The sequence below is a fragment of the Streptomyces sp. NBC_00670 genome (assembly GCF_036226765.1).
Lineage (GTDB): Bacteria > Actinomycetota > Actinomycetes > Streptomycetales > Streptomycetaceae > Streptomyces.
This window is the reverse complement of the sequence record NZ_CP109017.1, coordinates 1-114,165: the sequence shown is the minus strand read 5'-3', so window position 1 is coordinate 114,165 and position 114,165 is coordinate 1. Positions and strand designations below refer to the sequence as shown.

Sequence of the window (114,165 nt, the reverse complement as noted above, 5' to 3'; positions counted from 1 at the left end):
CGCCCTCCAGGCCCAGGCGGTATCTGGCCGTCTGGTGTCCGACGGCGCCGAGATAGATCTCGTTGAGCGCGAGCAGCCGCTGGGTGTCGTCGGCGACGGCCTCGACCATGGTGAGCTCGTCCACCCGCGCGGCCGGCGCCTCGCGCAGCAGCGCCGCCGCGTCGGCCGCGCGGTGCCGTACCAGCACACCGGGGTTGCGCCCCGGTTCGGGGTCCACGCCGATGACCGGCTGCCCGGTGAGGTACTTGGCCGCGTTGGCCACCAGCCCGTCCTGGCCCACCACGACCACGACGTCCTCCGGGGCGAACAGGAAGCGGTCCAGGTCGCCGCGTTCCACCCGGGCCTGCCGCCAGGCCGAGGGGACCGCGGCGGCCACCTCGGCCAGCGCCCGGTGCGCGCGGTGGTGGCGTGCGGCGATCTCCCCGAGGTCCCGGCCGCGGGAGGAGAGGAAGAAGGCGGCCTGGCCGTGGGTGCCGTGCCGGGCCAGCAACTCCTCGTACTCCGTGGTGCGGTGGACCAGGACGGCCCGCGGGGCCAGGCTCATCCCCGCTCACCGCCGCCGAGCCGGGCCAGCAGCCCGGTCAGTACGTCGGGGGAGAGGGTCACGCTCTCGATGTGCGGCAGGTTCTCCGCCAGCCGGGTCCCGGTGAGCGCGTGCAGCGTCGCCACGTCGACGTCGCCGTGCACACGCAGCCAGGCCGCCTGGGCCTCCGCCCGGGCCTCGCCGACCTCGCGCGCCGCCTGCGCCTCCGCGCGGGCGAGCGCCACCGAACGGGCGGCCTCGGCCTCGGCGAGCCGGACCGTGCGCGCCGCCTCGGCCTGCGCACGCACCTGGTCGGCCGCCGCCTTCTCCTCCGCGTCCCGGCGCGCGTTGGCCCCGCGCTGCTCCACCAACTGCTCCTCGCGCCGGGCGAGTTCGATCTGGCTGGCCAGCTCGTTCTCGGCGATGGCGCGCTCGCGCTCGACGGCGACGGCCCGCCGCTCGTACGTCGCCCGGTCGGCCTCCTGCTGGATCAGCTCCCGGGCGGGCGTCCGCAGTGCGCGCTCCACCTCCGCCTCGGGCCGTACGGCCATGACCCGTACGGCCACCACCTCGATCCCGGTGGCCGGCAGCCGGGGCTCGGTGCCGAGGCCCGCCGCGATCCGCTCGCGCACCGCGGCCACCCCGTCGGCCAGCGCCTCGGACAGCGGGGTGCGGGCCAGTACGTGCAGCGCGTGCTGCTGGGCGGTCTCGGTGAGCAGGGTGCCCAGCTGCTCCAGCGGGGCACCGCGCCAGACGCCGGTGTCCGGGTCGATGGAGAAGTCCAGACGGGCGGCGGCGAGCGCCGGATCGCCGATGCGGTAGGTGACGGTGGCCTGCACCGACACGTCCTGGAAGTCGGCGGTGCGGGCGCGGAACGTCATGGCCAGCTCCCGGTCCTCCACGGGCACTTCGGACAACGCGGCGGTCAGCGGACGGAACCAGAAGCCCAGCCCGGGTCCGTCGTGCACGAGCCTGCCGTCGCGGTGGTGCCGGATGTGCGCCGTGGGCGTGGCACGCAGGTGGCGCCAGCCCAGGCGCCGGGTGATGTCGGCCATGAGAGCTCCCTCTTTCTCGTCTCAATGACGATAAAACGAGAGGCTCATAATCGTCAAGGAGACGAGAAAGGCTCGTGCGGTGACGGTACGACGTGGCCGTCGTCCACCCGCGCCGCGCGTCGCGCCGATCAGCGCCTGCGCGGTTCCACCTCGTGCCGGATCCATACGTTGGGCTCGACGTAGACCGCTCGGTCGTGCGTTGTGTCGCAGTGCACCGGGACGAGGGCGCCGGGTACGTCGACGTCACCGTCGCCGTCGAACGGCAGGCCGGTCCACTGCCGGCACTGGGCCAGGGAGCCGCTGACCGTCAGCGACGCCGGGGCGGCCTTCCCGATACTGCCCCCGGCCTTGACGTGCACGCGCGGCCAGGGATCGGTCGGCAGACCGTCGTGGCGCTGTCGGCGGACGTAGTCGCGCATGGCGACGGACGAGGACCGCGTCGTCGCCCGTGGGCTGAGCGTGCCGTTCAGTGTCTTCGCCGTGGCAGGCGATCCGCAGCGGATGGTGGCCTTCTGGGCCGAGGCGCTGGGCTACGTGCCCGAGCCTCCGCCGGGCGGGCATGCCACCTGGCGTGCCTACTGGGCGGCCATGGGCGTGCCCGAGGAGGAGTTGCCGGCCGGTGCCGGGGATGTTCCGGAGTCCCTCGTCGATCCCGCGGGACACGGGCCGAGAGTGTGGTTCCAGCAGGTTCCGGAGGCCAAGGCCGCCAAGAACCGGTGGCACCTCGACCTGAAGGTCGGCGGGGGCCGCGACGTCGCGCTGGACGTCCGCGTGCGGCGGGTCAGAGCAACGGTGGACCGGCTGGTCAAGGCCGGTGCCACCGTGCTGCGGATCAACGACGAGCCGGACATGGGGTTCTACGCCACGGCCATGCAGGACCCCGAGGGCAACGAGTTCGACGTCGTCTGACGGCCGTTGGGGCCCGCTCCTCGCCGTCAGGCGAAGGTCCGGCCCAGATGCGCCGCCAACTCCTCCGGCACGGCCGACCGGAAGCGCGCGGAGACGTAGCCGTCCGGGCGGATCAGCAGCGCCTCGCCGTCCTGCGGCGCGTACGCGGCACGGAACTCGCCCGCCGCGTCGCGCAGCCGGGGCGGACGCAGGCCGACCGGGCGGGCGTCCTGCGGGACCTCCGCGTCGGTGATCAGGTAGGCGTCGAGCAGCCCGTGGGCGGCGCGACGCGCCTCGGCGGCGCAGGCCTCGAGCCGTGCGGCGCCGTCGCCCGAGACGTGCCCCGGACCCGCGTACAGCAGCAGCGTGTGCCGCGGGGTGCGCAGCAGGTCGAACAACCGCTGCGGGTAGGCGGCGAGTTCGCCCAGCAGGCCGCGGCAGTCCGGTGCGCGCTCGCCCGCCGCGGGACCGTCCGCGCGCTCGCCGTCCGCCGCCCGCGGCTGGATCAGCGGGCTGTCCGGGTAGGCGACCGTGAGCTGGGCCTGACGCCGCAGAAACATCTCGGGGTCGTTGCCCTTGTCGCTGTTGCCGCGGGCGTCGCGGACGGTACGGGCGTGCCGGACCGTGCGGTCGACCACCTCGCGTGCGACGGGGTGCCGTTCGGCGTGGTAGCTGTCCAGCACGTCGTCCGTGGCCAGACCGCGGACGGCGAGGGCCAGCTTCCAGCCGAGGTTGTGGGCGTCCTGCACACCGGTGTTCAGCCCCTGCCCGCCGATCGGCGGGTGGACGTGCGCGGCGTCCCCGGCGACGAAGAGGCGGCCGCTGCGGTAGCGGTCCACCAGACGGTGGCCGGTCCGGAAGACGGACGACCAGCGCAGCGCCGACGCCCTCGCCGGCTCGGGGGAGAGCCGGTCCAGCACGGCCTGGATGTAGCCGAGGTCCGGCCCCTGGCCGTCCCCCAGGTCCAGCGCCCCGTCCGTCGCGCTCGCACCGTCGTCGGTTCCGCCCCCGTCGCCGGGCCGCAGCATCGACAGCCAGTACCGTCGCGCACCGGGCATCGGGATGCAGACGAGCATGTCGTCCACCGCACCGTTCGCGTCCAGACGCACGGACCGCATGCTGTAGCCGGCGGGCATGTCCCAGTCGACCTCGACGTCGGCGATCAGGAAACGCTCGGGCAGGACGTCGCCCTCGAAGGCCAGCCCGGCCGCCTTGCGGACCAGGCTGTGCGCCCCGTCGCAGCCCACGACGTAGCGGGCGGTCAGCCGCTCGGTACCGCCGTCGGGGCCCGCGAGCACGACCTCCACCTCGTCCGGGTGCGCCGTGACCGACCGGACGTCGACCGGCCGCTCCACCTCCGTGCCGAAGCGCGCGAGATGCTCGGTGAGCAGCCGCTCGGTCGTGTACTGGGGCAGCGTGGCGAAGGGGTAGGGGATGTCCGGCGGCAGCGTCAGCCGGACCGGTCCGTCGCCCGGCTTGCCGTCGGTGAAGACCAACTGGCCCAGATGCGGCACCGCCTCGTCCAGCACCCCGGGGACCAGGCCCATGCCGTCCCACACCTCCAGCGTGCGGGGCAGGACGCCGATGGCCTTCGCGTGAGGCTGCGGGGCGGCCAGGCGATCGACGATGCGGCAGTCCACGCCGTGCCGCCGCAGCTCGGCCGCCGCCGTCAGTCCCACCGGGCCCGCGCCCACCACGAGTACGTCGACATCGGCCATGATCCGGCCCTCTCCTCGTCCGACAGGGGGTTCCGGGCCAGTCTGCGCCAGCGGGCCGCGGGCGACCCGGCGGGGACAGGGCCACTCGCCGCGCGAAGGCGACAGACCGGCTGGTCAGGACGGGTACAGGAGGCGCCAGGTTCACTGGATCGGCCGGGGCCGGACTGGAGTAGCGCGGAGCGTGCCGCGTGGAGACGGCGTGTGGTGCTCAGTCGGGGGAGGGAGGCGGCGACGGTGTTTCCGCAGCGCTTCGGGCGGTACTCCATAGCCTCGCACCGCCGCTGGGTGTTTCGGTACTGGAAGGGATGATGGTGTGCTGCCGCGACTCGAGCGATACCTGCTTCAGGACTTCCCGTTCATCCACCTCGTCATCGGGGGCGTCGGCAACACGACGTTCCTGATCGGCAGCGTGTTCTTCCTCTTCCCCCGCTTGGAACGGGTCGCCCTGTGGCTGTTCGTGGTGGGGTCGCTGGGCATGTTCGTCGGTACCCTCGGTGAGGTCTTCGTCCGGCATGCGCGCAAGTCCCGTCAGCAGACAGGGAGCTGAAGGGAGCACACCGGACAGTTGCGAGCCGGCCTCCGGGGAGGCCGGCTCGACGTCCAGCCCTGGGAACGCCGCCGCCCTGGGCGGCTCAGACCGTGAACCGGTACGTACCCGAGCCCACGTGGAACACCTGGTGGCCGTCCTCGTGCCGCAGGAGCGTTCCGCCCGCGTGCGTGACGTGATCCGTGGCGGAGGCCGGGACCCACACCTCGGCGGTGGTGTTCGGGGGTATCGAGCAGGTCAGTTCGAAGCGGCCCCGCTTGCGGGTCCAGCGCGTGGAGATCGGGCCGCGGACCGAAGTGAGTGTCGCGCGGGCCGAGTTGACGCCGCCGCCGGGGCGGGGGCGGATGAGGACCTCGCGGTAGCCGGGGCGGGCGGCGGAGATGCCGGCGATGTTCGCGTACATCCACTGGCCCACCGAACCGTAGGCGTAGTGGTTGAAGGAGTTCATGGCCGGGTCCTGGAACGTGCCGTCGGGCCGCAGGGAGTCCCAGCGTTCCCACATGGTGGTCGCGCCCCGGTCGATCTGGTAGCCCCAGCTGGGGAAGGTGCGCCGGGTGAGCAGCCGGTAGGCGACGTCGGTGTGGCCGGTGTCGGTGAGGACGGGCAGCAGCCGGGGAGTGCCGAGGAACCCCGTCGACAGATGCCCGTCGCGCGCCTCGATCAGTGCGACGAGCCGGTCGGCCGCCGCACCGCGCAGCGCGTCCGGGAGCAGGTTCATCGACAGGGCCAGGACGTAGGCGGTCTGCGTGTCGCCCTTCACCCTGCCGTCGGCGCCGACGTACGCCTTCCGGAAGGCGGCGCGGACCCGGTCGAAGAGATCCTCCTGGGCGGCGGGGTCCTTGCCGAGTTCGCGGGCCATCCGCGCGGCGAGGTCGGCGCTGTGCGCGAAGTACGCGGTGGCGACGACGTCCTTGGGCGTCTCGTCGGACAGGTTCAGCCAGTCCCCGTAGCCCTCCGCGGGCCGCAGCAGACCGTCGCTGTGCTTCTCCAGATAGCCGAGCCAGTCCAGCACCGACGCCCACGCGTCCTGGAGCACCCGCAGGTCCCCGTACGCCTCGTACAGCGCCCACGGCACGGTCACCCCCGCGTCACCCCAGCCGGCCGCGCCGTCACCGAGACGGCCGACGTCGGGCGCCACATGAGTGAAGGAGCCCTCCGGCGTCTGGGCGTCGCGCAGGTCGGTGAGCCACTTGGTCAGGAAGCGGGCCGACTCCATGGTGTACGCGGCGGTGGGCGCGAAGACGTTGATGTCACCGGTCCAGCCGAGCCGCTCGTCGCGCGCCGGTGTGTCGGTGGGGACGGAGAGGAAGTTGCCGCGCTGCCCCCAGGTGATGTTGCTGTGCAACTGGTTGAGCAGGGGGGAGTCCGTCACGAAGTCGAGGGTGGCGGGCGCGTCGGTGTGCATGACGCGGCCCGTGATCGCCTTCGCGGTGGGGGTGCCGGGGAAGCCGGTCACCTCCACGTAGCGGAACCCGTGGAAGGTGAAGCGGGGCTCGTAGGTCTCCGTGCCGCGCCCCTTGAGGACGTAGGTGTCGGTCGCCTTCGCCGTCCGCAGGTTGGCCGTGTAGACGGTGCCGTCCGGGTTGAGCACCTCGGCATGGCGCAGCCGTACGGTCGTCCCGGCCGCGCCGGAGACGGCGAGCCGCACGGAACCGACCATGTTCTGCCCCAGGTCGAAGACGAAGACACCGGGCCGGGGCTCGGTCACCTTGACGGGCCTCAGCTCGTCGGTGACCCGCACCGGGCCGTCCACCTGGGCAACGATCCGCTGCGGCACGTGTGTCCCGGCCTCGCGTACGGCGAGCCAGCCCTCGTCGTCGAACCCGGGCGAGGCCCAGCCGGGCGTCTCCGCGCGGGCGTCGTACGTCTCACCGTCGAGCAGGTCGGCGGAGAGGATCGGACCGGCGGAGGCCAGCCAGTCGGTGTCCGAGACGACGCGCGCACTGCTGCCGTCGGCGTAGTCGACCTCCAACTGGGCCAGCAGCGCCGGATGTTCGCCGTACTGGTGCGGACCGAACATGCCGACGTTGCCCGCGTACCAGCCGGGCGCGAGGTACACCCCGAGGGCGTTGGCGCCGGCCCGCAGCAGGTGCGTGACGTCGTGGGTGCGGTACTGCACACGGGTGCGGTAGTCCGTCCAGCCGGGGGCGAACTGGTCGGTGCCGACCCGGACGCCGTTCAGATGAGCCTCGTACAGACCGAGCGCGGTGAGGTACAGCCGGGCGCGCTCGACCTTCTTGCGCCGCAGCCGGAACGTGTGCCGCAGCCGGGCGACGGCGTAGGAGGCGGGGGTGACCGTCCCCCAGGGGCCGGAGCCCGAGGGGGCGGCCTCCTTGGCGGCCACCCAGGCGGAGTCGTCGAAGTCCGCCTCGCGCCAACCGCCCTCCGGTTCCTGGTCGGTGGCCTTCCACGAGGCGTCGGTGACGATCCGCCGCTCCCCGGAAGCGGTGCGCACGACGAGTACGGCGAGGAGGCCGGCGGGACCGTCGGTGGCGTTGGTGGCCGCGACCGCGAGTACCGTGCGCCCGGACCGCACGTGGGCGAGGACGTCCACGACGGCGGGTTTGCGCCAGCCCTCGTTGTCGGTGTCGAGGTCGGTACGGGCCACTTCGGCGCCGTTGACGGCGACGGAGTACACGTTGTCGGCGGTGATCGCCAGCGTGGCCGAGGTGATGTCCGGCGGGAGGTCGACGGTGCGGCGGAACCAGCGGGTGCCGGCGGGGACTTCGCTCGCCGGATCGCCCTCGGGAAACCAGATCCAGTCGCAGCCCTGGAACGACGGCGCGTCGGTCAGCTCGGCGGGCGGCGCGATCCACCGCGCGGACCACTGGCCGGCGCCGAGCAGCCCGGTCTCCCACCAGGACGGCTCGCTCCACCCGGACACCGTGCCCTCGTCGTCCCACACCCGTACGGACCAGAAGTACCGTTTCCTGGGCTCCAGTTCGGGACCGCCGTACGGTACGAGGACGGAGTCGGCGGACTTCACCTGCCCGCTGTCCCACACGTCGGGTCGCCGCAGGCCGGCGGCGCTGGACGCCACCCGGATCTGGTACGCGCTCTGCCGGACACCCGGCGCCTTCGACACCATCGGCCAGCTCAGACGGGGGCGGGCGGCGTCCAGGCCCAGGGGATGCCGGACGTACTCGACGGTGGGCGCCACCACCTCCGTCGCGGCCCGTCGCCCCGCTGTCCCGGTGCCCGGGGAGGCGGCTGCGGCACCGGCCGCGGCGGGTCTCGCGGCCGTAGCGGCGACCGCCGCCGCCGTACTCGCCAGGATGCCTCTACGACTGATCACTGCGCCACCTCACACGGAGTAGGAGTGAATCGATTCAAAGCGGAGGAGCGCGGCAACGGTAGAGGCGGGCGCGCGGGCGGGTCAATGAGTGTGCGCCAACTTGCCGTGTGAATGGGCTTGTTGGCACCGACGGGGGACGTGTGTGACCGGGGCGGGCGACCGGCGGAACGGAGACCGGATGGCCGCAAGGCCGGGGGCCGACTGAACGCTTTCAGTCGGCCGGCCGGCGTTCATGCGGAAGCGGCGCGGAGCCCGTCGAGGATGAGCGTGCGCATGTGGGGCGCGCGGTCGTCGGGGCCGGCCGCCGCGCGCCAGCGTGCGCCGGTGAGCTGGAGCAGGTCGCCGGGGGCCGCGCCGCGCGGATGCTCCCGTCCCGCTTTCCGGCGTCGAGCAGTTCGGTCAGGGCGGCGATGACGGGGCCGTAGGTGCGCTCGCTGATCGTCCGGTGCGCGCCGGGACTGAGGGCGTCCCCGAGACCGTGCTTCCGGCGCATGGCCTCGACGAGGTCCATCGTCCAGTGCCGGAGCGCCTCCAGCGGTGGCAGCTTCGCGAGCAGCCCCGGCACGGTGGCGATGATGCGGTCGACCTCGTCCTGGCAGACGGCGAGGACGAGCGCCTCGCGCGTGGGGAAGTTGCGGTACAGCGAGCCGGCGCCGACCCCCGCGCGCTGGGCGACCTGGTGCATGGACGTGTTGCCGTCCGCCGCGAGGGCTTCGCGGGCGGCGGCGAGGATGCGCGCCCGGTTCTCACGGGCGTCGGCCTCGACGTGTCCCCGATCGCGCTCGGCGCGATGACCTACGGCGAGCCCGACCGGGGCCACCCCGTCTGGTCCAGGGGCGAGCAGGAGGCCCGTCCGCTCATCGGGCACGCCCTGGAGGCGGGCATCAACTTCTTCGACACCGCCAACATGTACTCGAACGGGTCCAGCGAGGGGATCCTCGGCCGTGCGCTCAACACCGGGGAACCGTGGAGCACCGAGTGCGCGACACCGTACGGCGCGCGATCAGGGACAGCCGCCAAAGGTGACCGGACCCGTTCCCGGAATGCCGCGGTGTCGATCAGGGACTACGCCTGGCCCGCCCGTGTCTCGCGTCTGCGGTAGCGGACATGGGTGGTCAGCGGCGAGTGGAGTACCTCGACAGGGTCGAAATCGAAGGCGGTGACACCGTCGAACAGGCGCTCGCCGCCGCCGAGCAGGACGGGGGCGATGTCGAGGGTGAGTTCATCGATCACGCCGGCGTTGAGCGCCTGCCGCACCGTCGAGGCACCACCGGCGATGTCCACGCCCCTCCCGTCGGCGGCTTCGAGCGCCCGCGCGTACGCGGCGTCGAAGCCGCCGGTGACGAAGTGGAAGGTGGTTCCTCCCTCCATCCTGATCGGCTCGTGGGCGTAACGAGTGAGGACGAAGACCGGGGCGTGGTAGGGGGGTTCGGGGCCCCACCATCCCTCCCACGGCTCATTCCACTCGCCTCGGACGGGCCCGAACATGTTCCGGCCCATGACGTAGGCGCCACGCGGGCGCATCAGCCAGGTGTTGGCCGTCGCGTCGGCCTCGGTCGCGCGCGGGTCGCCGATGTGCCAACCGTGCAGCTCCTGTCCGCGCTTGCCCAGCGGATCGTCCCGGCTCTGCTCGGGTCCGGCGACGAAGCCGTCGAGCGAGATCGACATGTGGCAGGTGGTGTCGGTCATCAGCTTCTCTCTGAGCGCGGCGGTTGCGGGTCGGACTGCCGGCAGGTGCTGTGAGAGAGCGGATCAGTTCCGGCTGTCATGGCGCGACCGTAACGCACACCTCTGACAGTCACCGCCGACACGGAGGCGGACGGCCGACAGGGGGCTTCGTTCGGATCACCGAGCCGACCAGAGGAAGACGCCCGCGACGTGGAGTCCGGCGAGGTGGATGGTCGCGGTCTTCACGTAGCGGGTGGCGATGCCGCGCCATTGCTTCAGGCGGTTGACGCACCGTGCGACGGTGTTGCGCTGCTTGTACGTCTCCCGGTCGAAGGCGGGCGGTCTGCCGCCGGCCTGTCCGGCGGTGAGGTGGAAGGGCCGGTCGCCGGCAGCGGTCGTCGGCCACGGGGCGGATCTTCTTGCCGTACCTCTCCGGCAGACGCACCCACTGCGCATCAGTCAACGGCACGCCCGGACCAACGACCGAAGGGCGCGGTCTGGACAACAGCAGTGGCGGGGACAGCGCCGAGGCGGCGAAGCGATGGCTCTGAAGTCCGCACGCCCGGATCACGTCCTGAGCCACAGTCGGATGTCGTGGCAGCGGTGACAGTGCCGTGGAAGACGTACGCGCGCGTCAGATCTCGTGGCCACTGCTCGACAGCCTCTGCGGGCATTGATCGTCCGCTCGACTTCGTTCCTGCGCTTGCGGATCCACTTTCCATGAGGGGGACGAGTTGCGAGGCGTCGGCCCACTGACCCGGGGTGATCAGCAGGGCCAGTGGGCGGCGCGCGCCTTCTCCGGCGGGATGGATCGTGCGGGTGGGGCCGCCCCGGGAGCGTCCGAGCCCCTGGTGGGTCAACGAGAGCTCTCCTTGCGAAGGAGGAAGCTCCGCCGTCGGTTCCAACCGTTCGCGAGTGGCTGTCCGGAGCCGGTGCCTGGCTCAGACGGTCGGGACGGTTCCGCCGTCGATCACGTACTCGGCTCCTACGATCGCCGAGGCGCGGTCCGAGACCAGGAACCCGACCAGGTCCGCGATCTCCCCGGTGTTCGCGAACCTTCCCAGGGGCACTCCCCCGAGGGAGTCGTAGATGGTCTGCTTGGCTGCTTCACGTGTGAGTCCGTTGCCCTCGGCGATCCGGTCCACGAACCGTTCGTAGGCTTCGGTCTCGATTCCGCCCGGGCTGATCGCGTTGACCCGAACGCCGCGCGGCGCGAGCTCATTGGCAAGTCCCTTGCTGTATGTGCGCAGCGCGGCCTTCGCTGCTGCGTAGGCCAAGGACGCGTCGTACTGGGGAAGCTCACGCTGGATCGAGGTGAAGTGCAGCACCACGCCCGACCCAGCCCCGATCATCGCAGGCAGAAGAGCTCGATCCAGCCGCACCGCTCCCAGGAGGTTGAGGTTCAGCTCGGTGAGCCACTGGTCGTCGGTGATGACCGCGAATCCACCAGCCGGCGTCGACGCCCCTCCGACAACGTGCACCAGGATGTCGAGGGCGCCGACCTCAGCGATTCGAGCGGCCACGGCGTTGGTGCCCTCCCTCGTCAACACGTCCGCTTCGATGAACCGGTCAGGGTGCTCGTACCCGTCGGGCATCGTTCGCGCCGTCGTGTACACGTCGGCACCCATCTCCCGCAGTCTCTCCACGACGGCCTTGCCCGAGCCCTTCGAACCGCCCGTGACCAGCGCCCGGCGTCCGTCGAGACGATCGCGATCGTCACTAGACATTTCTTACTCCATTGAAGGTCGTGGTCAGGCGGGTCCGGTCAGGCTGGGTGGTTGGCGATGACGAGTTCGGCGATGAGGTCGTCCCGCAACGCGAACCGGTGGTCGAGCTCGGCGACGCCGCCCGGGAAGGTGCCCTCGAGCCGCACGGTGACCACCCAATGGGTGTCATCGACGCGGTGAGCGCCGATCTGCTCGGTCGTGTATGCGAACTCGGACCCGGCGTCCCGCAGGAACGCGTGGGCCTCCTCTCGGCCGCGGAAGGTCTCACCCTGGTCGATGACCACCGCATCCTCGGCGAGGAACGACGAGGCGGTGTCGGCGTCGCGCACGACGTGGGCGGCGAAGAACTCGCGCACGATGGTCGGGAGCGGATCGGACGGGAGATCGGTCTGCTGTGTCATGAGCCCACCGTGTGGCCTCACGGGGATGGAGGGTCAAGCCGTGGACCCTCCCCCAGGGAGAGGGCTCAGACTGAGGGGATGCTGACCATCGGAGAGTTCTCCCGGCTGACCCACTTGAGCATTCGGACCCTGCGCCGGTATCACGAGGTGGCCCTGCTGGAACCCGCCGTGGTGGACGAGACCACTGGTTACCGCTACTACGGCGTCGACCAGATCCCGACCGCGCAGGTCATCCACCGGCTCCGCGAGCTCGACGTCCCCCTGAGCGATGTGCAGCGGATCCTGCGGACCTCCGACCCCGGTGTCCGGGCGGCCCTGGTCACGGACCACCTGCAACGCCTCGAGGACGAGCTCGACCGCACCCGGGCCGCGGTCGTGTCGCTGCGCCGCCTGCTCCGGCCGGACCCCGCGCCGCTCAACGTCGAACTGCGTGCGGAGCCTGTCCGGACGGTCGCGGCGGTGGAGGCCGTAGTCGGCCATGGCGACATCGCGGCCTGGTACGCAGGCGCGATGGCCGAATTGGAGGCGGCCGTCGGCGCCGCCGTGACCGGACCGCCGGGCGGCAGTTACGACAACGCCCTTTTCGAGCAGGAGCGCGGTCACGCGGTCGTCTACCTGCCGACCGCTGCGCCACCTTGCACCGGACGCGTGCACCCCACGGTTCTGCCGGCCGCGGAACTGGCCGTCACCACCCACGTCGGCGAGCACGACGGCATCGAGGTCACGTACGGCGAACTCGGGACCTGGGTGGTGGAGAACGCGATGTCGGTGGCCGGGCCGGTGCGGGAGGTCTACGTCGTCGGCCCCCGGGACACAAGCGATCCCGCTGCGTGGCGCACCGAGATCGGCTGGCCGGTCTTTCGTGTCACCTGAAGCGGTCAGTGCGGTGCGGAGTCCCGGAAGGACGGGCGCACGCCTTACCGACCATCTCAGAATGAGGTTCGGAGTCCTCCGGGCCGCACGGCTTCCGCCGCCCACGCATCCGCTGGGAACAACGCGACGACACCCCCGCCACGAAACGGGGCTCAGGCGGCCGTGGCCGTCCGCGCACCCGCCCGGCGCACCTCGCGCAGCGCGCCGGACCAGGCGATCAGCTGATCGAGCATGCCGCCCACGGCGCTGTCGAGACCCTCTTGGGGAACGAAGGCGCCGGTGGCGAACGAGGGGCGGGTCGAGATGGTGGGCTGGGCGCGGACCGTGGCCACCTGGAGCTCGGCGAGGACGAGCCGCAGCGCCTCGGCGGCCCGGGCCCCGGCGACCCAGCCGCCGTAGCTGATGATGCCGGCGGCCTTGTCGTTCCACTCCCGGTAGACGTGGTCCAGGGCGTTCTTCAGGGCCCCGGGGTAGGAGTGGTTGTACTCCGGGACGAGGAACACGTAGCCGTCGAAGCTGTCGACGAGTGCGCCCCAGGCGCGGGTGTGGTCGTGCCGGTACTGCTGGAGGTTCGGGTTGCCGGGCTCGTCGAGGTTGCCGAGGCCGTGGTCCGCGAGGTCGACGAGTTCGTAGTCGGCTCCCCCGTGCGCGCGGGCGGCCTCCAGTGCCCAGGCGGCGATCTGGTCGCCGCGGCGTCCGGGGCGGGTGCTGCCGAGGATGAGCGCGATGCGAAGCGTCATGGTCTTCCTTCCAGTGCGGCGGAGTTGATGCGTCAACTCTAGGATGGAAGGAGTTGAAGTGACAACTCCGCTGGTCGCGGTATCCTCGGTGGCATGATGGAGACGCGACCGCTGGAACCTGAGGAGTGGGAGTTCTGGGACTCCTGGATGCGGGCGCAGCGTCTGCTGGTCAGGGAGCTGGAGCGTGGTCTCCAGCGTGACTGCGGCATCTCGAAGGCCGAGTTCAGCGTGCTGGTGACGCTGTGGCAGGCCACCGGCCGCGAGATGCGTGTCGGTGAGCTCTCCGAGTCGCTCGACTGGGACAAGAGCCGTGTCTCGCACCAGCTCACGCGCATGGAGAAACGCGGCTTCGTCGCACGCACCCAGTACGGCGCCGACGGCCGCCGTGCGGGGATCGGACTGACGGACGAGGGCCGCCACGCCGCCCGGAGCGCCATCCTCGTGCACGGCGGCAACATCCGCCGCCACTTCCTCGACTCACTGTCCCCCGAGCACGCGACGGCCCTCCGGGCATGGAGCGAGCAGGCGGTCGACCGCCTCGAAACGCTCGGCGGCGAGGCCACCGGCGACGACGTGTCCTGAACCGCGCCGCCCCCGCCGGCGCTCGTCCGATGCGGCCCTCAGCATGGGGACAGGCCGGCCCTCTAGGTGTGGAGCGGGCGCCCCGTCGTCGACTCCAGACGGTTCCCGGTGTCGTCGTGGCGGTCGCCCAGGGTGGGCGTGCCGGTGGGCTCGAACATGAGGAACGCGGCGCCGGACGGAGCGTGCGGCTTGTGCTCCGTGCCGCGCGGGACGGTGAACACCGCGCCCCGGGGGAGCAGCACCGTGCGTTCCCCGTCGGGCTCACGCAGCGAGATGTGCAACTCCCCCTCCAGCACCAGGAAGAACTCGTCGGTGTGGTCGTGAACGTGCCAGACGTGCTCGCCCTCCGCCTTGGCGACCCGGACGTCGTAATCGTTGACGCGGGTGACGATACGGGGACTCCACGGGACGTCGAAGGAGGCCAGGGCATCGGAGAGGGGAACGGGTGCGTCGCTGCTCATGGGTTCATCCTGGGCCGTTCCGCGCGGCCGGCGTGAGTGCTAGGAATCGCACATGGCGAAAGATTCCTCGCACGAGGTCCCCGGGACGGGGACACACCGGGTCGTCGTGATCGTGGACGAGAACTCCAATCCGTTCGAACTGGGCTGTGCCAGCGAGGTCTTCGGCCTGCGCAGACCCGAGATCGGCCGCGATCTGTACGATTTCCGGCTCTGCTCGCCCGAGCCCCGCACCCTGATGCGGGACGGGTTCTTCACCCTCACCGGAGTCGCCGGTCTGAAGGCGGCCGACACGGCGGACACCCTGATCGTCCCCAACCGGCCGGACATCGAGGTGCCGAGGCGCCCCGCCGTGCTCGACGCCGTCCGGCGGGCGCACGCACGCGGTGCCCGCCTGGTCGGCTTCTGCAGCGGCGCCTTCACCCTGGCCGAGGCCGGCGTCCTCGACGGGCGCCGGGCCACCGCGCACTGGCAGTGGGCGGACGCCTTCCGCGCCCGCTTCCCCGCCGTCCGGCTGGAGGCGGACGTCCTGTTCGTCGACGACGGCGACATCCTCACCGCCGCCGGCAGCGCGGCCGCGCTCGATCTCGGACTGCACGTGGTCCGCCGCGACCACGGTGCGGAGATCGCCAATTTCGTCAGCCGTCGCCTGGTGTTCGCGGCCCACCGGGACGGCGGGCAGCGGCAGTTCGTGGAGCGCCCGGTGCCCGAGTTGCCGGACGAGTCGCTGGCGCCCGTCCTGGCCTGGGCCCAGGCACGGCTGGACACACCGCTCACCGTGTCCGGCCTCGCGGCCCGGGCCGCGGTCAGCCCGGCGACACTGCACCGCCGCTTCCAGGCGCAACTGGGCACGACGCCGCTGGCATGGCTCACGGGGGAGCGGCTCGCGCTGGCGTGCCGGCTGATCGAGCGGGGCGAGTCCCGCGTCGAGGTGGTCGCCCGGCGCAGCGGGCTGGGCGGCGCCGCCAATCTGCGCCGGCTGATGCGCCGTGAGACCGGCCTCACGCCGTCGGAGTACAAGCGGCGGTTCGGGTCGGGCGTGAAGTGAGGCGGAGGGGGCGACCGCCCGCGTCACGCTGTCGACGAGGCAGCGGCGGGACAGAGGGCGACGCTCACAGCTCGGCAGGGTCCCGGCGCAGCGTGACCTCGCGCCCGGACGCGGTGCGCACCGTCAGCGCGTGCACGCCCGGCCGGCCCGGCACGACCTCCAGCGGCAGCCGGTCGAAGGTCTCGGCACCGATGTGGTCCCGCAGCTCCCCGGGGTCGGCGCCGATCTCCAGCCGGGTCACGGCCGCCCCGCGCTCACCGGGCCCGACCGCCCCGCGGTCCGGGTTGGTGGCCGGGTCCTCCCGGTAGAACCAGTTCGGCAGCCCCCGGCGCCAGCATGTGTCGAACGCGCGGCCGGGGCCCGGCGCGGTGGTGATGATGCGCTGGGTGCCGTCGGGCTGGACGCGCCCGGGAACCCGCGCCACCTCGCCGCCGAGCCGCTCCGCCACCGCGTGCATCTCCTCGAGGGTGTCGGCACGCAGACACCAGAACAGCCATCGGTCGCTGCCGTCGGCGAGGAGCCCGTCGAACCACGCGGCCGCCGTGTCCGGCTTGGCGGGTCCCGTCGCGGCCTCGACCTCCAGGTAGACGTCTCCGCCCAGCGGGAAGATCGTGTTCGCGATGCCGGCGGCGAAGACGCCACCCTCGTAGTGGGCGAGACCGGTCTCCTCGTGCACGCGCCGGACGCCGTCGTCCAGGTCGCGGACGGCGAGGGAGAGGTGATCCAGGTGGAACATGCGTCGAGCCCCTCATTGCCAAACGATCGTTCGGAAACTTACCGAACGCACGTTAGGAATCTTGAAGCCGCTTGTCCACTTCGCGGGCCCCGGTCACCGCCGCAGCGGAGTGGCGGCGATGGCAGGAAGGGCGGAAAGGTGCCGGAGGTCAGGCGAAAAGGAGGGAAACGAACTCGTCGACGAACGCCTGTACGGAGTCCGCGTCGTTGTGCTCGGCGGACTGCGGGAAGAGGGCGACGCGACCGTGCGCGCCGACGAACGCGATGACGGCGGCCCGCTCGGCCGACACGCGCAGTGGGACCCCCGCCTCGGCGCAGCGCGCGAAGCCGGCGACGAGTAGGTCGATCACGTCGTACAGCGGCCCGGACGGACGGACGCCGGGCGCGGTCCGAGGGGGACCGCCGGCCGTCATCAGCCGGTAGTGACCCGGATTGTCCACCGCGAACCGGCAGGTGGCGTGCATCATCGCCCGCACGCGCCCCACGGCGTCGCCCGGGTCCACGCGGCCCTCGGCCGTCTCCATCGCGACGCGCAGCCGGACGAACTCGTGCGCGGTCAGGCCCGCGACGAGCGCGGCACGGTCGGTGAAGTGCTGGTAGATGCTGGCCGGTGCGATCCCGGCGGCGCGGGCGACACCGCGGATGGTCAGGCCGTCCTCCCCGCCGAGTTCGGACAGCAACCGGCTGGCCGCGGCGAGGATCTCCCCGCGCAGCCGCTCGCCCTCTCCCCAGCGGTTGCGCTTGCGCGGGGCACTGACCTCGACCTCGTCCGACACGCCCCCATTCTCGCAACCACCGTCCCCGATCGACGGGCGAGGTCGCGCCGGGACGCGCCGGTGGTCTCGGCCCGCGTATTGACATGTCCCCGACTCGCCGCGATCCTGTGACCCGTGAAGAACCTTTCATCGATGTAAATCCCATGAGGCAACTGACTCCGGCGCGGAAGCCGGAAGAGAAGACCGGCGGCCGGAGTCGTCCCCACCGTTTCCTCCCCCGCGATCCCCGGCCGGATGCCGCCCCCACCCCGGCGCACGTGTACCGGCGCGGCGTCGACAACGGGAGGACGACCCTGGGACGGGACCATGAAGCTTTCCCGCTTTCTCTCCGGCGTCGCCGTCTGCGCACTGTCCGGCGTGCTCACCGTCCTGATGTCACTGTCGGCGGCGCAGCCGGCCCGCGCGGACCAGACGAGCCTGCGGGCCGCCGACCCGAGCGTCCTGCGCGTGGGCGGCACCTACATCGGGGTGCAGTCGACCGGCGGGGGCATCGCCGTGCGGCAGGCCTCCTCCACGGCCGGCCTCGCCTCGGCACCGGCCCGCCAGATCTGGTCGGACGGCCGCGGGCTCGGTGAGGTGTGGGCCCCGGAGATCGTGCGGGACGGCGGACGCTACTACGTCTACTTCTCGGCCGGCCGCGGCGCCGCCCACCGGATGTACGTCATCAGCTCCGCCAACCCCGACAGCGGCTACACCACCGAGACGAAACTGGCGCTGCCGGACGACAAATGGGCCGTCGACGGAAGCCTGTTCACCTTCAACGGGCAGCGCTGGTTCGTCTGGTCCGGCTGGGCCGGCGACACCAACGTCGAACAGAACCTCTACCTCGTCCGGATGAGCGACCCGAGCACGCCGACCGGCGCACGGTACATCATCTCGCAGCCGCGCGAGCCCTGGGAGCGGGTGGTCGGCAACCCGTACATCAACGAGGGACCCGAACCCATCAAGGATCCCAACGGGCAGCTGCACCTCGTGTACTCGGCCAACGGAAGCTGGAGCGAGCAGTACTGCCTCGCCGATCTGAGGCTGCGGGCTGGCGGCGACCCGACGTACGTGTGGGACTGGTACAAGTCCAACGGCTGCCTGTTCGGCTCCAACCGCGCGACCATGATGTCCGGCTGGGACCCGACGCTGTACGTCAACGGCCCCGGCCACCACACCTTCGTCCTCCTCGACGGCGACATCGCCACCAGCCCGCCCGCCGGCCCCACGTTCCCCCTCATGTTCCACGCCGTACCGAAGGGGACGCCCTACGCCTGGGAGAACCGGTACTGGTACACGGGCTCGTTCACCTGGTGGGGCAACACCACGTACCGCCGCGCCAACGTCCCCGGCGCCTCCACCGACACCGGCTGGAGTCTGAAGTTCTTCGAGTAGCCGGGTGCGCCCGGGGGTTCGACGACGAACCGGCGTCTCCGCCGCGTCCGTACACCACGCGCGACGATCCTGAGAGGCTGTCGGGGTGCTGACCCCGACGAGAAGAACGGCTTCCGGCCGGTCGGCTCCTTCACCGGGGCGGACGGCTCCCGGTCGCTCGACATGATGCTCGACCTGGACCCGGCGCCGGGCCGGGCGGGGCCCGCCGTCCGGCGTCGGGCGCAGCGTCAGAGGTCGGTCAGTCGAGGCCCTTGCGGCCGGGCGTCCAGAACGGCTTGGTGCGGATGCTGCGCCGTGGCCACCCGCGCTCCTCGACGAGGTGGCGGCGGACGAGTTGGATCGTCCGGGCCTCGCCCGCCAGGTATGCCACGCCCGGTTCGTCGGGCAGGGTCAGGGCGCGGACGGCCTCGACCAGCGACTGCGAGGAGGCGGCGGAGCCGCCGTCGCGGTGGCTCCAGGCGAGGTCCCAGGTGGGAGGCGTGCCGGGGCGGTCGTCCGGAACCAGGTCGACGCGCTCCCCGGCGCTGTCGACCTCGAGCCGGGCGAAGACCGTGGCGCTGTCCGGCAGCGCACGCAGCATGGGGCCGTAGGAGACCTGTGCGGTCTCCTCCCCGGCGAAGAGGTGGTACGCGGCCGTGGCGTCCGGGACGAAGGTGCCCTGCGGCTTGAGCAGCATCACCTCGTCGCCCGGCCGGGCGGTGCGGGCCCACTGGGCGCCCGGCCCTTCCCCGTGGTCGAACACGATCAGCTCCATGGACTGGTCGCGGTAGTCCCACACGGAGTAGGTGCGCAGGGTGCCCACGAGCCAGTCGACGGCAGCCGGCGCGGCCGCGACCTGGAGGCGTACGTGCTGGCCCGGCTGCCAGGTGAGACCGGCCAGCGCGGGGCCGGTGAGGGTCACGCGGCGCAGGCGTGGTCCCCACTGCTCGACGGCGTGTACCCGGGCAGGGAGGAGGAGGCGGTCCATGAGGCGGCTCTTCACGGGGTGGGTCTCCTTGGACGGGGAGTGGGACAGGCGGCCGAGGCCACAACTGAGGGGACGGCGGCGGGCGGGCCCGGGTTGAGGCGAAGCGGAATCTGCTGCTTCCGCCTCCCGCACGCGCGGCCGGGCGCCTCATCCGCCCTGCCCGCCTGGCCCCTCCGTGCGCTCGAAGTCTTCGCGTATGAAGGGCAGTTGGAGGTAGCCAAGACGCGTCGGCCCGGTGTGGACGGTGTTGGTGGCGCCGTCGTGGTAAGCGGGGTCGTAGGCGTGGTGCATGCCGTGGGCGACGCCGTCGTAGGGCTGTATGTCGACGCGGATGCGCTGTCCCTTCCTGAGCAGCCCGGTGCTGGGGATCAGCTCGATCTCGACCTCTACCTCCTCGCCGTCGGCGAGCGGCGCGTAGTCGGCTTCGCGGTGGGTGTGCTTGACGGTGTACTCGGTGGTGCGTTCTTCGTCGATCCGGCGGTGCGAGACCTTCAGCCAGCCCTTCATCAACGGGATGGGCCGGTCGCCGAAGCCGCTTGTGGCCAGTCCGGTGAAGTCGACTTCGTGGCCGTTCTCGTCGATGACCCGTACCGACAGGTAGAGGTCCATGTCGTGGTGGGTGGAGGAAACCACCAGTCCAGCCTTCCCGTATCCGGCGAGGACCACGTCGGCGGCCAGCGGGGCGCTGAGGAAGGAGATGCCCGTCGCGTGCGGGTCGGATGCGGCGGAGGCGGGGTCGACGCGCAGGGCCGCTCCGGTGGCGGGGGGAACGAGGGCGATCTCGGCGGAGTAGGAGGCGTGGCCGGCCGTGGCCGGTGGGGCCGTCGCGAGCAGGTGGAAGCGTCGGTCCTGCTGGGCTACCGGTGCCTGCGCGGTCGCGGTGTCGAAGTACCAGCGCCGGTAGTCGGTGTGCTCGACGGGCCAGGCGCTCTCGTGGCGGATGACGGCGGCGCCGTTCCCGGTCCGTATCTCCAGGCGTACGGGCGGCACGTCCATGATCCCGTTGTCGATTCCCTTGAGCCAGTGGTCGAAGAAGGCCTTGTGGGCGGCGGTGGTCTCCTCGGCGTAGGCCTTCTGGAACCAGTCGTCCCACAGGTCGAGCTTCTTGTGCGGCGTCGGGGTGGCCAGATAGGCGTTGGCGCCGCCGAGTTGGTGGAAGTGGGCGGAGTGGGTCGTCGCGGCGACCGCCCAGAGCGGGACGGTGACACCGGACAGGTCGGGGCTCATGAAGAGTTCCGCCCGTGGCCCGAAGACGGCGTCGGGGTCGGTGTCGCGGAAGGGGCTGTTCTTCAGGGTCTCGACGAAGTCAACCATGTCGGGCTCCCCGACGATCGCGGGCTCGATGCCGGAGGCCTTCCAGACGGACCAGAACTGCTCGTTGAAGATGCCGCCGTTGTAGGCGACCTCCTCGTAGAGGTCCACGTCCGTGCCGATGGCGATCATCGCCTTGAGGTGCTCGGGGTGCAGACTGGCGGCCTGGTGCTGGTTCATCGCGAGGTAGGACATGCCCCAGGTGCCGACGTTGCCGTTGGACCACGGCTGGGTGCCGGCCCACTCGATGCAGTCGCGCAGGGCCTCGGCCCCGGCGATGCCCCACGGGGCGAGCCGTCCGGGGGAGTTGCCGGCGCCGGGCATGTCGGCGCGCACGACCACGTATCCGTCGGGGACCCAGGAGGCGGTGTTGACGGTCTCGTGGTTCTCGAACGCCTGCCCGCCGGGGTTGCCCGAGAAGTAGTCGTCCTCCATCACCTCGTGCGCTTGGAGGTCCGCCGCGGTGGCGATGGAGTGGTGGTTGAAGGCCTTGCCGTAAGGCCCTGAGCCGAGGACGACCGGGTGGGTGCCCGGTCCGGCGGGGCGGAAGACGTCCGCGAGGACGTGACCGCCGTCGCGCAGGGGGATCTCGACGTCGCGGAACCGCAGGATGCCCAGGGCGTTGCGGCGGACCTCGTTGCGGGCGCTCGCCGGGGTGCACCAGGTCCGCGGCTCGGTGTCCTCGAAGACACCGGCCTCGTTCAGGTCGCGCAGGAGCTGGACGAGCACCGGGTCGTCGGTGAACGCGCGGAGCTTGTCGACGGCTCCCGTGCCCTGGAAGTCGGCGTCGTGGCGGAAGTCGACCGGCCGGCGGCCGACGATGCGGTGCACCTCCGGTGCGAGATGTGTGCCGTGGTCGCGGACGGCCGTGCGACCGAGGGTGAACACGAAGCGGGCGATGTTCGTCAGCCCCGGGTCGCGCAGTTTGGCGAGGTCGCCGTCGACGCGGGCGACGATCTGCGCGAGGTTGAGCCGCGGGCGCGCGAGGGCGTTGCCGATGGGCACCGCTCCCACCAGGAACGCGACGCGCTCCCCGTCCTCGTAGCGGAACTCGCCCTGCGGGCCCGTGAGCCCCCGGTGGGTCGGCGTCTCGTACCGGAGACCGCTGATCGGGCCGGCCAGAAGACCTGTGTGCGTCATCGGTGCCACCTCCTCCATGAAAAATATCAACGGACGTTGATAATGTGGCGGCCACCGTACACTACGCCCATGACCGAGCACCCCGACGAGCCGAAGCCGCCCGCGCGGCGGGGCCGCAGACCTGGACGGAACACGACCCGTCAGGCGGTGCTCGACGCCGCGCGCCGGCTCTTCGCGACGAACGGCTTCAAGGACACGACGATCCGCGCGGTCGCCGCGGAGGCCGGTGTCGACGCCGCGCTCGTGATGCAGTTCTTCCGCTCCAAGGACGAGCTCTTCGGCGCCGTGATGTCGCTGTCCCCGGACGCGCTCACCCGTATCGCGGGCGCCTTCGGCGGCCCCGCCGACTCGGTCGGCGAGCGGGTCGTCCGCGCGCACCTCGACGTCTGGGAGGGTGACGGGCCCGACGGAGAGGCGCTGCGGGCGATGCTGCGCGGAGCGATCACCAACACCCGGGCGAACACGCAGCTCAGGGAGTTCATCGAGGCCCGACTGTCCGAGGACGCGGCGCAGTTCGGCTCGGACGTCCAGGACGCCGCGATCCGCGTCGCCCTGGCGGCGTCCATGCTGATCGGCCTCACCGTCGGACGGCAGATCGTCCGGGTCACGCTGTTGGCCGAGGAGGAGCGCGAAGCGGTCGTCCGACGGATGGGCCCGGCCCTGCAGGCCGTGCTCCTGCCCGCGCCGTAGCCCCGCTGCCCCGGTGGACGGGAAGGTCCACACGGCGGTTGCGGCCGGACCGTGTGGTCCCGCGCCCGTTAGGGTGGGGCGGTGCGCACGGTCGAGCTCTTGTTGGACGAGGCGGCGGACTCGACGGTCCGGGAGGCCTGGCGGCGGCTGGCGGACGCGGGCCTGCCCAGCCAGGCGCGCCACCCCTCACCGACCAACAGCCCGCACCTCACCCTGGCCGCCTGCCCCGAGCTGACCGCCCCGATCCGCTGGGAGCTCGCGGAGGTGGCCGCCCGCCTGCCGCTGCCGGTGCGGTTCGACGGCGTGACCCGCTTCGAGCGGCCCACCTCGGTACTGGCCTGGTCGCTGGAGCTCGACGCCGCGCTGGCCGGCCTGCACCGCCGGGTGTGGGAGGCGGTGGTCTCCGACAGCCCGTCCGAGGCACTCAACCCGTTCCACCGGCCCGGGCGCTGGAGCCCGCACATCACCCTCGGCCGTACCCGCCGGGCGGGCGCCTTCGCCGGCCGCCGCGTCCCCGAACTGCTGCCCGCACCACCGCTGTCGGCCCGTCTCACGCTCCTGCGCAGCTACGACACGGAGACCGGAACCCTGGAGGTGCTGGAGCCCCGGGTGTGAGCCACCCCCTCGGCCGTCGCCGTCGCCGTCGCCGTCCCCGGTCACGACGACGCCGGGCTATAGTCACGAGGTCGCGAAAAACGATGTGCCGCGGGTGCGCCCCGGACATCGCTCGTACATCGACGCAGATGGTTCTGCTCGGTGAGCGTCTCCTTGCCGAGACCGGACACCCCGTCCGCTCCCGGCGCCGACCCCGCCGGCCCGTGCCGGCGCGACAGAGGAGCGCACCGCATGCGGAAGACCGTCCACACCGACACCGGTATTGCCATCATCGGGGCGGGACTGGGCGGACTGACGCTCGCCCGGGTGCTCCAGACCCACGGTGTCGCCACGACGATCCACGAGGCTGAACCCTCGGCCACGACCCGTACCCAGGGCGGCCTGCTCGACATCCACGAGGACACCGGACAGCTCGCGCTTCGCGCGGCCGGCCTGTACGAGGAGTTCCGCACCCTGGTTCGCCCGGGAGAGGACGCCAAGCGCGTGGTCGACCGCCGCGGCACGGTCCTGCTCGACCTGCCCGGGGACGCCGGTTCGGCCCGGCCGGAGGTGGACCGCGGCGCACTCAGGCGCCTGCTCATCGATTCGCTGACGCCCGGAACGATCAGGTGGGGGCACAAGCTCACCTCGGTCCGGCGCGGCGCGGGCGGCGGCTACGACCTGACCTTCGCCGATGGCTCCCACGCACACGCGGACCTCGTCGTCGGCGCGGACGGCGCCTGGTCGAAGGTGCGTCCGCTGCTCACCCCGGCCGAACCCCGGTACAGCGGCACCTGCTTCATCGAGATCGCCCTCACCGCAGACGGCCGGGACGGCCAGGACGACCACGACCGTCGGGCGGGCGTCGCCGCGATCGGCAGCGGCACGCTGATGGCGGTCGCGCCGGGCCAGGGCATCATCGCCCATCGCCACGCCGACGGGCAGGTGCGCGGATACGTCGCGCTGAACAAGCCCGAGGAGTGGGTGCGGTCGATCGACTTCGGCGACCGGTTCGCGGGTCTCCAGCACGTGGCCGCCGAGTTCGACGGCTGGTCGCCGTCGCTCACCGCCTTCGTGACCGGGAGCGAGGCGGAACCGTGGCTCCGCCCCATCCATGCCCTTCCCGTCGGCCTCCGGTGGGACAGGGTTCCGGGCGTGACGCTCCTCGGCGACGCCGCGCATCTGATGTCGCCCTTCGCCGGCGAGGGCGCGAACCTCGCCATGTACGACGGCGCGGACCTGGCGGGCGCGTTGGTGGAACGATCCGACGTCGAGTCCGCGCTCACCGCCTACGAGGAGCGGCTGTTCCCGCGCGGCGGCGCCGCCGCCGACCGCTCGGCGCGGAACCTGCGGCTCTTCTTCGGCCCGGAGGCACCGCGGAGTGTGGCGGCCCTGTTCGATCCCTCCTGAACTCCGTGGCCCAGGCGTCGGTCATCCATGCCGAGGCGGCGCGCTCGCTCGTACCAGGGCGCGTGCGAGGTCCGCGCTCAGGGAGACGGCGTCGAGCGGGAGCAGTCGTGTCGCGAGGGCGCCCTCGTGGAGCAGGAGGAGCCGGGCGGCCAGGACGTCGGGCTCCCGGCACCCCGCCTCGGCGGCCAGCTCCTGGAACAGGCGGAGCAGCCAGAGCTTCTGCTCCGTGGCGACGCGGTGCGCGGGGTGCGCGGGGTCGGGCAGCTCGGCCAGCGCGTTGACGAACGCGCAGCCGCGGGTGTTGGTCCCACTCCACGCGCGCAGGGCTTCGAAGGGGGCGGTGACCGCTTCCACGGGGTCGTCGCACGCACCGACAGTGGAGCGGACGAGCGTCCGCCAACGCTGGTCGCGCTCGCTGAGGTAGGCCGCCACCAGGCGGTCCTTCGAGCCGAACTGGTTGTACAGGGTCCGCTTGGTCACGCCTGAGTGCTCCGCGATCAGATCCACGCCGACCGCCGTGATGCCCCGGTCGTAGAACAGCTCCTCGGCGGCCGCCACGATGCGGCGGCCCGCCGGTGTCATGGGCCGTGCGTGCCCCATCGGACGCTCCTTCACTGATCGGTGTACGGTGGTCGTGTTCACAGATCAGTATATCTACCGGGAGGTGGCACAGGGTGACACGGTCTCGGGGCACGGACGTGCCCGAGAGGATGCGCGCGGTACGGATCCTGGAGCACGGGGGGCCGGAGGTCATGGAAGTGGCCGAGGTGCCGGTGCCCGCCCCGCGAGCGGGGGAGGTGCTCGTCCGCGTCAGCGCGGTGGCGCTGAACAACACCGACCTGTGGACCCGGGAAGGCGCCTACGGCCGCCCGGAGGATCCGCAGGCCCGGTCGGGCTGGCGGGGCCCGGTCGGCTTCCCGCGCATCCAGGGCGCCGACGTGGCCGGCCGCGTCGTGGCGATGGGCGCCGACGTGGACGAGGACCTCGTCGGCCGCCGTGTGGTCGTCGACCCCGCCCTCTACGACGGCGACGGCCCGGACGCCCACCCCGTCGGCCTGATGGGGAGCGAACGCGACGGCGGTTACGCCGAGTTCGTGACCGCACCGGCGGCACGTGTGCACGACATGACGGAGTCCCCGCTCACGGACGATCAGCTCGCGGCCCTGCCGACGGCCTACGGCACGGCACTGGGCATGATCGAACGGGGCCGGTTGCGCACGGGGGAGACCGTCCTGGTCTCGGGGGCGTCCGGCGGCGTCGGACTCGCGGCCGTCCAGATCGCCCGGGCGCGCGGCGCGCGGGTGCTCGCCATCAGCAGCGGACCGAAGACCGGCGCGGTACGCGAAGCCGGCGCCCACGAAGTCGTCGACCGCGCCCGTGACCTCGCCGAGCGGATCCGTGCCGCCGCCCCGGAGGGCATCGACGTCGTCCTCGACGTCGTCGCCGGAGACCTGGTGGGCGACGGACTGCCGTTGCTGCGCGAAGGCGGACGGTGGGTCGTCGCCGGCGCGCTCGGCGGCTTCCGGGTGACCTTCGACGTACGCCGTCTCTATCTCCACAACGCCCAGGTGATCGGCTCCGCGATGCACACGCCGACACACTTCCGTCTCCTCATGGACCTGGCCCGGAGGGCCGGGATCCAGCCCGTCATCGCCGCGGCGTTCCCCCTGGACCAGGCCGCCCGGGCGCAGGAGGAACTCGCCCGAAGGCGTCACGTGGGGAAGATCGTGATGCACCCCTGACCAGCGAGCGGGCATGCGGTGTTCGGGTCGTGGACGTGGGCGCCCCGGGCGGGTCTCGTCAGGCCCAGCGGAGGCAGAACGGGTGCCCCGCCGGGCTGGCGTACACCCCGGAACCCGGGCGGGCGGCGCCGGTGACCCCGTGTGCCGGTCGCAGCCGCAGGCCGCCGGCATCGAGGACGCGCTCGTCGGACGTCACCGCGTCGTCGACGGCGAGGTCGAAGTGCATCTGCTGCGGGGCGCCGTCGGGCCAGCGCGGTGGCACGTGCCCGGGAGAGTGCTGGATCACGAGCACGGGAAGACCGTCGGTCCTCACGAAGTGGTGCGTCGGCGTCCTGGTGAGAGTGCCGCCGAGCAGCCGGTGCCAGAAGGAGCTCTCCTCCTCCGGATCCGCGGCGTCCATGATCAGTGAGGTCAGGGTGAAGGTCATGACGTTGCTCTCTCTCCTTGTATGTCCTCGCGGGCCGGCGAAGGCCATCGCGGGTCATCGCATGTTGTCGAAGGTGTGTCGGGGCGGACGGGTCACACCACCGGGATGATCCCGCCGTCGACCCGGAACTGAGCGCCGGTCAGCCACGTGGCGCGGTCCGAGGCGAGGAAGGCGATGAGCTCGGCCACGTCCGCGGGCGTGCCGGGACGCCCCATCGGCACCTTCAGCTGGTCCACGATCCGCTGCGTGACGTCATCGATCCCGATGCCCTGGCTGTCCGCCATCCGCCGCAGATGGCCGAGCGCTCCGTCGGTGACGACGAAGCCCGGTACGACGCACACCACGCGCACGCCGTGCGGGCCCACCTCCGTCGCCAACTCGCGGCTGTAGGCGTTGAGCGCGGCCTTCGCGGCGGCGTACGACGCCTCGGCGGGCTGGGGGAGACGGCTGGCGATGGAGGAGACGTGCACCACGACGCCGGAGCCGCGCTCGACCATCCCGGGCACCAGGGCCCGGTCGAGCCGTACGGCGCCGAGCAGGTTCATCTCCAGGTCGGCGAGCCAGGACGCGTCCGTCCGCTCCAGGGTGGGCATGGGAGCGGTCGCGGCGGCTGCGTTGTTGACCAGGACGTCCACGCCTCCGACGCTGTCCACCACGCGCCGTCCGAGTTCTGCCGCCCCCTGTTCGGACCGCAGATCGGCGGGGATGAAGGCGGCGGGCAGCTCCCGCTCGGGTGCCGTCCGGGAGGCGGTGAGCACGGTGGCGCCGGCCGCGGCGAAGCGGCGCACCGTTGCCTCGCCGATCCCGCGGCTGCCACCGGTCACCAGTACGCGCAGGCCGTTCAGTCCTTCGTCCACGAGCGGCACGGTGAACTCCTTCAGTAAAGTGAACCCGACTCCGGAACTGTACACATAAACGGAGTAGGACTCACCTTATGGAGGACTGTTGCCGTCATCACGCCCGCTGCGGGCCGACGCCCGCCGCAACCGCGAAGCGCTCCTGACCGCGGCGCACGAGGCGCTCCTGGACGCCGGCGAGGTGCATGTGGAGGAGATCGCCCGCCGGGCGGGCGTCTCCGTGGGCACGCTGTACCGCCACTTCGAGACCCGCGAAGCGCTCATCGCGGAGGTGTACCGCCGGGAGGTCACCGAGCTCTGCGCCGCCCCCGCCCGGCTCCTCGCGCAGCATGCCCCGGACGCGGCGCTGCGGGCCTTCCTGCTGCTCATCGTGGAGCACGCGGCGGTCGGCAGGGGGATGGGGGAGGCGCTGGAGAGCATCATGGCGACCGACTCACCGGTCTTCGACGACGCGCGCGAGGAGATGGCCCGCGCCCTCGACCTGCTGCTGACGGCCGGCGCCACGGCCGGCCTCGTCCGCGGCGACGCCGGGGGGCGCCTCGTCCTGCGGGCTCTCGGCGGCATCTGCGGGATGCGCGCCGAGGGATGGAAGGACGACGCCTTCCGTATCGTCGAGATCCTCTACGACGGCTTGCGCCACGACGCGGCGGACCGCGGCCGGGATCCGGTGTCGGACCGGGGCTGAGGGACGGCACCCGGCGGCGCGCCGGGCGGCGCGGCCAAGGCCGCCCGGAGGAAGGGGTGCCGCCCGGAGCAGTGGTTCGGGACGAGGCCGACGACGACGCGGATGCCCACCGCGTGGGCGCGGGCCGGCAGGGCGTCGACGCCGAGATCGGACACGTGGTCCAGCGGGCGGCCTCGTGGGCGGAGCGGTCGATGGTGGCGATGCCGCTGAGGAAGAGCGCGATGCGCAGCCCGCACTCCACCGGGGTGCCGATCGGTCCGATCGACGGCAGGGCGGTGGCGAGGTGGCCCAGCCGGCTGGTGGCGAACCGGTCCGGCGCCACGGCCCGGAGCACCGCGTCGGCGGGGCCGTCCGCGGCGAGCAGGTTCTGCCAGGCGACGGCGACGCGAGCGGGAAGTGACCGGTCAGTCCAGCAGAATGCCGCGCAGGATGGGGATCAGGTGCCGGACGAGCTGTTCGTCCGACATCTCGGCCAGCGGCCCGCTTCTGTAGACGTACCGGGAGAACGTCACCCCGATGAGCTGGGCGCCCACGGAGGCCACACGCCGCTCAAGTCCGGGGCCGGGAATCACCCGCCGGTACATCTCCAGGTTCTCCTGCTCCATCGCGGCGAACAGCCGCTTGGCGGATTCCTCCTCGGAGGCCACCGCGCGCAGCATGGCCACGAACGGATCGCTGCCTCCGCTCTCGGCCATACGCCGGACGTAGGACCTGGCGATGCGCGTCGGCAAGGTGCTGGCGTCCCCGGCCACTTCCGCCATGAGCGCGTACACGCGGTTACTACGACGCCGTCCGACTGGCCATGGGCCGCGCACGTTCCGCTCGCCAACTCACCTGCGCACGCCCTGAATATCCGTATGTAGCCGCATCTCGCAAGTGACCGCCTGGAGATTAGATGAGCGGGCAATTGCATTCGCTAATGACCAAGCGGATACCAGTGCGGTCCGGCTCGACTCGTCCGCTCGTCCGCTCGTTCGCTCGTCCGCTCGTCGGCTCGGCCCGGCGGCCGAGCCGTCCACGCCGTTCCGTACAGGAGAAAGGTGGCGACGGCCTTCGAGTTCCGGGCCCGGCCGATGGGTGACGTCATCGCCGCGGTCACCACGTTCGACGCGGGGGTCACCGCCGCTTTGCTGAGCCGCTGGGGGAGCGCGGTGGGGGCGGCGCCCCGAACGGTCACCAGCTTCCTGACGCTCGTGGCGGGCCCCGGCGGGAAGCTCCTCGCCCAGGCGGCGACCGTGCACGCGGGAGGGGGCACCGAGGCGGCGCGGGAGGCGCTCGCACCCGTACTGTCCGCCGGGCCGGTACTGCGCAACCGGATTCTCGTCACTCCGTACCACCGGCTGCTGCCGGCCAGGCATGCGCAGCAGATCGCACGCGGAACTTCCCCCTGACGGCCGCCACCCTCCCGGCCTGGCGCGAGGCCCTCGGCCGGTGCTGGGAACTCGGACATGAATCTGACGGCACGTCAGGAATCTCTTCCGGTGAAGCTGCTGCCCCATCGGAGTGAGTAAAGAGAGTCCCAGCGTGGTATCTCGCGCAGGTCTATAGATCCTTTTGTCCAGGTAAAGGATCGCTCGTGTCGTGGACCGACGGCACGCGGTCTTGGCGGCGCTTCGCGCCGAGTGGCGCCCTTGCGCCCCCCTCAACCGGAGGAGTCACGCCATGAGTCACGGAAAGAAGCTGCGCGAACAGATCGCCGGACCGGGAACCACCCCGCTGATCGGTGTGTACGACATGTACTCGGCGTCCATCGCGGCCGGGCACTACGACGGGATGTTCGTCTCCGGCTTCGGCTTCGCGGCCTCGTACTACGGGCTGCCGGACATCGGCTTCATCGCCTGGCCGGACATGGTCGCGTTCGTCGAGCGGCTGCGCGGCGCGTTCCCGGCGCACCACCTGCTGGTGGACATCGACGACGGCTACGTCGACCCGGAGGTCGCCTGCCATGTGGTGGAGAGGCTGGAGCGGATCGGCGCCTCCGGAGTGATCCTGGAGGACCAGAAGCGGCCCCGTCGGTGCGGCCACGCGGACGGCAAGCAGGTGCTCCCGCTCGACGAGTACCTCACCAAGCTGGAGCAGGTGCTGGCGACCCGGCGGGACATGGTCGTGGTTGCCCGGACCGATGCCACCGAGGAAGCGGACATCCTGAACCGGGCCAAGGCTCTCGCGGCCACCGACGCGGACGTGATCCTGGTCGACGGGATCCGCAGCGTGGAGTGGATCCGCCGGGTACGCGACGTGGTCGGTGACAAACCGCTGCTGTTCAATCAGATCGCCGGCGGCAAGTCCCCGCGGCTGTCGCTCGACGAGCTGTCGGAACTCGGGGTGGACGTCGCCATCTACAGCACGCCGTGCCTGTTCGCCGCACATGAGGCGATGGACAGCGCGCTCGCCGAACTCAAGGGCGCCGGCGGCCGGTTGCCCGTCGTGGACCCGGAGCGCGGCATCGGCGTACGGGCCGCGACCAGCCTGCTGGAGCTCAACATGGCGCACCGGCGCACCGAACGCGCGGGCGTGGCCGGGTGAGCGGGGGCGGTCGGGTGAGCGGGCGCCTGCCCCGGCTGCGTACGGCGGCCGTCCTGGCGGTGGCGGTACTGGGCGCTACGGCGACCCCGGCCGCGGCGGAGGGGACGGGCGGTCTGATCACCGTCCTCGACAACTCGCAGGCGGACTCGATCCTCGAGGTCGACCGTACGGCGAACCTCCAGGCCGGCAGCGGCACCGCGGGCAGCGATCACGACGGCAGCGCGGTGGACCTGATGGAAGCCCTCGTGGGCGTGGCCCGAGCCGGGGCGGGGGAGGGTGGCTGACACCGAGGGCCGGGTACCACCCGGCCCTCGTCCGGCGGTGCCGGTCGCGGGACTCCTCCACGCGCTCACCCCGGCCGGTCCGTCACGCCTGCGGGCAGGTCCCGCTGCCGGGAACGCGGCGGGAGCGGAGCCCCTGGGCGAGCAGGGCGAGGGCGGAGAGAAGGGCGACCGTCGCGGCGTACGCGACGAATGTCTCGTGCAGCCCCGTGTGGGTGGCGGCGATGCCGGCGGCCACCGCCGGGACGCTGAAGGACAGGTAGGAGATGACGAAGGCCACGGAGAGCAGCTCGCCGCGTTCGGACGGGGCGGCGATCCGGGCCAGGGTGCCGAAGGCGGCGAGGCCCGATCCGCCGAAGCCGACCCCGGCGATCACGGTACCGAGCGCCGCCGTGACCAAAGAGGTCTCCTCGACCCCGGTCAGGGCGACGGCCGTGCCGACCAGCAGCAGGCTCGCGCCGAGCGTGAGCGTGCGCTGGGTGGGCCAGCCGCGCAGGAGCAGCGCGGTGAGGAAGGCCGGCGCGGTCAGCAGGGTGACCACCAGCCCGCCGACCACATGGCTGGAGAGACCGAACAGGGTGACGGCGACGGACGGACCGAGTGAGAGGTAGAGACCGCCGAGCGCCCAGCTCGCGACGAGGATCGGCACCAGCCCCAGCAGGTCGGCCCGCAGACGTGGCGCGACCCTGAGACGGGGCAGAAGCGAACGGGCGGCGCCCGGACGCCGGATCGAGGTCTCGGGCAGCGCGAGAAGTACGGCACCGGCCAGCAGCAGACCGGCCAGCAGCAGTATGTACACCAGCCGTGTGGGGTGGGGTCCGTACTGGACGAGGAAGCCGCAGCCCAGGGCGCCCAGGCCCAGCCCGAAGGTGGGTGCCGCGCCCGTGACGACGCCGGCGCGGTGCGGCGCGTGAGCCGGGTTGAGATCGGCCAGGGCCGCGCCGAGGGTGGTCATGGCGGCGCCGGTGGCGATGCCCTGGACCAGGCGTGCGGCCAGCAGCGGGGCGACGTCGTCCGCGACGAGGAAGAGGACCATCGACACCGCTTCGAGAGCGAGCGCGGACAGCAGCACCGGGCGGCGGCCGAGATGGTCGGACAGGGCGCCGAGAACGAGCAGGGCCCCGATCATCCCGAGGACGTAGACCGCGAACACCGTGGTGAGGGTGGTCGCGGAGAAGTGCCACTGCTGCTGGTAGACGACGTACAGAGGGGACGGCGCGCTGGACGCCGCCATGAACAGCACGAAGACGGCCGCGAGGGCGGCGAAGGCAGCCGGACGGCCCAGCTCGCGTCGGCCGCCGCCGGACCGGGGGGCGCCGATAGGCGGGGAGGTGTCGGAGGGCGGGGACGTCTGGCTCTGGGGCAGGGCGGAACCGGGCACGACTCTCTCCAAACGCAGTAATCAATGCGTTAAGGACGCTACCACTAACGCAGCGATCAGTGCGATAATTCCGTCATGGTTGACGCTTCAGCTCAGGTACGTCCCGGTGGCCGCTCCGCGAAGGTACGGGCGGCCGTCCACCGCGCGGTGGGGGAGCTCCTCGCGGAGGAGCAGTCGGCGGAGGCGCTGACGATCCCGGCCGTCGCCGCCCGTGCCGGCGTGCACCCCACCACCGTGTACCGGCGCTGGGGTTCGGCCGCCCAGTTGCTGAACGACGTCGCCACCAGCCGGTTCAGCGACGACGTGGTGGTACCCGACTCCGGTACGCTCGCCGGCGACCTGGAGCGGTGGATGGAGGACGTCGCCACCGACCTCGCCGACCCGGACACGCTCGCGCTGATGCGGGCCACGATCGGCTCCGGGCCGGCGGGCGGCTGTGCCTGCACCGAGGACCGCCACAAGCAACTCGGAGCCATCATCGAGCGTGAACGCTCCCGGAGCGGCGAGACACCCGAGGTGGAGAGCGCCGTCGACTTCCTGCTCGGCCCGCTGTACTACCGCGCCATCTTCAGCACCCAGCCCGCCTCCCCGGACTGGGCGCGGGAACTCGTCACCACATTCCTGACGGCGTCGCGGCCCCGTTCCTGAGCCGTGCGTGCCGTGCGACCTCACGTGATCGTCCAGACGCGCGTGGTTCACCTGCTGTGGAACTCGTTCCGTCACGCCGCCCGTCAGGACCGGGAGGGCCGGGCGTCTCAGACCTTGAAGGTGTGCACCGACTGGGCGGTGCCCGCGGATATGGGCAGCTCCGGCAGAGTTCTTCGGCGGTACTTGGTCGGCGGTGTCTGGGGCCGCCTGGAGGTTTGGAGGGAGGGTTGAAGCGTGACGGCTCCCCGGAGGGCCTGTCTAGCATCAGGACAGCCAGTGGGATGAAGCGCGGGGCGGAGCGACACGTGCGAAGTGATCAACTACAAGGATCTCGATAGATGGCGTGGGAACGCCTGGTGCTTGGTGGAGAACGGCTTCACACGCTTCCTATACACACCACCACTGACCGGTCGGAAGGGCGCGAAGCATCAGGCCCAGTTCACGTCACGCACGGCAGCCTGTACAGGTCAGCCATCCGCACGGTTATCGCTGGAGCCCATCGCTGAGCGCGCAGTTTCTTTGAACTGCTCGATCGCAGCATTGGCACGGTCGTATATCTCATCACTCGATGGCAGGTCGGTTCGGGGAGCTTCTCCTCTCATGGCCCGCAACGCTTCGACCGCGGTCGAAGCCTGCCACTCCGCAAGGCAACGCTCGACAGCTCTCGCGCTCCGGGCGACGCTGGGCGGACCTTCGAGCTCGATGACAAGAGCAGCCTTGTCGAGATCACGGACGAGCCCTCTGAGCCGATCGGCGTGCGCGGTCGGCAGATCTTCACGCAGCAGGTCCCGTTCGCGGTTGGCACGCCAAAGTTTTTGGAACGGTGCAATGCATCCGAGGAAGGAAACGCAGGCGTCTCTGCGGATCTGCCTGCGCCAATGCTGGTGCTGTGTCGTTGCCTGCTTGTGGCCACTCACTATGGCCGACCCGATGGCTCCGCCGGCGCCTACAGCCGCGCCCACGACGGCAGCCACCGCCCCCACCAGTGCTACGCCCCCCGCGTCCATCTCTCTATCGTGCCGTTCGCGCACCACTCCGTGCCGTGGCACAGGCCTGAAAGTCGAAGCACGGTGCACGCAGCCGTGACTCCGGGACCGCCGGCCGCGTTGACTGGGGTAGCCAAGGACCGGCCGAGAAGTGGGGACCGACGTGCCGTCACCTCTTGGCGCGGGTGCGTCCGGGGGAGCGGACGGAGGGCAGGTCGTCGCGCGTGTTGTCCGTTTCGAGGGCGCCAGCGGGCATCTGGCGGTAGGAGTGGAGGAGTTCGGCTATGACGGCGGGACGGACCTCGGCCGCTGTCACGAGCGCGGCCAGTACTTGGGAACGCGATGTCTGCTCCCCGGCCGCGGCCGCGGCCCGGACCAGGACGTCCAGCCGTCGGTCTACGTCTTCTGGCCAGTCGACCAGCGTCTTGCGTCGTGGACGCTGCCACAGCAATTCCACACGTCCCCCTCGCTGACATCTATCTATATTGAATATATATTGAGCCCATGGTGACGGTGCTGCAAGAGCGTGCAGAACAACGGGACTTAGAGCGCGGCCCTGCGAGGAAGATTCATGTGGCGGGCCGCACGCTGACGGTGACGCCGGTGTTCGACACCTACTGGCGGTTCGCGGCGGCGCGGCAGAAGGTCTACGAGGCGCGCCTTGCCGGGGGATCGGGACCGTTCACGGACGATCCGATCCTGCAGCGCTACCGCTTCACCAACTGCTTCAGGGCCGCGGACCGGGTCAGCCAGGATCTCATCGGCGGCGTGATCTACCGGGGTGAGCAGGCGTGGGAGGAAGTCTTCTTCCGGACCATGCTGTTCAAGATTTTCAACAAGACCTCGACGTGGCGGCTGCTGAATGCCGAGCTGGGAGAGGTGCGGTGGGACGCCTACGACTACCGCGCCTTCGACCGGGTGCTCTCCCGCGCCTTCACCGCGGGGCAGCGGTTGTACTCGGCCGCCTACATCGTGCCCCCGCCGCAGCTCGGCCAGCAGCGCAAGCACCAGAACCATCTGCGGCTGCTGGAGATGATGATGACCGCAGACGCGCCGCAGCGTGTGCTGTCCGCGCCGACGCTGCAGGACGCCTACCAGGTCCTGCTGGGCTTCCCGGCGATCGGCCCGTTCCTGGCCTACCAGTTCGCGATCGACCTCAACTACGCGGCCGAGATGCCGTTTTCGGAGATGGACTTCGTCGTCCCCGGGCCGGGTGCACGCGACGGGATCCGCAAATGCTTCGGGGCGGCAGCCGACGGCATCGAGGCGGACGTCATCCGCTACATGGCTGACACCCAGGACGAGCACTTCGCCCGGCTGGGGCTTTCCTTCGCGGGACTGCGCGGGCGGCCGCTGCAGCTGATCGACTGCCAGAACCTGTTCTGCGAGGTCGACAAGTACGCCCGGGTCGCGCACCCGGACATTGCCGGGATCAGCGGCCGCAGCCGTATCAAGCAGACCTACCGGCAGCAGGCCGATGCGATGCCGGCCTGGTTCCCGCCCAAGTGGCAGCTCAACGGCCCGCCCGGGCCTTGAGGTTGCCGCCCCCACCGCGTGCGGTCCGCGGTCGTCATGCTGCGAGGCGGTCGGTGCCGGTCAGCAGAGGCCGCAGCTGGGTGAGGGGGCCGTCCAGCCGGGCGTGGCCGGCCACCACGGTCAGCGACCCGCAGCCCAGCCCGGCCTGAGCGGCGATATAGGCCAGCAGCCGGCCCAGGCCGAGGTAGTTGCCGTAAGCGCGCTCGAACATGAAGTGGCTGCGGTACAGGACCGCGGCGTGCACACGCCGGTCACGGTCCAGCTGGAGGGAGATGTGACTCAGGCAGGGAAACCCGATGTAGCTGTTGTCCTTGCCGGCCGTGTGCACCAGCAGCTCCGCCCCGGCCTCCTCCGCGTCCGCAGCCGCGGCGATGTCGATCTCGTAGGCGGCGGCTATCTTGGTGCCCGCGGCCTGCGCCCGCAGTCGGCCGATGACCGTGCCGAGCTGGTCGACACCGCTCTTCGACGCCGCAGGGTAGGACACCAGGCGGCCGAAATAGGTCCCGCGGTGGTTGCCCGGATACCGTTTGATCACCGGGTACATCTGCCGGTACCGCCGGGCAAGCTCCTCCGGACCGTCGCACCGCGCCGCAAGGGCCGCGGGGAACAGGGTGCTGGCCACCGTCTCCAGCGGCCACAGCCCCCGGGCCGTGCGCAGCCGGTCCAACTCGGCGCGGAACACCGGATCGTCGCTCGTCGGGTCGGCGATGCGTACCACGGTGTGCAGGCCGGTCCGGTCAGGATTGTTCTTGCGGTCCAGCTTGTTGCAGGCGGCGACCCAGGCCTGGGTGACGTCGCGCTCGGTCACGGCGAAGGTGTGCATCAGTCCTCCTGACACATACGGTGTGATCCGAGACCCCTGCGCTTACAGGGGCCAGGTGTCGTCGACCCCGGCACGCGGGGCTTCGCGCACTACCGTCAGCCGCAGCGGACGGCTGATCGAGGGCACGGTGATCTCCACCGAGCCCTGTTCGCCCGGCGGGAGTTCATCGGTCATCACGGCGCTCGCCAGCGGCGTAGTGCCGTCACTGGTCCACGGCTCCAGCCCCTTGGGCAGGACGTCGAACCGTGCGTTGTCCAGGTGGAGCACGAGCACATCACCCGCGTCGGCGTACACGGTCTGCCCCGCGCAGGCCGCCGTGATCACGTGCACCTGGGCCTGCGCGGGCAGCGAGGCCCCTCCCGCCAGCGAGCTGCGCAGGCCGGCCGGAGGGATCTTGGCCCACTGGCCGGCCCGGCCGGAATCCAGCAGCCGCAGATTCACCAGGTGACGCACCGTCCCGGCGTACGACGTACCCAGCTCCCGCGCCACCCGGTAGACGTGCTCGGGGGATGACGGGCGACCGCCGCAGATCCTTTCCAGAGCCGCCCGCACCGCCGGCAGGGGCATCAGGAACCACGCCGCGAACGCCTCCGCCGTCTTCTCTTCCTCGGGCCAGCTGCCGTTGCCCCAGCGCAACGCGGGATCCAGCTCCTCGTCCGCCGCGGTGCGATGGCCCAGCCGGTGATGCCCCAGCTCATGCGCGGCCGTGTGCCGCTGGGTGACCGCGTTCAGCGAGGCATTCAGCATCACGGCCGGCCCCTTGTCGGCGGGGGAGAAGTACACGCCGAACAACCGGGGCATCGGCTGCGCCATCCCGATCACGCCCGCCGCTCCCAGCGCCCGGTGCACGTGAACGTATTGCGTACGGTCGATGCCGAGGTCGCGGTGCGCCTGGACGGCTGCGATGGATGCGATCCGGTGTGCTAAGCCCCAGTTCACGCCGTCGGACTCCCGCCGTCGGAGCCCTGGTCCTCGCGTTCTGCCGCGCGTCGCAGCGTGAGGTATTCGGCGAACTCCAGCACGGTCTTGGCATCCCCGTCGGTGAGCTGGGCCAGCGCCCGCGGCAGACCGGCAAGGGAGTATTCGCTGGCGTCGGCGTCCTTCTCCTCGGCGAGGAAGTAGGCGACCGGCTGCCGGTACAGGCGGGCCAGCTTCTTCAGTTCCAGACTGTCCACGCGCCGCTCGCCGCGCTCGATGTCGCTGATGGCCGAGCGGGGGATACCGGTGGAGTCCGAGACGAACTGCTGGGACATGTTCAGGTAGTCACGGGTCTTCTTCAGCCGTTCACCGAGCCGCACCAGCTCAGGATCACGGTCACGGCTGTCCGACGGAGGGGTCATGGCTGCTGCCTTTCCTTGATGGCGTCCAGTACCGCCGCGGCGAACGCTCCCACCGAACCGGTGGCCTGGGCGGCCTCCCGGTCGGCGGGAATGGCGACCTGGAAACGCTCCTCGATGCGTGTGAGAATCTCGACCACCAGAAGCGAGTCCACGGGCAACTCCCGCCCACCCTGCTCCAGTTCAGAGCGGAGCTCGTCGGGAGAGACCCCCTCGTGTTCAGCGAGGAAGTCGAGGACGACGGAGGTGATCTCGTCCGTGCTCGGTGTGCCTGCGTTCGACAACTCTCCCCAATCGTCTGCATTTCCAACGACGCTGTCGTAGCATACGACATGCTGTCGGGAAAGCAAACAGTGCTGTCCCAAGATCAGACGGGTGTGAGTGTGGATTTCAAGCGCTACCAGGAAGCGGCCGTCAAGACCCTGCAGCCCCCCGCGGACGGCACCGATCCCGTCCTCGTGCCTCTCCTCGGCCTCGCCGGCGAGGTCGGATCCCTGACCACCGCCTACAAGAAGTTCCTGCGTGACGGACCGGCCTTCGAGCAGGGCAAGCACCAGTTACGTGAAGAGCTCGGAGACGTCCTGTGGTACGTCGCCGCTCTCGCCCACCGCTTCGGACTCGACCTCGACGACGTGGCCGCGGCCAACCTGGTAAAGACCAAGGACCGCTGGCGCCCCACCCCCCGCGACGAGCACGCCCCCTTCGACGCGGACTTTCCCGCCCACGAGCAACTGCCCCGGCAGACCTCACTGACCTTCACGCCCACCCAGACCGACGACGGCCGCACCGTCATCATCCTCACCCGACAAGACGGAACCCCCGCCGGTGACCCGCTCACCAGCGCCTCCCACGTCGAGGACGGCTACCGCTTCCACGACATCTTCCACCTCGCCCACGCCACCGTCCTGGGCTGGTCCCCCGTCACCCGCTTCCTACTCGGCCGCAAACGCAAGAGCGACCCCCGCGCCGACGAAGCCGAAGACGGCGGCCGCGCCATCGCCATCGAGGAAGGCATCTCCGCCCTGGTCTTCTCCTACGCCGCCCGCCACCGCTTCCTCGCCGACATCAAACACATCGACCAGGAACTCCTCGCCACCATCGGCCACATGACCGCCCACCTGGAGGTCAGCATCTGCCGCGCCGCGGACTGGGAGCACGCCATCCTCACCGGCTACACCGCGTGGCGCCAACTGCGCGAGCAGAACGGCGGCACTGTCCACCTCGATCTCGACCAGCGCACGCTCACCGTCACTCAGAACTGACGACCCGAAAGCGGGGAACGCCCCGGACGCGGCGTTCCTCAGTGAATGAGCGCGCCGGGCCATTGACAGGAAGCCCAAGGCGACACCGCCTCGCAGGATGGCGAGGCGGTGCGCAGGCGCCGTCGCCGACCCGGGCAGCCGCAGTACAGTCAGCGACACTCGCTCGGAATCGTCAGGTGCGCCCTGGTGGGGTGGATCCGCCGAACAGATCGGCGAAGGAGAACGTGCCAGCGGGGTTGCCGACGTGCCCGGTGGCCGTCTCGCGGGCCTGCGGCTCCTCAACGATCTTCGTGATCACGGCACCCCAGCAGGAGCGGCATGAGCAGCCGTCCTCCTGCTGGTGCTCCCCGTCTGCACGATCCGCAGCTTTCCGTACGAACTCGGCCAGCGCCTCGAACTTCGCCTGCCATTCTGCAGCCGACGCCTGCAACTGCGCGCTGCGACGACGGGCATGGTTGACCTCGTTCTCAGCGCGTTGCTTGGCGCGGATCATTGGCCAATTCGGGCCTCCGCCATAGCCGTACGACATCGCAGTCTTCTCCCGTCCTCCGCCTTCGACAGTGCCTGCCCTGTAACGACCCGCTGGCATGGTGCGACACGTTGGTGTGCTGCAGACAGGGGATGCCGAGTCCGCTGCAGGACCGTGCCGACCGTGGGAACGGCCGGCTGGGAGGCACTACGTGCAGCGTTGTCAGCCGGCAACTCCGGAAGGGTGGCAGCGGCGGGTGTCACGACCAGCCAGAGGTGAGGTCTGCGTCGGCGACTTGAGAGCCTCTGGCCTGCGGGATCTCGACTAGTGCCGGACAACTCTCTGAGACGTCTGAACTGCTGCTTCTCTAATTCGAGGTCCTCTGATCTGGCACGCCGCAACTTGATCCGGACGCACATCAACTGCTCTCGGACGCGGTATGAGTGACCGAGAAGGCTTTCGAGGGCCTGGGCGGTATGCCGGTGGGCGGGCGAGAGCCTGTGGCCCCCGCCCGACTGCCGGTGGGTGCGAGGGCTTCCCACTTGGCCTTGCTCGCGGCGATGATCGGCTGAGCATGCCGATGGCCGTAAGCGCGGCGGCCCGATGCCTGGGAGAGTTTCAGTGCCTGACCTGCCTGCCCCGAGCTCGACGGGTGTCCGTATTGCTGGTGACCGCTATCAGTGGCTGGCTGCGTGGCAGGGGTGTGTCGCCGCTGTCCGGGATGCGGCGCTGCGTGCGTCCAACCCGGTGGTGGCGGTGGGCGTCGAAGCCGACGACGCGGGGAACTTGGACGACGTCGTCTTGTACCGGCAGGTGCCGCCGCACACCTACATGCAGGTCAAGTACGCCGCGGACAGCTCTACCCCGGTCAACGGTGACTACCTGCTCAAGCTCAGCGATCGCGGCGGCCCGTCGATCCTGCGGAAGATGGCGCAAGCCTGGGAGAAGCTCACCGAGGACGGCACTCCGGTCGATCTCGCGTTGCTGAGCAACCGGCCCCCGGATGCGGAAGACCCGCTGATCTCGCTGAGGGACTCCCGCACTCAGCTTCTGGTTCCGAAGGCGGCGCAGCAGGGCCCGGGCTCGAAGAAGGGGCAGGCACGCAGGCGTTGGGCCGACGGTGCCGGGCTGAGTGAGGACAGGCTGCTGGACTTGCTGAAGGTACTGCGCTTCGACTTGGCACGAGACGTGATGCACCTGCATGAGCACTTGCAGATGCTGATGTTCGCCGCAGGGCTGCGGTTCAGCGAGGAGGCCATGCACTCCGGCGCGGACTGGGTGGCCCGTCAAGTCGCCGACGGGCAGCGCCGCCTGTCCCTGGCGGATATCAGGGAGGCGATCCGGGCCCTGGGCCTGGAAGCCGGCTCATCGCGTCCGGTGCTGTCCATCGCCACCCTGAAGCCGGATCCCATGGCGGAGGACGCCGACTACGCATTGGACTGGGTGGATCGCTTCGAGGGAGCCTCACCGTATGTGAAGCGGCGTCCGCTGGCTCCGGCCACCTGGGCGCAGTTGCAGGCGGACATTGAGGCCGCGCCGTACCGGATGCCGCCGGGCACCACCACGGTCGCTGTCACCGGCAGCCTGCGTCTGGCACCCGCTTTCGTGGTCGGTGCCGCCTTCCGCATGGTGGCCGGCTCCGACCTTGCCGTGGCTCAGCGTGAACAGCTGTGGTCATCCACCGCAGCGTACGACTCTCCGCTGACGCCAGCCGTTGATGAGCACACCCTTGACCTTGGAACGGATCTCGCCGTGGCCGTCGCGGTCGCCACGGACCCCACGCAGGACGTGCTGGACTTTTTGAGCGAGCATCGGGTGCCCGTCTCCCGGCTGCTGGTCTTGCGCCCGCCCGGAGGGGCGAAGGACAACTCCATCCCGGATGCCGCGACGGCCAGCGCGTTGGCCGTCGGTATCCGGGACCTGCTGCGCCGTGCCTGCCGCGCACATCCCGCGATCCACCTCTTCCAGGCCGGCCCCATGGGCCTGGCCCTGCTGCTGGGCAACCGGTGGAACCGGCTGCGCCCCACCACCGTGTACGAGGACGTCAACGCACAGCAGGTGTACGAGAAGGCCTTCGTCATCGACGCATGAGGGCTCGCTAAGCTCCTACGGTCCCGCCCAGATGCTGAGCCCGCTCCCCGGGCTGTCCCTTCGGGGTATGCCCGCCGGAGATGCGAGGAGTGCGCCTTCCCCTGGCCAGCTGTCTCGCCCTCCTGCCGTCAGCCGAGGTTTGCATCGGGCCTGGGCCCGGCCTGGCGGGTCCTCGATGCGAGGCAGCAGCTCAGACGGCCCCTCTCACCTGCATCAAGTACGCGGATCCGATGCGGGATGGCCGCTGCCGTAAATGATCAACTAGTTCTGGTGCAGGAGGGTTTGTCAGTGGCGGGTCTTACTGTGGTGAACGAGCAGCCATAGATGCCTGTTTGTGGCCGCCGCGCCCCAGCCCGGGGTCGGCGGCCGCAGCGTGCACCGGGCTGGACGACGCGCCCGAGGAGGCACACCGCATGGGGATAGACGACGCATTCGACGCGTTCCAGAAGACCGTCAACGAAGACATAGACAAAACCAGACTCGCCCGCGAGCGCAGGGACCTGTTCAAAACCGCGCTGTTGAGCGAGCCGGACGTCGTGGAGACGTTCGGCTCGGGCTCTCTGAGCCGCAGCACGCAGCTCAAGCCCATCCACGACGTCGACGTCGTGATCGTCTACGACCCCGACGAGCACCCCGAGTGGGGGAACGACGGCCCGAGCGCCCAGGACGCCCTCGAGCACGCCCGCACCCAGGTCAACCGGCTGCTGAGCCAGACCAACGGCACCCACGCCAACGAGGTCCGGCACACTCTCGTGCGCAATCACGCAGTCAAGTGCTTCCTGGACGACCCCGAGGACCCGGAGGCCTTCACCGTCGACGTCATGGCCGCCCTGCGCCAGGAGGACGGCTCGCTGCTCATCCCCGAAAAGCTGAACACCCGGTGGGTGCCGGCCAACCCGGAATACCTCATCGGCCAAGTCGCCGATCACCAGCGGGACTGGCCGCACTTCCGGCCTCTGGTCAGGGTCCTCAAACAGTGGCGGCTCACCGCCCCGGTCCAGGGACGCATCAAGTCTCTCGTCATGGAGGTCCTCGCCCTCAACTGCATGCCCAGGTTCGGCAACCGCTCCCAGGCACTGAAGACGTTCTTCACCGCCGCCGCGGTCCGGGTCCACGAGGGCGTGTGGGACCCGGCGGGCCTGTGCGGTCAGATCCAGCCGGACCTCGACCATGCAGGTCTGTCCGATGCCTTCACCGACGCGGCAGACCTCGCGGAGCGGGCCTGCGCTGCTGCGGCCGAGGGCGACACCGACAACGCGCTGCGGCTGTGGCAGAAGATCTTCGGCGACGACTTCCCGGCCCCTGCCGCCCCGGCCAAGCCCGCCTCACTGATCACCGGGACCCCCGCGCTCATCACTGCGCGGCCCATCAAGGACGCACCCCAGGGATGACGGCCGCACACACGCCCGACGACCGCACGCTCACCACCTGGTGGATGTGCGAGCCGCGCCGGCTTCACCGCGACCACGAGGAGATCACCGCCCAGTTCCCCGACCTCTCCTGGAACGAGACCGGAGCAGGCAGCTGGGAGGGAAGACTGCCCCACTGGCCCTTCGAGCGGCCCGAGCCCGAGCACCTCACCACCTGGATCGGCGACGAAGGACTCCTCCTCCGCATGGAATACAGCCAGGCCTATCCCATGGTGGCACCCCGGCTCATCCCCGTGGATCCGCTGCCCGAACCGTACGAGTGGACCCAGACCCGCTGGCACGTCAACGGCGACGCGAGCCTGTGCCTTCTGCGCGAGGACGCCCTGTGGACGGGCCGCGACTCGGTAGCCGACCTGCTCCTCAAAGCAGCAGGCTGGCGAGTGGAGTACGCACTCATGAAGCACCGCGTGATCGAGCAGATGACCGACAACGGCATCGTCGACGACGACCGCTTCGACCACTTCCTCTCGCGGCCTCCAAGCCCCCACGACAGCACCGAGCACAGCCATCACGAAAGGAACGGGCAGGAGAATTCGGCGTGCTGATCCTCATCCCGCAGTCTGCCGCGGCCATCATGCGTTCCTCCGGGCCGTGGGGCCGATTGTCCCTGCGCATCAACCATCCCGAACGCTTCGCTGTCGTGCGCGGTCTCTCCGAACGCGGCGACGGCATCTTTCCGGTGGAACCGCCGCCTGAGCACCGCCTCCTCGGCAGCTATCCGCCCGTTTCCACCGGCTGGTGGTGCCGCGTCCATGCCGACCTTCACCTGATGTGGCTCGCCCTGAGCGCAAGACGCGGCATGCTCATGAAACTCGACGCCTTCAAGGCAGCCGTGCCCAACGGCTACAAAGCTCCCGGAGATCCTGGTTACTGGGCCATCACCCATGCACCGGGCCTCAAGGATGCCTATCCCGAGCACAATCTGCCGGACCTCGTCGCCTGGCACGTCACCCGCGAAGGCGCCCAGCCGATCTCCGTGTCGGTCGAGCCCGAGGCCACCGGGATTTGCCAGCTCAAAGACCACTGGCCGGTACACGAGCTGCAGAACACGCGGATCATGCTGATCGGAGCGGGAAGCATCGGCTCGGCCACCGCACACGCACTTGCCGGCTACGGCATCGGCCATCTCACCCTCGTCGACCCCGACCGGCTCGACTGGCACAATCTCGTCCGCCACACCAGCGCCCGCCGACACATCGGCCGATCCAAGGTCACCGCCCTGGCCGAGGACCTCGCCGCACTGCGCCCCGACACCACGGTCACCCCTTGGGCCCTGGACGTCATCGAGCACGCAGACCAGATTCGGGCCCTCCTCGCGGACACCCACCTCGTCGTATGCACGGCAGACGGAGTGGCCCCGCGCCGCGTCACCGGCCACCTGGCCCGCCGCGCCGGCCTCACCGCAGTGCTCGCGTGCGTCCTGCAGGACGGTGCCCTCGGCGAAATCCTGCGACTGCGTCCCTGGCCCCAGCACGGATGCCTCACCTGTAGGCGCCAGAGCCTCGCCCAGGCAGGCGGCCTCGACCCCGAGCCCGCCCTGGACGCCGGGTACGGCACCGGCACCCGCCACCGGCCGATGACCGCAGTCGGCTCCGACCTTCACCTGGTCGCCCAGCTCGCGGCCAAAACCGCCGTCGCCACCATCCTCGAACGCGCCGGACATCCCGACCAGCGACTGCCGGGAGAGCATGCCCTGCTTGGCCTGCGCCGCCAACCCGACTGGGCCCCGCCCTTCGACCTCGGCCACACCGCCGAGCTGCGCTGGCTGCCCGCCACACCACCGATATCCGGCTGCCCCACCTGCGAAGCACCATGACCCAGCAGCCTGTCACCACCGTGCACTTCACCGCCCAGGCCTCCCGGATCGTCACCACCGAACTGCGCACGTCCGACCACAGCACGGAGACCGGAGGCATCCTGCTGGGACACCACACTCACGACACCGTCACCGTCCACCACGCCGGAACCCCCGGACCTGCCGCCGTACGCACCCCCACCTACTTCCTCCGCGACCTGGCACACGCCCAGGCACTGGCCGACGAGGTATTCGCGAGGGACGGCAGCGTCTGGGTCGGCGAATGGCACACCCACCCCGCCAGCCGCCCCATCCCCAGCGCTCGCGACGCCGCCACCTACAGGAAACTTCTCAGCGATCCGGAACTGGGCTTCCACAGCATCATCGCGGTGATCTTCGCTCCCCGGGCAGGCCGTTGGGAGGGCGCAGCCTGGGCATGCCGCCTCGGCCGCATCGAGCCGGTGCAACTGCAGCTCTCCCGCTCTGTCGGATGAGACGCCGAAAAAACTCGGGTGCTCAGAACGGGGGCGCCAGAGCACGTCACCGTTCACCGGTGGCTGGCCAGCCGCACCGTAGAGCTCTCAGGCGACGGCTGCCTCTGCGGCAGCGCTCTCACCGTCGGCGTCCCGGCCGTCGGCGGCGCCACGGATGCGGGGCCGCCGAACACCCCCGATGGTTCGACGCCGAAGCAGCAGGCTGCCCGCGGCAGCCGCAGCAGCCGCACCGGTCGTGCACGCTGCACAGGACGGCGCGCCTTACCGGCGCGGTGTCAGTCGTCGTCGGGGTCGTTGCGGCCGACGAACATGTCGTCGAGGGCTTCTTTGGTGATGGCTTCGGTCTCGTCTTCGATGGCTTGCTGGGCGGTCTGGCAGATGAGCTGGTCGAGGGTGTCCATGTAGCCGCCGGTGCGCTCGTGGAGTTCTTCCTCGAGGTCCAGGAGCGAGCCGGGCTCGTGGTCGTAGAGCCGGAGGTTGGAGTCGTAGGCCCGCAGCACGGTGCGCCATCCCTCCTCCTGCCCCGCGTGGAAGGGGATGGGGTTGATCCGCATGACAGGCAGGCTGCTGCGGAACTGCTCGGAGGTGCGGGGCCGTTCGCTGCGGCGGCGGTTGTGCAGGCCCTCGTTGACGATGTCGGTGGCGCCGCGACCGCTGTAGATGACCGAGAGGCGCAGGCGGGCCTGGAGGCAGTCGAAGTAGTCGAAGGCACCGGTCAGGTCGCTGTCGTGGATGCGGTCGATTCCGTCGACGAGGAGCAGGGAGGTACGGCTTTCGCGCATGGCGTGGATGACCGGTTCGGTCATGTCGGTGCTGCGGTAGGTCCGCTTGTCGATGTTGACGGTGTGGTCCATGCCGAAGAAGTCCGCGAGCGGCAGGGACCAGTCCATGTTGCTTTCATGGCGCGGAGGGACGTTGATGTAGACGACGGGGGTCCACTCGCTGTCCGGCCTGCGCTCGGTTTCCAGTAGTCCCTGGTAGGCGCGTCCGATCTGGAGCAGCAGCGTGGTCTTGCCGGCACATCCGTCGATGATCATGCTCATGCGTTTTCCGGTGGGGCGGAACCGGTTGGTGCGCAGGGTGCGCCGCGCGTCCTTCAGCCCCTGGGTCACATCAGGGGTGGAGACGGGGATCATCTCTCCGTGGTAGATCATCCGCGGGTCGGTGTCGGTGACCTTCGTGCCTTTGGGGGCGCAGTCCTGCAAGTCCGGCGGCTCGAGTTTGCGGTGCACGAAGTCCATGAACCCCTCCCGCACTGTGAGCAGTTCGGGATCCAGCGGCGACCACCGCGCAGCGAGAGCTGCGGGGGCGGCTGGTTTCGGGGCGGTGCGCGCAGCGTCCATCACGTCTCCTGCGGGTCTGGGCTGGGTGGGGGCGGGTCCTGATCGGGCCGCGGCGCAGGCCGCTCGGACGGATTTGCTGCCAGTTCCCGGAAGATGTCGCCGGCTGATCCGCCCAAGCTGTGCGCTCCCGCCGGAGCGGGACGGCGCCGCGGGGGCCGGGGCCGGCCCGGCGACGCCGGCGGGGCGGCGGGTTCGGGCACGGCGGACGGCAGCGCGGCACGGCGGCCCGGGAAGAGGTCCTTGGCATCGACGTTGAGGGACGGTGCGGGCGTCACGCTGCCGGGTTCGGCCCGGGTGATCCCTGCGTACGGGTTGGCCGGTGTTTCGGCGATCTCCAGGGGCTGCGGAACGAAAGCGGCCACCGGCTTGACGGAGGTGGAGGTGGGGGAGGGGCCGCGCCGTGCGCGGGTCAGGAGATCGTCCACAGCCCGGGCGATTTCTTCCTCGCTGCCTTCCCGGCCGACGAGGTCGGCAACGAGGTCGGCGGCCTTCTCCCACAGGTACTGGGTCCACGAGTCGCGGATCAGGTGCTGGTACTTGAAGTCGAAGGGCACCCACGGACTGCGGGCGGGGTCCTTTTCGACCGTGTGGTCATACAGCCACACCCGGCTGGGCTCGTAGGGGTTGTAGTAGACCGGCCAGCGCCGGCCCTGTCCCTTGATGCCGGTGTGCCGGTTCTTGAACTCCCGGATGCGATGGCTGAAATACGTACGGTTGCCGATCTTGATGCCGTCGCGGGTCACGGTCCGCTTCGTCTGGAGGAGCAGCTTGCGGCTCTCATCCGGTGTGACCGGCCGCGGCACGGCGCCTTCCACGGCCACCGCCGCCGCATACATCTGGTTCGGGGTGAGGATCAGAGAAGGAAGGAAGGGGGAGCGCAGTCCTTCGTGTGGTCGCCGCTGCCATTCGGTGACCACCCACTCGTGCCACAAATCCTGCAGCTCGTTCAGCGTCCACAACCGCTCCTTGTCGACGTCGTTGCCGCGCGTGGCCAGGCTGTTGCCGGTGTAGCCGGCGACGAACTGGGAGAACATGCTCTTGACCGAGGCGTTGGTGCGTTCGATGACCGCCTTGTCGGTGGGGGTGCGCTCCCGGGCGGACTCCACCTCGATGCCCAGCATGCTGCACACGTCCTTGAAGTGCCGGGCCTTGAAGATCTTGGCGTTGTCGACGACCACCGTCTTCGGGCGGATCACCGGCCGCGCCGCGGCACCGGCCATCCGCGGATCGCCGGCCAGCATCTTGGCGTAGGGCAGGTCCGAGTTGGCGGCCAGCGCCTGCGGCGACCAGCCGGGGCGCGCCGCGAGCGGCGCCATCGCCTGGCCCAGCAGCAGCGCGGCATCCAGCGACTTGGTGCCGCGGCCGCCGCGGCGTCGGCTGCCCGGCCCCTTCTTGCGCCCCGAAGTCTTGGGAACGATCATCCCGGCGATGAAGCTGCGGCTCAGAACGTCCAAGGCATAGGTCAACTCCACTGCCACGGGACGCCCGTCGTCGCCGAGCGCCAGGACATCCAGCCCAGTGCCGTCGATCTCCACGCGCTCGCCCAGCAACGACACTGGCACCGGATGGTAGGGAGGCTCGGGCAGGGCGGTGGCATCACTGCCCCGCCCGGGCGCCGCCTTCAGCGACTCCGCCGAGATCCCCAGCCGCTTGAGCAGGTCGTAGAAGGTGGTGCGGGCCGGCATCAGGGCCCGGTACTCATCCGGGTGCGCGCGGCGCAGCGCCGCGCGCACCCGCTTGTACAGCCGGGAGAAGGTGCCCGCCGACGCGCCGCGCTGGGCTTTGTCCTCCTGCTGGATCAGCGCCACCACCCGCTCGTCGACGTTGCCGTGGACGGTGCTCGTGCGCAGCCACCGCTTGTCGACCAGACCGAGCAGCCCGTGTGCTTCGTAGGCCAGGCATTTGCGCTGCACGGTAGCGACCGAGCCGGTCAGGCCGGCCGCCTTCAGCTCGGCCGCCTTCAGGGCGTAGCGGGCGGTGCGGGTGGTGGTCGCCGGATCGTAGCCGCGCCGCGCAGTGAAGGCGCCGTCCCGGGCGCCGACAGGGCGGCCGGTCAGCACCTCCCGGACGTGCTCCTCCCAGCGGCGCACGTCCTTCAGCTGTTCTTCATCCAACCGCTCCAGTACGGACAGGTCCGGCACCGCTTCCGGCTCCTGCGCCATCCCGTCGTCCTTCAGCACGGCGAAGTCCGGGGCGGATACAAGGACGCAGACCACCACCAGCGCGTCCTCGCCGCCGTCGTCCATCGCCGCCAGATGCACGGTGGAACCCTGCAAGGCGCCCACCAGATAGCGGCCGGTCTTCCACCGGACCGTCATTCCCGGCCGGAGCGTCCAGGCCGGCCCATCCGGGACGTCGACCGGCAGGGAAAGGACGGTGCTCATGCTGCCGCTCCGGCCGCCCACACCAGGCTGTCGGGGGTCAGGGGCTCCTCCCAGCGCGTCGTCAGGTCCTGCGTCCACAGCAAGTTCCAACTGCTGGCACGGCCCTGCCCCGGAGGAAGATCCACCGCATCGGCGCCCCTGCTCAGCGGCAGGGGGCGGGCGAATGCCTCCAGCAGGACGGCCCTGGCGCTGACGTCGGCGAACTCGTCGTGACGGAACTGCGAGACGATGTACACATTGCGGCGCAGCTGACCGCCCGGGGCCCGGGCGACATCCACCTGCCATCCCGCCTGCGCGGCAGCTGCCTGGGCCACCGACCATTCCTGATCGTCCGGCTCCCTCCCGTCGGGGGAGTGGAGATAGAGCATCTGCTGCCCCTTGGTGGTGCGCGCCATGAACGCCGGGTTCACCACCCCCGCACGCTCACCCTCGCGCCATTCGACCTGCAGCGACGGTGCAGCCAGGTAGACGATGCACGGATCACGGTCAAGGAACATGGCCGCATACGCATGCTCCAGGGACCGGCAGCTGACCTCCTTCTTGGTGGTCGACGACCACCACTGGCGCACCTTCGACTTCCGCCCCTGGTAGGCACGCTGCTCGTACAGCACCGGCCATTTCTCCACCGGAAGCCCGCGCAACGCCCCTGGAGTGCCGAGGCGCTCACGGCCCATGCCGTCGCGATAGCGCACCTGTAAGTCCATCAGCTGCTCCCCTCGTGCCGCGCCGTGCCCTGCTGCGCGGCAGACCTCCACCAGGCTCCGGGCCTCCTGCGATCTCGTGTGACGCCGTCGGAGGAGTTCACCCGAAAGGATGCAGATGCTTTCGTTCCTTGACGGCGTTTCCCTGGTGCCGGAGATCCGCCGGACGTCTGCTCAGCTCGAGGCCAAAGCAGACGTACGCGACGCGGATGACTACAGAAACAGCCGGTCCATCGAGTTGGGCAGGCGCACCCATGGCAGGCACGTAAGATCCTCCACCGGCGCCAAAGAAGAGGGCAGGACATGACCTGCCACCCTTCGTACCTCGGCGCTTGATGGCAGTTCCCCGCTGAAAAGCTGCGGAATGCCCTGCGTGAGCGGCCGGTGCTGGCGGTGCCAGAGGGTCAGCGGCTCGACGAACCGGTAACCGTGCCGACGCGCTGTCCGCGGCAGCCAGTCCTGGTACTCCATGCCGCCCAGTACGCCGTTCAGGCGGCGCACCTCAAGCCAGGCCAGGTCCCGGGTCAGCAGGGAAAGCCGGCTTAACTGCGCCAGGGGCCGCACCCGCTGCTCGCCCAGCTGCGCCGCGAGGACACCCCACTGCTTCGTCTGCGCGGGGTCCTCGAGATACCCGGAGCGCACGAGGACGGAACAGGCGTCCGCGAACACCCACCGTCCGGCAGGACCCAGGCGTTTGCGCACCCGGTTCAGGCGCTGCTGCGCGCGCACGACCTCCGCGAGCTCGCTCAGATCGACGTAGGGGGTATCGGTGCTGCGGGAGTTGTCCGTCCAGCGCCGGTGGCGCAGGCACACCTGCCAGGGGTCGGGAAGGATCAGCCAGGCAGGCGAGCGGGTGCCGCGGCGCGCCGCACACAGAGAGCAGGCCTGCACGATGTAGCCGGCCCGCGCGTCCCAGGGCCACTCCCAGTCGTCCTTGGCGTCCTTGTCCATGAGGAATTCATCGCGCAGCCCGATCAGACGCTCCTGCATCTCGGCCACGGTGTGGCCGGCCAGAGTGGCCAGCCGCTCACGCGCGTAGCGGCTGACGTACATCTCGGTGTACTGCGGATCGACGGGCACCGGGCCGGTGCCCATGCTCCGCAGCACCTCTTCCGTAGGGCGGTTGTTACGGGCAGCCAGCCGCGTCACGTACGAGCCGGTGGACTCGCCCTGCAGAAACCGCAGCCGCAGATGCATCCGGCGCCGCCCGAGCCATTGGTCCCGCTTCTCCGCCACGACGGCGCTCCTTCCGGGATGTCCGGCCGCGGCTTCATCTAACTGCCGCCGCCCTCGGCAGGCAGCCCAGGCTCACGAAACGGTCTCACGTGGCCTACACCCGGTCCCAGAGGCGACCCCTTACGCACACGCGAAGAAAACAAAGAGCAGCTTCGAGCAGCGTCGGCCGGACCTTGCGGGAAAGCTGCCAGGCTCTTCACTGCAAAAAGGCTGGTGAAGGTGCCCTGCGGGCACGGAGTTCCGCGACAAGGGAGTCAGCGCGTCACATGTCCGGCCGTGTTCAGCTGCGCCCCCACCAAACAGAAGCCGTCGCCGCGGGAGTGGACGGCCCTGAGCGGCACGCGACACGCGGCCGCGACCATCATCGCCGCTTGCGGCACCGGCAAGACCCTCATCGGCAAGCGCGTCGCCGAGCACTTCGCTGCGCGGCGCCCCGTCCTCGTCCTCGTCCCGACCCTTGAACTCCTGACCCAGACCGCGGCCCGCTGGCTGGCCGACGGCGGCTTCGACCAGCTCATCGGCGTGTGCTCACTGCCCGGCGTTCACGACCGCAGCCTGCGCGGCCGTCTGCTGCTCACCGCAGACGCCCGGGTCCTGGCCCGCCGCGTCGCCGAGGGAGGACGCATCGCCGTCTTCGCCACCTACGCCTCCCTGCCCACCATCGCCGAGGCCCACCGTGGCGAACGGCTGCCGCCCTGGGCCTTCGCCCTGGCCGACGAAGCCCACCGCACCAGCGGCGACTGGGACAAGCGCTGGGGACTCATCCACGACGACCGCGCCATCCCGGCCACGCACCGCCTCTACATGACCGCCACGCCCCGCAACTGGCGCACCACGCAAAATCCAACGGCGCGCACCCGGATCGAACGACTCGCCTCGATGGACGACCCCACCATCTACGGCCCCGTCGTCTACCGCCTGGACCTGGCCGAGGCGATCGAACGCGGCATCCTCGCCGACTACCAGCTCATCGTGCCGGAAGTCCACGACAGGATGCTGCGCGAGATCCTCCACGACCCCCTGCCCACCCCGCATCAGGACGGGCTCCGCCTGGCCGCGATGCAGGCAGCCCTGCTGATGTCCATGGCCGAACACGACGTGCGCCGGGTGCTGTCCTTCCACGGGCGGATCGCCGCCGCCCGCGGTTTCGTCGCCTCCCTGCCGGAGACGGCCGACGTGCTCTCCGACCGCACCGGCATCCGAAACCCCTGGGCGCACGCCCTGTACTGTGGCCAGGCGCCCTGGCGACGCCAGCAGATCTTCCGCGAGTTCGAGCACTTCTCCGCCCACACCCCGGGCAGCGCCGCCGCCGGCCACGACTGCGCCGTGCTCGCTAGCGTCCGAGTGCTGAGCGAAGGCGTCGACGCCCCCGACACCGACGGCATCCTGATCGCCGATCCGCGCCGCAGCCCGAACAACATCGCCCAGAGCATCGGCCGGGCCCTGCGCAAACCCCCGGGCCAGGCCAAGTGCGCCTCCATCTTCATCCCCGTCTACATCGCGCCCGGCCAGTCCACCCGACAGGCCATGGAGTCCTCCTCGTTCTCGGACTTCTGGCGCTTCTTCAACGGACTCGCCGTCTACGACACCAGGGCCTACCAGCGCTTCGGCTCCCGCATGAAGGCGCGACCACAGCCCCTTGCGCCGCGCCCGCACCGCGCCGGCGACGTCACCCGCACCCTGAAACTGCGCACCCACAAAGCCCCCAACAACGCCTTCTGGAGGGACGGTCTGCAGGCCGCCCAGGCCTTCCGCACCCGCCACCATCACCTGAACATTCCCAGCGAACACGTCACCAGCGACGGCCTGGCCCTGGGCCAGTGGATCGGCCAGCAACGCTCCCTGTACGCCGCGGGAGCCCTGCCGGCCGACCGTATCGCCGCCCTCACCAGCATGGGGCTGTCCTGGCCGCATCCCCCCGAAAGCTTCGAACACCACCTGGCCCAGATCACCGCCTGCGCCGCCCGTCACGGCACCCTCGCCCTGGGCAAGAACGCCCACGGCGGCGACCGCCGCCTGGCCGCCTGGCTGGAGACCATGCGCTGCCGCGCTGACACCGGCCGGCTCGCCCCCGCCCGCATCGCCTCCCTCAACGCCGTCGACCCCTTCTGGAACCCGCCCTGGAGCCTGCGCTGGCAGTACACCTACGCGCAGATCAGACGCCGCCTGACCACCAGCACCTGGCGGTGCACCTACCACCGCCACGACAGCCGTGACTCCGCCTGGGGCAGCTGGCTGGACCGCCAGATCACCCACATGCACCTGCTCGATCCCCAGCAAAAACATCTCCTGGCCGCCCTGGCCCGCGCCTGCCCCGACGCCCACCCCCACAGCATGCTGCTGACCCGACCCACCGGCCTGCGCGAGCGGGCCTTCAACCGCGGGCTGCGCGCGGCACGCCAGTACCACCAGCGCCATGGGCACCTCGACATGCCCAAGGACCACACCGAAGAGGTTTTCGGCGAACAGGTCCACCTCGGGGCCTGGCTGGCTCGACGGCGCAGGGACAGCGCCCAGATGACGCCCCGACAGCAAGCCGGCCTGGCGGCTCTGGGCTTCGAGACGATGCTGGTCTTCCTGTCGCCCGCGCAGCCACTTCGTGAGACGGCTGCCTGAACCAGCGACCACGCTCCGCCGGGCGGGCGGACGTCAGTCCTTGCCCATGCCGGCCGAGAAGTACAAGACGCGCGAGCCGCGCTTGGACCGCCCCGCCCGCCCCTGCGCGACCAGCGCCTCCAGCGCGTGACGCATCGCAGGCTCCTTGATCCTCCGGCCTGGGTGCGCCCGGGCCAGTGCGGTGGCGACGTCGTGCGACGAGCAGGGCTCGCCCCGCCTTTTCAGCTCATCGGCCACCAGATCCCGAAGCGTCGGCGCCTTCTTCCCCGCCTTCGGTGCCCCGTCACCCCGGCCACAATCACCAGCGGCACCGTCGCCGGTGTGCGGCACGCCGCCGGACACAAGCGGAACGGCAGGACTGCTGCCGGTCGTGGCTGCACCGTCCGGCCCCGGCTCCGGGCAGGCGGCGGGGGAGTGACCCGACAGGGCCTCCCGCATGCTCAGTAGCAGCGCGTGATTGCCCTCCAGGGTGTGAAGCTGATCCTGCAAGGCGGTGATCTCCGCACGGACACGCTCGCGATCCTTCTCGACGAGCTCCAGGTCGGCATCGATCTTGGCCGCGTAGTCCGTTCTGAGGGTGAGAAGTTCCGAGACCGCTTCCACTATGACGTCCAGCCTCCCGCAGAAGTGCGCACTTCGGGGGACGCTAGCGTCCGCACGGCAATACCCGGCCCCTGAGAACGAAGAGGGACCGCTCTTTGCCCGACCATGCGCGCAACGCGGTCAGTTGTCGTCATTGTTCGACCGGTTCCATATTCCGACCGGGTCAGGCGGCGCCGAGTTCGGGGGTGTGTAGCTGCTGCGTGGTTCCGAACACCTCGTCGAATGCGAGGGAGCATCTCGTGGGCACCAGGTGGTAGGGGGAGCCTGAGCCTGCGGCGGGTTGCGGACCTGTGCGGCCCAGTATCAGGACGTCCAGGGGAGTGAGGACGTCGAGGTTGTCGAAGACGTAGCAGATCGGCAGCTGGGTCCATGCGGCGAGCTGGAGGTGCGCCATGACGGCGGACCGTTCCACCGCATGGCGCTGGGTGATGCGGCTGGTCATGCGGCTCTTGCAGTCGATCAGAAACACCTGCCGGTCCTTGGCGGCCACCAGATCGGGTGTCCACCGCAGCGAACTCTCCGTGCCCCGCAGGGCGACTCGCACCGCTTCGGTCAGCACGCCCTGGCCCCAGGGGCTGACGTCCCATCCGCGCAGGGCGAGTTCCTCAGCGACACGTTTTTCGTGCGCGTCGCCCACGGCCTTCCTTTGCTGAAAGCTCGGCATACCGGCAAGTGTTGCTCTCCTCCTGCGACTTCTCATTGCGATGTCATCCATGTTTCTCACCTCGATGTCATGGGGTGTGCCTGGTCAGAACATTGATTCGTTGACATCGAGCGAGGAGGTTCAGTGACATGAAATGAGAATCCCCAGCGCATCGATGTGAGAAGTCCATAGGGTCAGGGCTCTGACCTGCTGATTTCTTCCGTTCGTGGAGGCGCCACGCGCTTGAGGAAGGTGCGGGCGCGGGGAAGACGCATGAGGATCATCGTGGACAGACCCCCACGTGTGTGGCGAAGACACCCGCGCTACGACGAAGGTCTCCGCAGGCCGGGCAAACACCCACGCGTGGGGGGAGAGACGGGCCGGAATGGTTCGAACTGCTGTACCCGACGGGCAGACCCCCACTGCGTGTGGAGAAGACCCTTGGTGACCTTGCGGGCTTGAAGATCAGCGGGCTGTCTTTTAGTTACTTACACGTGCTGGCTGTGCTGGTGCTGGATGTTGCCTCACAGTGGTTGCCTTGCGCGGTCCTGAACTGCCCAGCTGCTAGTCGTCTTTGGGACTGACGCGGTGGATCACGGCTGTTAGCTGTTCGCGGAAGCGGGTGGCTTGACTGCGTGCACTGACCGCTTGAGCCTCGCGTGATCACAATGGGACGCTGCCCTGGTGCGGCGCCGGCTGCAGGGCACCGCTGTGCGGAAGTCCCATCCGCCGGCGCAGGTACTCAGTCGCGAGAACGGCGTGGTGAAGGCTCTTGACGATGCGTCCGTCGGCAAGCGCACGGCCCTCCCAGTCCGGGTTGGTTCGGGCCCAGTCGATACTGCCCAGGCGCTGAAGGTACGGCGCCCACTTGCGGGGGCTTTCCGACTGTCTGAGAAGGACATTGCCGATCGATCCCAGACAGTGCAGAGCAATGCCGTGACTGTGCAGGTAGGTTTTGCGGACCTCGGCCGCGTGCAGCACACGGCGGCGGACCATCTCCCATTGCGGGATCACGGCATCCACAGCGCCCCAGTACAGATCAGCGAGCTGGAGCTGACGTGCGGCATCGGCTTCCATGCCATCCAGCAGGTTCCGGTTGCCGTAGTACAGGGCAGACAGGGTGAACAGCTTGCCGGAGCGCGCGCTGACAACTGCACTTTCCATCTCGACAAAGCCCTTGAACGTTGGCGAACCCGCGGCGAGCAGACGCGTCATCGCTGCCAGAGTGTCCGCGCCGCGGGAAGGGTCTGCAGGCGACACCGGCCACGGCAAAGCCGCCCTGAAAGCCAGCGCGGTCGCCTGCTCCGTGCGCAGTCCGCAGGCGCGGTCCCAGGCAGCGGTCCACTCCTGAACGGCCGTCCCGCTGACCCCGCATGCTTTAACGAACGCCGCGAGATGGCGGCGGGACGGGATGGCCTGCCGGCTCACCACGCGATGGAGCGTGCTGTGTGGCAACTCGCCATGCCCCCCAGCTCTCTGCGCCAGTGCGCGCAGTGACGGCACGCCAGCACTTCGGCGCAGGTTGATCATCGCCGCGTGCAACCCGGCGAAGTCCGAAACGTACTCGGGGCGTACCACAGTCGGTGAGAGGACTCCGGGACCCGCCTGCACACCGGCCTGCCGTGCTCGGCGCCACAGCCTCCTGGCTTCGGCGACATCAGCCCCACAGACCCTGGCGTAGACCTCGACAACCTGCAGACGCGGGATCCGGTTGCCCTGGGCTGCGCGCGAGAGCGTGCTGTGCGTGTAGCTGGTTCGCTCGGCCATCCGCTGATACGTGAGCCCTGCGCGCTGACGTTGAGCACGCAGCCACAGGGCCAGCGCCCTGAGCGCGGGTTCGGCTGCCGGGCTGATCTGCCCTTCCGGACGTCCCATGCCGCCACGCCCTACGCCTGAGCGGGCGCGGAACCGGCCTGCGGCGAACGCCCGTACACCCAGGTGGCAAGCACACCGGAGCCGATCAGCAGGTCAACCACGGCCAGCGGCGAGGAACCGGCCCACGCAACGACGGCGACCAGGACCAGAATGAAGATGATGACGATGGTCCCACCCCGCCCAAGGCGCGGGGACACAAGTGGTGCACTGCACGGGCACGAAGCGGGACGGCGTTCCGCCATACACATGGTGTTGCTCCTGACGATGGATTCCGCAAGGTCGTTGTCTGGTCAGGCGGTTGGCGTCGCCTGGGGCCCGATCCTGGCACCCCCAGGGGCCTGGCCCAAGGCCGACCAATGACGTTGACGCACCCCTGTCCCGGCCCGCCGCCGCTGTCGCGTCCTTTGACGACCACAGATGCGCAGCTCACACGATCCACTCGCAGGGGTTTGTGCGTGCCTGTCCAGACCGCTGTTGCACTGCACGGATGGTGCTGAGACGCTCCAACAGCGTTGTACTAGGCTCCCTCGGGGCCCTCCTCGGGCGTTCTGTGGATTCCGCACGAGGAACGCGTAGGCCGTGTTGGCGCATGAGCCTGATCGTCGGCTGGTGTCGCAGCGCGCGTGCGACACCAGCCGACCGCCGCTGCCTGAGCAGCCATGACATCCGAATGAGATGGACACAGCCACCAGGAACAACAAACGTCCCCCGTTAGGGGAGACCCCCCAGGTGGCGTCGATCATCAACCGCAAGGCCACGTACGAGTGGTCGACCAATCTGACCGCGCAGTTCGGTCCTCGGGACACTGAGGGGGCGTGTTTGCGTCACGGTGCTTCTTCCGACTGTGAGCTGGCGCAGCGAGTGTCGTCGAATGCCGTGCGGGCATGCTGCACAGCAGCGGTCAGCTCGCTCAGGAGTGCTGCCAGCGCGGCTGGGGCATCGGCTGCATGGATCTCCCACTCGCTGCGCCAGTGTTCCTCGCGCTGGTTTCCATCTGGCAGCCAATGCTCGGTGTCCACCACGGCGTGAAGGCGCAGCTTCTCGTCGTCCAGGACCTGGATGGCCGCCGATGCGGTCAGAGTGTGTGACTGACGGGGAAGGTTCTCCACCACGCAGAGGAAGCCGCGTTCGTAGTGGACGACCTCTCCGGGGACGCCAGGGCTTCGTGCGTGCAGGTGTCCGGGTACGGCCGTGGTCCGGGAGTAGCTGTCCACCTCGGTCCCAGGCCACAGGCTCAGCTGCGAGGCAAGCCTCGCCGCACCCTCTGCGAGCTGTGTCAGAGGCTCCTGGACGAGAAGGGCCGCGGCCCGCCGGCGTGCTTCGGCCTCGGTTTCAGCGCTGCGCAGCGCCAGCAGCCGCTCTGCCAGGGAGCCGTCCCGCCGTGGAGCGGGCCAGGCCTGGGCGGACAGCGGCCGAGGCTGTGGGACGATGCCCTCGAAGGGATAGCAGTGCAGCCTGCGGTTGAGGAACTGCAGGTACTCCACGGTGACGTCGGGGTAAGGCTTGAGGGCTTCCAGCAGGCCTCGTACGTGCTCCTGCGGGAATGCGTTGCCCAGGACGACACCGGTGAGTGCGGTCCGGATGTCGACGTAGTCGAACTCGGTGGACTGATTCAGCAGGATGAGCCGGTACTCGGCCTCGCTGTCCCAGTCGATGTGCTTGCGGAAGAACAACGAGTCCTTGTTGGCTTCCGCATAGGCCAGGGCCACGGCATCCGCTCCGAACTCCGCGACTTGGCCGACATCGACTCCGCGGGTGGGGGGACTGTCCTGGCTGCTGAGGTACCGGACCGGACCGTGGAAGGCGAAGCTTGCGGGACCGGCGTGTTCGAGAAAGGATTCTACGAGCTTGTCCCAGTCGAACCTGAGGCACACGCCGGTGTGCCCGGCACCGTAGTGCGCCCACTGCGACAGGTGGGCCCATCCCCGCAGTGCATCGGGGTTGAACACATCGGATGGCAGGGCTACGTCCTGGGTCAGGCATCCGACCTTGGCGTGCAGGCGCAGCTGCCGGTCGATCTCATCCCAGAGGGAGAAGCCGGCATCGAGACCTTCGTCGTCGTGATGCGCGCTGAGCGTCGGGTAGTGAGGCTGTGATTCCCACAGGTCATTGGTCGACTTGTAGGGCGAGAGACGCAGTGTGCCCGTGGCCAGGATGCCGGTGACCGCAGCCGTGGTGCTGGTGTAGTGGAAGAGCTGGCCGGTCACGGTCCGCGGGGCCGTGGCCACCTCGTATTCGCTGTAGGTCTCGAACGCCAAGGCCGGGTGTGCGGGCGCCCGGAAGCCGCTGGAGAGCTCATGGTCGGTGGTCATGCACAAGTCCCTTTGCTGTCCCGGTCCGCCACCGGTTCTCGCAGCCGGCGGCAAGCAACCTTACCCCATTTTCGTCATTATGACGACAATAGTGGGTGGGGGGCGCACCCCGGGCGGCCGCCACAGGCGTACGGGCGTCGGCAAGCTGCAGGACCGACCGGCTGGCGACTCGCATCGTGCAAGTGAGTGCAGAACCGGTTCCTGCGGACGGAGGAAAAGCTCAACTTCCCCTCTGGGGCGCCTATTCACGTGAAGAGACCCCCACTCATGTGGGGAAGACGGTCTCCACCGGGAGGAGCTGAGCGGTGGGTCGGACGGACCCCCGCGTTCGTGGAGAGGATTCCCTTGGGCGGTCAGGTGCGCCCAGGCCCGGAAAGATGAACCCCCATGAGTGTGGGGAAGGCTGGCCGGATTCGGCGATGGTGGCGGGGATCCGGGGCAGACCCCCACGCGTGTGGGGAGGACGCGGATGACAGTAGCGACCCGTACATCTGGAAGGACAAACCCCCGCGCGTATGGGGGGCGTTCCAAGGTGATCGTTGTCGACCGGGGCAAGGTTGACAGACCCCCACGTGCGTTGTGGGGACGCCTTCGACCTGGTTCTGCTGCTCGCTCAGTGGGACAGACCCCCGCAAGCGCGAGGAAGACGTGCTGGCCTCGTTCCTGTTCGCCGACCCCAGGGACAGACACCCGCCTGCGTGGGGAAGAAGCTCCCTTGGGGCTGCGCAACCGGCTTGTCGGCGACAGACCCCCACGCGTGTGGGGAGAACAGATGGATCTTCAGGGCGGAGAGGTAGGCGCCTGGCAGACCCCCACGGCATGTGGGGAGCGTTCCTGGATTCACCGAGACCATATCCATCAGCAGGGCAGACCCCCACACGTGTAGGGACGCCGAGCGCACCTTCGGCAGCGTCAACACGCTCGACAGACCCCCACGCGCGTGGGGAAGACGGAACCGACTGGGCAACCGCCACCGAGCAGCGGGACAGACCCCCACGTGCGTGGGGAAGAAGACTCCTCGTGCGGCTCGAGCCCGCGCAGGCAGATGGAGAGACCCCCACGGGCGTGGGGAGTCACCGCCTGAGCCTGATCATCCAGTTCGTTGGCCGGGACTGACCCCCACGTGAGGTGGGGCCATCGTTGGCATGCCGCCACCGACCGCGGCATCCGCGAAACACCCCCCCCGTACGCGGGGAACCCAAAAAGAACTCAGCGAACGCATCGCCGCCACCGATAGACCCCCACCCGTGTGGGGAAACACAGGTCCCCGAGTGGCCCATGATGACCAGCAGGGGCGCACCCTCGCAGGACGAGGAAACCGGTGAAGCCGGACCGCAGATTACACCCCCCGGTACCCGGGACCCCGCATCGGGAAATGATCGACATGCGGCAGGATGGGCATCAACGTCATTGATTCCAGGGTGGGTTGGCGCATGGGGAGTGGCTGGTGGGAGTGCGGGAGGACGCCCGGCGCGAGGGGATCGATCTGACGCCGTGGGGCAAGTTCGACCGCGGAGAGTGGGTGGTGTATCCGCTGCTGTTTCATCTGCTGGATGTCGCGGCGCTCGCGGGCGTGGTCTGGGACCGGTATCTGACCCGCGGTCAGCGTCGGCTGATCGCCGCAGGACTGGGGCTGACTTTGGCGGAGGCGCGCTGTCTGGTGATGTTCATCGCCAGCCTGCACGATCTGGGCAAGCTGTCCGCTTTCCAGGAACAGGAGGCGCATCCCTGGGCCCGGGTCAGCGACACTCTACGTGCTGACACCCGTAATTGGCGGCGTATGCCGCACGAACGGGCGTCCATGCACAGTGTGTTGCACCTGCTGGCCGAGGCCGGCTATCCGGCGGACACCTCCGACAGTCCCGGGGTGCTGGTCGCGCAGATCCTGGGCGGCCACCACGGCCGGTTCCTGCAGGTCGACATCGACGGCGCGGCCAAGGCCTCCCGGGTCAACCTCACGCTGGGCGGGCCGGCCTGGCAGGATTTGCGCCGCCGCTACTTCGCCCTGCTGCGCCATCTGACCGGCGCCACCGCGGTGCCCTCGGATGTGTCGGTGCCGGCGGCCGTGCTGATCACGGGGGTCGGTATCATCGCGGACCGGCTGGGCAGCCAGCGTCACTACTGGCTGCCCAGGGCCCAGGCACCCGCCTTCGGTGCCGGCCAGCACTACGCACAGGCCGTCCGGGACGCCCCCGCTGTGGTCGAGGAGTCCGGGCTGACCCGTATCACCCTGCCAGAGGTGCCGTTCACACAGGCCCATGGTGGCCTGGAGAGGCCGAACGACCTGCAGGCTTCGGTGATTCGGCAACTCGCCGCCGTGGTGGGGGAGAAGGGGCCCGGCATCCTGGTGGTCACCGACGCCACCGGCGGCGGAAAGAGCGTTACCGCGCTGGAAGCAGCGCGGATCTTCAACGCCTCCGGTGACACGGCCGGCATCCTGTGGCTGCTGCCGACCATGGCCACCACCGACGCTGCCTATGACCTCCTCGAGGCCTACGTGGCCGCTCACCAGCCCGAGCACGCTTCGGTCTCCCTGGTCCACAGCCACAGCTACGACAACACCGCCTACACCGACCACCGCCTGGCCACCCACGAACCCTCCACCAGCGACGCCTACTGGCCCGACAGCGACGACGGCGACGACAATGGTGGTGAGCCGGCTGCGGGGGAGCGGCCCGAGAACCGCGTGACGGTGCCGGACGGCTGGCTGCGCGGCTGGGACCGGGCCCTGCTGGCCCAGTTCACCGTCGCCACCCACGACCAGGCCCTCATGGCCGCCCTGCCAGTCCGCTTCAGCGCCCTGCGCATGCTGGCCATCTGCGGACGGACCGTCATCATCGACGAAGTCCACGCGCTGCCCCCCTTCATGCGGCAGACGCTGTCTCGGCTGCTGCACTGGCTGGGCGCCATGGGCTGCCCCGTGGTGCTGTTGTCCGCGACCTTGCCCGGCCACATCAGCGGACAGCTCGTACGCAGCTATCTCGACGGCGCTGGCCACCCGCACTCCGCAACGGCCCACCTGGACTGCCGGCCTCCCTATCCCGGCTGGCTCTACGCCGCCGCCTCGGACGCCTCCCTCACCCGCATCGACCCGGCCGCGGCCGAAGCCCACGCCGACCGCCACCGCCGCCGCGCCGACCTCCGTCTTTACCCGGTGCACCACCCCTCCTGCACCGACCCCGAAGACACACCCGCCCGGGAGAGCCGCCTGGAGCGAATCACTCAGGAGATCGCCCCCATCGCCCGCTCGGGCGGCTGCGCGGCGGTGTACTGCGCCACCATGGCCGACGCCCAGACCACCTACACGCATCTGCGTACCGCCCTCGACTGGCCGGACGGCGGCCCTGACGGCCAGCTGCTCCTGCTGCACGCCCGCCTGCCCGGCCACCAACGCGAGGCCCTCACCCGCCGTATCCGCACCGCCCTGGCCTCAGCCGGCGAGCGCCCCGGGCGGCTGGTGGTCGTCACCACCAGCCTGCTGGACATGAGCCTCAATATCGACGTAGACGTCATGGTCAGCGACCTGGCGCCCCTGCATACCCTCCTGCAACGCCTGGGCCGCCTGTGGCGCTTCGACCACATCAAGCGCCCCGCCTGGCTGTCCAGCGACCGCCCCCGCCTGATCGTCCTCGACCCCACCGACCATCGCGGCCGCACCCTCCTGCCGCCCGCCTGGCGCCCGTTGGACTCCCCGTTCCTGCCGCTCGCCACCGCCACCTACCTCGCCCGACGGCCCGAGCAGCCGCTCACCCTGCCCGACGACGTGCAGCAGCTCGTGGAAGCCGTACACGGAGACGCCGACGCCCTGGCCCGCACCGATGCCGCCCTGCGCCGCAGCCACACCCTGCACCAGGCCCGCATCCGCACCGAGGAACACCACAGCCTGCTGCACCTGGTTCCGGCCTGGCACGACACCCTCTCGCTGTCCGATCTGCACCGCCAGAACCTGCACCCCCGCGAGGCCGCCACCCGCCTGGGCGCCATGCCCCGTCGCCTCCTGCCCGTCTACCGCATGTCCTGCGGCCGCCTCGCTCTGGACGCGGCCGGCACCCGGCCGCTGCCCGAGCACCGCAAACCGACCACCGCACAGATCCGCACGATCCTCCAGCACACCCTGCCCGTCCCCGCCGCCTGGGTCGCCGGCCGCGCACGAGACCACCACGTCCCCGCCTCCTGGCGCAGCCACGCCCTCCTCGCCGACCTCGTCCTGCTCCCGCAAGACGCCGGCGATCCCACCCGGCCGGTGCGCTTCGGACGGCACCGTCTTCACCTCGACGACGCCCTGGGACTGGTCCACACCCAGGACTGAAACGCCCTCCCCGCCGCACACTGCCCGCCCGAACTCCTCTCATGGGCGTGCCGTTGCTGCTGGACGGGACCAGCGCCCGCCGTGTGCCGTACCGAGTGGGCAAGCCGCGGCCCTGCGCGGTCGCCGCGCCAGACAGCGCACGCCGCGGACCGCACGGCTACGCCTGCCGCCCCCTCAGAGGCGGGCGGCGCTCCTTGCCCGAGGCACGCAGCAGTGCGACGCCAGAAGGCAGGGGCGCTGGGAGTCCTCGTGTCAGGCCGCCAGGGCTTCTCACTCGATGCCACTGCTTCGCCGCTTGAACCAGGCGGAAATACGTGACATCTGAGCGAGAGCTGGCGGTGACATCGAAATGAGAGCAGGCATCCGCTGCGCCGCAGTTACGGATTGAGGGCCCCAGCCGGAAATGACTTCCGTTCAAAAAAAGGGGCACCGACCGGTAATTTCCCGCTGAACTATGTGGTTCGGAAGCTGCTTGTCTATGGCTAATATGGAAATGCGGAGCCCGGGCTGACGTTCGATCCCGGCCTCGCGCGCCCTGCCTGCTGCGCTGTGTGCACCGCACCCTTGGTACTCCCGCGTCGCAGGGGCAGCACACTGGCGTGGCCTGACCCGGCACGCGCCCCTGCCGCCCTGCCACTATTCCTTTCTGCCGCCCCGCGCCCCTGGCGCCTCGGCCTGCGCAGAATTCTGGCGCCACACGTAAGTCTCCCCAGAGATTCCCTTTTTCTTCACACCCGGCAATGGAGCCTGTGTGTCCTTACCGCACTTTCAGACCGACAAAGAACCGTGCATTCCCGTCATCTTCCCGGACGGGCACCAGGAGGAGCTGGGATGGCGGGACGTACTGCTGCGCGCCCACCTCATCAAGGACCTGGCACTGCCGGTGCCGCCGGCGGCATCCGCCGTCCTGCGCCTGCTCGTTGTGATGGCCGCACGGATCAGCGGCCTGGACGCACGGGGAGAGCGGCGCATGACGGCACGTCAGTGGGCGGCCCGCCGCCGCGAGTTACTGACGCATCCCGACGGGTTCGACCCCGACGCCGTACACGCCTACTTCGACAACTACATCTGGGACCTGTTCCACCCGGTGCGGCCATTCCTGCAAGACCCGAGACTGGCCAGCCAGTGCCCGCAACGCGCCGGCGTCAATAAGCTCGTCTTCGGCCGCCCCGAAGGCAACAACCTTTCCTGGCTGAGCCCGCACTCCGACACCGACCCGCAGCCGGTGCCCAGCGCACAGGCGCTATGGCACCTGCTCATCCACCACTACTACGGCGCGGCCGGCCAGTGCTCCGTGCGCACCGTCGGCGGCCGCTCGCTCAACCGTGCCAAAGCCGGCCCACTGCGCTCGAGTCTGTCCTTCCACCCCCTGGGCCGGACCCTGTACGAGACCCTCCTGGCCGGCATACCCAAGCCCGACCCGTCGTGGCCGGACGCCGTGGACCGCTGCCCGTGGGAGGAGCCGCTGCCCGCCCCCGACCCTGACGACGACCTTGACCTCGACGATGGCCTGGACCCCGATGCCGCGCCGCTGCCGGTGTCATCACCGGGCCGGCTGCTGACCGGCCGCTCCCGCCACGCCGTCCTCCTCATCCCCGCACCGGACGGACGCCAGGTCATCGACGCCTACCTGACCTGGGCCACCCAGAAGAAACTCCCGGCCTTCGACCCCTACCTCATCCATCACTTCCATGCGGACGAGCCCGTCACCCGGCGCCACAGACCACGCCGCGCGGACGCCGACCGGGCCCTGTGGCGCGACCTGGACGCCCTGCTGCTGGCGGGCGACGAGGACGACCGCAAAGGCTCACAGGCAAAGAGCGGCAAGGGCCGCTACACCGTCCAACGCCCGGACGCCTTCACAACCCTCAACGACCTGCCCCCCGACCTGCGCGCCGCCCTGCGGGTGAGGGTCTACGGATTCGACCAGGACGGCAAGACCACCAACCGCACCTGGTACACGGCCCTGACCCCGCCGATCTGGCCCTGGACGCAGGAGTGCGATCCGGGCGCGGCTGAGCGGATCGCCGAATGCCGCAAGGCCGCCGAGGAGATCGGCACCCACCTCGACCGCCTCTCCCAGGACGCCTGGAAGCAGACCACCAACTCCGGCAGCCCCCGGCACCTGCCGCCCTGGACCCGCAGCGCCCGCACCCTGTACTGGCCCCGCGCCGAGTCCACCTTCTGGAGCCTGCTGGACGAACCCGTCCGCAGCGCCCGCGCGGCGTTCGCCGCGGACGCCATCGACGCCCTGCGCACCGCCACCCGCCCGGCGATCGCCCAGCACTTCCGCGCCGCCGAAGCCATTGCCACAGCCCTGGCCCAGCTACGACTGCGCAGCCGCTGACCTTCCCTCACCACAGCCCTCTGCCCTCTATTTGCCGCCCTATCGAAGGCTGCCACCCCTATGCCCGTCACCACCGCACAACGCCGCGCCCACTACGACGACTTCGTCCACCAGGTCATCACCCTGTGCGCGGTCAACGGCATCCGCGCCGACCTCAACTCAGGCTTCGGACGGCCCGTCGCAGAGTGCTCCCGCATGCCAGAGCACCTCACCCGGCACATCGCCGGCTTCGGAGCACGCCGCGCCCACTACACCGTGGCCTCACTCATCGCCCTGCACCGCGACCTGCCCCACGAAGACGGCCCCTACCGGCCAGAGCTGCCCACCCCCGGCAAGAACCCGGACACCACCGCACCGACCGCGACCGCAGCACCCGCGGCCGACCACCTGGCCCCGGCATCGGCAGCGAGCCCGGCTGAGCGGCCCTGGCGCAGCCGTCCCGATCTCGGCACCCACCTCGCCATCGCCGTGGCCCGGTACGGCTTCAAGGAAGCCACCATGACCAACCGCGTCAAAACCCTCACCCGGCTCGACACCTCGCTGCTGCACCCGAGGCTATGGACGCTGACCGGCCACCTGAACAGCCGCGGCGCCGCCCGCCTCGACTTCGCCGTCCTGCTCGAGGACCTGGCCTGGTGGGACGACGACCGCCTCGAGACCGCGGCCCGATGGCGCGAGAACTACTTCCTCACCCTGCACACCCTGACGTCCAAGGAGCACTGACATGGCCGCCTACGCACCCGCTCGCTACGCCGACTTCCACATCCTGCACCCCCTGCCCGCCTCCCTCCTCAACCGGGGAGAGGACGACCTGCCCAAAACCCTGAACCTAGGCGGCGTGGTCCGCGCCCTGGTGTCCTCACAGTCCTGGAAGCGAGCCATCCGCCTGCGCCTGGAGGACGTCCTGGACGAGCACGCCGCCCGCACCCGCATGCTGCCCCTGCGCGTGGCCGACGCCCTGCGCGCAGCCGGCTGGCCCACCGACCTTGCCGCCTTCGCCGGAACCCAGATCGTGCGCTCGGCCACCACAGAAGGCATCAAGACCGAGGAAGACCAGCGCGGCATCACCTCGGCCACCCTCTACCTGCCGCGCGACGTCCTCGACGACCTCACCGACCTGTGCACCGAACACCGCCCACAACTCGAAGAAGCCCTCGCCAAGGAAACCGCCGCACAGTCCGCCCCGGCCAAGGGACCCCGCAAGAAGCCCAAGGCGGAGGCCGTCCTGCCCACACCCAGGGTTGCTTCCGTGATCCGCCGGCGCACCGCGACCATCAACCTCTTCGGCCGCATGCTCGCCGAGGTGCCCGACGCCCACGTCGACGGCGCCGTGCAGATGGCACCCGCCTTCACCGTCCACCCCAGCTCCCCCCAGCCCGACTACTTCACCGCCGTCGAGGACTGGGCAGCCCCGAACGAGGCCGGCAGCGCCCACCTGCAGACCGCGTTCTTCACCACCGGCCTGCTCTACCGCTACGCCACGGTCAACCTCACCGAACTGACCCGCAACCTGAACGGCGACCACGACCACGCCCTGCACCTGCTGGGCCTGTTCGCCGACGCCTTCATCGACGTCATGCCCGGCGCGAAGAAGACCTCCACCGCCCCGCACACCTACCCCCACCTGGTCCACTACACGATCCGTGACCGCCGCCCAGTCTCCTACGCTGGCGCTTTCGAACAGCCCGTCAAGCACGCGCCCGGCGGCGGCCACACCGCTCCCGCCATCACAGCCCTGTCCGAGCATGCTGGCGCTCTGAACCGGCTGCTGGGCACCCGCCGCCTCGTCGGCTGCGGCTACGCCACCCTGCACCCCGGCCCCGTCGACCACCTCGGCACCGCGCACGCCGGTCTCGACGACCTCATCGACGCCCTCACCAAAAACGCGGCCCTGCCCACCGGGACCCTCGTATGAACGGCATCCTGCTGCGCCTGGCCGCACCGCTGATGTCGTTCGGGGAACACGCCGCCTTCCACTACCGCGACACCCTCCCCTTCCCCTCCCGCTCGGCCCTCATCGGCCTGTTCGCCGCCGCCGACGCACGCCCCCGCAGCGAAGCCCTCGCCCCCGACCCGGCCACCGGCCAAAATCCCTACACCGACCTGACGTTCACCGTCCGCATCGACCGCCCCGGCACCCGGCACACCGACTACCACACCGTCGGCGGCGGCCGCCCGCACCGCCAGGGCCTGCGCACCAGCAGCGGCGCCTACCGCCCCCGCGAGAAGTCCACCCTCATCACCGAACGGGTCTACCTCGCCGACGCCGTCTTCACCCTCGCCGTCCAAGGACCCGACCCGTTCCTGGAACACCTCCTGAAGCGGCTCGAACAACCCGCCTTCGGCCCCTACCTCGGCCGGCGCGCCTGCCTCCCCAACGAACCCCTCGTCCTCGGCGGCCCGCACCCCGACCCCATCGGTGAACTCCTCCACCACGTCCCGCTCAGCCTCACCACACCACCGCGCACCGGCCAGGCCACCGTGCCCGTCGCCTTCGTCTGGGAACACCCGCCCTCCCACGTGCCTGCCGCGCACAGCGAACGCGAAGTCGCCGATGTCCCCCACGACTTCACTCCCACACGGCGCTTCCACAAGACCCGCCGTACCTGGCACACCACCGAAGACCTGCCCGCCGCCCTGTACGCCCCACCCCCCGCGCTCACCGAACTCACCGCCTACATCCACCAGGACGCCACCCCGTGACCAGCACCCCAACCGCCGCCCTCGCCACCACAGCGACACTGACCCGGATCCGCCTCAACCGCCGCAGCCCGGCCGCCCGCCGTGACCTGGCCGACGCCGTCAGCCTGCACAAGAGCGTGATGCTCCTGGCCCCCGACGACCTCGGCGAAAACCCCCGGCAGCAGGCCGGCCTGCTCTTTCGCCTGGAAGACGCCACCGACGACACCCCACCCACCTTGCTCGTCCAGTCCCACCAGCCGCCCGACCTCACCCGCCTGCCCCACCACTACGGCAGCGCCGAAACCCGACCCCTGCACCCCATGTTCCAGGCCCTCACCCCCGGCCGAGCGGTGCGCTACCGCATCACCGCCAACGCCAGCGCCGCCCGCCGCGTCCTGGACGACCACCACCCCGTCGACAACAAGCACGGCAGAAAAGTCGTCGCCCTCTACGGCGACGACGCCCTCGCCTGGTGGCAGCGCCGCGCCCACCAAGCCGGCCTCAGCCTGGCCACCACCGACATCACCCCCGCCCGCTTCCCCCGCACACGCCGCCGCGCCGACAAGCCCGGCGAACAAGCCCACTCTCCCGGCCCCATGCACGCACTGACCCGCTTCGACGGCCTGGCCACCATCACCGACCCCGACCAACTCAGCCACGCCCTACTCACCGGCATCGGCCGCGGCAAGCCCTACGGCGCCGGTCTGCTCACCCTCGCCCCCGCCTGACCCACCCGCGCCCCGACGCGCGCCACCCCAAGAAGGACCCCGACGCGTGCCCGCCACACCACCACCCAACGGCCCCTACGACACCACCTCCCTGCGCGCCGCCGCCGTACGCCGCCTACTGCGCCTGCGTAATGCCGAACGCCTGACCCACTACGACGTGCGTACCGTCGCCGCCGCCTTCACCGTCCACTGGCGCACCGTGCGCCGCTGGATGGACAACGCCACCACCCACAACGGCACCTACACCCCCCAAGGCCGCCGCCACTTCACCCTCACCCCGGCCATGCACGAAGCCCTGGCCCGATGGAACGGCAACGCCGCAGCCACCTACCGCGAACTCGTCGGCGACGGCATCTTTGGCAACCCGCCCCGTGTATCCCAGGCAACCTTTTACCGCGCCGTAGGCCGGGAACTCACGCCCGGCCAGCGTGCCGCCCTCAGAGGAGGCGAAGCCGCCCGCCGCCGACACGACGTGCACGCCCTGCGCCCGCACGGCAACCGCAACGACGTCTGGGAGACCGACCACGTCGAAGCCAGCGTCTTCGTCAACATCGACGGCCGCCGCCGCAAACCCTGGATCACCTGGTTCATCGACCACACCACCGCCGTCATCTGCGGGCTGGCCATCACCCCCCACCAGCCCAGCCAGGACGCCATCCTGGCCGCCGCCCGCGACGCCATCCTCTGCACGGATCACCACCGGCCCTTCGGCGGCATCCCCCGCAAGATCCGCACCGACCGTGGCCGCGACTTCCTGGGCAGGTGCGTGGACGAGGCGTTCAAAAAGTTCGGCACCGAACTGATCGTCCTGCCGCCCTACAGCCCCCACCTCAAAGGCACCGTCGAAGCCATCAACGGCGCCGCCAAGCACATGCTGTTCAAAGGACTGCCCGGCTACGCCCACACCCCCCGAAGCCGCCGCGACCGCCGCGGCCAGCCCCTGTGGGCTTTTAACGAACTCCTCGACTACGAAACCTTCGTCACCGTCGTCCTCGACTGGGTGGACTGGTGGAACAACGACCACACCATCGCCCGCCTCCACCGGCGCACCCCCGCCCAGGCCTGGCACGCCGACCTCACCCCCATCGACACCCTCGACCCCGCCGACCTGCACACCTACACCCTCACCGACGCCGGCCCACCCCGGAAGGTCACCAGCAAGGGCGTCCGCTGGAAAAGCGCCTACTACGTCGGCGACTGGATGCACGGCCATTCAAGCGCCGGCGAGATGGTCCGCCTGCGCCACGAACCCCACCACTACCACCGCGTCGAACTCTACGACGCCGACACCCTCACCTACCGCGGCCCCGCCTTCCGCAGCGACGAAATGAGCCCCCGCCAAGCCCGCGCACTGCACAACGCCCGCCGACGCGAAGCCGACCGCTACGCCGCCAAAGCCCGTCGAGCACGCAAAAACGCCACACCCCGCTACGCCGCCACCAGCGTCGCCGCCGCGCCCGAACCCCTCAACCGGCTCACCGCCAGCCAGGCAGCCGCCCAGCTACGCCAGTTGCAGACACCGGAAGGTCACCTGCACGCCGAGGCCCGGCCCGACCTCCTCAACCGGCCCCAGCCCGACTCCGCCCGCTGGACCAAGCCCCGGCCCGGCCCCAAGCCCCAGGACACCGAGTGACCCACCCGACGACCACGCCCGAGAACCAGCCGACCGCTGGCCCGAACTACCACTACATGGGCCTGCCCGGTGCCCGCGCCATGCTGACCCAGGCCAGCGCAGAGACCTACGCCAACCTTGTCACCACCCTCAACGCCGACGCCGGCAAGGGCGCCATCATGTGCGTCCACGGTGGCGTCGGCCTGGGCAAGACCTTCGCCGTCAACAGCCACCTCGACGATCTCGCCCCCCACACCACCCTGCGCATCAAAGTCGGCTCCGCCAAAATCCAGGCTCTGCGCGCCGCCCTGTACAAGAAGCTCGACCTGCCCGGCGAGGCCCCCCTCAACAGCACCCGCTGCGAAACCCTCCTCAAGGAAGCCCTGTCGGAAACCCCGCGCGTCCTGGTCGTCGACGAAGCACAGTGGCTGGACACCCGGCCTTCGAATTCATCCGCGAGCTCTGGGACGACGAGGACACCCGCCTCGCCGTCGTTCTGGTCGGAGCCGAAACCTGCTACCAGAAGATCAAGAACCGTCCGGCTTTGGACTCCCGCATCCTCGTCTGGCAGCGCTACAAGCCCCTCACCCCGGCCGAAGTCCTCACCGTCGTCCCCGAATACCACCCGCTGTGGGCGGACGTACCCACCGACGAACTGCTGTGGATCGACGACGTCGCCTGCCACGGCAACTTCCGCCAGTGGGCCAAAATCACCTACCTGCTCCGGGAACAGCACGGCGGCGCAGGCCCGAAGGGGGCCGGTAGCGCGGGTCTGACGCACCCGCCCACTCCACACAGCGCAGCCGCACCGCTCCATCCCTACAGCCGGGACCTCGTGCGCGCCGTCCTCAGCCGCCTCGACCCCACCCAACGCCACACCGACTGAAGCGCCGCCCCCGCTGATGAGGATCTCGGCGTCTTGGCGTATCCGCACCGCCACGGGAGCTGGCGGTGCGGCACAGGCAACTATCCGCGATACTCCACGCCCGGTGACCCTCAACGTTGGGGAGCGGCTGGCACATCCACCCTCCCGGAGGTGTCGAACAACGACCAACCCGCCACAACCAACGCATCGTATGGGCCGCTTGCCCCGGAGCCCCGTCTAGGCCCACGAAGCCAGGCTCGTCCGGCGCCCGCTCGCTGGTCAGCGGCCGGTTGACTGTGTTCGTTGAGGGCGGACCCCCACCCAAGTGGGGAACAACCAGGTGGTGACGCCACCGGTGGTGCGGCCGTAGAAAGACCCCCACTCACGCGGGGATGACCCCTTGCTGACCTGCGAGGCCAGTTTTATCGATAGAGGATCTTACTCATGTGGTCCGGGCGGCAGTCAGCAGTGCCTTCTGCCGGAGGGCAAGGCGGAGCACGCGAACCGGGCTGGACAGGCGGGACAGCCACCGGCAGTGGCCTTGTCGGACGAGCCGCACCTCTCGCGTGGCAGCTTGCCCGGCTGCTATGGACGCCGGCTGGTTAGAGGCTGTTGTCGGTGACGGTTCCGCGCTGCACGAGCTCGTCGGCGGTGCAGCCGCGTCGCTGTGCCATCGCGTGGAAGGTTTCCCGCTCGCGCTGCCAGGACAAGGCCCGGTCGGCTGCCGTCTGACGGATGTACTCATCAGCGGACAGGCCCAGAGCGGCGGAGTGGGCGGCGATCGCCTCTCGCTCCGCAGACGTGAATGTCATCGTGGCCTCCTTTGGCCGGTGGGTCTGCTGCTCGGCGGGGAGCCGGGCGTAACCCCTGCGCAGGCCATGACGCTACCCGTTGCGCGGGCTTCAGCCCGCGCTCTCTGCAGTGGGGTGGGTGTTGATCCAGGAGAGGCCGCCGAGGTCGAGATGGTGGCGGGCTCGGGTGACGGCGACGTAGGCGAGGCGGGCGTCGGTGTCGCTGACAGATTCCGGAATGGGCTGGCCTTGGGCGTCGTGCTGGTCGGTGTCCTTGGGCGGGGGGAAATCATCGGCGATCTTGACGGTGGGCCATTCGCGGCCCTTGGCGGTGTGGGCGGTGGAGACGGTGACGTCGGCGTGCTGTTCGTCGGTGAGCTGGTCGACAGCGGTGAGGATAGCGTCGGGTCCGTGGGTGTCGACGAGGTCGACGAAGGGCTGGAGGTCACGTCCTGCGGGGTCGTGGGCGGCGTAGTCCTGCAACTCGCCCCACGAGGCGAAGAGCACGAGCTCGGGGTGGGAGGTGCGGCGGCCGTTCTTGAGGTCGCGGGCCGCGAGCGCGAGCGCGGCCAACTGCTGGCCGCCTCGGGTGAGCGCGACGCGGTGGCCGGCGGAGAGCAGGCGCATGACTTCGGCCATGGCGCCGATATTGGTTCGGCACAGCACCGCGTTCGGCCGGTCGAGGCTGCCGACTTCGGTCGCGATCGTGTCGGTGCCGGTCAGACGGATGGGGGCGTCGGCGAGTGTGAGCCACCGGTTGGCCTCTTCGGCGATCAGCGGGCCGAAGCGGAAGGAGCGGGTCAGCGTGAGAGGAGTGGCGTCGAAGCCGGTCATCACGTCCCGGGCCCCGCGCCAGCCGTAGATGGCCTGCGCGGAGTCGCCGACCATGACGAGCTGGGCATGGCCGCGCTGGGCGGTGAAGACCTCCTCCAGAACCGGGTTGGTGTCCTGGGCCTCGTCGAGAAAGAGGAAGTCTGCCTCGATCTTCGGCTCGGTCAGGGCCCACATTTTCAGGTAGTGGTCGTGCTCGAAACGGACCACCCCCTGATCGGGGTTGTGCAGGTCGGCCCAGGCCTTGGTCGCGAACGGCATGACCTCGTCGGCAAGTCGGGCATGGCCGCCGGGTGTGTCCAGGCCGCGCAGTCGTGGCACGTGGTGACGGGTCAGAGTGCGGTCGGCGGAGTAGCAGTAGCGGGTGACGGTGCGCAGCACGGTGTGGGAGAGCACGCGGGGGCTGATCTCGTGATCGCCGATGCGGACCGGACGCGTGATGCCGAGGGCCTGGCCGGTCTTCCACGCCGGCTGGCGGGGGCTGTTGAGCCGGCGGGTGTAGCGGTGACCGACGGCGGCGAAGGCTGTGGCGTGGGCGGTCTTGCACAGCACCGTGCGGGGGAAGCGGCCGGCGGCGTCCTGGGCGATGTTCTTGTTAAAGGCGAGGTAGCGGCCGCGGCGGTGGGTGCCGGCCGCGAGGAGGCCGAGGGTGCTGGTCTTCCCTGTCCCGGCGCCGGCCTGCAGGACGAGATGGTGACCGGCCCGGAAAACGTCGGCAGCGTGCGCCTGTTCGTCGGTAGGCGTGTGCAACAAGAACTCCGCGAAAAGGAGGAAAAAGCATCGGAAGGGGCAGGAATCGGGCCGTGAAGACCAGGACTTCTTCGATGGTGGGGTGGGCGATCAGGCTCTCGAGCCGGTTCTCCGGGCGCCGGGCGCGTTCCAGCTCATGCTGGGCACGGTCCGCGGCCACGCACTTGGCTGAGCACATCCTGCGGCCGCTGCCCAGGGCCGATGCGGCCCGGCGGAGGCCGCATCGGCTCGAGGGGCCGAAGGCGATGTTGACCAGAACCCGGTTGCACCGGTTGGGGTAGTGCGTGGTCAGGATGCCGATCGGCGCGCCGTACCCCGTTGGTGCCGCGGCACGTGCAGGGCACTGCCCAGGCTGCGTGGGCTCTGCACCGCCATCAGCCGGGTACGGTCCGCGTTGGCGGCCGGCCGGACGCTTGCCCGGGCGCGCCGAAGCCCCGTGCGGGCGGCGGGCCTGGGCAGGGTGAGCTCGAGGGCGTGGAAGGGCGTCATGGGCCACCTGCCTCATGTGCCCTGCCCGTGGGGCCTGGGCGTCGGGGGCGGGCTGGAAGGCGGTTGTGAATGTGCTCGTGGTGGGCCAGAGGGTCGAAGGGCTCCCAGTCGGCCACCGCTAGGTCGGCGGCCGAGGGGATGGCGGCGTGCTGCAGGCAGCGCTGGGCCCGCCAGCGCAGCTGCTCGGCGTACGGGAGGCCGCTGAGGTCGTAGACGGCCATGACCGCGGCGGGCAGGGCCAGCTGCCCGCTCCTCGCAGTGGCCGGGACCAGCCTCCAGATGCCGGCCGGGGCATCGGGGGAGAGCAGGGTATTGGTGCAGCGGTGCCGGCGCCGGGTCTGGGCGATGCACTGGATCTCGTCCACCGGGCGGGCGGCGAGGTAGCGCACGTACAGCAGCTGCACGACAGGGCGGGCCGGGCGGCAGGCCGCCGAGTCCCCTCGCTGGGGCGCCGGGCTCTCTGAGGAGGCCGGGGGAGGGGTGAAGGCGCCGGCGTCGATCAGACGGCGGGTGTTCACGGCCAGCGACCGGCGCAGCCCGGTCAGCTCGGGAGGCGGCGGGGGAGTGTCGCGGGCGGGACAGACGACGGCGTGCGGCAGACGGCACCAGCTGCTGCCATCTCCACCCGGCCAGGCAACACCGGAGCTGACATGCCAGCGGCACACGGAGGGCACCCGGGCGGCCGGAAGCTCGTGCGGATGAAGGCGGACGGGCCGCTGAGCGCCGCGGTGGTACCACTCGATCCGGTTGCCGCACTCGCGGCACCGGTCACCCTGGCCACAGCGCAGCAGCCGGCTGACGCCGTCGGGGGATACGCGCAGGGAACGGCGCACGCGGTGGGCGAGGGGGCTTCCGTCCCAGTGCCGGGCCGGGGGATCAGGTGTGGGGCACATGCGGGCGAACCTGCCAGCCAACACGCCGGACCCGCGGCAGCCGCTCTGCCGGATCGCCCGGTCAGCCTCATACGGCGCGACTGGAGTTCGAACGCTTGATCATGTGTTCGAGACAGCCTCGCTGGTTCGGGTGATCTGCGACTGGCGCTCGGACGGGGAGTCAGTCTTGGGCGGGGCCGGGCAAGTCGTGCCCGCGGCACAGAGTGCTGAAGAGCTCGTCGAGCGGGGTGTCAAGGGCATGGGCGAGAGCGTGCCAGGTCTTCAGCGTGCCGATGGTGCGGCCCTGCTCGATCTCGATGACGGTGCGCCTGGCCAGGCCGCTACGGGAGGCAAGCTCGTCATAGCTCCACCCTCGCGCGGCCCGCAGGCGCGCGAGTTCGAACCGCAGCGCAGTGAGGTCCGGATCGGGCGGCAAGATCGTCACCCGTCCATCCGACGGTGCAGACCCCTGCACTGCCAGTGCATACCTCTGCCCTATTTTCCCAGGTGGCGGCGCCCGCGAGAGGGCAGACGTCTGCACTACGGTTGGCGGCCGTCCCCCCACCCAAGAACGGGACCGGCGCGGAAGCGACAAGGAGGAACACGCGCCCATGAGGCTGCGCCCAGCATGTCCGACGACACCACGCACCTGGACCGTGGAACTGCGCCCGCACGCCGGCGGGCTTGCTCTCGTATGCCGGCAATGCCCGCACGGCAACGGGAAGATCACCGCAGCCTCCGCCCGCGCGGCCGCCCTCGCCCACCTCGCACGCCACGCACGCGGCAACCCTCTCCCCCCACACCTACGGATCTGCCAATGTCATGAACGCGGCTGCCACTGGCACCCCCGCCACCGCGGCTGCGCCGGCCCCATCCGCCTCCTCCTCGCACGCGAAAGGGGCGGACGACTATGGCGGCTCGCCGACGCCTGCAGTGCCTGCGCCGCAGCAACAGCACAGGCCGCCGTAGTGCCCGACACCGTCCTCCCCCGCCTACCCCTGCACCCGACAACCGCCCGGCGGCACAAACGCCGCCCCAAGGAACCCGGCGAACAGACCCGGGTACGTGAAATCCTCAGCTACCTGGCCGCAGCCCTTCCACCAGGCACCTCGGCCGCTGCACGCCTGCTCGCGCTGCAATGCGCGCTCCGCATGAACACCAAAATGAACATCCGGCTGCCCAACGGCGTGCTGCGCAGCCTCCGCCTCCACGCCGTCCAGGACCCATGGCGCGAGCTGGAGCACGCGCGATGGCTGCGCATCATCCCCGCGAACGCAGCCAACGAGGTCGTTGCCGAACTACTTGACGCCGCGCTGCTCGGCCAAGCGCCGGCCCGCCCCGACCGGATGCGTGCCGCGGACTGGGCACTGCGCGCCAGCTCCTCCTCGACAGCAGGAACACTCGGACCGCTGCCGCAACTGGCGAGCGCCTACCTCGCGGCGCACACCGACCCGCAAGCCGGCAGCGGACTGAGCGAGCTCGACCAGATGGCGCGCGCCTGTGGCATCCCGCTCGCGCAACTCCCCGTCCTGCTCGACCAACTGGCAGCAGCCGGGCTGCTCAGGTCATGGCAGGCCTGCCCAGACTCGGGAGACCTGCACTGGATCTTCGCCCGCGGAAGGGGAATCCACGACACCAACCGCCAGCACGCGGCCGGTCCAGGCAACGCGGATGAGGGAGGAGCGCGATCTTGAGGGTGCGACAGCCGCTCGGGCGTAAGACGCCGCGGCACGCCTGATCTTGAACAGGACCGTCTGTCTGGTGGACGGCCGGCCTCGGCCGGATCCCGACCGTCCCGTTCCAGCCGCGTCCTGCGTATCGAAGTCCGCAGCCGACCGCATCATCGATCATCTGGGCCGTTGCTCGCACTCGGGCCCCGCCTGCGGTTCCGCAAGGACGCGGTACTCATCGTGGACGGGACTCTGGTGCCCATGCGTGACCACACGATCGCCGAGTAGTCGAAGGACTACAGGTACTCGACCAACCATCAAGTCGTCATCGATGCCGCCACCCGGCTCGTGGTCGCGGACGGTCGGCCGCCCGGCACCGCGGGCGACCCCTGGCGCCGTGACGCCAGCCGCTATCCCTACCTGCGCTACGCCGTCGCCGCCTGGCAAGGGCTACGGCACCGAGGGCAGCGACAAGGGCCAGAACTCCGTGTAGTCCAGCAGGGATTCGTCCGGCACCCCCGCAGGCAAGCTGCTGGTGGGCGCCGGGCTGTTGTTCGTCGACGTTCTGGTCCGCAGGCGGTATGAGGAGGGGCCACACGATGGCTGCCCGGGTCGATGCGGGCGGCCATCGTCTGTTCGTCGGCAGGCAGTGCTGATCAGGCGCCGTCCTCGTGGGGTTCGTGGCGGAGGCCGTCGTCCAGGACGATGCGAATGGTCTCGCCTTGTCCGGCGATGTCCGCGAGTTCGGATGCGATGCGGTTGTAGGAGGTCACGGCCATGGCCCAGTCACCTTCCAGAGGGGTAGCGGTGGAGCGGGTGTTCCACAGCTCGATCAGCAGGGCGATGAGGGAGCGTCCGGACAGGACGGTCCGTACGCGGCCCTCCTTGAAGTCCTCCACGGCAGGTGGGGTGCGGAAGTGGCTGTGGTCGACGGCCAGGGCGGCGAGCCACTCCCAGGTGTCGCGGTGCGCGATCAGTTCCGCGGAGGCCACGCCGGCGGCCCTCAGCAGCAGGACACCGTGGCCGACTTGCGGATCCTCCGCGCTGGCCGATGCCTGTGGCACGGCACCGGAAAGGTGGGCGTGGGAACTGCCTTTCCCCTGGTAAGCGGCCTCGATGGCGCTCTTGAGAGAGAGTTCCTCCTCCTGGATCCCGGCCTCGTGCTGCGGCCGGCGCTCAGTGTTCTCCACGGTTCCCCCCTGGGAGTCGGTGTCCGATGAGACGGCCGGGTGCGCCGCGGCGGGATCGCGGGAGCCGTAGTCGGTCTCCGCCCCGGGCTCCGGCGGCGGTGCGATCTCCTCGGGACCTACCTGCGCACCCTCGCCACCCTTCTCCGCCAGCGCGAGGGGGCGAAGGACGCCGACCAGGTCCAGCAGTTCCCGAAGCTCGCCCCGTGTCTCGTTCAGGTCGCTGATCATCCGGTCCTGGCGCCGACGGACCTCCCGGTTTTCCTCGCGCAGTCCGGTGACGCCCCCCTCGATCTTTTCCAGGATCTTCAGGCGGCTTTGGGTGACCTCACCGTGCAGTGCCGTCAGCCCCACCGTCGGATCGTCAAGGCGTTCCAGTTGCTTCCGTATCGCCGTCAGTTCCTTCATCGCGTCGCCGAAAGCGTCTCTCCACCCCACGTGACCCCCTGGCTACTCAGAGCGTGCGACCGATCGAATCTCCCCAGAAAGAGCGCTCACGACGCGATGGTTTCCAGCCCTTCCCTGGCCAGGGCCCGTCTTGCCGCCACCCAAACGCATTCGTGCGGCATCCGTACGGTATTAGTACGCGAAAGTTACGCCGACAGTACGGTTCAGGGGGTAGGGTGCCGGTCAGGAGGTGTTTCATGTCCGAGTTGTTCGACGCAGTCGACGCGCTGGTGGCGTCCCGCGCTCCGCTGCCGCCGGCGGAGGAGCGCAAGCGGCTGCGCCAGGCCCACGGGCTGACGCTGGACGACGTGGCCGCCGCGCTGAAGGTGCGCCGGGCAACGGTGTCCGGCTGGGAGTCGCTGAAGAAGCCGACCGAGCCACGCGGCCCGGAGCGTGAGGCGTACGCGCGGCTGCTGAACAAGCTGGCCGAGCTCTACCCCGCGCCCGCCGCCCCGGCCGCCTTCACCGGCGAGCCGACCCCGGCCGAATCGCGGACTCTGTCCACAGCCCCGGCCTCCGAGGCTGCGGCCGTGACTGAACGCGAGAACACCCAGACCATCCCCGCCCCCGCTGCTGCGGAGCAGGCCGCGCCGCCCCCGGCGCGTACCTCCAGGAGCACGTCGACGTCGCGCCGCCCGGGCGCGCGAAAGGCGTCCCCGGCCAGAACCCCGGCGGGCGGTACCGATCCGCGCTTCGAGAACGGACCGCTCGCCGTCGTCGACGTCGACACCGACGGCCAGGTCCTCGCGTACTGCACCGGCGGCCTGGTCCTGGACGTGCCCGCCAAGTCCCTCCCGTCCCTGGTGGACTGGACGCTGAAGGAAGCGAAGCTCGGGCAGCCGAAACTGTCCGGCCCCGGCAAGGACGCCGACCCGCTGCTCGTACTCACCGAGGCCGCGCTGCACCGCTACGGCCTGCCGGCCGCCCTCACAGATGAGGAGCGGCTCGCCGGGCGGATCTCCGAGGGCCACAAGGTCGTCAAGCAGCTGGCGCGCGCCGACTGGAAGCTGACGAAGCGCGGGTTCGGGCCGTGGGCGCGGATCTACCGCCCCGCGCAGGGCTCGGACCGGCAGTGCGTGCAGCTGTGCATCCCGTCGTGGCACGCGCTTGATTCCCGCCACTGGGGCGAGGCCGGGCAGCTTCCGCCAGCGGACCTCGCCCGCGTGCTGGGCGTGTACGCGTCGCGGGTGATGACGCCGCGCGGCTCCACCGCCGTCACCGGCCTGGAGCTGATGACCGCGCTGCACCCACCGACCCGCGCCTCCGAGCCTGACGCCGACGGCAAGCGGCACTCCGAGTACAACCCCGGCAGCCTGGGCAAGGACCCAGTGGACTGCGCCCCGTGCGAGGCACCCGACGGGCACCCGCTCCTGGCGGACCTGCCACGCTTCCACGTCCGCGGCCTGGCGGAGAAACTGTTCGAGGAGGCATACGACTGGGCGCGGCCGATGACGGACGCCGAATGCGCCCTGCGGCACCTGGTCGGCATCGACGTCAACATGGCCTTCGCCGCCGGAGCCAACGGCCTGGCCGTCGGCCTCGGAGCGCCGACGCACGTCAGGGCACCGGTCTTCGACCCGAAGCTGCCCGGCTCCTGGCTGGTCGATCTGTCCCACGTCGACCTGGCGAGGGTGAAGGTCGCCAAAGACAAGTGGGTCGACCTGGACGCGAGTCTGCTGCCCAGCCCGTTCACCCCGAAGGGTGACCGTCCCGAGGGCCCGGCCTGGTACGCCACGCCCACCGTCGCCTACGCGATGGAGCTGGGCTACGACGTCGCGCCGATCGAGGCGTACGTGCGGTACGAGAACGGCCGCTACCTGGACGGCTGGTACAATCGGCTGCGCGACGCCTACCTCGCCACGATGGCCGACCTCGGCGTGCACGCCGACATGGAGCCGGCCGACTTCCTCGCGGCCATGGACGGCTACAAGGAGCGCGACCCGCAGCTGGCGATTGTCGTTTCGGCGATCAAGGCGACGGTCAAGGGCGGCCTGGGCAAGCTGCGCGAGCGGTCGCGTGGTGAGGGCTGGCGGCCCGGCGAGCGGTGGCGGGCGCTGGAGCGGCCGACGTGGCGGCCGGACATCCGCGCTGCGGTCATCTCCCGCACGCGGATCAACCTGCACCGCAAGATCGTCAAGCACGCGGCATTCACCGGGCAGTACCCGGTGGCAATCCTGTCCGACTGCGTCGTGTACGCGGCCAACGGCGAATTGCCGCTGGACTTCCTGCCCTACCGGGACGGCAAGCCGCTGCCCGGCGGCTTCAAGCTCGGCATCAACCCGGGCCTCGTCAAGCATGAGGGCACCCAGACCGTCCTGTGGGGCGAAGGGGTCCGCGAACGGTTCAACGCCCCCGAGCTCAACCTCGCCCGCTACATCAAGGACGGCACCGTCACCGACGTCGACAACGGAGAGTAGGAGAGGGCGACGATGAGCCTGTTCGGGGACGGCCTGGACGCCGCGGTACAGAAGGCCTTCACCCGTCCGGCACCCAAGAGCGCACCCGCGCAGATGCGGTACCTGGTCAAGCAGCTCAAGGGCACCAAGCAGGTCGCCCAGATGCTGCGCATCTCCCAGCGCACCGTCGAACGGTACGTGAAGGACCAGATCAAAAAGCCCCGCCCGGACCTCGCCGCACGCCTGGAGCGCGAGGTGAAGGCCCGCTGGCAGCCGCAGATCCGGGCGAAGGCCCGCGAGAAGGCGGCGACAACCGGCGGCATCATCATCGACACCCGCGCCCGGATCGGCTACATCGCCCCCGTGGGCACGACCGACGACGCCCGTCTCCGGCACCTCACCGTCGCGCTGCCGCCGCAGTATGCCGCCCGCCTCTTCGACGCCCAGCAGCAGGGCGCCACCGACCAGCGCCTGCAGGAAATCGCCGCCGAAGCACTCAAGGAGGTCTACTTCCAGGACGGCGGACGCCGCGCCGGCAGCCTGGAAGAGGTCCGCTTCACTGACATCGAGCACATCGAATTCGACCTGTAGATCTCCCAGCAGCAAGGGCCCGAACTGCTTCTGGGTTTGGGCCCTTGCTGCTGCTCCCGGCTTTGCCGAGCCTGCGGGCAGGGAGTGTCAGACTCCGCTCCTAGTAGTGCTTCGTTAGGTTCTGGGTCTGATTCTGCGTGTGGTGAGTGGTCGACCGCAGGTGGTGCAGGTGCCGGTCCAGCACCTCAGCAGGTCCTGGAGGACATCGAGGACCTGGTAGAGGGTCAGGCCGGCATGTGGGCTTTTGGGTCGAGCCGCCGGAGGGTGAGGAAGGCCTGGGCGGCGGTGACGAGGGTGACGTGGTGGTGCCAGCCGCGCCAGGCGCGGCCTTCGAAGTGGTCCAGCCCGAGTCCGTGCTTGAGCTCGCGGTAGTCGTGCTCGATGCGCCAGCGCATCTTCGCCCACCGCACCAGGTCAGCGACCGGGGTGGTGGCGGGCAGGTTTGATATCCAGTAGCCGGTCGGAGCGTCCTGGCCGTCCGGCCATTCGACCAGCAGGGTCTGGGAGGGCAGGACTCCGTTCCAGTGGTTGCGGCCGCCGCCCGCCTCCTGGGCAGCGGCCAGGCATTGCTTGCCCGCGGGCCGCACTGTCAGCACCGCGAACCGTGAGGTCATCGCGCCTTTGCTGCCCTGCCTCCAGGTCACCTCGGTGAACCGGCTGGCACTGGCCCGCGCCGCAAGGGCGGAAACGGCTCGGGGTGGGGTGCGGTAGCGGGGCAGGGTCGGCGGTCCGAGCCCGCCGTAGACGGGCTGGTGCGGCTCGACCTCCTCCGGGTGGGCGACTTCCTTGCCGGTCAGCGCGAGGACGTAGGACAGTCCTCGCTTCTCGAGGCCGAGGCGGAAGGGGGTGCTGACGCCGTAGCCGGCGTCGGCGACCACGACCGGCGCCTTCAACCGCCAGTCGGTCAGGCTGTCGAGCAGGCCGAGCGCGAGACGCCACTTCTCCTGGTGGACGACGTCGTCGGGGACTCCGGCCCGGCGGCAGCGGTCCGGTTCGTCCGTCCACTCGCGCGGCAGATACAACTCCCAGTTCAGCGGGCAGGACGCGGTGTCGGTGGCGGCATGGACGCTGACCGCGACCTGGCAGTTCGCGCGTTTGCCGACCGCTCCGCAGTATTGGCGGGCCACCCCGGCCGACGCCTTGCCGCACTTGGGGAACGACACGTCGTCGATCACCCACACCTCAGGAGTGATCACCTCGGACAGCCGCTCAGCGATCCGCTGCCTGACTGGCAGCGGATCCCACGGCGACTGGTTCACGAACTGCTGCAGGGCCTGCATGTTCCCGTCCGGCAGCCGCTCGGCCATCGGCTGGACCGACTTGCGCCGGCCGTCGAGCATCAGGCCCCGCAGATAACACTCGCCCCACCGCCGCTGATCCCGGCGCGGCAACGACCCGAACACATCGGCAACGAACCCCGCCAACTCGCCCCGGAGCCGTTCCACCTCCCCCAGCCTCATCCTGGGAGGCTGCCCACCACCAGCCGAGATCACTCAACGTAACGAAGCACTACTAGGATGCGGCCCGTGGATCGAGACTGGATGCGACAGCGGCTTGAGGCGTTCGACGACCTGGCCCTGCGCTACGAACGAAGTACAGGGCCCGGCGACTACATAGGCGATGCGGCGTTGTATGAACAGCTGCACCGCGCAGAGCCCACGGTCAAGCAGATCCTGCGGCTCCTGGACCCGCAGCTTGCCGAAAAGATCAATCTCGATCAGATGGCAGGCGAAGACATGGCCCGCAACGAGGTTCATCGGGGCCTGGGCATCCTGGCGGACATGGACGAATGGGCCGCCCGGCTCGTACCAGATGCCCCCACCCTGCCCGCTGACCAGTTCCACCCCTGGGTGTGGGAGCCGGCCGCCCCACTGTGGGGCGCAGAGGCCCGGCAGGACGCCGTCCTGGCTGCTGCCCGCACTGTGAACCGCCGACTCCAGCAGAAGCTGGGACGTCACGACATCGGCGAGACGGACTTGTGCATGCAGGCCTTCGACATGAAGGAACCCGCCGCAGGGAAACCACGCCTGCGCTTCGACGGCGACCGCAACACACCTACGTGGCGCGCCCGACAGGAAGGCGCCAAGTACCTCGCGGCCGGCGCCTTCCTCGCCCTGCGGAACGTCGCCGCGCACGAGGATGAGGTGACCTGGACCGAACAGGAAGCGTTGGAGCACCTGGCGACCTTGAGCGTCCTCGCCCGCTGGATCGAGCAGTGCGCTGTGGAGCGCGCCACCTAGACCCAGATTTCGTGCTCGTTGCGGTAGTGAGGCCACGGCCGCCCGGCCTGCCGTGCGGCGAGGACGTCCTTGATACCCGCGACCCACGAGCCTGGTTGCAGGAGCTCAATCAGATAGCGGTCCAGCTCGGATCGGCGCATCTGCAGCGTCCATCCCGGCGTCATCGTCAGGCTGCCAGGAAGTGCCACGGACCGCAGCTGTTCCTGCTGGTGGATCTCCATGATGACCTCGCCCTGCTGGAGGTCCGCATTGCCCGGCGGGCGGACCCATCGTGCGTCCAGGCCGGCGGCCTGTAGCAGGCGGGTCAGTACCGGACCGGAGGTCTCCACGGTCGCCACGGCGTAGTCGCCGATCAGCCGGGCGCAGGCCACCGGATGCAGTGGATAGTTCGCCCAGGGCACCCGCAGCGGGTCGCGTGCCGTACTGTCGAGGCTGGTGGCGTGGACGTTGTGGTCCTCGCGGCCGGCCGCGATTCCCGCCCGTTGCAGGGCGGTGGCGGCTGCATGCTGAAGACGCTCGTTGAACTGCTTGGAAGACATGCCGTGCTGGGCGCATGCGTACTGGTCGACGACGAACAGGGCCCGGCTGCCGGGCACCGGGGTGGCGTAGATGCCGTCGGTTGCGGCCCGCTCCAGGGCGTCGCGCAGCACGTCCAGGTGGGTGCGCAGCGGCAGGTTCAGGTCGTAGAGGAGTTCGGAGGCGTTGTCCCCTGGAAGCGGGCCGCCGTCCAGCACAGCCGCGCGGGCCTGGTTGATCCGCCGTAGCTGCGCGCTCCTGCTGTTCTTCGGGTTGGTCTTGATCTCTTCTGTTCGGGGCGGGTGCACGCCGTCCCATACGGTGATGTCGCCGATGCGCAGGCAGTTGGTCAGGTCGTGCAGGAGTGCGAAAGCGCCGTCCTCCTTGCAGGCCCTCTCGAAGTGTTCGAGTTCTGCCGGCAGGCCCGCTTTGCCGTACATCGGGCCGGGCGACTGGTTGCGGCACAGAGCGAGGATGAACGGGCGGTGGAAGCCGAAGACGCGCCAGGCCAGCGCGTCACCGACTGAACGCAACTGACGGGCCAGCCTCTCGCACACGTCGTGCTCGAAACGCCAGGTCGCGATGTCAGCGGGGTCGCGGCCTGACTGGAGCTCCGGGACCTCCCGGTGCGGCTGCTTGCCGTTGCGCATCCGGGTGACGGCACGCTTGAACTCCCAGCGGTCCTTCTCCACCTCCAGCAGGCACGTGAGCAGGTCCCGTTGAAAATCCGCCCCGGCCTCCACCGACTCGCAGGCGCGGAGCTGTTGGATGAGCTGGACCAGGACCGGCTGCATAGCCTGATGGCGAGGGTGCATCACCATGTCGTCGGGGCTGTAGGAGTCGGTGTGGAACAAGCTCATCCTGCAAGTGTGGCGATCACTGCGTTCCCCTGCTGTCGTTTTCCGGGCCGCCGGAGCCATGTTCGAAACCTTTGAGTACGGAGGTCGAGTTTCGCTCCGCGTTGCTCAAAGGCGTCCTCTGAACGGCGGAAGGAGAAGCTCGGGGCCGACGGGTGCAGCGGCATGGACATCGTGCCCGTCATGCCCGGGCAGCTGCCCGAAACCGCAGGGCTAGAGTCTGTCGTCATGACCGCAGTCGTGTTCCCTTTCGCTGCCGCCCCGGACGGGTGGCGAGTGGCGATCAAATGTCCCGACGACGGCATGATCCTGGTAATGCCAATCGTCGGCTGGGCCACTCCCGTCGACGGTATGCGGCGAACCGATCACCAACTGGCCGTCGAGCCCGTCATCCTCTTCGACAACGTGGACGAGCCGCTCATAACCACTCTTGCCGACACGCTCCACGACTGGACCGACGGCGAAACACTGCACCAGATCATCGCGCCAGGCTTTGAAGTCCGCGAAGTGCCAGACGGCTGGTCAGTGCGCGAATACGGGGACTGAGTACGCGAACGCCCGCCCCGGGATAGGGCGGGTGCTGGACTACGAGCGGCTTCAGCGAAGTCCGCGATGGTGAGCTTCCCGACGGATCCGCGCCGCTTGGCGGCCGGCCCAGTCCGCCAGCTCACGTGCCTCGCCAACCAGATGATGCGGAATCGACCTGGGCTCGCCGTTCGGCTCAAGCAGCAGATCCGCTTTGTCGGGCAGAGGCAGCATGTCCGCGCTGGCGTAGCAGTCCGTCCAGCCGATGCTGTGGCCGGACGGTGGGCAAACCCGGTCGGCGTGAGCGGTGGTCAGTAGGCGGTGGGCGGGCTCGCCGCCGAAATCCGTTTCGTGCGGTTCTGGCAGAAGACGAGCGATGAACTTCGCGGCGTTGACGCGTCCTATGGGCACGAGTCCTCCTGGACTCTCCAGCGGTCGCACCCCGACCGCCCAGGCCCCGCGCCTAACGATCAAGCTACAGCACGCCACTGACAGCCGTCGGCGCCGCTCGTCATGGTCCTGCAGCAGCTCACGTTCGAGGAACTCGTGTAACCAACGCCATGAGAGCCCACAGCTCCAGCACGTAGATACTGGCCGACATGACAGAACGCCCCGTTTCGCAGCAGGACGTCACCTACCGGGCGCCCGTCGGCTCCGTCGACCTGAAGGCGTTCGACGACAACGGCAACTCGTACGAGATCCATGCGTGCCACGACTGCCTGCCATGGCACGCCGAGGTCGTGATTGTGGACGGGGAAGTCCTCGTCAGGGAGTGGCATGCCGTCGGATGTCCTCAGTTTCAGGACCTCATCCGAGGCTGAGACGGGAATCCATCACTCAGGCCCGTGACACATCCCTGATAAGTGATGATGTTGCGGTGAGTTTGGACCTCAGTAACTACGAACTCCTCTGGCCCGCAGAGCTACTCGCGTCTGAAGGCGAGCGCATCCTGTGCGCATCGGATCGCACCTCGGACTCTTCATGGGTAGACAGAGCTACCTGGATCATCACCGAGGCCCTGGCCGGCACCACCGCGGTCGCGGACTTCGAGGAGCTGCCAGACCGTGATGTGCCCACGGACGCCCCCTGGTCGTCCACCACTCCAGGCTGGGACAGCCAGCCCGGGATGGGCAAACGGGAGTGGTTCACCGAACTGGTCCACCGGGCGGGGGAGCTCCGGCAGGCGGCGGCTCCCCGGCCATACTGGCCGCAGCGCCGCGGCCGTGGGCTGTCGCATGACGGCAGCACTCCACGGGACACACGGCGTGACTTCGCACGGCTCGTCGGTGAGTTTGAAAACAAGGGCTATCTGGTTGAGGTGTTCGGCGAGGAATGCGTCGACGATAACAGTGAGCTGCCCGACGCTTCTGAGGTGATCGACAGGCGCCTGGGCATCCCTGATCTGTGGCCTCTGACACCGGAGACGTGGGACGAAGACACCTTCTACGGGCTGATCGAGGTGTTCCACGATCTGGTGAGCCGCCCTCGCATACGGCGCTACCACTCCTACAGCGGCTGCGGATGGCACCACTCGGAGTTCCACAACGGGCCCGCCCGCGTCCTGTACCGGGGCAGGGTCAACGAGTTGCTGCGCGAGGCCAGCATCGAGTACGAGCTGGCTGCCGAAGGCGAGGACCTCGGGCGCCTGGTCGCCGTCACCGACGACGCCCGCAGCTCGCTGGTGCACCGGGCGTTCAACGAGAGCGCCCCAGACATCACGGCCCGGGTCCGCCACGCGATCGCCCTGTTCCGCGGCCGGGACACGACGGTGGAGAGCAAGCGGTCGGCGATCGTCACCCTGGCGGGCATCCTCGAGGAACGCCGCGCCCTGCTCAAGGACAAGCTCGGCAAGGACGAAGGTGCGCTGTTCGAGATCGCCAACCGCTACGACCTGCGCCACCGCAAGGCAGACCAGCGCGGCGACTACGACGAAGCGTTCCTGGACTGGATCTTCTGGTGGTACCTCGGAACGGTGGAACTCACCAACCGGCTCATTGCGTCCCGGACCGCTGGCTGACCCTCGCACACCATCACCCGAACCCGTGGTCGAAGCCCTTCAGGACCGGGTCAAGCCCGGCGGCGGCGCCGCACAGCGAGCACAGTCGAACCCCGGCACCTCGGCGGCGTCAACTGTCCGGTCCAGCGGCAGAACCGGCGCGCCTGCCAGCCCCCCTTCGCAGTCGACGGCGTGCACGACACCGCCCCGGCTGCATCGTCATCGACATCCGCGCCGCACGACACCAATGCAGGTACGGATACGGTCGCTCTGGTCATCGACAAGGACCAGCACCGGCCACTGGCCGAGTACTGCCGCATCATGCTCCGCCGGCTGCAGGGGCAGTAGAGCGCCCGCGCCCAGGCCCGCTGACCCCCGGCGAGCGGCCCCATCGACGAGGGCAGCTCACCGGAGGCCCTACACCAGCCGTATGAGACGCAGCCGAGAAGAGACCGGACCGCAGGATCTGCCGGGCGACCTGTGGCACGCACTGCACGCCTCCGGCACCATCGGTGCCCGGAGCACACCGGGCGGCGGCCGCTGTTTCCACTGCGACGGGACCGGACGTGCTCGCCCGCTGTGGGAGCCGGCGGGCAGCCACGCCTGAGCAGGACCTCCCGGCCCGGCTACGCCACGGCGGCGGCGATGGGTACAAGTACAAGTACGGATGGCGTCGGAACGGATCCGGTGGCCAGCCGTGGTGGACCGGGCCCGGGAGATCGTGGAGAGCTACGAGGGCGGCGTCACGCTGCGCCAGGTGATGTACCGCCTGGTCTCCGAGGGCGCGCTTGCCGCACGCCGCGCCGATGTACCGGCGGCTGTCCGCGCAGCTCGCCCGATCCCGCCGCGAGGGCCGCTTCCCCGACCTGATCGGCACCGTCCGGGAGATCCACGCCACGCCCGCCTGCCGGGTGAGCTCAGCTCCGCCAGCACCCGGGGCGACCTCCGCGGCGCAAGGCCTCGGGCGCTCGGGACGGACGGCCCTGCGGACGATCGGTCCGCGAGGGAGACCGGCATCCTGTCCGCCTTCGGCCGCGCTGTCTGGGCGGCTGGAGCAGCTGCAGGGCCCCTGTGCGGGCCCGATGGAGGAGGGCACGTTTCGGGGGCGGGAAGGGTCCTCTGGGCCCCCGCAAGGGTCCTTCGCGGGTTTCTGGCGAAGCGGGCGGCAGTTTCTGCCTCGGAGGATGGTTCCCGCGCTGGGGACCCACGGGTTCAGCGCTGCGCCTTCTGGACTCCACCTACTAGTGTCATTAGACATTGATCTCGTCACTGTCATCGTCACATGTCATCGTCACTCGTAATCCTCCAGACACCCGCTACAGCGTCCGAACTACGGAAGCTGGATTGTTTGTCCTGCGGGGCGCCCGTCCGGCATGGTCTGTGGTGTGAAGCAGCAGACATCCCAGAAGCCGGTCGCCTCCCCCGCCGAGACGCGGGAAGCCCTCCTCGAGAGGGCCGCGCGTGACTTCGCGCCCATCCGGCGGGCGTTCGTGCAGAAGAAGCGCGACGAGGCGGACCGGTCCAGCCGACTGGCCGAGTTCGTCACCAATGGAGACGTGCGCGGCCTGCGCGCATATCTGTTCATCGTCGCGGTCACCAGCGCCGAGACCGCTGAGTCGGGGTGGAGCACCACCCTCCCCGGCGGGGTGTGGGCCAGGGCCTTCGGCACCACGGAGAACGCGACGCCGGCCTCCGCCCGCACGGCGGTGACCAAGGTCCTCAAGCGCCTCGAGGAACGCCGCTTGATCACCTATGAGCGGCCCAAGGGAACCTGGGACATCCAGGTCACGCTGCTGCGCGAGGACGGAAGCCTCGACCCGTACACCCGGCCCGGCAACCAGAACCGCGACGCCTACCTGAAGATCCCGTTCGAGCTTTGGCGTACTGGCCTGATCGACAAGCTCAGCCTCCCGGCCCTGGCCATGCTGCTGACGGCCAGCTGCGAGCCGGCCTTCTTCGAACTTCCGACTGAGCGGATGAAGGAGTGGTACGGGTGGTCGCCTGATACCGCCGAGCGCGGCTTCCGGGAGCTGGCGAAGGAGGGCGTGCTCCAGGTCCACAAGGCCTACATCACCGCCCCTCTCAGCCCGACCGGGACGGCCGAGGTCAATCGCTACGTGCTGCTCGACCCGTTCATCGCACGCCCCGCGCGGAAGAAGGCGGCCTCCACGGAGAACGCCATCGAGGCCTCGGGTGGTGCCGAAGCCATTGGACTTTGAGGAGAGGAGAAACACGAAAGTGGGAACTACCCACTTTCCCGAATGAGGGTACCTTGGTGCTAAGCGCCGGAAGGCGTGCCTCCCGCTCGTAGGAGGCATGAGCCGTGGAGAGCCTTCCGGCGGAACCGAGGGAGCATGCACATGACCGCCATTCACGAGCGCGAGGAGTTCGAGACCGTCGCCGAGACTGAGGTCGACAGCCGCGGACGAGTTTCCCTCGGCCGTGCCGGAGCCCGTCCGGGCCGCCGGTACCGGGTCGAGAGCAACCCGGACGGCGTGCTGTTGCTGACCCCGGTCGTCTCCATCCCGGAGCGGGAGATGCAGGTGTGGAACGACCCGCACCTCGCCGAGCGCATCCGCACCGGGATCGAGCAGGCCAAGGCCGGCAAGACCATCGACCGCGGCGACTTCTCGCACTACCTCGACGAGGACTACGAGGACTAGAACCAGGTGCACAGCCTCCGCTTCACCGAAGACGCCGACGAGACCCTCAACCGCCTGACCGTCGGCTCGAAGGCCGACCCGGCCAAGCTCAAGAAGGTCAACAACGCACTCGCCCGTTTGCAGGCCAACCCGCGCCACCCCGGCCTGCACTCCCACCAGTACGACAACTTCCCCGGGTACGCCTCGGAGAAGGTCTGGGACTCCTACGTGGAGAACCACAACCCCAGCGCCTGGCGCATCTACTGGATGTACGGGCCGGACGAGAAGAACGCGGCGGGCGAGACCATCTCGGTAATCACCGTCCTCGTCATCGGCCCCCACCCGTAGGGGCACCAGTGGGACGAGCGACGCTCCATCCCTCAGCGGCCCTGACGCCCGGCATACCTTCGCGCCCCGGCCACCAGGAGCGGCTCACATTGGTCCTTCGTGCGTGGAACTCAGGTCTCACACGCGAGACTCATGGGGAGCTACGGCCAGGTCTATGCCTCGATGATCCAGTCCGTCGGGATCAGGGCTTTGCCTTGGCGCCAGTTTTCGATGACGGCGTCGCGGAACCAATCGTCTCGTAGGTTCACGTGATCGCACACGATGATCTGCAGTCCCTGGCCGTTGCGGTTGACGACGTCTCGCATAAGGGTGAAGTAGCTGCGTACTGCTTCCCAGTCGGCGTCGGTGAGGGCGCCTACGTCATGGACTTCTTCGGGGAAGAAGGCCTGGGTGGGCTGGTCGAACATGATGAAGTGCGGGACGGGTCGCTGGTGTTTGAGCAGGTAGGTGTGCAGGGCCAGGTGCGCTACGAGGTGGTACCCGATCCAGTTCTTCGCGCTGCCGATGCGGGTGAGGGGGATGCGACTAGTTTCCGTGCGCAGGACGACGTTGAGGAGGGAGAGGCTGATGCGTACTTCTTCAGCCTCGTCTGCATGCTCGAGATCCAGCTCGCGGGCCCAGTCCGTCATGTCCAGTGCGATACGGCTGAGGCGGCTTTCCGTTTCCGCCCTCACATCGTCGGCATCGACGAGTTCCTGCAGTTCTGCGATCCGCTCCTGCATACGAGCCGCCTGACGGCGCAGCGATCCAGATTCGTCTGCCGACTGCGACGTAGTTCGTTGCAGTTCCTGGAGAATGCGTCCTTGCACGTGAGCCTGCCGCGCGTGCTGGTCATTGATCTCCTGGAGACGGCGGTTACTGGCCTGCAGGGCCTGGAGCGCTGAGGCATTGGCCTGGAGGCGCCGGCGAACGTCTGCGATCTGCTCGTTGAGTTCCTGACGGTGACGGGTCCGCGATGGCTGTAGTGCTTCTGCGTCGGTCAGCTCGTACTGGAGACGGCGCGTGAGGTCGTTGAGCTGCTCGATGTCGGGGTCGGGCTCCTCCAAGGCCTGATTACACAGAGGACAGACCTCGGGCGCCCCTGCATCTTCGGGACTGAGGAGTTGCAGAGACGTAAGGCGGCCGAGCTGGGTGTGGAGCTCACCGGTGAACGCCTGACTCTCCTGCTGCCACGAGTCGAGAAGGGCCCCGGCCTCGTTGAGGTCGTGAAGTTGTTCCCTCAGCGCCTGTCGCTCCGCAGCCAGGCGTTCCTGCATCCCGTCTTCGCCGAACACCGGAGGCGCCGATGGATCAACGACTGTGTCCGCCGCCTCGCGCAGCAGGACACTCAGTTCGGCTGCCGATGCGCGCTCTGGCACACCCTGGACCATGCCTGCCTCCTGGGCAAGGCGGGCCAGGCCGTGCAGGGCGGCGTTCGCGGATTCGTTGTCCCGCTGGCTCTCATCAACCTGTCGCTGGACGCGCCGCAGTGCCCGGGTGGCCTCCGCAAGCTGTCGTTGGCGTGCGGCCTGTTCCGGTCCGGCCGCACCGAGGAAGTACGGCAGCGTGTCCTTCATCATCTGCGCCATGCCGGGCTCGGACTGGCGATGGAACAGCAGCTGCTGGTTGGCGATCTCGGTCTGCTTTTGCAGGCACAGGTAAACGGCCTGGGCAATAGAGACATTGAACGCGTAGCGTTCGGCGCCCGCCGGAGGTTCGAAGCGGAAGTCGTCGATGCCCAGGCGAGCGCTGAGCTCTGCGCGTAGCGCGTCCGTGTCGGCATTCGCTCTCATACGGTCGCCTGCCGGCAGCTCGAGCGTGTGGTCGCCGATGATCAGCATGGCTTTGTTGGTGGAGGCTCCCGCTGGTCGGGGCCGGCCCAGGAGCAGGCGCGTCGAACCGATCTGTACGAGCAGCGCGTACCAGCCCACCGTCTGAGTGATCACGCCCTCTGGCAGCGAAATGTGCTGCCGTCCCAAGCAGTACTCGATGATGTCGAGGACTGCCGATTTTCCGGTCTCGGACTCTCCGGTGAGGATGTTCAAGGCTCCGGGTTTGAAGGTAATGGTGCGCGGTGCTTGCCTGCCATCACGGTGATACAGGGCAAGAGCGAGCAGATGCATGCTGAGGTGGCTTCCTTGGAGAGCTAGGGGCGGACCCCGAGCAGGGCGAATGCGGTAGCAGGCGATGTCGCTGCAAGCCAGCGGCCAACGAGGGCCGCAGCGCGTGTGCAGTCGACGAGCTCCGCTCCATGACTGTTCGCGTTGGGACGCCTGGGCTGTCTGGTCACTGCGAGGCCGCTGGAATGCACCGTCAACACGTTGTGCCGGACGCCGAACCGCTGGGACGCGCGGGTGTAATCCGTTAGCGAGGCGGCGCGGTGCGGGTATGACGCGCGCTGGATCGGATTATCAGCCAGCCAGCTGGCCAGCGGCGTGCGGACATCTCTCGGGAGCGCGGCGCGGGAGTCCGGCGGCAGCACCAGGGGAAGGACCAGGAAACTGCTCGGCAAGGGGAGAGGCAGACTGGGGCCTGCTGCCATGTGGGCCGCTACACAGTGCGCCAGCACATACGCCCCGAAAGCGGGATTGAACAGCGCTGCAGCTTCAGGGAGTTGACGCGCGGGAGCCGACATGGCTATTCCTCCCTGTCAGCAGTATCAGACGACTGGGACAGCAGGTTCTCGAAGTCGGGATGCCAGCCCACCGGCTCGTCGTCCTGCGTAGCCAGATCGGCCAAAGCGTGAAGCGTGCCGCGGGCGACCCATCGCTTCTCCACCTGCGGACGCAGCCGCAGTGTTTCTACGGCAGCCATGGCCTTGTCCAGAATGTCCACACCGGCCTTGACCGCATCGTCCCCGTATTCGCCAGCGTCATAGGCGTCGGCGAGTTTGGAGAACACCTGCTCCCACTCACGCCGGAGATCTGACTCGAACTGGTCGAGTTCGCTCTGGGCGACGTAGTGACGGTGGAGCCAGCGAGATCGATGGGTCCATGCGTGGTGATACTCGCCGAGATGGAATCGGATGCTTCGGCGCCCCAGTTTCAGGAGCTGGAGCTGGGCAACGAAGACGCGGTCCTTGTACCGGGCCACCTCGTCCTCGGTGAGCCGTTCCAGCCGGTCGCTGATGGGCAACGAGGTCTGCGCGTACTTGCTCATCACATAGTCGATCTTCGTGCGCAGTTCCTCGGCGGAAACAGTGTCTCTCCGGATGGGGTTGGAGCGGTCGAGCATCTCTTTGGAGACCCCCCACCACCAGCCCTTTAGCTCCTCCAGGATCTCTTGGCTCTGGCCCTGATCCGTCTTCCATACGCCGATCACTTCACGGAGCTTAGAGTCCACCTCTGACACTCGAGGCGCCAGATCGTCCACGACGATCTGGCCCACCAGAGCCTCCCGGACCACCGGAGTGCACCGGAGGAAGCGCTCCCGCCAAGGGCGTGTCGTCTTCGGACCCTCGGCATCACCAGCTAGCTCCTCAAGAGCTGCTAGAGCTGCGGCTACATCGCGCGTCTGCGGCTCGGCGCGCAGCTTCTCCAGGAGGCTCCCGGCAGAAACCTGCTGCGTGGTGACCAAGCGGAGCAGCGGCAGCGGCGCGTCCCCGAGGATCTCTAAGGCATCGCACCAGGAATTGATAGAACGCCACAGATCAGCACTGGTGGAGCCGATCTCGCCCTGACCGCCATGATGCTTGGACTGCACAAGCTCGACAGGAACTGACCCGTGCAGCAGGTCAATGTCGTCCAGCATCTCCATGCGTAGGGTGGCCTCGGCGTCCTTGAACCACCGCTGCGCCAGCTCCACCAACGCCCACTCGCACTGGTAGAGGTAGCCCAGCATCTGGCCAGCCGCTGAGTGGGGCATCTTCTCTGTCACGATGCGCGTCACTCTAGAGACAGCCTGCAACTGGATCAATACACACTCATAAGATCGCACATCGGTGCGAATCTCCGCTGGCTCCGATTCCTGTGCGCAACCTCTATGCCCACTCCACACCCAGCTCCCGTAGGGCGTCGAGCTGTTCCTGGGTGAGCTTGTCCCGCCTCGCCCGGGTGTTCGATACCCATACGCCCAGCTTTACGAGCACCGGCTCCGTCTCGCCGTCGACCGCGACCAGCTCACCATGGCCGCGCGGGACCGGCCGGTGCACGCCTTCCCGTTCCACCCACTGCGCGAGGGCCGCGAGGCCGCGCTGGAATGCCTGCTGCGCCTTGCTCTGGCCCTTTGTTGCACCCTTGGTTGCCGGGGCAGGAGACTGCGCCTCGGTGGGTTTGATGCCCAGCTTGGACAGCCGGTCCTGCTGTTCGGTGGACAGCTGCGCCCAGGTGCCCGGCTGTTTCTGCCGCTGGAGCCACCGTCCGATGTCATCGCCGTCCATGAGCACGCCGGGGGCGATGTCGGGCAGGTGGCCGTCGGCGTCGACGAGGTCGGCGAGGACGCGGTAGTGGCGTTGCCAGTCCAGGGGCCACGGGCAGTCCCAGTCCGGGTCGATCGCGGTGAGCTGCTCCGCACGCTGCTCCGCCCGCTTCGGGTCCTTGCCCAGGCCGTTCTTCGCGCCCTTCCGCCGGAGGTTGGCCATGTGCTGCCCGACCGGCACCATCGCCTCGCCCTCGCCCCACACGGCGTCCTGACGCGGGGCAAGGTGTCCCGTGGCCCGCCGGTAGGAGCGCAGTGCGGCGAGCTTGGTCTCCCATGCTTCCTCGCCTGGCTCCCAGACCATCCCGGCCTCGGGGGCGTCCAGCAGTTCCTTGCGGTGGGGATCGAGTTCGCCGGCGCGCAGTGCCTTGCGCTGCTGGTGCACCCACCGCCCGAGGGGGGAGTCCTTGGTGACGCCGACCTCGACCTCGACGTCGTAGGGCACGGCGTAGAGGCCGGTGATCTTGTTCTCCGCCCGCCAGCGGATCAGGGCTTGGTAGCCCTCCAGCCACACCAGGGACTCCGGCCGGTAGACCCGGGTGCGCAGAAACGCCGCGATCGTGGCCGCGTCGCGCGGGCTGGAGAAGTGGAGCAGCGCTGCTTCGGCGGCGGCCTGCGTGTCGTCCTCCTGGTCCTCGCCGTCGCCCTCTCCGTCGGCCCCGACGATCTGCCCGTCCTCGTCACGCCGGAGGTGCACCTTGCGCTTGCCGCTGGTGAGCGCGCGGGAGGCGAGCTGCTCGACCAGGCGCTCATCGTGGCTGCGCAGGCCCTTTATCTACAGGTGGTGCAGCTGTAGGGAGTGTTTGTTGGCCTTCTGACCTGCTGATATCTCGGTGTCCGAGTGCTGTGTGCAGCTCCGTGGCATGTGCCTCGATCCTTGTACGAGACGGGCCGGCCGGAGAGGTGCGCGCGGAACTCTTGATCCACTTGCCAGGAGCAAGGTTTCTGAGTAGGTTGCCCGAGATTATCTCTTGACACGCGCAAGGTTTGGGGGTGGTATCGACATGGCAAATCGGATGGAAGTGCTCCTCGCGGCGCTGGACCGTCAGGGATTCGAGAGCAGGCAGAGCCTGCAGGGATCTTGGTTCTTCTCCCGGAACGGCACCATGATCACGATCGGTCACGAGCCGGACGGCACGGGTGAGTGGATCGATCTGATCTCGGCGCTGCGAGGCGCAGGCTTGGTCTTCCCGGACGAGGGCTAGCCAGGTGTAGAAGGGGGCCAGAAGGCCTGGCCCCCTGTACCTGTCCATCCGCGCACACCGCAGAACGAAACAGATGGAAGGAAAGGAGAGAAGCATGGAACAGGAATGGCGGGCATCTGTAACCGTGGGTGCTGTCCGCGCCCTCCGGGATGAGCAATACGAAGAGTTGCATCGGCACTTTGCTGGCGTCATCAGGCACGAGGCTGCCGGGCAGCGTCTTCACCTTCTGTGGCGCCTGGACGCGCCCAGCTTGGTAGAGGCTGCGCACAAGGCTCTTAATACGGCGGTTGAGGGGCTGGGGGCTGCGATGAGTCACGAGCCTCAGCTGATCGACCTGCGCGTGGTTACTGCTGAGCAGGCGAACGCGGAGCGGGACTACCCCAGGGAGCAGGAGCTCATGGGGTACAGGGAAGCGGCTGAGGAACTGGATGTTTCCCGCCAGCGGGTTGCCCAGTTGGACGGTAATCATCCTGACTTCCCGCGACCGATTGGCCGCACTGGTGCCGGTCCGGTCTTCACCGCTGAGTCCATCCGGTCTTTTGCCGCTAGGTGGGACCGGAGTCCAGGGCGGAGGAAGACCGCCTAGGCAATTGGGCTTGAGTGAGCAGGACCCACTGGCTGCTGGCCTTCACCAGCCAGCGGGTCCTGCTTGCGGCAGTGTCTGTCCCTGCTCATCCGTCGTGGAGCTGACGCTGGTCACCATCTGGCCCGGATCGTTGCTACGGCTAGGTCGGACGTGTGGGCGGTGTGCACGGCTTCCAGCCAGTAGCTCTCTGGTGGGCGACTTACGGGATGGTGATCCGCCAAGGCGCACACCAGAAACCCGCTCTCCTGGAGTTCTAGCGGCCAGCCTTCGAGCACGGCGTGCTTGCTGTTCACGGAGTAGTGATCGTGCACGACGAGGCCGACGACGAAGTCTTGGCCTGTGATTGGGTCGTGCTCCACGATGGTGGCCAGTGGGTCTGCTGGTTGCTGATCAAGCCAGCTGATCTTGATCGCCGTGATGTCCAAGTGGCGGAAGTAGACGTTGTGCGTCGCTCCGAATCGGTCGTGGAGGTGACGCAGGGCTGTGGCATCCAGCGGAGTGCCAGGTAGCTGGAAGGAAAGTTGGCACTGCGAGACCAGGAGGGGTGCCGGCGTTCTGTCGCCTTGGCCGCTCGAGGGGGCGCACTCGTCCGGTCGCTGGCCGGTGGGTGACGGCTCAGCCGCAGCGATGATTGCCGTCAGTGTGTAGAGACCACCCAGGGTGGTGTCGCAGTACACGAGCTGCTCGCTGTGGTGCGGGGCAGCCGGCTCCGCCATACGCTGCTGTGCGTTGTCCAATGCCTGTATGAGTTCACCGGCGCCGATTCCGAACCATGAGGTGTCGTTCTGCTGGAGGGTCCAGGTGGGACGTGCGCTGGCCAGCCCGAGCTCATCAAGGCCGTGGATCAGGCGTATCAAGTCGTCAGCAGTATGGGCTTGGATGGGGATGTCCATACACACGCCGCGGCCGCGACCGAAGGACCAGTCCACGTTTGTGACGGCGGTAGCGAACACCACGGGAGCGAAGCCGCCCGGAACAGTCAGGTAAGGGTGTTGCTCCCCACGTGCGTCGCGGAGATGCAGGTCTCTTGCTGGCAGCGCGCGATCTGGCCTACGGGTTGCGGCGTGTGCCCGAAGAGACTCACCGAGATGCACTTGGCCATGAGTGATCAATGCCTCCTGCTTGGCTCTGAGCAGTCCGGGCAGTGTCGTCGGCTCCCGAAGCGCGCCCAGCAGATCTTCTTGGTCGACCAGAAGGATCGGTGACTGACGTTCTCGGCTGACCTCCTCTACGAGGGTTCCGGTGAAGCCGGAGACGCTGACGAGCACACCTACTACGTCGGGACTGGTCCGGCGCAAGCGGTCGCGTAGGCCACCGAGCACATCCATGTCCGCCTTCGCTCCTTGCCACTTGGCCTCCAGGAGATACCGGCTGTCTCCATAGCGGGCGGACAAGTCTGTCTGGCGTGGATGTGCCATCCTCGGGTTGAGTTCTACCTCGAAGTGAGCGAGCTGGAAGGCTCGCTGCAGTAGGTGCTCGAAGTCCTTCCCCCGGCGTTGCGGATCGCCTGCGGCACTGAGCCGCGTGTACGCGTCAGCTAGGTCGCTGACGCCTGTGAGCAGTAGGGCGTCATTGTTCAGCTTGGGTTCAAAGTTCTCGGCCACGTCGGTGATTCTGCTTCGACTTCTGGCGAGGACTGGGGCAGTTGCATGAATCGAGTGTCAGGCGCGGCGTCCGCCTTTTGTTGCCCTCAATTGGGGAGCTGACGCGTCGACGTCCTGCAAGGTCCCGCTGAGGCAGTGGCTCATCGAACAAATCCATGACTGTGGCCTCCGTGTCTGCAGGCTGAGGACAGCACACAGGTGGATGTTTTGAGGCAATATTCTGGTATGTCTGATTGTCGGTGGGTGGAGGTAAGGTCGCGGGGCGCGAACTCCTGAATGAGGGGGCTTTTGCGGTTTTCTAGAGGGGTGAGGCTGGGTGGGGCTGGCGGGTGGGGCTGCGGACAAGGCGGGTAATCGTTACGAGGACTGGTGGACCGCGCTGAGGGTGGCGGAGTTGCTGCGGGGGCGGGCGTCGCGGATCCGCCTGGAGCCGCCGGGGCCGGCGGGCGCCGGGATCGAGTTCGAACTCGAGGCTGCCGACGGCACGTGGTGCGAGCAGGTGAAGGACGTCCCCTCGAAGGGGCCGTGGACCCTGGATGCTGCGGGGAAGATCCTCAAGGCCGTCACGGGGCATCTCGCGGGGGGCAAGAAGGTGCGCCTCGTGCTGTCCACAGGGGCTCCTGAACTGCACGATCTTGCCCAGCGGGCCCGGGCCGCCGAAACACTCGCCGAGTTCGATGGCATCATCACCAAGGCCCAGCTTCCCCAATTCATACAGGTGCTCGGGAACTGGTCTGTGAACGGGGCGCCGGTCGACCGGGAGGTCGGCTGGCGGTATCTGCAGGCCGTGCACGTGGAGCATTACTCACCGGAGGCGCTGCGCCGCCTGGTGGTCTCCGAGTATGAGCTGCTGTTCGTCGGCGATCCGGAAGTGATTGTCCGGCAGGTGCGCGGCTATCTCGACGAGCACTTGCACCAGCGCCTCACCGGCTCCCAGATCCGCAGCCACCTTTTGACCGTGCCGGGAGTACGCCCACGCCTGCTGGCCGGTGACACCGGAACGCTCACGGCGCTGGCCGGGACCGTCGAGCGCTTTGTGCGGCGCGTGCGGCGGGACAAGCCTGTGTTCGGGATGGCAGCCCGCCCGCACGTGGAGCAGTTGTATCAGCGCCTAGTGTCCTGAGTCGTTAGTTCGCGTGCGGTTGTAGAGTGTGGCGATGCCTGGTCCGAAGCCGTTGCCGCTGGAGCTGTCCGATCACGAACGCAGGGTGCTGCGGGGCTGGTTGCGCAAGCAGACTGCGTCGCAGGCGCTGGTGATGCGGTCGAGGATCGTGCTGGCATGTGCGGAGGGTCGGCCGAACGCGGAGGTCGCGCAGGACCTGGGCATCTCGCGGGAGACGGTGCGCAAGTGGCGGTCCCGGTTCGCCGCGGACCGGCTGGAGGGCCTGGTGGACCGGCCGCGTTCGGGTGCACCGCGGAAGATCACGGACGAGCAGGTCGAAGCCCTGGTCGCCAGGACGCTCGGCCAGACGCCGCCGACGGGTGATTCGCACTGGTCGACGCGTTCCATGGCCCAGTCGGCAGGCATGTCGCAGTCGGCGGTCTCGCGGATCTGGCGGGCTTTCGGCCTCAAGCCCCACATCGTGGAGACGTGGAAGCTGTCGACCGATCCGCAGTTCGTGACCAAGGTCCGCGACGTGGTCGGCATCTACCTCTCGCCGCCGGAGAACGCCCTGGTCCTGGCGGTGGACGAGAAGTCGCAGATACAGGCCCTGGACCGGACCCAGCCGGTGCTGCCGATGGCGCCGACCGTGCCGGCGAAGATGACCCATGACTACGTCCGGCACGGCACGACCAGCCTGTTCGCCGCCCTGGACATCGCCTCCGGCTCGGTCATCGCCCAGCACTACCGCCGCCACCGCCACCAGGAATTCCTCCGCTTCCTGAAGGTCATCGACGCCGCCGTCCCCAAGGACCTCGAGCTTCACCTGGTCCTGGACAACTACGCCACCCACAAGACCGAACCGGTCAAGAAGTGGCTGCTGCGGCACCCCCGCTTCCACCTGCACTTCACCCCCACTTCGGCGTCCTGGCTCAACCTCGTCGAGCGCTGGTTCGCCGAGCTGACCTCCCGCAAACTCCGCCGCTCGGCCCACCGCAGCGTCATCGAACTCGAACGGGACATCCGCGGCTGGATCAACGAGTGGAACAAGAACCCCAGACCGTTCGTCTGGACGAAGACCGCCGACAACATCCTCGACACCCTCGCCGCATACTGCACACGAATTAACGACTCAGGACACTAGTGGCCGAGGACGGCCCGCAGATCGTGGTCTGCGAGGGCGGCGCTGGCCTGGGTAAGTCAGCGGTCGTCACCGACGTCCTGGTCCGGCTGGCCGAGCAGGGATGGCCGACGGCCGCGGTCCGGATGGACGGCGCCGACGCGAGCGTGCAGACGGCCAAGGATCTGGGGACCAGGATGACCCTGCCGGACTCGCCGGCGGTGCTGCTGGCCGGGGTCGCGGACGAAGCGCCAGCGCTGTTGGTGATTGACCAGCTGGACGCGGTCAGCACCTACAACGGCAGGATGTCGGACGCCTACGAGGCCGTGGAAGACGTACTTGCGCAGCTGGTCATCGCTCCGAACGTCAAGGTGCTCCTTGTAGCGCGCACCGTTGATATCGATAACGACCGGAGGCTGTCCCGTCTGGTCGCAGACCCCGCTCGGGCAGTCCGGTTCCCCCTCAGCGTCCTGGACCTGGAACAGGTGCGGGCTGTCCTGTCCGCCAACGGGACGGATCCCGACAGCCTGGGGCTGGTGACGCTGGAGTTGCTGCGAACTCCGTTGCACCTGTCGATCTTCAGCCGGCTGTCGCTCTCCGCACGGGCCGCTTCGTATCGGACTTTGCAGGAGCTGTACGCGCGCTACACCGATGAACGGCGCGAGGAGATCGAGCGACAGGCCACCGCGCTGGACTGGCGGGGGATCACGGGCACGCTGTGCGCGTCCATGAGCGAACGGGAAACGCTCCAGGCACCCATGGCTCTCCTCGACGGTTTCGCCCGCCAGCACATCAAGGTGCTCGAATCGCACGGTGTGCTGGTGCGCGACGGGGAACAGATCGGGTTCTTCCACGATACGTACTTCGATTTCCTCTTCGCCCGGTCCTTCATCTCTGCCGGAGAGGACATCCACGATTTCCTGGCCAATTCAGGTCAGTATCTGTTCCGTCGCGCTCAGACCCGGCAGATCCTCGAACACCTTGCTGGCACAGACCCTGAACGCTTCCGCGCCACAGTGGCCCGGCTCCTAGGCTCCGACCGGATCCGCCTGCACCTGCATGATGTGATCATCACGGTCCTTGGGCAGCTCGATGCCGCGCTGCCTGACTGGAAGGCCGTCGAACCGGTCGCTTGGGGTCAGGCTCCTGTGGCGGGCAAGGTACGAGGTCTGCTCGCCCTGCCGCAGTGGTTCGACGCCGCCGACCACGATCAGAGGTGGGAACGCTGGCTAAGCACGCCGCAGAGGGCCGATGCTGCCTTCCCTGAACTGCTGGCCGTTGCGCGCCACCGACCCGAGCGTGTTGCGGAGCTTGTGCGACCTTACGTGGGCACCACGCCACAGTGGGGACAGCGGCTTCTGCGGCTGATTGAGTGGGCGCTCACACCCGGCCTTATCGACCTCGCCGTCGACCTGATCGAGAGCGGACATGCGGACGAGGCGCGTGGACCCATCGCGGTGAACAGTGACTTCTGGTCACTCCTCTACGGCTTGGCCGAGACCGCTCCCGCTCCCGCTGCGCGTCTTGTAGGTGCCTATCTGCGGCGTCACCTTGCCCGAGCACTCGCCGATGGCTCCGGTGACCCCTTCGAATCCGGGCACTTGTCAACGCATTCGCAGGTTGCCGACACGGTCCTCTCCCGCATCGCGGAGGCCGAACCGGAAGCCTACGTCAGCCAGGTCCTGCCCTTTGTCATCGACGTGGCTACGGCAGGCAGCACGGGGCGCACCGACGCCTACGCCCCCAGCGGCCGTTGGGCTCACCGCCTTGTGGGCGGCCACGGCGTCGACGCTGCAATGCTGACCGCCCTCGACACAGCACTGCGCTCCCTGGCTGCCAACTCCCCGGCCGCCGCAGCGGGCGCCTTGCAGCAACTGACTCCCTCACCGGTTCAAGAGCTGCGCTTCCTCACCTGCCGTGTCTACGCCGTCATGAACCAGGCAGACGAAGCGATCGCCTGGCTCCTGAGCGATGAACGCAATCTGCGCCTGGGCTGGCTGAGCAGCGCGCGCTGGGCCTCGCGTGAACTCATCGAGGCAACCACGCCCCACTGCAGTGACGAGACGTTGGAACGTCTGACCGCGAAGCTGCTCGACTTCTACCCGGCGTGGGAACACCGACGGCAGAAGGGGCAGCGCAGCGCCTGGGGCTGGAGCCAGTACGAGTTGCTGTCGGCGATCTGTCCCTCGCGCCGTAGTGCCGCCGGACGCCGCCGACTCGACGAATGGGAACGCAAGTTCCCTGGCCAGATCCCGTCGCCACCGACACCAATCCAGACTGGGTTCGTCGGCTCGCCGATCAGTGACCATGCGGCCCGGCACATGACCAATGAACAGTGGCACCGAGCCCTGAACAAGTACGCCCAGCCCCAACCCGAACGACCCTGGCCTCCTCAAGGGGGCGCTCATGAACTGGCCCAGACGCTGAGCAGCCGCGCGCAACAGGAACCCGAGCGCTTTACCAACTTCGCCTTCACGCTTGGCCCCGACGCACCGGCCGCCTACCTGTGCGCGATCGTGGAGGCGGTCACGCCTCATCTGGACGCCGACCGCTGGGAGCAGTTGGCTCTCCACACCCACCGGACCCTCGGCCCCGCCGCCGCGCCCACAATCTGCCGCGCCCTGCAGTCGGCTCCGCAGAACTTCACTGCTGCTTCGCTGCCAGCCCTCGACAGCTACACCACGGATCCCCACCCCGAGCAGGACATCCGCGACGCCGATGCCGAGGGAACCCGAACGGATCTGCTGACCGCCGGCATGAACGCCACCCGCGGCCAGGCAGCGCTCACCGTTGCCGCCCTGCTCTTCCACGGCAGTGAGCACCTGCACGCCTTGACGCCCCTAGTCACCCGCCTCGCCAACGACCCCGTGCTCGCTGTACGAGTCTGTGCCGCCCAGGCCGCGCTGGCCCTGATGCACCATGATCCTCAGATTGCGCTGGACACCACTGAACAACTCCTGAACCACCAGGACACCAACGTCTACAACGCCACCACCACCCAACGGCTGCTCATCAACACACTGGTCCGTGAACCCTCACGTTTCGCTGCCCACCTCGCCCGGGCCCTCCAAGGGCCGGGCGATACGGCCGACCTCACTGGCCAGTCCTGGGCTGTTGCCACCATCCAGGGATGCCTCACCCCAGACCTCCCGAACAGCACGCACGAACTCAACGCCCTAGCCCGCCGTGGGGCGGCAGCAGTCTTCGCCAACAACATCGACCACTACCCGCACCTTGTCCCGCTGTTCAACGACAACGACACTGACGTGCGAAAGAACGCCTCCCAGGGCATGCGGCAGGCATTCGACCTGCTTTCTGCGCAAGCCGACGAACTCGTCAGTGCTTTCCTCGATAGCGACGCGTTCCCCGACCACCTCGAACACCTGGCCTTCGCTCTCTACGACCACACCGGCCCCCTTCCCGCCGTGGCTATTGACGCCTGCGAGCGCATCGTCCAGCACGCGGGCAAAGACCTCGGCGACCTGAGAACCCACCGAGCAGCGGACGGCCACTACCTGGTCTCGGCGGTCCTCCGCCTCTACCGCCAAAGCCCGAGGTCCCAACGGATCCGATGCCTGGACATCATCGACAGACTCTCGCAAGCAGGCGCCTACGGGTTGAACGCGGCTTTGGAAAACGAGCGCTGACCCGACGAATCCCGATGGCGTCCCGCCGAGTGGTGTAGCCATCCGGACGGCGCCGGTCCGGATGGCCCGTTGGCGGCCGGCGCGGCAACGACCCGCGCCGTCGCGCGAGCCGGTAGGAAGGCATGGACCGCTCGGCGTCCGGGAGCCAGGCCCATCACCGCTGCGACCTGCGAAGCCGCGAAGGCTGACCGCCTACACCACTCGGCGGGACGTGACCCGAATCCCTGGCTCTGGCCTTGCCGAGAATTATCTGAGGGAGAGCCAGAGATGAGGGACGTTTGTTCTGGCTCTCACCTGCGGGGATGGTGCTGGGCGGAGTGCGGTACGCATCGCTGGGCCTGGTGGTTGTGTTTGTCACGTGGATGTCGACTTTGTGGCGGAGCGTGCTGTTTCTCCGGTAACCGGTGTGGTGCGGTGGGTGGTGGTCGACGCCGGTTCGTTCGATCTGCACACCGAGGCGGTGGCGTTCCTGGCTTCGTTGCGGGCGCGGGGGTGTTCGCCGAACACCGAGCGAGCATATGCGGGGCGGGTCGCTCTGTATTTGAGTTACTGCCGGATGCGGGGGCTGGACTGGCGGACTCCCGGCTTCCTGGATCTGGCCGGGCTGCAGCGGTGGCTGATCGAGACGCCTGTCCAGCACCGGGCCGACCAGGTGCGGCCCGGTGCTGTCCGTTACCGGTCGCGGGGGACGGCGAACGCGGTCATGACGGTGGTGGGGGAGTTCCTGCGGTTCGGCGCCGTGCACGGCTGGGTGCCGGCCGCTACGACGGCGTTGCTGTCCCAGCCGAAGTTGCTGCGCTTCACCCCGCCCGGCTTCGATACCGGCGAATCGGGCCAGCGGCGCCAGGTCGAGGCGGCCGTGTTCCGCTTCAAGGTCACCGAGCCGGGCTATGAGGACCTCAGCGATGAGCAGATCCGCCGGATGATCGCTGCGGCGCCGAGTGCCCGGGACCGTTTCCTGATCGCGCTGCTGGCGTGTACGGGGCTGCGGATCGGTGAGGCGCTCGGGCTGCACCGCGGCGATATGCATCTGCTGGCCTCCTCCCGCGTGGTGGGCTGCGGCGTGGAGGGTCCGCACGTGCATGTCCGCCGCCGTATGGACAACCCCAACGGTGTCCTGGCGAAGTCCCGGCATCACCGCTTCGTGCCGGTCACCGCCGATCTGGTCGCGCTGTATACCGACTACCAGTACGAACGCGACGATGTGGCCGAGGCTGTGGAGTCGGAGATGGTGTTCGTGAATCTGTTCCGTGCGCCGCTGGGGCGGGCGATGTCGTACCCGAATGCCAAGGAGATGTTCGACCGGCTGGCGCGCGCTCTCGGGCAGGCGTGCCGTCCGCACATGCTGCGTCACTCGGCGGCGACCCGCTGGCTGCGTGACGGCGTCGACCGCGATGTGGTGCAGCGGCTCCTGGGCCACGCCTCGCCGTTGTCGATGGAGCGCTACCGGCACGTCGACGACGCCGAGGCGCGGGCGGCGGTCGAACGTGTCGGTTCCCTGAAGGAGCGTCGATGTGCAGCATCTCGTCCGCACTGTCGCGGATGCCCGCACCGCGCTCCGAAGACGCGGGGGATCTCGACAGCGGGGGATGGGCTGCGTGGCTGCGAGGTCATCTCGATCCCGCCTGGCGGGCGAGTGAATGGCGGCAGGACTGCTGGCTGTTCACCGGCAGTGTCCACGAGCCGCGCAGCTCGGTTGCACTGTGCCGTACGGAGGCATGCGACACCGTGGTCTCACCGGCCAACATCTTCTGCCCTTTCTGCAAGGAGGAGCGGAAACGGTCGCCGCTGCCCGACGCGGAGTTCGCGCGGGCCTTCGTGCCGGTGCGTAACCGGGTTGCCTTCGGCGGTGTTCCGGAGCCGTGCAGTTTCACGAAGGACGGGCAGCGCTGTGTCCGGCCCCGCCACTGCAAGGAACTGTGCGCCACGCACTACACCCAGTGGAAAACCCACTCCACCCGCAAGACCGCCAGCCGGTGGGAGGACACGGCCGTCCCGTATGCCGATACCCCTGCCTGCCCGGCTCCCGCCTGCCCGCTGCCGGGCCTGTACGGCCGGGGCCTGTGCCGGCATCATGCGCAGCGTTTCCGTGAGCACCGACGCACTCACCCGGACGCGGCCGTGGCGCCGTGGGCGGCGCAGCAGCCCCCGTATCTTGCCCCGCACCAGTTCAGTCTCCTGCCGCTGCCCGAACTGCTGCGCTGGGAGGTCCTCTACGGTCTGCAACAGGTGGACCCGTGGCTGCGGATCTTCGAACCCCCGCAGGTCCGCCGCATGGTGCGGGACCTGGCTGAGACCGGCACGCTCATCGGCGGCATCACGGACCAGCAGATGTGCCCGCGCTCCACTGTCGCGGTCCTGCGGATGCTCGGCCGCGTGCGTACGGCAGTCCGGGCGGGCCATGCGCAGTACACCGGCACCGCGCCGGCACAGGACGACGTCCTGGATCTGCGTGCGCTCGGCCAGCGCTCCCGCACCCCGGCCGGTATCCGGCAGCCCAAGACCGTTGATCTGCGCACCATCCGGCAGCCGTGGCTGCGCGGCCTGCTGCGCACCTGGACCGTCCAGCAGCGCCCGGGAGCGGACGAGTTCGCCCGCACGCTGCGCGGCGTGGAGCTCGCCTCCCGGGCCCTCGCGCAGCGCCCGGGAACCGACGACCCCGCAGGCTTGCGCTACGACGACGTCACCGCCGTGGTCGACGCGATCCGCACCGCACTGAAACGGGACGGCGAGCCGGCCGGCTGGAACTACCGCATGTCCATCGCCAGTCACTTCTTTGCCCTGATCGACTACGGCCGCCGCTCCGGAGCCGCGGACGACCTCTCGGCCGCCTTCGTCCGTGACCCCGCCCTCCACCGCATCCCCGAACAGGAGGCCAACGAGGACGAGATCGGCAAGGCGATCCCCGAACCGGTGATCCGCCAGCTCGACGCCCACGTCCACCTTCTCGGCCAGGGCCGGGCCCGCGGCCAGCGCACCCTCGCTCCCGACGACCTGAAGCTGATGTACCGCACGCTGTACATCCTGCTCAGAGACACCGGGCGGCGGCCCCTGGAAGTCCTTTCCCTGCCCCGCGACTGCCTGGAGACCCGCAACGACCAGATCTCCCTGGTCTGGAACAACCACAAGGCCCGCCGCCACCGCAGGCGCCTGCCCATCACCACGTCCACCGCTCAGGCCATCCGTACCTGGAACGAACGCCGAGAACAGCTCCAGACCAGCCTCCCGCCCACCGGCGCCGACTACCTCTTCCCCGCCCTCACGCACCTCGCCACCCGCCCCTACCTGCACACCAGCTACCTCGGCGAGACCCTGCGCCACTGGGTCGACTCCATCCCCCACCTGCACGGCGAAGGTACCGACACACAGGGCAACCCGCTGCCCTTCGACCGCTCCCTCATCTACGCCTACGCCTTCCGCCACTCCTACGCACAACGCCACGCCGACGCCGGAACCCCCCTCGACGTCCTGCGCGAACTGATGGACCACAAGTCCGTCAGCACCACCCAGCGCTACTACACCGTCTCCCTGAAACGAAAACGCGACGCCGTCACCAAGCTCGCCGCCCACGTCGTCGACAACCACGGCCACCCCAGCCCCAGCTCCGAGACCGCCTACGAACTGCGCTCCGTCGCCGTCCCCTACGGCGGATGCACCGAACCCAGCAACGTCAAAGCCGCAGGCAGCTCCTGCCCCATCCGCTTCCAGTGCGCCGGCTGCGGTTTCTACCGCCCCGACCCGTCCTACCTTCCGGCGATCGAACAGCACATCAACGAACTGCGCGCCGACCGCGAAACAGCCCAGGCTATGGACGCCGCCGAATTCGTCATCACCGCCTTCACCGCCCAGATCTCCGCCTACGAGCAGGTCACCGACCGTATGCAGCGCCGCCTCGCCGCCCTCCCCGCCGCACAACGCCAGGAGATCGAGGAGGCCAGCACCATCCTGCGCAAAGCCCGAGCCGGCAACACCCACACCCTCCTACCGCTCACCGTCGTCTCCAGGACCGACCCGGCATGAACCCCCGCGGCAACCCGCACACCCTCGCCCAGGCCCGCCGCCGCACCAGCCTCGACAAACGCCAGCGAGCCCTGACCGCACTCACCACCCTGGAACAACAGGGCAAGAAGATCACTCACACCGCGGTCGCCCGCACCGCCGGCGTCTCCACATGGCTCACCTACACCGAAGGCATCCGCGAGCACATCGAAGCCGCGCAACAACGCCAGCACCCCACCACCCCCTCGCCCGCCCGCACCCGCAGCACCACCGCCACGCTGCGCACAGAACTCAAGCTCGCCAGGCAGGAGATCCGGACCCTGAGGGAAGACAGAGACCGGATGAGGAAGGCCATCCAGCACCAGCTCGGGCAGCAACTCCACGCCCTCGACACCGGGCACCTGACCGAACGCGTCGACGAACTCATCCGGAACAACCAACGGCTCGAAGACAGCCTCCAGCAGGCCACCGACGACAACCACCGGCTCCAGGCCCGCGTGGGCACCCTGGAAACAGACCTGGCGGCAGCACGCACCAGCCTCCGACGGATGATCCGAGAGGAGAACACCAACCGCTGAGGCGGGTCCAGGGGGACTGTAAATCGTTCGGTGTAACTCCCGATCATGGAAGATGCATCGATGACCAGTGAGAACGTGGCCGAGCAGGCTGTCGAGTCGGCAGCGGCTGTGTCGGCGAAGGCCGTGGACGACCAGCTGATCGACGAGCTGGTGAGCCGGGCCCAGGCGGAGGGGCTGCAGCTGACAGGTGAGGGCGGGCTGCTGCAGCAGCTGACCAAGCGGCTGCTGGAGTCCGCTCTCGAGGGCGAGATCACCGACCACCTCGGCTATGACAAGCACGATCCGGCGGGCAAGAACGGCGGCAACTCCCGCAACGGCAAACGCTCCAAGACCGTGCTGACCGAGGTGGGACCTGTGGAGATAGCCGTGCCCCGCGACCGGGACGGCTCGTTCGAACCGAAGATCGTAAAGAAGCGGCAGAAGCGCCTGACCGGTGTCGACGAGATGGTCATCTCGCTGGCCGCCAAGGGCCTGACCACCGGTGAGGTCCAGGCCCATCTCGCGGAGGTCTATGGGGCGGAGGTCTCCCGGCAGACCATCTCCACGATCACGGACAAGGTCCTGGACGGCATGGCCGAGTGGCAGAACCGGCCGCTCGACGTCGTTTATCCGGTGGTCTTCATCGACGCCATCCACGTGAAGATCCGCGACGGCGCGGTCGCCAACCGGCCGATCTATGTGGCCCTGGCCGTCACCGCCGAGGGGCGACGCGAGATCCTCGGGCTGTGGGCCGGCGACGGCGGCGAGGGCGCCAAGCACTGGCTGCACATCCTCACTGAGATCAAGAACCGCGGCGTGAACGATGTGCTGATGCTGGTCTGCGACGGGCTCAGGGGCCTGCCCGAGGCGGTGGAAACGGTCTGGCCCCGCACCATCGTGCAGACCTGTGTGGTCCATCTGCTGCGGAACTCCTTCCGCTATGCCGCCCGCCAGGACTGGGACAAGATCGCCCGCCTCCTCAAGCCCGTCTGCACCGCCCCGACCGAGGACGCGGCCCTGGAGCGGTTCGCGGAGTTCGTCGACGCCTGGGGCAGGAAGTATCCGGCGATCGTGAAGCTGTGGGAGAACGCCTGGGAAGAGTTCACCCCGTTCCTGCGGTTCGACACCGAGATCCGCCGCATCGTGTGCACGACGAACGCGATCGAGTCGGTGAACGCCAGGATCCGCCGGGTGGTCAAGGCTCGCGGACACTTCCCCAACGAGCAAGCCGCGTTGAAGTGCGTCTACATGGCGACCATGTCCCTCGATCCCACGGGCAAGGGCCAGACCCGCTGGACCATGCGCTGGAAGACCGCATTGAACGCCTTCGACATCACCTTCGACGGCCGACTCTCAGCAGCCCGCCAGTAACCCAACCCACCCTGGTTACACCGTTCATTTGACAGACCCGGTCCAGGCACCCCGCAGGACACGCCACGCTTCAGCAACCCGACAGACCCTGCTGCTAAGCCCACTCGACTCCGAGTTCGGCGAGTGCGGTGCGCTGGTCGTGGGTGAGTTTGTCGCGGCGGGTCTTGGTGTTGGAGATCCATACGCCGAGCTTGTGCTGGTGTTCCTGGCCGTCGATGACGACGGCTTCGACGTGCCCCCTCGGCACTGCCTTGTGGGCACCCTCGCGCTGGACCCACTGCGCGAGGGCGGTCAGGCCGCGCTGGAAGGCTGATGCTTTCCCGGATGCCTTCCCGCCGTCCGTGGTGGCTGGTGCGGGCTGTTCGGCGGGTGTCACTCCCAGGCTTGAGAGTCTCCGCTGCTGTTCCTCGGTGAGTTGGGACCACTCGCGGGTCTGTCGCTGGAGCCATCGTCCGAGGTCGTCGCCTTCGAAGAGCACTCCGGGCTCGATGGCTGGGAGGATGCCGTCGGGTTCGTCGGCGGTGAGGTCGGCGAGGACGCGGTAGTGGCGCTGCCAGTCCAGGGGCCAGGGGCAGTTCCAGTCGGGGTCGATCGCGGCCAGCTGCGCCGCCCGCACCGTAGCGCGTTCGGGGTTCTTGCCGAGGCCGTGGGTGCGGCGGAGGTTGGCCATGTGCTCCCCGACCGGAGCCAGTTCACTGTCGGCGGTGCCCCATACGGCGTCACGTCGGGGGGCGAGGTGGCCGTGCGCCCGCCTGTACGAGCGGAGAACCGCCAGTTTGTTCTCCCATGCTTCCTCGCCGGGTTCCCACACCATTCCGGCTTCGTCGAGGAGTTCCTTGCGGTGGTCGTCGAGTTCGCCCGCACGGTACACGCGCCGCTGCTGGTGGACCCAACGCCCCAGCGGGAACGCCTTGCTGACGCCGGCCTCGGTCTCGGTGTCGTAGGGGACGGCGAACAGGCCGGTGATGTGGTTGTCCTTCCGCCAGCGCAGCAGGGCCTGGTAGCCCTCCAGCCAGACCAGGGACTCCGGCCGGTACACCCGGGTGCGCAGGAACGCCGCGATCGTCGCCGCGTCCCTCGGGGTAGAGAAGTGCAGCAGTGCTGACTCCACCGGGCCCTCGGTCTCGTCCTGCCCGCCTTCTCCTTCGGCCGTGGTGCCGATGATGCGCCCTTCCTCGTCCCGCTTCACGTGTACATGCCGCTGCCCGCTGCTCAGCGCCCTGCTGGCGAGCTGTTCGACGAGGCGTTCCGAGTGCGAGCGCAGGCCTTGGAGGACGGCTACTAGGGGTGCGAACGAGGCGGAGGCGACCATGTCGGTCGGGTCTTCGCCGGGCTGGAGGAAGACGGGCACGATGATCCTGGCGGTCTTGGCCGTGCCGTCGGGGTTCGGTCGCAGTGCCCGGCCGATGTTCTGGACGATCTCCACCTGGGAGCCACGGGTGTCGGCGAAGCAGATCGCCTCCACACCGCGTTCGCCGACGATGTCGACGCCCTCGCCCAGGACCCGCACGCTGGCCAGGAACGCCCGGTGCACGCGCTTGTTGCTGGCATCGAGGCCGTCGGCGAACTGGCGCAGGACCTCCCGACGTTCGGCGACGAGGTGGTCACCGCACAGCCATGCCGACCAGACCCGGTCCGGGGGTACGTGGCGGCCTGCCTCCAGCTGGTAGAACTCCGCGTCGATCGACGACTTCGGCAGCAAGTCCGCGTCGGCCAGAACATCGTCGGAGACCTCGGCCGCGTACAGCTCGGCGGCCGTCTGCGGCATCTTCTCCGCGAACGCCATCGCCTCCTCCACCCGCTGGTGGAAGGTCATAACGGTGCGCAGGTTCCGCGCGGCGGCGTGCTCCAGGAGCGCCGTCTGCAGCAGCGCGAGGCGCCGGCCCCGCTGCGCCTCCTCTGATAGTGCCTGGATGGGGGAGGGGTCGTGGATCTCCAGCACGTCGATCTCGAATCCGGCGAGGATGCCGCGTTCGATCGCCTCGGACAGTCCGAGTTCGTAGATCCACTCGCCGTACGGGCCGTCCGGGTCGGACGCCATGGTGGCGATCTCCAGCTCCTGGCCGTCCCTGCCCTTCTGCGGCCGGGGTGAGGCGAGGATGCGGGGGGTGGCGGTGAGGTAGAGCCGGAAGGCCGCCGGGATACGGGTGTTGTCGTGGATCGCCGCCCACGGCCGCCCAAGATCGCCGGTGGTTGAGTGGGCTTCGTCGACGACGGCGAGGCCGAACGGGGCCATCGTCTGTCCGTACAGCCGCTCTCCGCCTGCCAGAGCGGCCTCCAGCGGCCCGCGGACCTTCCGCTGACCCAACGCGCCCTCCGGGTCGTCGCGGTCCACGAGGGAGGCGTACGTGGCGAACACGACCACCGGCCCATGCCCCGCCCACAGCGCCAACTGGATCGCGTTCGTGGTGGTCCGTACGCCCAGCTGCTCCAGGACGTCGTCCTTCTCCAGCGAGCACACCGCGACCATCGGCCCGTTGTGACCGACCCTCCGCCACGCCTGGGCGGTCTGCACGAGCAGATCGAGGGTGGGGACCATGACGAGGATCCGCCCGCCGCGGAAGCACTCCAGCGCAGCCCACGCGGCCGTGATCGTCTTGCCGGACCCCGTGGCGGACACCACTGTGGCGCGCGCCCCTTCCGCGGGCACAGAGGACCTTGCAGGGAATCCGACCCATTTACGGATACGCGCAGTCGCATCTACCTGGTGTTCTCTGAGCGCGATTCTCTGAATTCCAAACTGTACTGTCATCAGTTCCTCTTGCCGAGAGCGGTGTTGCAGCCCGATGTCTCATCGATGGCAGGTGAGCTTTTAAGCGCCGAGTCCTTCGAGGCCCCATTCATCGAGCCCGGAGTAGACCGTTGCAGTTCGGCATTGCGGTGCCAACATGCACTCAGCTTCCCCGCGGTAGACGGCCACAAGAGAGTCAGCTCCTCGCCACCAGGTGTCTGCGCGTCCGGCAACCTCCAAGACCGGTTCGAAGCCGTCGAGTTGCAGCGCCTCCACGGCTTCACCGGTCACCGTAGTGACAGTGCGGGCACACCGGCGGGCATGATCGGCGAGGGCCACCGACTCCACCCATCCCTCGATGCTGCCATGCAGAGGCACCCAAGTGCCGGCATGTATACCGAACTCCCCCTCGGGACCAATCATGAAGGCGTAGGGAAGCGCGGTGCGCTGCAGCCCGGCCCCGAACCACCAGCCCTCCGCCTCCGCCCCCTCAGGAACGTCCGCACTCAGCGAACTGGGCCCGCCGTCGTAGTGCGGAGACGGAGGGAGGGCTATCCCGCCCCAGATTTCCTGATACGCCACAGCACGGTCAATCTCTGCTGACGGGATTCCGTGCTCCAGCCACCGGGCCCGGTGCTGCTCCACACCGGGATCAGGAATCCGGTAACCGTGGATTCGGACGAAATATTGAGCCCTGCGCGTAAGCCCATCAGGAATCTTTTCCCTGATCGTCACTCGATTCACCTCATCGACTTTGCTCACCCTGTCGAGCTCAAACAGCCTTGAGGGTGTGACTGGTTTTCCCCAACTCTACATGCTGCATCAAAAGGAAGCATGCACTACTCTGAAACTCGACACGAACGAGCGGCCACCCCTCCTCGCAGCCAGCCAGGCCCGCGCCAGCGGGCCTGAGGGGACTGGAGGCGCAGCCGGAAGGGGCGTTGAGGGCGGGGGAGCGCAGCGGACCTGCCCGGCCGGCCTGGAGCGCCAGCGGAGGGCCGGGTCCAGGACGAAGTCCTGCTGCTCCGGGAGCGCAGCGGACGGAGCGTCAACCCGGCTGCGCAGCAGCGGGGTTGTGCGGGACGCGTAGCGTCCCGCCAGCGCTCCCGCGGAGCGGGAGCGCAACAACCGTGCGCAGCACGGTTGTTCGC

At 69.3% G+C, this 114,165-nt stretch carries 101 protein-coding genes and 7 pseudogenes (1 of these 108 only partly in view); 55 read left to right on the top strand and 53 right to left on the bottom strand.

Annotated features, from left to right (window positions below; all coding sequences use genetic code 11):
* The 3 genes from OIE12_RS00540 to OIE12_RS00530 all read right to left on the bottom strand — a co-directional run.
* Positions 1–544 carry the 5' portion of a hypothetical protein gene (locus tag OIE12_RS00540; protein WP_329130486.1) on the bottom strand. The gene continues 368 nt to the left of window position 1, outside the view, so the window shows 544 of its 912 coding nt (coding positions 1–544); the start codon lies at positions 542–544; its stop codon lies beyond the left edge, outside the window.
* Positions 541–1,578 (bottom strand): SPFH domain-containing protein, encoded by a 1,038-nt coding sequence (locus OIE12_RS00535; protein ID WP_329130484.1) that lies wholly within the window; start codon positions 1,576–1,578, stop codon positions 541–543. The genes OIE12_RS00540 and OIE12_RS00535 overlap by 4 nt, the downstream gene beginning before the upstream one ends.
* Positions 1,579–1,706: 128 nt before the next feature.
* The gene (locus tag OIE12_RS00530) at positions 1,707–1,997 is read right to left on the bottom strand and encodes a hypothetical protein (protein WP_329130483.1); all 291 of its coding nucleotides are present in this window, start codon (positions 1,995–1,997) and stop codon (positions 1,707–1,709) included.
* Between the two features lie 82 nt (positions 1,998–2,079).
* Here OIE12_RS00530 and OIE12_RS00525 point away from each other — a divergent pair, with 82 nt between their 5' ends.
* Positions 2,080–2,487: a VOC family protein gene (locus OIE12_RS00525; RefSeq protein WP_443054008.1), complete on the top strand. Its 408-nt coding sequence runs from the start codon at positions 2,080–2,082 to the stop codon at positions 2,485–2,487.
* Between the two features lie 26 nt (positions 2,488–2,513).
* Here OIE12_RS00525 and OIE12_RS00520 read toward each other — a convergent pair whose 3' ends face one another.
* Complete coding sequence (locus OIE12_RS00520) at positions 2,514–4,184, bottom strand: FAD-dependent monooxygenase (protein WP_329130479.1); 1,671 nt, start codon at positions 4,182–4,184, stop codon at positions 2,514–2,516.
* A 313-nt stretch (positions 4,185–4,497) separates the two neighbouring features.
* On the opposite strand from OIE12_RS00520, the gene OIE12_RS00515 reads away from it, so the two are divergent.
* Positions 4,498–4,731 carry a YrhK family protein gene (locus OIE12_RS00515; protein ID WP_329130476.1) on the top strand — a complete coding sequence of 78 codons (234 nt, stop codon included), beginning with the start codon at positions 4,498–4,500 and terminating at the stop codon, positions 4,729–4,731.
* A gap of 85 nt (positions 4,732–4,816) precedes the next feature.
* Here OIE12_RS00515 and OIE12_RS00510 read toward each other — a convergent pair whose 3' ends face one another.
* Together OIE12_RS00510 and OIE12_RS00505 are read right to left on the bottom strand one after the other, a co-directional pair.
* Positions 4,817–8,026, bottom strand: a complete 3,210-nt coding sequence (locus OIE12_RS00510) for an alpha-L-rhamnosidase (RefSeq protein WP_329130474.1) — start codon at positions 8,024–8,026, stop codon at positions 4,817–4,819.
* 211 nt (positions 8,027–8,237) lie between these two features.
* Entirely contained in the window at positions 8,238–8,711 is a 474-nt protein-coding gene (locus tag OIE12_RS00505) for a TetR/AcrR family transcriptional regulator (RefSeq protein ID WP_329130471.1), read from the bottom strand.
* A 105-nt stretch (positions 8,712–8,816) separates the two neighbouring features.
* Between OIE12_RS00505 and OIE12_RS00500 the strand changes: the two are divergent.
* A pseudogene (locus tag OIE12_RS00500) lies at positions 8,817–8,978 on the top strand (aldo/keto reductase); the annotation flags it as partial.
* A gap of 113 nt (positions 8,979–9,091) precedes the next feature.
* Here the strand turns inward: OIE12_RS00500 and OIE12_RS00495 are convergent.
* The 5 genes and pseudogenes from OIE12_RS00495 to OIE12_RS00475 form a co-directional block, all read right to left on the bottom strand.
* Positions 9,092–9,715: a dihydrofolate reductase family protein gene (locus OIE12_RS00495; RefSeq protein ID WP_329130469.1), complete on the bottom strand. Its 624-nt coding sequence runs from the start codon at positions 9,713–9,715 to the stop codon at positions 9,092–9,094.
* Between the two features lie 156 nt (positions 9,716–9,871).
* Positions 9,872–10,054 (bottom strand): annotated as a pseudogene (locus OIE12_RS00490) (IS5/IS1182 family transposase); the annotation flags it as partial.
* Positions 10,055–10,261: 207 nt separating this feature from the next.
* Positions 10,262–10,545 (bottom strand): annotated as a pseudogene (locus OIE12_RS00485) (IS5/IS1182 family transposase); the annotation flags it as partial.
* 90 nt (positions 10,546–10,635) lie between these two features.
* Positions 10,636–11,421, bottom strand: a complete 786-nt coding sequence (locus OIE12_RS00480) for an SDR family oxidoreductase (RefSeq protein ID WP_329130466.1) — start codon at positions 11,419–11,421, stop codon at positions 10,636–10,638.
* Between the two features lie 38 nt (positions 11,422–11,459).
* Positions 11,460–11,822 carry a nuclear transport factor 2 family protein gene (locus OIE12_RS00475; protein ID WP_329130464.1) on the bottom strand — a complete coding sequence of 121 codons (363 nt, stop codon included), beginning with the start codon at positions 11,820–11,822 and terminating at the stop codon, positions 11,460–11,462.
* Positions 11,823–11,900: 78 nt separating this feature from the next.
* On the opposite strand from OIE12_RS00475, the gene OIE12_RS00470 reads away from it, so the two are divergent.
* Positions 11,901–12,695 carry a MerR family transcriptional regulator gene (locus OIE12_RS00470; RefSeq protein WP_329130462.1) on the top strand — a complete coding sequence of 265 codons (795 nt, stop codon included), beginning with the start codon at positions 11,901–11,903 and terminating at the stop codon, positions 12,693–12,695.
* Between the two features lie 152 nt (positions 12,696–12,847).
* Here OIE12_RS00470 and OIE12_RS00465 read toward each other — a convergent pair whose 3' ends face one another.
* Positions 12,848–13,435, bottom strand: coding sequence for an NADPH-dependent FMN reductase (locus tag OIE12_RS00465; RefSeq protein ID WP_329130460.1), 588 nt, complete (start codon positions 13,433–13,435; stop codon positions 12,848–12,850).
* Positions 13,436–13,528: 93 nt separating this feature from the next.
* On the opposite strand from OIE12_RS00465, the gene OIE12_RS00460 reads away from it, so the two are divergent.
* Positions 13,529–14,017, top strand: coding sequence for a MarR family winged helix-turn-helix transcriptional regulator (locus OIE12_RS00460; protein ID WP_329130458.1), 489 nt, complete (start codon positions 13,529–13,531; stop codon positions 14,015–14,017).
* A gap of 62 nt (positions 14,018–14,079) precedes the next feature.
* Here OIE12_RS00460 and OIE12_RS00455 read toward each other — a convergent pair whose 3' ends face one another.
* Complete coding sequence (locus OIE12_RS00455; RefSeq protein WP_329130456.1) at positions 14,080–14,478, bottom strand: cupin domain-containing protein; 399 nt, start codon at positions 14,476–14,478, stop codon at positions 14,080–14,082.
* 52 nt (positions 14,479–14,530) lie between these two features.
* On the opposite strand from OIE12_RS00455, the gene OIE12_RS00450 reads away from it, so the two are divergent.
* Positions 14,531–15,523 (top strand): GlxA family transcriptional regulator, encoded by a 993-nt coding sequence (locus OIE12_RS00450; protein WP_329130454.1) that lies wholly within the window; start codon positions 14,531–14,533, stop codon positions 15,521–15,523.
* A gap of 64 nt (positions 15,524–15,587) precedes the next feature.
* Here OIE12_RS00450 and OIE12_RS00445 read toward each other — a convergent pair whose 3' ends face one another.
* Together OIE12_RS00445 and OIE12_RS00440 are read right to left on the bottom strand one after the other, a co-directional pair.
* A complete protein-coding gene (locus OIE12_RS00445) occupies positions 15,588–16,259 on the bottom strand; it encodes a VOC family protein (RefSeq protein ID WP_329130452.1) in 672 nt (223 codons plus the stop codon).
* A 148-nt stretch (positions 16,260–16,407) separates the two neighbouring features.
* Positions 16,408–17,034 (bottom strand): TetR/AcrR family transcriptional regulator, encoded by a 627-nt coding sequence (locus OIE12_RS00440; protein ID WP_329130450.1) that lies wholly within the window; start codon positions 17,032–17,034, stop codon positions 16,408–16,410.
* Between the two features lie 306 nt (positions 17,035–17,340).
* Here OIE12_RS00440 and OIE12_RS00435 point away from each other — a divergent pair, with 306 nt between their 5' ends.
* Positions 17,341–18,411 (top strand): glycoside hydrolase family 43 protein, encoded by a 1,071-nt coding sequence (locus OIE12_RS00435; protein WP_329130448.1) that lies wholly within the window; start codon positions 17,341–17,343, stop codon positions 18,409–18,411.
* Positions 18,412–18,649: 238 nt separating this feature from the next.
* On the opposite strand, the gene OIE12_RS00430 is transcribed toward OIE12_RS00435, so the two are convergent.
* Both OIE12_RS00430 and OIE12_RS00425 read right to left on the bottom strand, forming a co-directional pair.
* Entirely contained in the window at positions 18,650–19,393 is a 744-nt protein-coding gene (locus OIE12_RS00430) for a siderophore-interacting protein (protein ID WP_329130445.1), read from the bottom strand.
* 132 nt (positions 19,394–19,525) lie between these two features.
* Positions 19,526–21,829 (bottom strand): CocE/NonD family hydrolase, encoded by a 2,304-nt coding sequence (locus OIE12_RS00425; RefSeq protein WP_329130443.1) that lies wholly within the window; start codon positions 21,827–21,829, stop codon positions 19,526–19,528.
* Between the two features lie 69 nt (positions 21,830–21,898).
* Here OIE12_RS00425 and OIE12_RS00420 point away from each other — a divergent pair, with 69 nt between their 5' ends.
* The 3 genes from OIE12_RS00420 to OIE12_RS00410 all read left to right on the top strand — a co-directional run bounded on the left by OIE12_RS00420 (position 21,899) and on the right by OIE12_RS00410 (position 24,523).
* Positions 21,899–22,519 carry a TetR/AcrR family transcriptional regulator gene (locus OIE12_RS00420; protein WP_329130441.1) on the top strand — a complete coding sequence of 207 codons (621 nt, stop codon included), beginning with the start codon at positions 21,899–21,901 and terminating at the stop codon, positions 22,517–22,519.
* 81 nt (positions 22,520–22,600) lie between these two features.
* Positions 22,601–23,134 (top strand): 2'-5' RNA ligase family protein, encoded by a 534-nt coding sequence (locus OIE12_RS00415; RefSeq protein WP_329130439.1) that lies wholly within the window; start codon positions 22,601–22,603, stop codon positions 23,132–23,134.
* A 231-nt stretch (positions 23,135–23,365) separates the two neighbouring features.
* Entirely contained in the window at positions 23,366–24,523 is a 1,158-nt protein-coding gene (locus tag OIE12_RS00410) for an FAD-dependent oxidoreductase (protein WP_329130438.1), read from the top strand.
* Positions 24,524–24,544: 21 nt separating this feature from the next.
* Here OIE12_RS00410 and OIE12_RS00405 read toward each other — a convergent pair whose 3' ends face one another.
* Positions 24,545–25,123, bottom strand: coding sequence for a TetR/AcrR family transcriptional regulator (locus tag OIE12_RS00405; protein ID WP_329130436.1), 579 nt, complete (start codon positions 25,121–25,123; stop codon positions 24,545–24,547).
* A gap of 110 nt (positions 25,124–25,233) precedes the next feature.
* Between OIE12_RS00405 and OIE12_RS00400 the strand changes: the two genes are divergently transcribed.
* Positions 25,234–26,265 (top strand): zinc-binding dehydrogenase, encoded by a 1,032-nt coding sequence (locus OIE12_RS00400; protein WP_329141686.1) that lies wholly within the window; start codon positions 25,234–25,236, stop codon positions 26,263–26,265.
* 58 nt (positions 26,266–26,323) lie between these two features.
* Here OIE12_RS00400 and OIE12_RS00395 read toward each other — a convergent pair whose 3' ends face one another.
* Together OIE12_RS00395 and OIE12_RS00390 are read right to left on the bottom strand one after the other, a co-directional pair.
* Positions 26,324–26,692, bottom strand: coding sequence for a VOC family protein (locus tag OIE12_RS00395; RefSeq protein WP_329130434.1), 369 nt, complete (start codon positions 26,690–26,692; stop codon positions 26,324–26,326).
* Between the two features lie 92 nt (positions 26,693–26,784).
* Positions 26,785–27,558, bottom strand: coding sequence for an oxidoreductase (locus OIE12_RS00390; RefSeq protein ID WP_329130432.1), 774 nt, complete (start codon positions 27,556–27,558; stop codon positions 26,785–26,787).
* A 79-nt stretch (positions 27,559–27,637) separates the two neighbouring features.
* Between OIE12_RS00390 and OIE12_RS00385 the strand changes: the two genes are divergently transcribed.
* On the top strand, positions 27,638–28,234 hold the full coding sequence (locus OIE12_RS00385; protein WP_329130429.1) for a TetR/AcrR family transcriptional regulator: 597 nt from the start codon (positions 27,638–27,640) through the stop codon (positions 28,232–28,234).
* A 404-nt stretch (positions 28,235–28,638) separates the two neighbouring features.
* Here OIE12_RS00385 and OIE12_RS00380 read toward each other — a convergent pair whose 3' ends face one another.
* Entirely contained in the window at positions 28,639–28,995 is a 357-nt protein-coding gene (locus OIE12_RS00380) for a TetR/AcrR family transcriptional regulator (protein ID WP_329141685.1), read from the bottom strand.
* Between the two features lie 279 nt (positions 28,996–29,274).
* Here OIE12_RS00380 and OIE12_RS00375 point away from each other — a divergent pair, with 279 nt between their 5' ends.
* The 3 genes from OIE12_RS00375 to OIE12_RS00365 all read left to right on the top strand — a co-directional run bounded on the left by OIE12_RS00375 (position 29,275) and on the right by OIE12_RS00365 (position 31,044).
* Positions 29,275–29,625: a hypothetical protein gene (locus OIE12_RS00375; protein WP_329130427.1), complete on the top strand. Its 351-nt coding sequence runs from the start codon at positions 29,275–29,277 to the stop codon at positions 29,623–29,625.
* Between the two features lie 271 nt (positions 29,626–29,896).
* Positions 29,897–30,760, top strand: coding sequence for an isocitrate lyase/PEP mutase family protein (locus tag OIE12_RS00370; protein ID WP_329130426.1), 864 nt, complete (start codon positions 29,897–29,899; stop codon positions 30,758–30,760).
* 14 nt (positions 30,761–30,774) lie between these two features.
* The gene (locus OIE12_RS00365; protein WP_329130424.1) at positions 30,775–31,044 is read left to right on the top strand and encodes a hypothetical protein; all 270 of its coding nucleotides are present in this window, start codon (positions 30,775–30,777) and stop codon (positions 31,042–31,044) included.
* Positions 31,045–31,126: 82 nt separating this feature from the next.
* Here the strand turns inward: OIE12_RS00365 and OIE12_RS00360 are convergent, their stop codons facing one another.
* Positions 31,127–32,422 carry an MFS transporter gene (locus OIE12_RS00360; RefSeq protein WP_329130420.1) on the bottom strand — a complete coding sequence of 432 codons (1,296 nt, stop codon included), beginning with the start codon at positions 32,420–32,422 and terminating at the stop codon, positions 31,127–31,129.
* A gap of 75 nt (positions 32,423–32,497) precedes the next feature.
* On the opposite strand from OIE12_RS00360, the gene OIE12_RS00355 reads away from it, so the two are divergent.
* Positions 32,498–33,070 carry a TetR/AcrR family transcriptional regulator gene (locus OIE12_RS00355; RefSeq protein ID WP_329130418.1) on the top strand — a complete coding sequence of 191 codons (573 nt, stop codon included), beginning with the start codon at positions 32,498–32,500 and terminating at the stop codon, positions 33,068–33,070.
* Positions 33,071–33,537: 467 nt separating this feature from the next.
* Here the strand turns inward: OIE12_RS00355 and OIE12_RS00350 are convergent, their stop codons facing one another.
* Positions 33,538–34,044 (bottom strand): hypothetical protein, encoded by a 507-nt coding sequence (locus OIE12_RS00350; protein WP_329130416.1) that lies wholly within the window; start codon positions 34,042–34,044, stop codon positions 33,538–33,540.
* A gap of 181 nt (positions 34,045–34,225) precedes the next feature.
* Positions 34,226–34,513: a hypothetical protein gene (locus OIE12_RS00345; protein WP_329130414.1), complete on the bottom strand. Its 288-nt coding sequence runs from the start codon at positions 34,511–34,513 to the stop codon at positions 34,226–34,228.
* A 47-nt stretch (positions 34,514–34,560) separates the two neighbouring features.
* Here OIE12_RS00345 and OIE12_RS00340 point away from each other — a divergent pair, with 47 nt between their 5' ends.
* Positions 34,561–35,592, top strand: a complete 1,032-nt coding sequence (locus OIE12_RS00340; RefSeq protein ID WP_329130412.1) for a nucleotide kinase domain-containing protein — start codon at positions 34,561–34,563, stop codon at positions 35,590–35,592.
* Positions 35,593–35,626: 34 nt separating this feature from the next.
* Here OIE12_RS00340 and OIE12_RS00335 read toward each other — a convergent pair whose 3' ends face one another.
* The 4 genes from OIE12_RS00335 to OIE12_RS00320 are packed head-to-tail and all read right to left on the bottom strand — an operon-like array spanning position 35,627 to position 38,036.
* Positions 35,627–36,415, bottom strand: coding sequence for a hypothetical protein (locus OIE12_RS00335; protein ID WP_329130410.1), 789 nt, complete (start codon positions 36,413–36,415; stop codon positions 35,627–35,629).
* Between the two features lie 42 nt (positions 36,416–36,457).
* The gene (locus OIE12_RS00330) at positions 36,458–37,354 is read right to left on the bottom strand and encodes an ImmA/IrrE family metallo-endopeptidase (protein WP_329130408.1); all 897 of its coding nucleotides are present in this window, start codon (positions 37,352–37,354) and stop codon (positions 36,458–36,460) included.
* Positions 37,351–37,755, bottom strand: a complete 405-nt coding sequence (locus OIE12_RS00325) for a helix-turn-helix domain-containing protein (protein ID WP_329130406.1) — start codon at positions 37,753–37,755, stop codon at positions 37,351–37,353. Before OIE12_RS00325 ends, OIE12_RS00330 begins: the two co-directional genes overlap by 4 nt.
* On the bottom strand, positions 37,752–38,036 hold the full coding sequence (locus OIE12_RS00320) for an acyl carrier protein (RefSeq protein ID WP_329130404.1): 285 nt from the start codon (positions 38,034–38,036) through the stop codon (positions 37,752–37,754). Before OIE12_RS00320 ends, OIE12_RS00325 begins: the two co-directional genes overlap by 4 nt.
* 93 nt (positions 38,037–38,129) lie before the next feature.
* Here OIE12_RS00320 and OIE12_RS00315 point away from each other — a divergent pair, with 93 nt between their 5' ends.
* Positions 38,130–39,014: a nucleoside triphosphate pyrophosphohydrolase family protein gene (locus OIE12_RS00315; protein ID WP_329130403.1), complete on the top strand. Its 885-nt coding sequence runs from the start codon at positions 38,130–38,132 to the stop codon at positions 39,012–39,014.
* Between the two features lie 172 nt (positions 39,015–39,186).
* On the opposite strand, the gene OIE12_RS00310 is transcribed toward OIE12_RS00315, so the two are convergent.
* Positions 39,187–39,543, bottom strand: coding sequence for a hypothetical protein (locus tag OIE12_RS00310; protein WP_329130401.1), 357 nt, complete (start codon positions 39,541–39,543; stop codon positions 39,187–39,189).
* A 561-nt stretch (positions 39,544–40,104) separates the two neighbouring features.
* On the opposite strand from OIE12_RS00310, the gene OIE12_RS00305 reads away from it, so the two are divergent.
* The 5 genes from OIE12_RS00305 to OIE12_RS00285 all read left to right on the top strand — a co-directional run bounded on the left by OIE12_RS00305 (position 40,105) and on the right by OIE12_RS00285 (position 45,293).
* On the top strand, positions 40,105–41,574 hold the full coding sequence (locus OIE12_RS00305; protein WP_329130399.1) for an SAVED domain-containing protein: 1,470 nt from the start codon (positions 40,105–40,107) through the stop codon (positions 41,572–41,574).
* Positions 41,575–41,987: 413 nt separating this feature from the next.
* The gene (locus OIE12_RS00300) at positions 41,988–42,965 is read left to right on the top strand and encodes an SMODS domain-containing nucleotidyltransferase (protein ID WP_329130397.1); all 978 of its coding nucleotides are present in this window, start codon (positions 41,988–41,990) and stop codon (positions 42,963–42,965) included.
* A complete protein-coding gene (locus tag OIE12_RS00295) occupies positions 42,962–43,549 on the top strand; it encodes a hypothetical protein (RefSeq protein WP_329130395.1) in 588 nt (195 codons plus the stop codon). Before OIE12_RS00300 ends, OIE12_RS00295 begins: the two co-directional genes overlap by 4 nt.
* A complete protein-coding gene (locus tag OIE12_RS00290; RefSeq protein ID WP_329130393.1) occupies positions 43,543–44,820 on the top strand; it encodes a HesA/MoeB/ThiF family protein in 1,278 nt (425 codons plus the stop codon). The genes OIE12_RS00295 and OIE12_RS00290 overlap by 7 nt, the downstream gene beginning before the upstream one ends.
* Positions 44,817–45,293 carry a Mov34/MPN/PAD-1 family protein gene (locus tag OIE12_RS00285; RefSeq protein ID WP_329130391.1) on the top strand — a complete coding sequence of 159 codons (477 nt, stop codon included), beginning with the start codon at positions 44,817–44,819 and terminating at the stop codon, positions 45,291–45,293. The genes OIE12_RS00290 and OIE12_RS00285 overlap by 4 nt, the downstream gene beginning before the upstream one ends.
* Positions 45,294–45,568: 275 nt before the next feature.
* On the opposite strand, the gene OIE12_RS00280 is transcribed toward OIE12_RS00285, so the two are convergent.
* The 4 genes from OIE12_RS00280 to OIE12_RS00265 all read right to left on the bottom strand — a co-directional run bounded on the left by OIE12_RS00280 (position 45,569) and on the right by OIE12_RS00265 (position 50,957).
* Complete coding sequence (locus OIE12_RS00280; RefSeq protein ID WP_329130389.1) at positions 45,569–46,534, bottom strand: ATP-binding protein; 966 nt, start codon at positions 46,532–46,534, stop codon at positions 45,569–45,571.
* 101 nt (positions 46,535–46,635) lie between these two features.
* Positions 46,636–49,020 (bottom strand): Mu transposase C-terminal domain-containing protein, encoded by a 2,385-nt coding sequence (locus OIE12_RS00275; protein ID WP_329130387.1) that lies wholly within the window; start codon positions 49,018–49,020, stop codon positions 46,636–46,638.
* Complete coding sequence (locus OIE12_RS00270; RefSeq protein ID WP_329130386.1) at positions 49,017–49,724, bottom strand: hypothetical protein; 708 nt, start codon at positions 49,722–49,724, stop codon at positions 49,017–49,019. The genes OIE12_RS00275 and OIE12_RS00270 overlap by 4 nt, the downstream gene beginning before the upstream one ends.
* Before the next feature lie 210 nt (positions 49,725–49,934).
* Positions 49,935–50,957 (bottom strand): TniQ family protein, encoded by a 1,023-nt coding sequence (locus OIE12_RS00265; RefSeq protein WP_329130384.1) that lies wholly within the window; start codon positions 50,955–50,957, stop codon positions 49,935–49,937.
* Between the two features lie 276 nt (positions 50,958–51,233).
* Between OIE12_RS00265 and OIE12_RS00260 the strand changes: the two genes are divergently transcribed.
* Positions 51,234–53,573 carry a DEAD/DEAH box helicase gene (locus tag OIE12_RS00260; protein ID WP_329130382.1) on the top strand — a complete coding sequence of 780 codons (2,340 nt, stop codon included), beginning with the start codon at positions 51,234–51,236 and terminating at the stop codon, positions 53,571–53,573.
* A 33-nt stretch (positions 53,574–53,606) separates the two neighbouring features.
* Here the strand turns inward: OIE12_RS00260 and OIE12_RS00255 are convergent, their stop codons facing one another.
* The 4 genes from OIE12_RS00255 to OIE12_RS00240 form a co-directional block, all read right to left on the bottom strand.
* Positions 53,607–54,176, bottom strand: coding sequence for a hypothetical protein (locus tag OIE12_RS00255; protein WP_329130380.1), 570 nt, complete (start codon positions 54,174–54,176; stop codon positions 53,607–53,609).
* A 163-nt stretch (positions 54,177–54,339) separates the two neighbouring features.
* A complete protein-coding gene (locus tag OIE12_RS00250) occupies positions 54,340–54,840 on the bottom strand; it encodes a hypothetical protein (RefSeq protein ID WP_329130378.1) in 501 nt (166 codons plus the stop codon).
* Between the two features lie 642 nt (positions 54,841–55,482).
* Positions 55,483–56,694, bottom strand: a complete 1,212-nt coding sequence (locus tag OIE12_RS00245; RefSeq protein WP_329130376.1) for a DNA sulfur modification protein DndB — start codon at positions 56,692–56,694, stop codon at positions 55,483–55,485.
* An 824-nt stretch (positions 56,695–57,518) separates the two neighbouring features.
* Positions 57,519–59,006, bottom strand: a complete 1,488-nt coding sequence (locus tag OIE12_RS00240; protein WP_329130375.1) for a DUF2971 domain-containing protein — start codon at positions 59,004–59,006, stop codon at positions 57,519–57,521.
* Between the two features lie 1,447 nt (positions 59,007–60,453).
* On the opposite strand from OIE12_RS00240, the gene cas3 reads away from it, so the two are divergent.
* From cas3 to OIE12_RS00195, 9 genes and pseudogenes are all read left to right on the top strand, one after another.
* On the top strand, positions 60,454–63,315 hold the full coding sequence (gene cas3 / locus OIE12_RS00235; RefSeq protein ID WP_329130373.1) for a CRISPR-associated helicase Cas3': 2,862 nt from the start codon (positions 60,454–60,456) through the stop codon (positions 63,313–63,315).
* A 751-nt stretch (positions 63,316–64,066) separates the two neighbouring features.
* Complete coding sequence (casA, locus tag OIE12_RS00230; protein WP_329130371.1) at positions 64,067–65,662, top strand: type I-E CRISPR-associated protein Cse1/CasA; 1,596 nt, start codon at positions 64,067–64,069, stop codon at positions 65,660–65,662.
* A 60-nt stretch (positions 65,663–65,722) separates the two neighbouring features.
* Positions 65,723–66,385, top strand: coding sequence for a type I-E CRISPR-associated protein Cse2/CasB (locus OIE12_RS00225; RefSeq protein ID WP_329130370.1), 663 nt, complete (start codon positions 65,723–65,725; stop codon positions 66,383–66,385).
* Between the two features lies 1 nt (position 66,386).
* Positions 66,387–67,577: a type I-E CRISPR-associated protein Cas7/Cse4/CasC gene (cas7e, locus tag OIE12_RS00220; protein ID WP_329130368.1), complete on the top strand. Its 1,191-nt coding sequence runs from the start codon at positions 66,387–66,389 to the stop codon at positions 67,575–67,577.
* The gene (gene cas5e, locus OIE12_RS00215) at positions 67,574–68,365 is read left to right on the top strand and encodes a type I-E CRISPR-associated protein Cas5/CasD (protein ID WP_329130367.1); all 792 of its coding nucleotides are present in this window, start codon (positions 67,574–67,576) and stop codon (positions 68,363–68,365) included. Before cas7e ends, cas5e begins: the two co-directional genes overlap by 4 nt.
* A complete protein-coding gene (gene cas6e, locus OIE12_RS00210) occupies positions 68,362–69,072 on the top strand; it encodes a type I-E CRISPR-associated protein Cas6/Cse3/CasE (protein WP_329130365.1) in 711 nt (236 codons plus the stop codon). The genes cas5e and cas6e overlap by 4 nt, the downstream gene beginning before the upstream one ends.
* 46 nt (positions 69,073–69,118) lie before the next feature.
* A complete protein-coding gene (locus OIE12_RS00205; RefSeq protein ID WP_329130363.1) occupies positions 69,119–70,705 on the top strand; it encodes a Mu transposase C-terminal domain-containing protein in 1,587 nt (528 codons plus the stop codon).
* A 56-nt stretch (positions 70,706–70,761) separates the two neighbouring features.
* Positions 70,762–71,058 (top strand): annotated as a pseudogene (locus OIE12_RS00200) (ATP-binding protein); the annotation flags it as partial.
* A 50-nt stretch (positions 71,059–71,108) separates the two neighbouring features.
* The gene (locus tag OIE12_RS00195; protein ID WP_329142385.1) at positions 71,109–71,570 is read left to right on the top strand and encodes a hypothetical protein; all 462 of its coding nucleotides are present in this window, start codon (positions 71,109–71,111) and stop codon (positions 71,568–71,570) included.
* A 581-nt stretch (positions 71,571–72,151) separates the two neighbouring features.
* On the opposite strand, the gene OIE12_RS00190 is transcribed toward OIE12_RS00195, so the two are convergent.
* From OIE12_RS00190 to OIE12_RS00175, 4 genes are all read right to left on the bottom strand, one after another.
* Positions 72,152–72,361: a hypothetical protein gene (locus tag OIE12_RS00190; RefSeq protein ID WP_329130361.1), complete on the bottom strand. Its 210-nt coding sequence runs from the start codon at positions 72,359–72,361 to the stop codon at positions 72,152–72,154.
* A 90-nt stretch (positions 72,362–72,451) separates the two neighbouring features.
* Positions 72,452–73,921: a UvrD-helicase domain-containing protein gene (locus OIE12_RS00185; protein ID WP_329130359.1), complete on the bottom strand. Its 1,470-nt coding sequence runs from the start codon at positions 73,919–73,921 to the stop codon at positions 72,452–72,454.
* Between the two features lie 485 nt (positions 73,922–74,406).
* Positions 74,407–75,303, bottom strand: coding sequence for a DUF6083 domain-containing protein (locus tag OIE12_RS00180; RefSeq protein ID WP_329130357.1), 897 nt, complete (start codon positions 75,301–75,303; stop codon positions 74,407–74,409).
* Between the two features lie 160 nt (positions 75,304–75,463).
* A complete protein-coding gene (locus tag OIE12_RS00175; RefSeq protein ID WP_060904531.1) occupies positions 75,464–75,727 on the bottom strand; it encodes a helix-turn-helix transcriptional regulator in 264 nt (87 codons plus the stop codon).
* A gap of 523 nt (positions 75,728–76,250) precedes the next feature.
* Here OIE12_RS00175 and OIE12_RS00170 point away from each other — a divergent pair.
* Together OIE12_RS00170 and OIE12_RS00165 are read left to right on the top strand one after the other, a co-directional pair.
* Entirely contained in the window at positions 76,251–76,976 is a 726-nt protein-coding gene (locus OIE12_RS00170) for a hypothetical protein (protein ID WP_329130354.1), read from the top strand.
* 121 nt (positions 76,977–77,097) lie between these two features.
* Positions 77,098–77,321: pseudogene (locus OIE12_RS00165) on the top strand (IS5/IS1182 family transposase); the annotation flags it as partial.
* 287 nt (positions 77,322–77,608) lie between these two features.
* Here OIE12_RS00165 and OIE12_RS00160 read toward each other — a convergent pair.
* The gene (locus tag OIE12_RS00160; protein WP_329130352.1) at positions 77,609–78,577 is read right to left on the bottom strand and encodes a hypothetical protein; all 969 of its coding nucleotides are present in this window, start codon (positions 78,575–78,577) and stop codon (positions 77,609–77,611) included.
* Between the two features lie 206 nt (positions 78,578–78,783).
* On the opposite strand from OIE12_RS00160, the gene tap reads away from it, so the two are divergent.
* Together tap and tpg are read left to right on the top strand one after the other, a co-directional pair.
* The gene (gene tap, locus OIE12_RS00155) at positions 78,784–81,003 is read left to right on the top strand and encodes a telomere-associated protein Tap (protein WP_329130350.1); all 2,220 of its coding nucleotides are present in this window, start codon (positions 78,784–78,786) and stop codon (positions 81,001–81,003) included.
* Positions 81,004–81,015: 12 nt separating this feature from the next.
* The gene (gene tpg / locus OIE12_RS00150; RefSeq protein WP_329130348.1) at positions 81,016–81,573 is read left to right on the top strand and encodes a telomere-protecting terminal protein Tpg; all 558 of its coding nucleotides are present in this window, start codon (positions 81,016–81,018) and stop codon (positions 81,571–81,573) included.
* A gap of 224 nt (positions 81,574–81,797) precedes the next feature.
* Here tpg and OIE12_RS00145 read toward each other — a convergent pair whose 3' ends face one another.
* Positions 81,798–83,033 (bottom strand): IS701 family transposase, encoded by a 1,236-nt coding sequence (locus OIE12_RS00145; protein ID WP_329130346.1) that lies wholly within the window; start codon positions 83,031–83,033, stop codon positions 81,798–81,800.
* Positions 83,034–83,099: 66 nt separating this feature from the next.
* Between OIE12_RS00145 and OIE12_RS00140 the strand changes: the two genes are divergently transcribed.
* Positions 83,100–83,813 carry a TIGR02391 family protein gene (locus tag OIE12_RS00140; protein WP_329130344.1) on the top strand — a complete coding sequence of 238 codons (714 nt, stop codon included), beginning with the start codon at positions 83,100–83,102 and terminating at the stop codon, positions 83,811–83,813.
* Here the strand turns inward: OIE12_RS00140 and OIE12_RS00135 are convergent.
* Positions 83,810–85,189, bottom strand: coding sequence for a hypothetical protein (locus tag OIE12_RS00135; RefSeq protein WP_329130342.1), 1,380 nt, complete (start codon positions 85,187–85,189; stop codon positions 83,810–83,812). The genes OIE12_RS00140 and OIE12_RS00135 overlap by 4 nt on opposite strands.
* 162 nt (positions 85,190–85,351) lie before the next feature.
* Between OIE12_RS00135 and OIE12_RS00130 the strand changes: the two genes are divergently transcribed.
* On the top strand, positions 85,352–85,732 hold the full coding sequence (locus OIE12_RS00130) for a hypothetical protein (RefSeq protein WP_329130340.1): 381 nt from the start codon (positions 85,352–85,354) through the stop codon (positions 85,730–85,732).
* A gap of 51 nt (positions 85,733–85,783) precedes the next feature.
* On the opposite strand, the gene OIE12_RS00125 is transcribed toward OIE12_RS00130, so the two are convergent.
* Positions 85,784–86,122, bottom strand: a complete 339-nt coding sequence (locus tag OIE12_RS00125) for a hypothetical protein (RefSeq protein ID WP_329130338.1) — start codon at positions 86,120–86,122, stop codon at positions 85,784–85,786.
* Between the two features lie 188 nt (positions 86,123–86,310).
* On the opposite strand from OIE12_RS00125, the gene OIE12_RS00120 reads away from it, so the two are divergent.
* The 7 genes from OIE12_RS00120 (at position 86,311) to OIE12_RS00090 (ending at position 90,697) form a co-directional block, all read left to right on the top strand.
* Positions 86,311–86,532 (top strand): hypothetical protein, encoded by a 222-nt coding sequence (locus OIE12_RS00120; RefSeq protein WP_329130336.1) that lies wholly within the window; start codon positions 86,311–86,313, stop codon positions 86,530–86,532.
* Between the two features lie 56 nt (positions 86,533–86,588).
* On the top strand, positions 86,589–87,728 hold the full coding sequence (locus OIE12_RS00115) for a hypothetical protein (RefSeq protein WP_329130334.1): 1,140 nt from the start codon (positions 86,589–86,591) through the stop codon (positions 87,726–87,728).
* Positions 87,729–87,899: 171 nt separating this feature from the next.
* Positions 87,900–88,055, top strand: coding sequence for a hypothetical protein (locus OIE12_RS00110; RefSeq protein ID WP_329130332.1), 156 nt, complete (start codon positions 87,900–87,902; stop codon positions 88,053–88,055).
* 82 nt (positions 88,056–88,137) lie between these two features.
* Positions 88,138–88,314, top strand: coding sequence for a hypothetical protein (locus tag OIE12_RS00105; protein WP_329130330.1), 177 nt, complete (start codon positions 88,138–88,140; stop codon positions 88,312–88,314).
* Positions 88,315–89,092: 778 nt separating this feature from the next.
* Positions 89,093–89,926: a hypothetical protein gene (locus tag OIE12_RS00100; RefSeq protein ID WP_329130328.1), complete on the top strand. Its 834-nt coding sequence runs from the start codon at positions 89,093–89,095 to the stop codon at positions 89,924–89,926.
* 141 nt (positions 89,927–90,067) lie between these two features.
* A complete protein-coding gene (locus OIE12_RS00095; protein ID WP_329130326.1) occupies positions 90,068–90,370 on the top strand; it encodes a hypothetical protein in 303 nt (100 codons plus the stop codon).
* Positions 90,371–90,376: 6 nt separating this feature from the next.
* Positions 90,377–90,697 carry a hypothetical protein gene (locus tag OIE12_RS00090; protein WP_189718390.1) on the top strand — a complete coding sequence of 107 codons (321 nt, stop codon included), beginning with the start codon at positions 90,377–90,379 and terminating at the stop codon, positions 90,695–90,697.
* Positions 90,698–90,849: 152 nt separating this feature from the next.
* Here the strand turns inward: OIE12_RS00090 and OIE12_RS00085 are convergent, their stop codons facing one another.
* From OIE12_RS00085 to OIE12_RS00070, 4 genes and pseudogenes are all read right to left on the bottom strand, one after another.
* Positions 90,850–92,799, bottom strand: a complete 1,950-nt coding sequence (locus tag OIE12_RS00085) for a DUF3732 domain-containing protein (protein WP_329130322.1) — start codon at positions 92,797–92,799, stop codon at positions 90,850–90,852.
* A 23-nt stretch (positions 92,800–92,822) separates the two neighbouring features.
* Positions 92,823–93,311 carry a three component ABC system middle component gene (locus OIE12_RS00080; protein ID WP_121709953.1) on the bottom strand — a complete coding sequence of 163 codons (489 nt, stop codon included), beginning with the start codon at positions 93,309–93,311 and terminating at the stop codon, positions 92,823–92,825.
* Between the two features lie 2 nt (positions 93,312–93,313).
* Positions 93,314–94,552, bottom strand: coding sequence for an ABC-three component system protein (locus OIE12_RS00075; RefSeq protein ID WP_329130318.1), 1,239 nt, complete (start codon positions 94,550–94,552; stop codon positions 93,314–93,316).
* Between the two features lie 103 nt (positions 94,553–94,655).
* Positions 94,656–95,867: pseudogene (locus OIE12_RS00070) on the bottom strand (helicase associated domain-containing protein); the annotation flags it as partial.
* Between the two features lie 229 nt (positions 95,868–96,096).
* On the opposite strand from OIE12_RS00070, the gene OIE12_RS00065 reads away from it, so the two are divergent.
* On the top strand, positions 96,097–96,297 hold the full coding sequence (locus tag OIE12_RS00065; RefSeq protein WP_067237575.1) for a hypothetical protein: 201 nt from the start codon (positions 96,097–96,099) through the stop codon (positions 96,295–96,297).
* 94 nt (positions 96,298–96,391) lie between these two features.
* Positions 96,392–96,883, top strand: coding sequence for a hypothetical protein (locus OIE12_RS00060; RefSeq protein WP_329130313.1), 492 nt, complete (start codon positions 96,392–96,394; stop codon positions 96,881–96,883).
* Between the two features lie 110 nt (positions 96,884–96,993).
* Here OIE12_RS00060 and OIE12_RS00055 read toward each other — a convergent pair whose 3' ends face one another.
* Complete coding sequence (locus tag OIE12_RS00055) at positions 96,994–98,487, bottom strand: restriction endonuclease (RefSeq protein ID WP_329130311.1); 1,494 nt, start codon at positions 98,485–98,487, stop codon at positions 96,994–96,996.
* Between the two features lie 316 nt (positions 98,488–98,803).
* Between OIE12_RS00055 and OIE12_RS00050 the strand changes: the two genes are divergently transcribed.
* Genes OIE12_RS00050 through OIE12_RS00040 form a run of 3 tightly spaced genes read left to right on the top strand, consistent with a single transcriptional unit; the run spans position 98,804 to position 104,356 of the window.
* Complete coding sequence (locus OIE12_RS00050) at positions 98,804–99,610, top strand: hypothetical protein (RefSeq protein ID WP_329130309.1); 807 nt, start codon at positions 98,804–98,806, stop codon at positions 99,608–99,610.
* Positions 99,611–99,644: 34 nt separating this feature from the next.
* Positions 99,645–100,733 carry an IS630 family transposase gene (locus OIE12_RS00045; RefSeq protein WP_329130307.1) on the top strand — a complete coding sequence of 363 codons (1,089 nt, stop codon included), beginning with the start codon at positions 99,645–99,647 and terminating at the stop codon, positions 100,731–100,733.
* The gene (locus tag OIE12_RS00040) at positions 100,733–104,356 is read left to right on the top strand and encodes a hypothetical protein (RefSeq protein WP_329130304.1); all 3,624 of its coding nucleotides are present in this window, start codon (positions 100,733–100,735) and stop codon (positions 104,354–104,356) included. The genes OIE12_RS00045 and OIE12_RS00040 overlap by 1 nt, the downstream gene beginning before the upstream one ends.
* 672 nt (positions 104,357–105,028) lie before the next feature.
* Here OIE12_RS00040 and OIE12_RS00035 read toward each other — a convergent pair.
* Positions 105,029–105,235 (bottom strand): hypothetical protein, encoded by a 207-nt coding sequence (locus tag OIE12_RS00035; RefSeq protein ID WP_329130302.1) that lies wholly within the window; start codon positions 105,233–105,235, stop codon positions 105,029–105,031.
* On the opposite strand from OIE12_RS00035, the pseudogene OIE12_RS00030 reads away from it, so the two are divergent.
* The 4 genes and pseudogenes from OIE12_RS00030 to OIE12_RS00015 form a co-directional block, all read left to right on the top strand.
* Positions 105,216–105,809 (top strand): annotated as a pseudogene (locus OIE12_RS00030) (tyrosine-type recombinase/integrase); the annotation flags it as partial. The gene OIE12_RS00035 and the pseudogene OIE12_RS00030 sit on opposite strands and share 20 nt — an antisense overlap.
* 59 nt (positions 105,810–105,868) lie before the next feature.
* Positions 105,869–108,376: a tyrosine-type recombinase/integrase gene (locus OIE12_RS00025; RefSeq protein ID WP_329130300.1), complete on the top strand. Its 2,508-nt coding sequence runs from the start codon at positions 105,869–105,871 to the stop codon at positions 108,374–108,376.
* Complete coding sequence (locus OIE12_RS00020; RefSeq protein WP_329130298.1) at positions 108,373–108,933, top strand: DUF6262 family protein; 561 nt, start codon at positions 108,373–108,375, stop codon at positions 108,931–108,933. Before OIE12_RS00025 ends, OIE12_RS00020 begins: the two co-directional genes overlap by 4 nt.
* Before the next feature lie 60 nt (positions 108,934–108,993).
* Positions 108,994–110,283, top strand: a complete 1,290-nt coding sequence (locus tag OIE12_RS00015) for an IS256 family transposase (protein ID WP_329130296.1) — start codon at positions 108,994–108,996, stop codon at positions 110,281–110,283.
* Between the two features lie 94 nt (positions 110,284–110,377).
* On the opposite strand, the gene OIE12_RS00010 is transcribed toward OIE12_RS00015, so the two are convergent.
* Together OIE12_RS00010 and OIE12_RS00005 are read right to left on the bottom strand one after the other, a co-directional pair.
* Positions 110,378–113,035 carry a DEAD/DEAH box helicase gene (locus tag OIE12_RS00010; RefSeq protein WP_329130294.1) on the bottom strand — a complete coding sequence of 886 codons (2,658 nt, stop codon included), beginning with the start codon at positions 113,033–113,035 and terminating at the stop codon, positions 110,378–110,380.
* A gap of 60 nt (positions 113,036–113,095) precedes the next feature.
* Positions 113,096–113,776 (bottom strand): hypothetical protein, encoded by a 681-nt coding sequence (locus OIE12_RS00005; protein ID WP_329130292.1) that lies wholly within the window; start codon positions 113,774–113,776, stop codon positions 113,096–113,098.
* Positions 113,777–114,165 lie beyond the last annotated feature (389 nt).

What these genes read in the sequence shown, in the direction of transcription:
- OIE12_RS00535 (WP_329130484.1), bottom strand. Translation starts at nt 1,578, where the DNA reads ATGGCCGACATCACCCGGCGCCTGGGCTGGCGCCACCTGCGTGCCACG.
- OIE12_RS00530 (WP_329130483.1), bottom strand. Translation starts at nt 1,997, where the DNA reads ATGCGCGACTACGTCCGCCGACAGCGCCACGACGGTCTGCCGACCGAT.
- OIE12_RS00525 (WP_443054008.1), top strand. Translation starts at nt 2,080, where the DNA reads ATGGTGGCCTTCTGGGCCGAGGCGCTGGGCTACGTGCCCGAGCCTCCG.
- OIE12_RS00520 (WP_329130479.1), bottom strand. Translation starts at nt 4,184, where the DNA reads ATGGCCGATGTCGACGTACTCGTGGTGGGCGCGGGCCCGGTGGGACTG.
- OIE12_RS00505 (WP_329130471.1), bottom strand. Translation starts at nt 8,711, where the DNA reads ATGCACCAGGTCGCCCAGCGCGCGGGGGTCGGCGCCGGCTCGCTGTAC.
- OIE12_RS00495 (WP_329130469.1), bottom strand. Translation starts at nt 9,715, where the DNA reads ATGACCGACACCACCTGCCACATGTCGATCTCGCTCGACGGCTTCGTC.
- OIE12_RS00480 (WP_329130466.1), bottom strand. Translation starts at nt 11,421, where the DNA reads ATGTCTAGTGACGATCGCGATCGTCTCGACGGACGCCGGGCGCTGGTC.
- OIE12_RS00475 (WP_329130464.1), bottom strand. Translation starts at nt 11,822, where the DNA reads ATGACACAGCAGACCGATCTCCCGTCCGATCCGCTCCCGACCATCGTG.
- OIE12_RS00470 (WP_329130462.1), top strand. Translation starts at nt 11,901, where the DNA reads ATGCTGACCATCGGAGAGTTCTCCCGGCTGACCCACTTGAGCATTCGG.
- OIE12_RS00465 (WP_329130460.1), bottom strand. Translation starts at nt 13,435, where the DNA reads ATGACGCTTCGCATCGCGCTCATCCTCGGCAGCACCCGCCCCGGACGC.
- OIE12_RS00460 (WP_329130458.1), top strand. Translation starts at nt 13,529, where the DNA reads ATGATGGAGACGCGACCGCTGGAACCTGAGGAGTGGGAGTTCTGGGAC.
- OIE12_RS00455 (WP_329130456.1), bottom strand. Translation starts at nt 14,478, where the DNA reads ATGAGCAGCGACGCACCCGTTCCCCTCTCCGATGCCCTGGCCTCCTTC.
- OIE12_RS00450 (WP_329130454.1), top strand. Translation starts at nt 14,531, where the DNA reads ATGGCGAAAGATTCCTCGCACGAGGTCCCCGGGACGGGGACACACCGG.
- OIE12_RS00445 (WP_329130452.1), bottom strand. Translation starts at nt 16,259, where the DNA reads ATGTTCCACCTGGATCACCTCTCCCTCGCCGTCCGCGACCTGGACGAC.
- OIE12_RS00435 (WP_329130448.1), top strand. Translation starts at nt 17,341, where the DNA reads ATGAAGCTTTCCCGCTTTCTCTCCGGCGTCGCCGTCTGCGCACTGTCC.
- OIE12_RS00425 (WP_329130443.1), bottom strand. Translation starts at nt 21,829, where the DNA reads ATGACGCACACAGGTCTTCTGGCCGGCCCGATCAGCGGTCTCCGGTAC.
- OIE12_RS00420 (WP_329130441.1), top strand. Translation starts at nt 21,899, where the DNA reads ATGACCGAGCACCCCGACGAGCCGAAGCCGCCCGCGCGGCGGGGCCGC.
- OIE12_RS00410 (WP_329130438.1), top strand. Translation starts at nt 23,366, where the DNA reads ATGCGGAAGACCGTCCACACCGACACCGGTATTGCCATCATCGGGGCG.
- OIE12_RS00405 (WP_329130436.1), bottom strand. Translation starts at nt 25,123, where the DNA reads ATGGGGCACGCACGGCCCATGACACCGGCGGGCCGCCGCATCGTGGCG.
- OIE12_RS00400 (WP_329141686.1), top strand. Translation starts at nt 25,234, where the DNA reads ATGCGCGCGGTACGGATCCTGGAGCACGGGGGGCCGGAGGTCATGGAA.
- OIE12_RS00395 (WP_329130434.1), bottom strand. Translation starts at nt 26,692, where the DNA reads ATGACCTTCACCCTGACCTCACTGATCATGGACGCCGCGGATCCGGAG.
- OIE12_RS00380 (WP_329141685.1), bottom strand. Translation starts at nt 28,995, where the DNA reads ATGGCGGAAGTGGCCGGGGACGCCAGCACCTTGCCGACGCGCATCGCC.
- OIE12_RS00370 (WP_329130426.1), top strand. Translation starts at nt 29,897, where the DNA reads ATGAGTCACGGAAAGAAGCTGCGCGAACAGATCGCCGGACCGGGAACC.
- OIE12_RS00355 (WP_329130418.1), top strand. Translation starts at nt 32,498, where the DNA reads ATGGTTGACGCTTCAGCTCAGGTACGTCCCGGTGGCCGCTCCGCGAAG.
- OIE12_RS00340 (WP_329130412.1), top strand. Translation starts at nt 34,561, where the DNA reads ATGGTGACGGTGCTGCAAGAGCGTGCAGAACAACGGGACTTAGAGCGC.
- OIE12_RS00335 (WP_329130410.1), bottom strand. Translation starts at nt 36,415, where the DNA reads ATGCACACCTTCGCCGTGACCGAGCGCGACGTCACCCAGGCCTGGGTC.
- OIE12_RS00325 (WP_329130406.1), bottom strand. Translation starts at nt 37,755, where the DNA reads ATGACCCCTCCGTCGGACAGCCGTGACCGTGATCCTGAGCTGGTGCGG.
- OIE12_RS00310 (WP_329130401.1), bottom strand. Translation starts at nt 39,543, where the DNA reads ATGTCGTACGGCTATGGCGGAGGCCCGAATTGGCCAATGATCCGCGCC.
- OIE12_RS00300 (WP_329130397.1), top strand. Translation starts at nt 41,988, where the DNA reads ATGGGGATAGACGACGCATTCGACGCGTTCCAGAAGACCGTCAACGAA.
- OIE12_RS00295 (WP_329130395.1), top strand. Translation starts at nt 42,962, where the DNA reads ATGACGGCCGCACACACGCCCGACGACCGCACGCTCACCACCTGGTGG.
- OIE12_RS00285 (WP_329130391.1), top strand. Translation starts at nt 44,817, where the DNA reads ATGACCCAGCAGCCTGTCACCACCGTGCACTTCACCGCCCAGGCCTCC.
- OIE12_RS00280 (WP_329130389.1), bottom strand. Translation starts at nt 46,534, where the DNA reads ATGGACTTCGTGCACCGCAAACTCGAGCCGCCGGACTTGCAGGACTGC.
- OIE12_RS00275 (WP_329130387.1), bottom strand. Translation starts at nt 49,020, where the DNA reads ATGAGCACCGTCCTTTCCCTGCCGGTCGACGTCCCGGATGGGCCGGCC.
- OIE12_RS00270 (WP_329130386.1), bottom strand. Translation starts at nt 49,724, where the DNA reads ATGGACTTACAGGTGCGCTATCGCGACGGCATGGGCCGTGAGCGCCTC.
- OIE12_RS00250 (WP_329130378.1), bottom strand. Translation starts at nt 54,840, where the DNA reads ATGCCGAGCTTTCAGCAAAGGAAGGCCGTGGGCGACGCGCACGAAAAA.
- OIE12_RS00245 (WP_329130376.1), bottom strand. Translation starts at nt 56,694, where the DNA reads ATGGGACGTCCGGAAGGGCAGATCAGCCCGGCAGCCGAACCCGCGCTC.
- OIE12_RS00240 (WP_329130375.1), bottom strand. Translation starts at nt 59,006, where the DNA reads ATGACCACCGACCATGAGCTCTCCAGCGGCTTCCGGGCGCCCGCACAC.
- OIE12_RS00225 (WP_329130370.1), top strand. Translation starts at nt 65,723, where the DNA reads ATGCCCGTCACCACCGCACAACGCCGCGCCCACTACGACGACTTCGTC.
- cas7e (WP_329130368.1), top strand. Translation starts at nt 66,387, where the DNA reads ATGGCCGCCTACGCACCCGCTCGCTACGCCGACTTCCACATCCTGCAC.
- cas5e (WP_329130367.1), top strand. Translation starts at nt 67,574, where the DNA reads ATGAACGGCATCCTGCTGCGCCTGGCCGCACCGCTGATGTCGTTCGGG.
- OIE12_RS00190 (WP_329130361.1), bottom strand. Translation starts at nt 72,361, where the DNA reads ATGACATTCACGTCTGCGGAGCGAGAGGCGATCGCCGCCCACTCCGCC.
- OIE12_RS00180 (WP_329130357.1), bottom strand. Translation starts at nt 75,303, where the DNA reads ATGTGCCCCACACCTGATCCCCCGGCCCGGCACTGGGACGGAAGCCCC.
- tap (WP_329130350.1), top strand. Translation starts at nt 78,784, where the DNA reads ATGTCCGAGTTGTTCGACGCAGTCGACGCGCTGGTGGCGTCCCGCGCT.
- tpg (WP_329130348.1), top strand. Translation starts at nt 81,016, where the DNA reads ATGAGCCTGTTCGGGGACGGCCTGGACGCCGCGGTACAGAAGGCCTTC.
- OIE12_RS00145 (WP_329130346.1), bottom strand. Translation starts at nt 83,033, where the DNA reads ATGAGGCTGGGGGAGGTGGAACGGCTCCGGGGCGAGTTGGCGGGGTTC.
- OIE12_RS00135 (WP_329130342.1), bottom strand. Translation starts at nt 85,189, where the DNA reads ATGAGCTTGTTCCACACCGACTCCTACAGCCCCGACGACATGGTGATG.
- OIE12_RS00130 (WP_329130340.1), top strand. Translation starts at nt 85,352, where the DNA reads ATGGACATCGTGCCCGTCATGCCCGGGCAGCTGCCCGAAACCGCAGGG.
- OIE12_RS00120 (WP_329130336.1), top strand. Translation starts at nt 86,311, where the DNA reads ATGACAGAACGCCCCGTTTCGCAGCAGGACGTCACCTACCGGGCGCCC.
- OIE12_RS00105 (WP_329130330.1), top strand. Translation starts at nt 88,138, where the DNA reads ATGAGACGCAGCCGAGAAGAGACCGGACCGCAGGATCTGCCGGGCGAC.
- OIE12_RS00095 (WP_329130326.1), top strand. Translation starts at nt 90,068, where the DNA reads ATGACCGCCATTCACGAGCGCGAGGAGTTCGAGACCGTCGCCGAGACT.
- OIE12_RS00085 (WP_329130322.1), bottom strand. Translation starts at nt 92,799, where the DNA reads ATGCATCTGCTCGCTCTTGCCCTGTATCACCGTGATGGCAGGCAAGCA.
- OIE12_RS00080 (WP_121709953.1), bottom strand. Translation starts at nt 93,311, where the DNA reads ATGTCGGCTCCCGCGCGTCAACTCCCTGAAGCTGCAGCGCTGTTCAAT.
- OIE12_RS00065 (WP_067237575.1), top strand. Translation starts at nt 96,097, where the DNA reads ATGGCAAATCGGATGGAAGTGCTCCTCGCGGCGCTGGACCGTCAGGGA.
- OIE12_RS00060 (WP_329130313.1), top strand. Translation starts at nt 96,392, where the DNA reads ATGGAACAGGAATGGCGGGCATCTGTAACCGTGGGTGCTGTCCGCGCC.
- OIE12_RS00045 (WP_329130307.1), top strand. Translation starts at nt 99,645, where the DNA reads ATGCCTGGTCCGAAGCCGTTGCCGCTGGAGCTGTCCGATCACGAACGC.
- OIE12_RS00025 (WP_329130300.1), top strand. Translation starts at nt 105,869, where the DNA reads ATGTGCAGCATCTCGTCCGCACTGTCGCGGATGCCCGCACCGCGCTCC.
- OIE12_RS00020 (WP_329130298.1), top strand. Translation starts at nt 108,373, where the DNA reads ATGAACCCCCGCGGCAACCCGCACACCCTCGCCCAGGCCCGCCGCCGC.
- OIE12_RS00015 (WP_329130296.1), top strand. Translation starts at nt 108,994, where the DNA reads ATGACCAGTGAGAACGTGGCCGAGCAGGCTGTCGAGTCGGCAGCGGCT.
- OIE12_RS00010 (WP_329130294.1), bottom strand. Translation starts at nt 113,035, where the DNA reads ATGACAGTACAGTTTGGAATTCAGAGAATCGCGCTCAGAGAACACCAG.